Annotated in this window: 90 protein-coding genes (1 of these 90 cut by a window edge); 66 read left to right on the top strand and 24 right to left on the bottom strand. The window is 33.6% G+C overall.

The window, feature by feature from the left end:
- The 8 genes from C8N41_RS08020 to C8N41_RS07985 all read left to right on the top strand — a co-directional run.
- Positions 1-924, top strand: the 3' portion of a protein-coding gene (locus C8N41_RS08020) for a heavy metal translocating P-type ATPase (protein ID WP_115838899.1). It extends 1452 nt beyond the left edge of the window; 924 of the gene's 2376 nt are visible here — the last part of the coding sequence; its start codon lies off the left edge, out of view; it ends in the stop codon at positions 922-924.
- A gap of 81 nt (positions 925-1005) precedes the next feature.
- The gene (gene ccoS / locus C8N41_RS08015) at positions 1006-1191 is read left to right on the top strand and encodes a cbb3-type cytochrome oxidase assembly protein CcoS (protein WP_092444039.1); all 186 of its coding nucleotides are present in this window, start codon (positions 1006-1008) and stop codon (positions 1189-1191) included.
- 11 nt (positions 1192-1202) lie between these two features.
- A complete protein-coding gene (gene ccoN, locus C8N41_RS08010) occupies positions 1203-3401 on the top strand; it encodes a cytochrome-c oxidase, cbb3-type subunit I (protein ID WP_115838898.1) in 2199 nt (732 codons plus the stop codon).
- Positions 3402-3407: 6 nt separating this feature from the next.
- Positions 3408-3593, top strand: coding sequence for a CcoQ/FixQ family Cbb3-type cytochrome c oxidase assembly chaperone (locus tag C8N41_RS08005; RefSeq protein WP_092444043.1), 186 nt, complete (start codon positions 3408-3410; stop codon positions 3591-3593).
- A complete protein-coding gene (locus C8N41_RS08000) occupies positions 3590-4480 on the top strand; it encodes a cbb3-type cytochrome c oxidase N-terminal domain-containing protein (RefSeq protein WP_115838897.1) in 891 nt (296 codons plus the stop codon). Before C8N41_RS08005 ends, C8N41_RS08000 begins: the two co-directional genes overlap by 4 nt.
- Positions 4481-4535: 55 nt before the next feature.
- Positions 4536-5960: a cytochrome c oxidase accessory protein CcoG gene (gene ccoG, locus C8N41_RS07995; RefSeq protein ID WP_092444047.1), complete on the top strand. Its 1425-nt coding sequence runs from the start codon at positions 4536-4538 to the stop codon at positions 5958-5960.
- A gap of 127 nt (positions 5961-6087) precedes the next feature.
- On the top strand, positions 6088-6534 hold the full coding sequence (locus C8N41_RS07990; RefSeq protein WP_115838896.1) for a FixH family protein: 447 nt from the start codon (positions 6088-6090) through the stop codon (positions 6532-6534).
- Positions 6535-7236: a sulfite exporter TauE/SafE family protein gene (locus tag C8N41_RS07985; RefSeq protein WP_115838895.1), complete on the top strand. Its 702-nt coding sequence runs from the start codon at positions 6535-6537 to the stop codon at positions 7234-7236.
- A 205-nt stretch (positions 7237-7441) separates the two neighbouring features.
- Here C8N41_RS07985 and C8N41_RS07980 read toward each other — a convergent pair whose 3' ends face one another.
- Complete coding sequence (locus C8N41_RS07980; RefSeq protein WP_092444053.1) at positions 7442-8275, bottom strand: universal stress protein; 834 nt, start codon at positions 8273-8275, stop codon at positions 7442-7444.
- 10 nt (positions 8276-8285) lie between these two features.
- Positions 8286-9650, bottom strand: coding sequence for an oxygen-independent coproporphyrinogen III oxidase (hemN, locus tag C8N41_RS07975; protein ID WP_115838894.1), 1365 nt, complete (start codon positions 9648-9650; stop codon positions 8286-8288).
- A gap of 146 nt (positions 9651-9796) precedes the next feature.
- Between hemN and C8N41_RS07970 the strand changes: the two genes are divergently transcribed.
- Both C8N41_RS07970 and C8N41_RS07965 read left to right on the top strand, forming a co-directional pair.
- Positions 9797-10426, top strand: a complete 630-nt coding sequence (locus tag C8N41_RS07970; protein WP_092444057.1) for a YceI family protein — start codon at positions 9797-9799, stop codon at positions 10424-10426.
- A gap of 211 nt (positions 10427-10637) precedes the next feature.
- A complete protein-coding gene (locus C8N41_RS07965; protein ID WP_115838893.1) occupies positions 10638-11225 on the top strand; it encodes a superoxide dismutase family protein in 588 nt (195 codons plus the stop codon).
- Positions 11226-11794: 569 nt separating this feature from the next.
- On the opposite strand, the gene C8N41_RS07960 is transcribed toward C8N41_RS07965, so the two are convergent.
- Positions 11795-13942: a S46 family peptidase gene (locus C8N41_RS07960; protein WP_115838892.1), complete on the bottom strand. Its 2148-nt coding sequence runs from the start codon at positions 13940-13942 to the stop codon at positions 11795-11797.
- A 374-nt stretch (positions 13943-14316) separates the two neighbouring features.
- Between C8N41_RS07960 and C8N41_RS07955 the strand changes: the two genes are divergently transcribed.
- The 3 genes from C8N41_RS07955 to C8N41_RS07945 all read left to right on the top strand — a co-directional run bounded on the left by C8N41_RS07955 (position 14317) and on the right by C8N41_RS07945 (position 17127).
- Positions 14317-14925, top strand: a complete 609-nt coding sequence (locus C8N41_RS07955; RefSeq protein WP_147298941.1) for a hypothetical protein — start codon at positions 14317-14319, stop codon at positions 14923-14925.
- Between the two features lie 170 nt (positions 14926-15095).
- Positions 15096-15563 carry a DinB family protein gene (locus C8N41_RS07950; protein WP_092444067.1) on the top strand — a complete coding sequence of 156 codons (468 nt, stop codon included), beginning with the start codon at positions 15096-15098 and terminating at the stop codon, positions 15561-15563.
- A 388-nt stretch (positions 15564-15951) separates the two neighbouring features.
- A complete protein-coding gene (locus C8N41_RS07945) occupies positions 15952-17127 on the top strand; it encodes an LETM1-related biofilm-associated protein (RefSeq protein WP_115838890.1) in 1176 nt (391 codons plus the stop codon).
- 37 nt (positions 17128-17164) lie between these two features.
- Here the strand turns inward: C8N41_RS07945 and C8N41_RS07940 are convergent, their stop codons facing one another.
- The 7 genes from C8N41_RS07940 to C8N41_RS07910 form a co-directional block, all read right to left on the bottom strand.
- Complete coding sequence (locus C8N41_RS07940) at positions 17165-17920, bottom strand: LytR/AlgR family response regulator transcription factor (RefSeq protein WP_092444071.1); 756 nt, start codon at positions 17918-17920, stop codon at positions 17165-17167.
- Between the two features lie 45 nt (positions 17921-17965).
- Entirely contained in the window at positions 17966-18280 is a 315-nt protein-coding gene (locus C8N41_RS07935) for a 2TM domain-containing protein (protein WP_115838889.1), read from the bottom strand.
- A 64-nt stretch (positions 18281-18344) separates the two neighbouring features.
- Positions 18345-18689, bottom strand: a complete 345-nt coding sequence (locus C8N41_RS07930) for a 2TM domain-containing protein (RefSeq protein ID WP_092444075.1) — start codon at positions 18687-18689, stop codon at positions 18345-18347.
- Positions 18689-19015, bottom strand: a complete 327-nt coding sequence (locus C8N41_RS07925) for a 2TM domain-containing protein (RefSeq protein WP_115838888.1) — start codon at positions 19013-19015, stop codon at positions 18689-18691. Before C8N41_RS07925 ends, C8N41_RS07930 begins: the two co-directional genes overlap by 1 nt.
- 11 nt (positions 19016-19026) lie before the next feature.
- Entirely contained in the window at positions 19027-20379 is a 1353-nt protein-coding gene (locus tag C8N41_RS07920) for a histidine kinase (RefSeq protein ID WP_115838887.1), read from the bottom strand.
- A gap of 7 nt (positions 20380-20386) precedes the next feature.
- Entirely contained in the window at positions 20387-21013 is a 627-nt protein-coding gene (locus C8N41_RS07915) for a tetratricopeptide repeat protein (RefSeq protein ID WP_092444081.1), read from the bottom strand.
- Positions 21014-21072: 59 nt separating this feature from the next.
- On the bottom strand, positions 21073-21495 hold the full coding sequence (locus C8N41_RS07910; RefSeq protein ID WP_092444083.1) for a DUF2141 domain-containing protein: 423 nt from the start codon (positions 21493-21495) through the stop codon (positions 21073-21075).
- Positions 21496-21678: 183 nt separating this feature from the next.
- Between C8N41_RS07910 and C8N41_RS07905 the strand changes: the two genes are divergently transcribed.
- The 7 genes from C8N41_RS07905 to C8N41_RS07875 all read left to right on the top strand — a co-directional run bounded on the left by C8N41_RS07905 (position 21679) and on the right by C8N41_RS07875 (position 28073).
- Positions 21679-23496 (top strand): serine hydrolase, encoded by a 1818-nt coding sequence (locus tag C8N41_RS07905; protein WP_115838886.1) that lies wholly within the window; start codon positions 21679-21681, stop codon positions 23494-23496.
- Positions 23497-23611: 115 nt separating this feature from the next.
- Complete coding sequence (locus tag C8N41_RS07900) at positions 23612-23803, top strand: hypothetical protein (RefSeq protein ID WP_115838885.1); 192 nt, start codon at positions 23612-23614, stop codon at positions 23801-23803.
- 250 nt (positions 23804-24053) lie between these two features.
- A complete protein-coding gene (locus C8N41_RS07895; RefSeq protein WP_115838884.1) occupies positions 24054-24326 on the top strand; it encodes a hypothetical protein in 273 nt (90 codons plus the stop codon).
- 177 nt (positions 24327-24503) lie between these two features.
- Positions 24504-25139: a transglutaminase-like domain-containing protein gene (locus C8N41_RS07890; RefSeq protein ID WP_115838883.1), complete on the top strand. Its 636-nt coding sequence runs from the start codon at positions 24504-24506 to the stop codon at positions 25137-25139.
- 425 nt (positions 25140-25564) lie between these two features.
- Complete coding sequence (locus C8N41_RS07885) at positions 25565-25936, top strand: VOC family protein (protein WP_092444091.1); 372 nt, start codon at positions 25565-25567, stop codon at positions 25934-25936.
- 300 nt (positions 25937-26236) lie between these two features.
- Positions 26237-27142 (top strand): NAD(P)/FAD-dependent oxidoreductase, encoded by a 906-nt coding sequence (locus C8N41_RS07880; RefSeq protein ID WP_211318201.1) that lies wholly within the window; start codon positions 26237-26239, stop codon positions 27140-27142.
- Between the two features lie 91 nt (positions 27143-27233).
- Positions 27234-28073 (top strand): alpha/beta hydrolase, encoded by an 840-nt coding sequence (locus C8N41_RS07875; protein WP_115838881.1) that lies wholly within the window; start codon positions 27234-27236, stop codon positions 28071-28073.
- A 141-nt stretch (positions 28074-28214) separates the two neighbouring features.
- Here the strand turns inward: C8N41_RS07875 and C8N41_RS07870 are convergent, their stop codons facing one another.
- Positions 28215-28634 carry a nucleoside-diphosphate kinase gene (locus tag C8N41_RS07870; RefSeq protein ID WP_092444097.1) on the bottom strand — a complete coding sequence of 140 codons (420 nt, stop codon included), beginning with the start codon at positions 28632-28634 and terminating at the stop codon, positions 28215-28217.
- 195 nt (positions 28635-28829) lie between these two features.
- Here C8N41_RS07870 and C8N41_RS07865 point away from each other — a divergent pair, with 195 nt between their 5' ends.
- Genes C8N41_RS07865 through C8N41_RS07855 form a run of 3 tightly spaced genes read left to right on the top strand, consistent with a single transcriptional unit; the run spans position 28830 to position 31628 of the window.
- Positions 28830-29849 (top strand): DHH family phosphoesterase, encoded by a 1020-nt coding sequence (locus tag C8N41_RS07865; protein WP_115838880.1) that lies wholly within the window; start codon positions 28830-28832, stop codon positions 29847-29849.
- Positions 29850-29884: 35 nt separating this feature from the next.
- Positions 29885-30418, top strand: coding sequence for a gliding motility-associated peptidyl-prolyl isomerase GldI (gene gldI, locus C8N41_RS07860; RefSeq protein WP_115838879.1), 534 nt, complete (start codon positions 29885-29887; stop codon positions 30416-30418).
- Positions 30411-31628, top strand: coding sequence for a peptidylprolyl isomerase (locus tag C8N41_RS07855; RefSeq protein WP_092444104.1), 1218 nt, complete (start codon positions 30411-30413; stop codon positions 31626-31628). The genes gldI and C8N41_RS07855 overlap by 8 nt, the downstream gene beginning before the upstream one ends.
- Positions 31629-31754: 126 nt before the next feature.
- Here C8N41_RS07855 and C8N41_RS07850 read toward each other — a convergent pair whose 3' ends face one another.
- Positions 31755-33218 (bottom strand): aminoacyl-histidine dipeptidase, encoded by a 1464-nt coding sequence (locus C8N41_RS07850; RefSeq protein WP_115838878.1) that lies wholly within the window; start codon positions 33216-33218, stop codon positions 31755-31757.
- A 267-nt stretch (positions 33219-33485) separates the two neighbouring features.
- On the opposite strand from C8N41_RS07850, the gene C8N41_RS07845 reads away from it, so the two are divergent.
- From C8N41_RS07845 to C8N41_RS07835, 3 genes are all read left to right on the top strand, one after another.
- On the top strand, positions 33486-34553 hold the full coding sequence (locus C8N41_RS07845) for a DUF3810 domain-containing protein (protein WP_115838877.1): 1068 nt from the start codon (positions 33486-33488) through the stop codon (positions 34551-34553).
- Positions 34554-34668: 115 nt separating this feature from the next.
- Positions 34669-37656: an amidohydrolase family protein gene (locus tag C8N41_RS07840; RefSeq protein ID WP_249033256.1), complete on the top strand. Its 2988-nt coding sequence runs from the start codon at positions 34669-34671 to the stop codon at positions 37654-37656.
- 12 nt (positions 37657-37668) lie between these two features.
- Positions 37669-38979, top strand: a complete 1311-nt coding sequence (locus tag C8N41_RS07835) for an amidohydrolase family protein (protein WP_115838875.1) — start codon at positions 37669-37671, stop codon at positions 38977-38979.
- Positions 38980-39074: 95 nt separating this feature from the next.
- Here C8N41_RS07835 and C8N41_RS07830 read toward each other — a convergent pair whose 3' ends face one another.
- The 3 genes from C8N41_RS07830 to C8N41_RS07820 all read right to left on the bottom strand — a co-directional run bounded on the left by C8N41_RS07830 (position 39075) and on the right by C8N41_RS07820 (position 42785).
- Positions 39075-39872, bottom strand: coding sequence for a DUF6503 family protein (locus C8N41_RS07830; RefSeq protein ID WP_115838874.1), 798 nt, complete (start codon positions 39870-39872; stop codon positions 39075-39077).
- Between the two features lie 132 nt (positions 39873-40004).
- On the bottom strand, positions 40005-40751 hold the full coding sequence (locus C8N41_RS07825; RefSeq protein ID WP_115838873.1) for a hypothetical protein: 747 nt from the start codon (positions 40749-40751) through the stop codon (positions 40005-40007).
- Between the two features lie 258 nt (positions 40752-41009).
- Positions 41010-42785, bottom strand: coding sequence for a T9SS type A sorting domain-containing protein (locus C8N41_RS07820; RefSeq protein WP_115838872.1), 1776 nt, complete (start codon positions 42783-42785; stop codon positions 41010-41012).
- A 47-nt stretch (positions 42786-42832) separates the two neighbouring features.
- Here C8N41_RS07820 and C8N41_RS07815 point away from each other — a divergent pair, with 47 nt between their 5' ends.
- The 18 genes from C8N41_RS07815 to C8N41_RS07730 all read left to right on the top strand — a co-directional run bounded on the left by C8N41_RS07815 (position 42833) and on the right by C8N41_RS07730 (position 67313).
- Positions 42833-43630 carry a TrmH family RNA methyltransferase gene (locus tag C8N41_RS07815; protein ID WP_092444120.1) on the top strand — a complete coding sequence of 266 codons (798 nt, stop codon included), beginning with the start codon at positions 42833-42835 and terminating at the stop codon, positions 43628-43630.
- A gap of 91 nt (positions 43631-43721) precedes the next feature.
- Entirely contained in the window at positions 43722-44954 is a 1233-nt protein-coding gene (locus C8N41_RS07810; protein ID WP_115838871.1) for a M48 family metallopeptidase, read from the top strand.
- Between the two features lie 70 nt (positions 44955-45024).
- Positions 45025-45744, top strand: a complete 720-nt coding sequence (locus tag C8N41_RS07805; RefSeq protein WP_115838870.1) for a 3-ketoacyl-ACP reductase — start codon at positions 45025-45027, stop codon at positions 45742-45744.
- A 414-nt stretch (positions 45745-46158) separates the two neighbouring features.
- Entirely contained in the window at positions 46159-46761 is a 603-nt protein-coding gene (locus C8N41_RS07800) for a TetR/AcrR family transcriptional regulator (protein WP_115838869.1), read from the top strand.
- A gap of 6 nt (positions 46762-46767) precedes the next feature.
- Entirely contained in the window at positions 46768-47823 is a 1056-nt protein-coding gene (locus C8N41_RS07795; RefSeq protein WP_115838868.1) for an efflux RND transporter periplasmic adaptor subunit, read from the top strand.
- 3 nt (positions 47824-47826) lie between these two features.
- Positions 47827-50931: an efflux RND transporter permease subunit gene (locus C8N41_RS07790; RefSeq protein ID WP_115838867.1), complete on the top strand. Its 3105-nt coding sequence runs from the start codon at positions 47827-47829 to the stop codon at positions 50929-50931.
- A 6-nt stretch (positions 50932-50937) separates the two neighbouring features.
- The gene (locus C8N41_RS07785) at positions 50938-52263 is read left to right on the top strand and encodes a TolC family protein (protein WP_249033255.1); all 1326 of its coding nucleotides are present in this window, start codon (positions 50938-50940) and stop codon (positions 52261-52263) included.
- Between the two features lie 338 nt (positions 52264-52601).
- On the top strand, positions 52602-54809 hold the full coding sequence (locus tag C8N41_RS07780; RefSeq protein ID WP_115838865.1) for a RelA/SpoT family protein: 2208 nt from the start codon (positions 52602-52604) through the stop codon (positions 54807-54809).
- 111 nt (positions 54810-54920) lie between these two features.
- Positions 54921-55364: a Fur family transcriptional regulator gene (locus C8N41_RS07775; RefSeq protein WP_092447706.1), complete on the top strand. Its 444-nt coding sequence runs from the start codon at positions 54921-54923 to the stop codon at positions 55362-55364.
- Positions 55365-55376: 12 nt separating this feature from the next.
- Complete coding sequence (locus tag C8N41_RS07770; RefSeq protein ID WP_115838864.1) at positions 55377-56657, top strand: adenylosuccinate synthase; 1281 nt, start codon at positions 55377-55379, stop codon at positions 56655-56657.
- 190 nt (positions 56658-56847) lie between these two features.
- The gene (locus tag C8N41_RS07765) at positions 56848-58665 is read left to right on the top strand and encodes an OstA-like protein (protein ID WP_170137103.1); all 1818 of its coding nucleotides are present in this window, start codon (positions 56848-56850) and stop codon (positions 58663-58665) included.
- A gap of 3 nt (positions 58666-58668) precedes the next feature.
- Complete coding sequence (locus C8N41_RS07760; protein WP_115838862.1) at positions 58669-59844, top strand: aspartate aminotransferase family protein; 1176 nt, start codon at positions 58669-58671, stop codon at positions 59842-59844.
- A gap of 161 nt (positions 59845-60005) precedes the next feature.
- Entirely contained in the window at positions 60006-61412 is a 1407-nt protein-coding gene (locus C8N41_RS07755; protein WP_115838861.1) for a tetratricopeptide repeat protein, read from the top strand.
- A gap of 38 nt (positions 61413-61450) precedes the next feature.
- Entirely contained in the window at positions 61451-62419 is a 969-nt protein-coding gene (locus C8N41_RS07750; RefSeq protein WP_092444142.1) for a DUF368 domain-containing protein, read from the top strand.
- Positions 62419-63438 carry a DUF368 domain-containing protein gene (locus tag C8N41_RS07745; protein WP_115838860.1) on the top strand — a complete coding sequence of 340 codons (1020 nt, stop codon included), beginning with the start codon at positions 62419-62421 and terminating at the stop codon, positions 63436-63438. The genes C8N41_RS07750 and C8N41_RS07745 overlap by 1 nt, the downstream gene beginning before the upstream one ends.
- Positions 63407-64168, top strand: a complete 762-nt coding sequence (locus tag C8N41_RS07740; RefSeq protein ID WP_115838859.1) for a shikimate dehydrogenase family protein — start codon at positions 63407-63409, stop codon at positions 64166-64168. The genes C8N41_RS07745 and C8N41_RS07740 overlap by 32 nt, the downstream gene beginning before the upstream one ends.
- 79 nt (positions 64169-64247) lie before the next feature.
- Positions 64248-66266 carry a DUF349 domain-containing protein gene (locus C8N41_RS07735; RefSeq protein ID WP_115838858.1) on the top strand — a complete coding sequence of 673 codons (2019 nt, stop codon included), beginning with the start codon at positions 64248-64250 and terminating at the stop codon, positions 66264-66266.
- A 171-nt stretch (positions 66267-66437) separates the two neighbouring features.
- Positions 66438-67313: a T9SS type A sorting domain-containing protein gene (locus C8N41_RS07730; protein ID WP_092444151.1), complete on the top strand. Its 876-nt coding sequence runs from the start codon at positions 66438-66440 to the stop codon at positions 67311-67313.
- A 482-nt stretch (positions 67314-67795) separates the two neighbouring features.
- Here the strand turns inward: C8N41_RS07730 and mazG are convergent, their stop codons facing one another.
- The 4 genes from mazG to ruvX form a co-directional block, all read right to left on the bottom strand.
- Positions 67796-68569, bottom strand: a complete 774-nt coding sequence (mazG, locus tag C8N41_RS07725; protein ID WP_115838857.1) for a nucleoside triphosphate pyrophosphohydrolase — start codon at positions 68567-68569, stop codon at positions 67796-67798.
- Between the two features lie 79 nt (positions 68570-68648).
- On the bottom strand, positions 68649-69080 hold the full coding sequence (locus C8N41_RS07720; protein WP_092444156.1) for a DUF5606 family protein: 432 nt from the start codon (positions 69078-69080) through the stop codon (positions 68649-68651).
- Between the two features lie 10 nt (positions 69081-69090).
- A complete protein-coding gene (gene def / locus C8N41_RS07715; RefSeq protein WP_092444159.1) occupies positions 69091-69681 on the bottom strand; it encodes a peptide deformylase in 591 nt (196 codons plus the stop codon).
- A 161-nt stretch (positions 69682-69842) separates the two neighbouring features.
- Positions 69843-70253: a Holliday junction resolvase RuvX gene (gene ruvX, locus C8N41_RS07710; RefSeq protein ID WP_115838856.1), complete on the bottom strand. Its 411-nt coding sequence runs from the start codon at positions 70251-70253 to the stop codon at positions 69843-69845.
- A gap of 375 nt (positions 70254-70628) precedes the next feature.
- On the opposite strand from ruvX, the gene C8N41_RS07705 reads away from it, so the two are divergent.
- Both C8N41_RS07705 and C8N41_RS07700 read left to right on the top strand, forming a co-directional pair.
- On the top strand, positions 70629-71444 hold the full coding sequence (locus C8N41_RS07705; RefSeq protein ID WP_115838855.1) for a 2,3,4,5-tetrahydropyridine-2,6-dicarboxylate N-succinyltransferase: 816 nt from the start codon (positions 70629-70631) through the stop codon (positions 71442-71444).
- A gap of 83 nt (positions 71445-71527) precedes the next feature.
- Positions 71528-72595: a glycosyltransferase family 9 protein gene (locus C8N41_RS07700; protein WP_115838854.1), complete on the top strand. Its 1068-nt coding sequence runs from the start codon at positions 71528-71530 to the stop codon at positions 72593-72595.
- Here the strand turns inward: C8N41_RS07700 and C8N41_RS07695 are convergent.
- On the bottom strand, positions 72592-73413 hold the full coding sequence (locus C8N41_RS07695; protein ID WP_092444167.1) for a glycosyltransferase family 2 protein: 822 nt from the start codon (positions 73411-73413) through the stop codon (positions 72592-72594). The genes C8N41_RS07700 and C8N41_RS07695 overlap by 4 nt on opposite strands.
- A 3-nt stretch (positions 73414-73416) precedes the next feature.
- Positions 73417-74241 (bottom strand): glycosyltransferase family 2 protein, encoded by an 825-nt coding sequence (locus C8N41_RS07690; RefSeq protein ID WP_115838853.1) that lies wholly within the window; start codon positions 74239-74241, stop codon positions 73417-73419.
- Between the two features lie 40 nt (positions 74242-74281).
- On the opposite strand from C8N41_RS07690, the gene C8N41_RS07685 reads away from it, so the two are divergent.
- The gene (locus tag C8N41_RS07685) at positions 74282-75040 is read left to right on the top strand and encodes a glycosyltransferase family 2 protein (RefSeq protein ID WP_092444171.1); all 759 of its coding nucleotides are present in this window, start codon (positions 74282-74284) and stop codon (positions 75038-75040) included.
- On the opposite strand, the gene C8N41_RS07680 is transcribed toward C8N41_RS07685, so the two are convergent.
- Entirely contained in the window at positions 75037-75810 is a 774-nt protein-coding gene (locus tag C8N41_RS07680) for a lipopolysaccharide kinase InaA family protein (protein WP_249033254.1), read from the bottom strand. The genes C8N41_RS07685 and C8N41_RS07680 overlap by 4 nt on opposite strands.
- Before the next feature lie 128 nt (positions 75811-75938).
- Here C8N41_RS07680 and C8N41_RS07675 point away from each other — a divergent pair, with 128 nt between their 5' ends.
- Together C8N41_RS07675 and C8N41_RS07670 are read left to right on the top strand one after the other, a co-directional pair.
- Positions 75939-76790 carry a glycosyltransferase gene (locus C8N41_RS07675; RefSeq protein ID WP_115838852.1) on the top strand — a complete coding sequence of 284 codons (852 nt, stop codon included), beginning with the start codon at positions 75939-75941 and terminating at the stop codon, positions 76788-76790.
- Between the two features lie 53 nt (positions 76791-76843).
- A complete protein-coding gene (locus tag C8N41_RS07670) occupies positions 76844-77950 on the top strand; it encodes a glycosyltransferase family 4 protein (RefSeq protein WP_115838851.1) in 1107 nt (368 codons plus the stop codon).
- Here C8N41_RS07670 and C8N41_RS07665 read toward each other — a convergent pair.
- Positions 77943-78821: an ATP-grasp fold amidoligase family protein gene (locus C8N41_RS07665; protein WP_092444177.1), complete on the bottom strand. Its 879-nt coding sequence runs from the start codon at positions 78819-78821 to the stop codon at positions 77943-77945. The two genes, C8N41_RS07670 and C8N41_RS07665, sit on opposite strands and share 8 nt — an antisense overlap.
- Positions 78822-79126: 305 nt before the next feature.
- On the opposite strand from C8N41_RS07665, the gene C8N41_RS07660 reads away from it, so the two are divergent.
- From C8N41_RS07660 to C8N41_RS07635, 6 genes are all read left to right on the top strand, one after another.
- Positions 79127-80203 carry a glycosyltransferase family 4 protein gene (locus tag C8N41_RS07660; RefSeq protein ID WP_115838850.1) on the top strand — a complete coding sequence of 359 codons (1077 nt, stop codon included), beginning with the start codon at positions 79127-79129 and terminating at the stop codon, positions 80201-80203.
- Between the two features lie 28 nt (positions 80204-80231).
- Positions 80232-81449 carry a UDP-N-acetylglucosamine 4,6-dehydratase gene (locus tag C8N41_RS07655; protein WP_115838849.1) on the top strand — a complete coding sequence of 406 codons (1218 nt, stop codon included), beginning with the start codon at positions 80232-80234 and terminating at the stop codon, positions 81447-81449.
- A gap of 3 nt (positions 81450-81452) precedes the next feature.
- Complete coding sequence (locus C8N41_RS07650) at positions 81453-82157, top strand: nucleotidyltransferase family protein (protein WP_092444183.1); 705 nt, start codon at positions 81453-81455, stop codon at positions 82155-82157.
- Positions 82158-82307: 150 nt separating this feature from the next.
- Positions 82308-83720, top strand: a complete 1413-nt coding sequence (locus C8N41_RS07645; RefSeq protein ID WP_115838848.1) for a CCA tRNA nucleotidyltransferase — start codon at positions 82308-82310, stop codon at positions 83718-83720.
- Positions 83721-83908: 188 nt separating this feature from the next.
- Positions 83909-84931: a COX15/CtaA family protein gene (locus tag C8N41_RS07640; RefSeq protein ID WP_092444187.1), complete on the top strand. Its 1023-nt coding sequence runs from the start codon at positions 83909-83911 to the stop codon at positions 84929-84931.
- Positions 84932-84956: 25 nt separating this feature from the next.
- On the top strand, positions 84957-85472 hold the full coding sequence (locus tag C8N41_RS07635; RefSeq protein WP_092444189.1) for an IS1096 element passenger TnpR family protein: 516 nt from the start codon (positions 84957-84959) through the stop codon (positions 85470-85472).
- On the opposite strand, the gene C8N41_RS07630 is transcribed toward C8N41_RS07635, so the two are convergent.
- A complete protein-coding gene (locus C8N41_RS07630) occupies positions 85473-86534 on the bottom strand; it encodes a hypothetical protein (RefSeq protein WP_092444190.1) in 1062 nt (353 codons plus the stop codon).
- A gap of 214 nt (positions 86535-86748) precedes the next feature.
- Here C8N41_RS07630 and C8N41_RS07625 point away from each other — a divergent pair, with 214 nt between their 5' ends.
- The 11 genes from C8N41_RS07625 to C8N41_RS07575 all read left to right on the top strand — a co-directional run.
- Positions 86749-87645 carry an ABC transporter ATP-binding protein gene (locus tag C8N41_RS07625; RefSeq protein ID WP_115838847.1) on the top strand — a complete coding sequence of 299 codons (897 nt, stop codon included), beginning with the start codon at positions 86749-86751 and terminating at the stop codon, positions 87643-87645.
- 53 nt (positions 87646-87698) lie between these two features.
- Positions 87699-88526 carry an ABC transporter permease gene (locus C8N41_RS07620; protein ID WP_092444194.1) on the top strand — a complete coding sequence of 276 codons (828 nt, stop codon included), beginning with the start codon at positions 87699-87701 and terminating at the stop codon, positions 88524-88526.
- A 96-nt stretch (positions 88527-88622) separates the two neighbouring features.
- The gene (locus C8N41_RS07615; RefSeq protein ID WP_115838846.1) at positions 88623-92054 is read left to right on the top strand and encodes a T9SS type B sorting domain-containing protein; all 3432 of its coding nucleotides are present in this window, start codon (positions 88623-88625) and stop codon (positions 92052-92054) included.
- Positions 92051-94513, top strand: coding sequence for a T9SS type B sorting domain-containing protein (locus tag C8N41_RS07610; protein WP_115838845.1), 2463 nt, complete (start codon positions 92051-92053; stop codon positions 94511-94513). The genes C8N41_RS07615 and C8N41_RS07610 overlap by 4 nt, the downstream gene beginning before the upstream one ends.
- 39 nt (positions 94514-94552) lie before the next feature.
- A complete protein-coding gene (locus C8N41_RS07605) occupies positions 94553-96334 on the top strand; it encodes a T9SS type B sorting domain-containing protein (RefSeq protein ID WP_249033253.1) in 1782 nt (593 codons plus the stop codon).
- 455 nt (positions 96335-96789) lie between these two features.
- Complete coding sequence (locus tag C8N41_RS07600; RefSeq protein ID WP_115838843.1) at positions 96790-101631, top strand: T9SS type B sorting domain-containing protein; 4842 nt, start codon at positions 96790-96792, stop codon at positions 101629-101631.
- Positions 101632-101803: 172 nt separating this feature from the next.
- Complete coding sequence (locus C8N41_RS07595) at positions 101804-102001, top strand: T9SS type B sorting domain-containing protein (protein WP_092444204.1); 198 nt, start codon at positions 101804-101806, stop codon at positions 101999-102001.
- 215 nt (positions 102002-102216) lie between these two features.
- Entirely contained in the window at positions 102217-107841 is a 5625-nt protein-coding gene (locus C8N41_RS07590; protein ID WP_115838842.1) for a T9SS type B sorting domain-containing protein, read from the top strand.
- A gap of 83 nt (positions 107842-107924) precedes the next feature.
- A complete protein-coding gene (locus C8N41_RS07585) occupies positions 107925-110267 on the top strand; it encodes a choice-of-anchor L domain-containing protein (RefSeq protein ID WP_115838841.1) in 2343 nt (780 codons plus the stop codon).
- A 383-nt stretch (positions 110268-110650) separates the two neighbouring features.
- Positions 110651-112960 (top strand): T9SS type B sorting domain-containing protein, encoded by a 2310-nt coding sequence (locus C8N41_RS07580; RefSeq protein ID WP_115838840.1) that lies wholly within the window; start codon positions 110651-110653, stop codon positions 112958-112960.
- 38 nt (positions 112961-112998) lie between these two features.
- Positions 112999-115343, top strand: a 2345-nt coding sequence (locus tag C8N41_RS07575; RefSeq protein WP_211318188.1) for an IPT/TIG domain-containing protein, incomplete at its 3' end; no start/stop codon positions are given.

Here is a 115343-nt window from a genome sequence, read left to right as displayed (position 1 = left end):
AGTGTCATTGAACAGTTAGCGCAAATAAACACCGTAATTTTTGATAAAACAGGAACGATTACATCCAATAAAGATAGTAATGCCGAATACGATGGAGAAACACTATCAGACTCTGAAACTTTAGTCCTTAAAAATTCGCTTAGAGGTTCTAACCATCCTTTAAGTAGAACCTTGTACAACATATTACAAGAACATAATATCATAACGCTTGATGCTTTTGAAGAACACATTGGTAAAGGTATTGAAGCCAAACACAATACAGTAAATATGAAAATTGGTTCGGCTAGTTTTGTTGGCAGTCCAAATACAAGCGCTTTGTTAAATACTACGGTCCACGTGAGTAGTAACAATATCTATAAAGGAAAATTCACATTTTACAACAGTTATAGGAAAGGGGTTTCAAAATTATTCAACCAACTAAAAAAACATTTTGATTTGGTTATTCTTTCAGGTGATAATGAAGGAGAGCTTGAAAATTTAAAAAAATTACTACCAGCTAAAACGAAATTAATTTTCAATCAAAAGCCAGAAGACAAACTCGAATTTATAAAATACCATCAAACAGAAGGAGCCAAAGTACTTATGATTGGTGATGGTTTAAATGATGCTGGTGCATTAGCTCAGAGTAATGTTGGTATTGCAATTTCAGAAGATGTAAATGTCTTTTCTCCAGCATGTGATGCTATTTTAGATGCTTCAAAATTTAAGCAATTATATAGCTATATTCAAGCGTCTAAATCAGCTATAAAAATTATCAAGTGGAGTTTTGTATTGTCATTTTTTTATAATATAATTGGATTATACTTTGCAATCACCGGACAATTAGAGCCTGTTGTTGCAGCAATATTAATGCCTTTAAGCTCTATAAGTATTGTTGTATTTACAACCGTAGCAACAAATCTTTTAGGAAAACGAATAGAATGAATAAAAAAATAAGGAAACATGATTTTTATCATATTTTCAAAACAGTCTCAATAGTACTTTTGGGGCATAACTTCAGTAGGTATGAGTGTTATTTATATTTTGTTATCAGTTAGCGTAGTTATTGGTGTGGCTTTTTTTGTCATTTTCATTATGGCCGTGAAGTCCGGACAATACGACGATGACTATACTCCATCCGTTCGAATGCTTTTTGAAGACGAACTTGTAAAGAAACAAACCAATACAACGAAACAAACTAAAACTGACTAATTATATTAAATATGGAAATGCAACAATTCTATTACGATAATAAAATCGTTAAAAAATTCCTTTATGCTACCATTCTTTGGGGAGTTGTTGGGATGCTTGTAGGGCTTATTTTGGCCTTTATGTTTTTATTCCCAAACATGACCGATGGTGTCTCTTGGTTGAGTTTTGGTCGATTACGACCTTTACACACCAATGCGGTGATTTTTGCCTTTGTAGGTAACGCCATATTTGCAGGTGTCTACTACTCTACGCAACGCCTCCTAAAAGCGAGAATGTTTAGCGACTTTTTAAGTAATTTAAATTTCTGGGGATGGCAACTTATTATTGTTGCAGCAGCAATTACGTTGCCTTTAGGTTATTCTACGTCTAAAGAGTATGCTGAGCTAGAGTGGCCAATAGATATTGCTATTGCCTTAATCTGGGTGGCTTTTGGTATTAATCTTATCGGTACGATGTTAAAACGTCGTCAACGACACTTGTACGTCGCCTTATGGTTCTACTTAGCAACGTTTGTTACGGTTGCTGTACTTCACATTTTTAATAGTTTAGCGCTTCCTGTAAGTTTCACAGGTATGAAAAGTTATTCGGTGTATGCTGGTGTACAAGATGCCTTAGTACAATGGTGGTATGGACATAATGCGGTTGCATTTTTCTTAACCACTCCTTTTTTAGGTTTAATGTATTATTTTGTGCCTAAAGCGGCGAATAGACCTGTGTATTCGTATAGACTTTCTATTGTGCACTTCTGGTCATTAATCTTTATTTATATTTGGGCAGGTCCGCACCACTTATTATATACAGCCTTACCAGAATGGGCACAACATTTAGGTGTCGCATTCTCAGTAATGCTATTAATGCCATCTTGGGGTGGTATGATTAACGGGCTTTTAACCTTGCGAGGTGCTTGGGATAAGGTGCGTACAGATCCTGTTTTAAAGTTTATGGTTGTAGCCATTACAGGTTACGGTATGGCAACCTTTGAAGGTCCGATGTTATCCTTAAAAAATGTCAACGCCATTGCGCATTTTACCGATTGGATTATAGCTCACGTACACGTGGGTGCATTAGCATGGAATGGTTTCTTAGCCTTTGGTATGATTTATTACCTTATTCCAAAATTATTTAAAACAAAATTATACTCTATCGGTTTAGCCAATTTACACTTCTGGATTGGAACGTTAGGTATAATGTTGTATGCACTACCACTCTATGTTGCAGGTTTTGCTCAAGCGAGTATGTGGAAACAATTTAACCCAGATGGTACTTTAGTTTATGGTAACTTCTTAGAAACCGTAACCGAAATTATGCCAATGTACTGGATGCGTGCTATTGGTGGCACCTTATACATCACTGGGATGATTATTTTAGTAGTCAATGTTATCCTAACCGTTGTAAGCTCTAAACAAGGTGTTACAGATGAATTAGCTGAAGCTCCTGCTTTAAAACGTGTTTCAAAAGGTCGTGTTGCAGGTGAAGGATGGCACACATGGTTAGAGCGTAAGCCTGTACTTTTAACAATATATGCTACAATCGCTATTTTAATTGGTGGTATCGTACAGATTATACCAACCATCGTTGTAAAATCTAACATACCAACCATTAGTACTGTAAAACCTTATACACCTTTAGAACTGGAAGGTAGGGATATTTATATTAGAGAAGGTTGTGTGGGTTGTCACTCACAAATGGTACGTCCGTTTAGATCGGAAGTAGAGCGTTACGGAGAATACTCTAAAGCTGGAGAATTTGTATACGATCATCCATTCCTTTGGGGAAGTAAACGAACTGGTCCAGATTTACATCGTGTTGGAGGTAAATACTCAGACAACTGGCACTTTAATCATATGTACGATCCACAAAGTACGTCCACAGGTTCTATTATGCCAGCTTACCAGTGGCTTATTAGAGATGAGTTAGACAAATCTGACACGCAATTGAAAATGGAAACCATGGTATCTTTAGGAGTGCCCTATACCGAAGAAGATATAGCCAACGCACAGGCTGATATGTTAGAGCAAGGTACACAAATTGAGAAAAGCCTCTATAATGATCCAGATTTTGTAGCCTCGTATGAAGCTGATAAAGCAGCCTCAGGAGATGATTTCGTAGAAATGCGAAACAGAGAAATCGTAGCCTTAATTGCTTATTTACAGCGACTAGGAACCGATATTAAAGTAAAAGATATTTTAGACGAAACCGCTCAAAACTAATTTATTATGTTCAAATTTATAAAAGGTCATTTAGAAAGTATTACAGGGATTGAGATATACCCATTGATATCGCTTCTTATTTTCTTTATATTTTTTGTTGTGTTATTCTATTGGGTAATCACAGCTAAGAAAGATTATATCACCACAGTTAGTAATATTCCATTAGACAATCAAAACGATACCACAATATGAGACATTTAATCCCATCATACATTAGAGTACCTGTAATGTTTTTTGCCATTGCTGGACTCGTAGAGTACTTTGTAGATTCAGGAGATAAGCCTGCTTTTATTGAGCAGCCAATTATTTTACTATTCTTATTTTTAATACTACTAGTGCTTATTGCCATTGAAGGTATTGTAAACTCCTTAGATAATATTCTTTATCAAAGCTTAGATGAGGAAGGAAAAAAACGCTACGAAGCATCACGATCTAAAACACCTCAATTCACAAAATTAAAAGCATTGTATTCTAAATTAGTTGGTAAACAGAAACCAATTGAAGAAGAAGGCGAAATTATATTAGACCATAGTTACGATGGTATTAAAGAATTAGATAATAATTTACCACCATGGTGGGTATATTCCTTCTATATCTCTATAGTTTTTGCTGTGATCTATATGGTTCGTTATCATGTTTTAGATGCAGATGACCAATTTGTAGAATATGAAATTGAATATGCAGAAGCTAATGCTGCCATTGAAGCATATAAAAAGACAGCTAAAGGATTAGTGGATATAAACACTGTAGAAGTATTAACTGAAACGGCGGATTTAAATGCTGGTAAAAAGATTTTTGAAACCAACTGCGTGGCTTGCCATATGGTAGATGGAGGTGGTGGAATTGGACCAAACCTTACAGATGACCATTGGATTTTAGGTGGAGGTATTAAAAATGTGTTTAAAACGATATCTGAAGGTGGACGTTCTGGTAAAGGTATGGTGGCTTGGAAACAAAGTTTAAAACCTCTAGAAATGGCACAAGTAGCTAGCTATGTTTTACAGTTTCAAGGCACAACTCCTGCCAATCCAAAAGCTGCGGAAGGAGATGTTTGGGTACCAGAAGACACTGATGAGTAAATATAACACTGGGATTAGAAGATTTTTTCTAAATAATAGTTAAGTTAAAAAAGTAATGGAAACGCCAGGAAACGAAGTTTTTAGAGATTCAATTGGTACAATTGATGCAGAAGGTAAACGCAAATGGGTTTTTCCTAAAAAACCGTCTGGACCATTATATGAAAAGCGTAAGCTCGTAAGCTATGTATTATTAGCCTTTTTATTTGCGGCTCCCTTCATCAAAATTAATGGTAATCAGTTTCTATTATTTAATATCCTAGAAAGACGATTCAATATTTTTGGATTTCCGTTTTGGCCTCAAGATTTCTATCTCTTTGTCATCTCCATGCTTATTGGCGTTATTTTTATCACCTTATTCACCGTAGGCTTTGGTCGTGTATTTTGCGGATGGATCTGCCCACAGACCATTTTTATGGAAATGGTTTTTAGACGGATTGAATATTGGATTGATGGTGACCGAAACAAGCAAATGCGATTAGCTAGACAAAAATGGAATGCCGAAAAAATTAGAAAACGTGCTTTAAAATGGTTTATCTTTTTGGTTATATCGTTTTTAATTGCCAATGTTTTTCTAGCATATTTAATAGGTGGAGATAAACTTATAAAGTACATCACCGAAGGTCCTTTTGAACATACTGGCACACTGATACCGCTATTGATATTTACAGCCGTTTTTTATTTTATATTCGCTTGGTTTAGAGAACAAGTGTGCATTATTGCATGTCCTTATGGTCGTTTGCAAGGAGTGCTTTTAGACAATAAATCTATTGTTGTAGCTTACGACCACAAACGTGGTGAAGGAGAGAATGGTAGAAAAAAGTTTAGAAAAAAGGAAGACAGAGCAGCTCTAGGTCATGGAGATTGTATAGATTGTTCTCAATGTGTTAATGTTTGTCCTACGGGAATCGATATTAGAAACGGTACCCAATTAGAATGTGTGAATTGCACCGCATGTATCGATGAGTGTGACCATATTATGGAAAGTATAAACCTTCCTAAAGGCCTAATTCGTTTTGCTAGTGAAGATGAAATTGAAAAGAAAGAACCTTTTAAAATAACCGCTCGTATGAAAGGTTATATGGCAGTTCTTACTATTTTAATCGGTATTTTGGCTGGTATGTTATTATTGAGAAGTGATGTTGAAGCTCGAATTTTACGATTACCAGGTCAACTATACGAACATAAAGATAACGGTATAATAAGTAACGTTTACACCTTTAAGCTGGTCAATAAAACTTCTAATGAAATCGATAATTTAAGCTTTAAACTCAGAGGTTGGGATGGAGATATTCATATTGTTTCCACTTCCGAAACCTTTGGTGTAGAGCCACAAGGCATTGCAGAAGGCACTTTATTTATAGAGCTAAAACAAAGTGACTTGTCTGGTGACAAAAACGACGTTATGATAGATCTTTATAGCGAGGATGAACTTATAGAAACCACATCGGTCACGTTTTTAGGACCTAGAAGTTTTAATTAAAATAGACCTAGCAGGTTTCGATAACCTAGCAAGTCTTTAGAAAAATAAACTCGTGTACTGCAAAAAAAAGCAGATTTAAATACGATTTAACCCTGATTGCTATTCAGGATAAAAAAATAAATTAATTATGAAAATAAATTGGGGAACCGCAATCGTAATTGCATTTGTATGTTTTATATCCTTTATTATGTACTTTGTAATAAGTATGAGTACAGATAGTAAATATGATCACGATTTAGTGGTTGAAGATTATTACGGCCAAGAGCTTCAATTTCAAGCGGATTTAGATCATGAAGAAAATGCAAAACATTTAAAAAGTAATATTACTCTAAAAACAACCAAAGAAGGTATTGTAATCACATTTCCAGAAGACTTAAACATTCAAAAAATAGAAGGTAAAGTGTTCCTATATAGACCATCTAACAAACAATTAGATTTTGAAACTGAGATTTCACTATCTAACCATAATTTGCTCATACCTGACAAGCGTTTGTTGGATGGTCGTTGGAACATTAAAGTAGACTGGAAATATAACACTAATTCTTATCTCTTTAAAAAAGAAATCACATATTAAATGCTTATATCAGCCCTCATATTAGGTTTATTAGGAAGTCTGCACTGCGTTGGCATGTGTGGTCCTATTGCCTTTATGTTGCCTGTAGATAGATCCAATTCATTTAGAAAAGTAAGTCAAATCGGTATTTACCATTTTGGTAGGCTATTGGCTTATAGTATCATTGGTTTAGTTTTTGGACTGGTCGGGAAAAGTTTTTCTCTTTTTGGAATTCAGCAGCAACTTTCAATAATTATTGGAATTTTAATGATTGTAATTGTGCTCTTACCCCAAAATGTCATAGGAAAATACAACCTTACCAAACCTTTATACAAAGCTATTTCTAAAGTAAAGTCCTCTTTAGGTAAAGCCTTAAAAAAGAAAACCGCAGATACCTTTTTAACCATTGGTTTTCTTAATGGATTCCTGCCTTGTGGTTTGGTCTATATGGCTGTCTTTGGTTCGATAGCAACAGGAAGTTTATTAGACGGTAGTTTGTATATGGTCTTATTCGGACTCGGAACAATACCTCTAATGACTACAGCCATATATTTAGGTAAATTTTTAAATAGTACCATTAAGCAACACATACAAAAAGCTATTCCTGTATTTGTTGTGGTGATAGGTCTATTATTTATTCTTCGAGGATTAGGGTTAGGCATTCCATACCTCTCACCTGCTCCAATGGTAGAAATGGCTTCTAGTGCTATAAATTGTCATTAACATCTTCTGCCCTTCAAGTTAGTTACTATTTTCCAATAACATAAGGGGTGATTTAGCATATATACATCCTTAAAACCAAACTATATCCATTTCATCGACTGTAATAATTTTTACATATTTGAGATTGTAAAAGAAAAACGCCAAAGAAAAATCTTTGGCGTTTTATTGACGACATTAAAAAACTAACTACAATTAACATCGACGACTATATTTTAAATGTCATTACAGGTAATGTGGAATGATTTGTAATATCTTCAGAGACACTCCCTTCAAAAAAATGCGATAATCCTTTTCTTCCATGGGTTGCCACAGCAATAAGATCTGCACCAATGACATTTGCAAAATTTAGAATCCCTTTTTCTATAGAGTAGTCCGAAACTACATTTACAGCTTCTAGATTAACTAAATCTCCTTCGGCCTCTTTCAAAAAATTAGAAACCCGTTTATCTATTTCAGTAGAACTTCTAAAGTTACCATCTGGCGAGTTTACATATACCAAATGCATGGTAATACCCAATGCTTTAAACGTGTCTTTTGCTTGTAAATAAGGTGGAATAGCATCTTCAGAAAAATCACAAGCAAACACAGCATTTTCAAAATCCATTAATATAGGATTATGCTTAATGACCAAAACCGGAATATCCGAATACCGCACTACTTTTTGCGTATTAGAGCCTATTAACACTTCTTTAATTCCACTTGCACCTTGAGACCCCATAACAATGAGGTTCGCTTTATGCTCTATAGAAACCTCGTTAACTTCGCTCCATACTTTAAAATGTTTGACTACCGGACTCACTTTTATACCTTCTAAATAGGGTTTGTCTAAAAAGGTTTCAAATTTTTGTTCTGCTAGCTTTAAATAATAAATAGTTTCTTGATTTAAAGCTTCACTCGCTGAAGAAATAATTGCATTAGACAATTCTAACATGTGTAATACAATAAGTTCGGATCCAAATTTGTGAGCCAAACCTGCAGCTGCTTCTAGTGCAAATTCTGAATGTTCTGAAAAATCGACTGGTACAATTATTTTTTTCATTTTTTAAATATTAAATGGTCATTGAAAACAACTGAGTTTCAGGTTTTGTTCGTTGTAATAATAAATCGAAAGCCATGCATATATTTCTAATAAAGGCTTTCCCCTTTTCCGTTACAATTACTTTTTTTGATTCGAACTGTAGTAACCCATCCAATTCAAATTCTTTTAATTTTATAAGGACTTCTGGTAATTCTTTAAATACTAAGGCCTCATCCTCCCATTGCGTTTCAAAATTACACATCAGATTAAGAATGTGTTTTCTAATAATAAGGTCTTCGGTGATTAAAATATGACCTTTAAATACGGGAATGATATCTTGTGTTAACAGCTTGTAATATTCTTCATTCGATTTAACATTCTGTGCAAATCCATACCAACTATCGCTAATAGAAGACACTCCCAAACCAATCATGGCTTTGGTTTTTGAAGCCGTATAACCCATAAAATTACGATGTAGAGTGTGTTGCTCCATCGCTTTATATAGCGAATCACTTTTTAGAGCAAAATGGTCCATACCTATTTCTACATAACCTGCAGCTTCAAAATACTGTTTTCCGGTTTCGTATTGTAAACGCTTCGCATCTGGTGTTGGTAAGTCCGATGTCTTAAAACCACGTTGTCCATTTCCTTTAATCCATGGCACATGTGCATAACTATAAAACGCAATACGGTCTGGCATTAAGGCTTTTGTTTTATTGATTGTTTCAATGACATCGGCTTCGGTCTGAAACGGTAAGCCAAAAATAATATCATGTCCAACAGAAGTGTATCCTATTTTTCGTGCCAAATCTGTTGCACGTTTCACATTTTCAAACGGCTGCACGCGGTTAATCGCTTTCTGAATACGTAAATTATAATCTTGTACTCCATAGCTAACCCTTCTAAACCCTAAATTATATAAGGTGGTGAGATGGGCTTCTGTAGTATTGTTTGGATGCCCTTCAAAACTAAACTCATAGTTTTCTGCTAATTCAGCATCTGCCAAGATTCCAGAAATTAAATCGTTTAGATGTTCTGGTGAAAAAAATGTCGGAGTCCCTCCACCTAGATGTAATTCTTTAATAACCGGTTTAGAGCCCAACAATTTTAGATACAAACTCCATTCCTTTAATACAGCTTTGATATAAGGAGATTCTACCTCGTGACGTTTGGTAATGCGTTTATGGCAACCACAAAAGGTGCACAAACTTTCGCAAAACGGTAAATGAATATATAAGCTTAAGCCTTCTGTTGTGTTTCTTTCTTGAAAAGCACGTTGTAAAGAAGCTTTCCATCCTTCTAAAGAAAAGGATTCTAAATCCCAATAAGGAACGGTTGGATAACTCGTATAACGAGGTCCTGCAACATTATATTTTTGGATTAACGACTGACTCATACTTATTTATTAATCCTCAAAATTAGAAGTACACCTTAATATAAACTATGATATTTATCATACGGCTAAAAATTTTGATTTATCAAGCCCTCGTTACTTGTATTAACGCTGTTATATGACTAATTTTACTTCAAATAAAAAACATCATGAAAAGCATAAAATTCGCATCACTATTAATTATTGTAAGTTTAGTTTTTACCTCATGTAAAGACAATAAAAAAGCAGAAGAAACAACAACACCTGAAGCTGTTGAAAACACCGTGTCCTATGTGGTTAAACCAGAAGCAACCAATGTAAAATGGACGGCTTATAAAACGACTGACAAAGTCCCTGTAGGCGGAGAATTTGCAACGCTTAATTTTGAAGATAAAGCAGGTGCAACGCCAGAAGAAGCTTTAAATAATTTAGAATTTTCAATTCCGGTGAGTAGCTTATTTACTAAAGATGAAACTAGAGATGAAAAGCTAAAAACGTCATTCTTTGGTGCGATGTTAAATACTGAATTACTAAAAGGAAAAATTAAATATGCCAACAACGCGTATACTGCCGAAATAACAATGAATGGAGTAACTAAAGACTTGCCATTAGAAGTAAACATCACCGATGAAAGACGCGTAAGCATGAAAGGCACCATGGATCTTAAAGATTGGGACGCATTAGGCGCATTGGAATCTTTAAACAAAGTATGTTTTGATTTGCATAAAGGTGCTGATGGTGTCAGCAAAACGTGGGAAGATGTTGCTATAGAAGTGAGCACATATCTTCGTGATAAATAAGCACCTAAACTCTAAGTATTTTTAAAGTCAGATAGCCTCATCTTAGAATAGTGTCAAATGAATTAAAATTAATTGTGATTGAGCACTTGAAGCATTTTTTACTTCATTAATTTGTGCCCAATGTTCGTTGTCTTATGGCTACAAACCATAGACTTAGAGACGAATTTTAACACGATTAAATATTAATTCCAACTAAAAATTTGAGCATATCATGAAAAATTTAAAAGTATTACTATTATCATGCATATTAGTTTCTGCAGTCACAGCCTGTAAAGACACTAAAAAAGAAACCGACACCACGACGGAAAAAGAAACTGAAGTTATAGAAGAAAACGTTGATACCACATCAAAAAAAATATCAGTAACCTTATCACCTAAAAGTGATAGTAACATAGAAGGAACTATTAACTTTACAGAGACCAATGGTAAGGTAAGCATGGTTGGTACGGTTACCGGATTAGAAGAAGGGAAACACGCCATTCATATTCATGAAAAAGCCGATTGTTCAGCTAACGATGGTTCTTCTGCTGGAGGCCATTGGAATCCTACAGGGCAACCACATGGAGCTTGGGGTGATGAAGCAGGATATCACAAAGGAGATATCGGTAACATAGCCGCTAATGCCAACGGACGCGCTACAGTAACTAAAACCACAGACGAATGGTGTATTGGTTGTGGCGATACCACTAAAGATATCTTAGGAAAAGCAATAATTGTACATATTGGTGAAGACGATTTAAAATCGCAACCCTCTGGCGCTGCTGGTGCACGTATAGGTTGTGCAGGTATTATACAATAGCCATAAGCTTATAACATCAATACATAATAGGTGGAACAATTGCGGTGATTTACTTCCTCATTTCTGCGAAAGATTCTAAATAAAACGCACCTTTAAATGGAATTAAAAATACTAATACTACTTAGACTTCAATAATCCCATTTGTCCAAATAAATAATAATACGAAATTAAACTTTTATTATTTGAACAACCCGGAAAAAATAAGTTGTGAGTTTTTAAAGGTAGATTTTGGTTCAATACGCATTTACGATATTAATAACAAAGTCATATATACAAAACCTTTTTAGGAATTGGTCATAGAGGAAAACTTATACGAGGAAAAGCGTTGATAAAATAGATACACGTCATTTAATTGAGTTAAGTCTAAATCATATTCAATATATAAGAATTGATTGTAATTAAATAAAAACTACAACTACCTTAAGACGTTTACAACAACGGTGATATTAATTATAACCCATTCTGAAAAAAAGCTAACTATTCAGTTTTTCTAACTGAAAAAAATTAAATTAAAAAAAAGCGACCTAATAATTAGGTCGCTTTTTAGCATGTTACAAGATAACTATTTGCTATTTAGAAATAATCGTTAATTCGTCTACAATATGCTTGGCATTAGAGTATTTATCAATAAGCCAAAGAACGTATCTAATATCAACATTAATGGTACGTTGTAATTTTTTATCGAAAATAACATCACCTGCCATCGCTTCAATATTTCCATCAAAGGCCAAACCAATTAATTCCCCTTTACCATTAATTACTGGAGAACCAGAGTTTCCACCTGTAATGTCATTATCGGTTAAGAAATTTACTGGCAATTCTCCACGCTCATTAGCATAACGACCATAATCTTTCTTTTCGTAGATATCCAACATACTTTGATCTAAATCAAACTCGTCATCATTTGGTTTGTACTTTTTAATCATACCTTTTAATGTGGTATAATTGTTTTCTTTAGCATCATTTCTTTTATCTGCTGGTAAAGCTCTCACTTTTCCGTAAGATAATCTTAAAGTAGAGTTAGCATCAGGATACTGAATATCACTTAATCCAGATTCGCGCAACCCTTTTACTAATAATCTAAACGACGCTTCGTAATCATTTGTAGGTTGTTCTAATTCCTCTGGCTGTTCTCTATATTTATCTAACAATTGATTAGATAATTTGTACATAGGATCATTTTCTAAAATAGCAGCGTCTGGATAATGTAAAAACGCTAACGCTCCTTCTTTTGAAGCAAATAAACTTAAATCGAAAATAGCATTAGTATATGCTGTAAAGTCATTATTGTTTTTCGCTCCAATTTCAGCAACCAACTCTGGAAGTGAATAATTAGATTTAGATGCCAACAATCCTAACTGTTTTGCTAAGATTTCTTTTTCTAATGGCAAATGATAATTTGTATACGTATCTTCAATATAAGCCTCTAATCGTGGTAATAAATTTTTACGTTCGGCGTCGTTAGCTCCAACATATTGCTGAAATGCAGATCCTAATCTGTACGGTAACACCGCAAATTTACTAGCACGTAATATATTGAGCAAGTAATTGGTTTGCTTCGCCTTTTCGTTAGTTAAGTTATAATAGTTATTAATATTTTTAATAACATCACCGTACATGGCTTTGTTAGCTTTTTTATTTGCCCATTTATTAAATTTCGTTTCCGTTTTAGTTTTCTTTTCTACGGTTTTGTGCTCTGTTAAAGCTTCAATCATACCAGCTCTATTTTTCCAATAGTTGGCAATACCAGCATAACCCGAGGCATACATAAGATTTACAGACTCGTCTGCATCCATATATTTTTTCATTACATCCATGCTTAGTTTAGAACCCTCAACCCAAGCAGGATAAGCGTATTTTACGTTTTGCTCTACACCTTGTGCAGGCATCCAACGGTTGGTACGACCAGGATACCCTAAAATCATGGCAAAATCATCCTCCTCTACACCATTGATATTAACCGGTAAATGGTATTTTGCTTTTAACGGTACGTTGTCTGTAGAATAATCTGCTGGTTGTCCTTCAGCATCAGCATACACTCTAAATAATGAAAAATCACCAGTATGTCTTGGCCATTCCCAGTTATCAGTGTCTCCACCAAACTTACCTACATTTTCTGGAGGTGTACCTACTAAACGTACATCTTTATAATCTTCGTACACAAAGTAGTAAAACTCATTACCTTGGTAAAAAGAACGCACAGAGACCGTGTATTTACCACCTTCGCTATTTTCTTGTTCTATTTTAGCTATCTCTTTGTTTAATGCCGCTTCACGTTCTTTTTCGCTCATGCTGTCATTAACTTGTGCGAGCATACGTTTAGACACGTCGTCCATTCTCACAAAAAAGCGAACATATAGACTTTCTGGTTTCATTTCTTCTGCCAATGAACCCGCCCAAAATCCGTTTTTTAAATGGTTTTGTTCTGCCGTAGATAATTCTGCTATGGCATTATAACCACAATGGTGGTTTGTTAATACTAAACCACTATCTGAAACAATACTAGCGGTACAACCACCATTGAATTGCACAATGGCATCTTTTAAACTTTGATTATTAATACTGTAAATTTCTTCTGGAGTTAATTGTAAACCCATTTTTTGCATATCGCGATGATTGAGTCGCTCTATATGCATTAGAAACCACATACCTTCATCCGCCATTACCGACGAAAATGAAAGGATAAATGCAATAATTGTAAGGGATAATTTCTTCATGTTTGATTGTTTTGAATATGGCGCTAAATGTACAGAAATTTAAGCATGGTTTAAAATGACCTATATGTTAAAACAGTGTTATTTTTAAGCCTTAACAATATTATTTAATTAATGGCTTTGCATTACGCATTAGATGTATTGAGAATTAAGAAAAAATACGTGACTTTACGTATATGTGGACTAATTATTTTTAGGTAATTTTAAAACCTAACAAAACACTAACAGTAGCGATTTCTGGAAAATAGAAAGGGATAAGAATTGTGTTTTGATTTATATAACGAGTTGTACCACATATGAGAAACCGAAATCTGACATACATAATTGGAGTTTTTATTCTACTTCTGACTTTTGAATTAAATGCTCAAACGTCTGAAATGGAGACTAACAAAAACCGAATTGACAGAGATTTTGTTTCAACTTCTGAATTCAATGAAAAAATTAAAGGACAAAGCAAAACCGAAAATGAAATCAATCTGGTTTTAGAAAAAAATAACGACAGCTTGTACTCTATTTATGTTTTCAACAAAACAACTGACTCTATAAAAATATCAAGTCAAGATTGGCATTTATTTTTAATTCAAGAAGCAAAAAACCAAAATGGCGAATGGAAACCAATTGAATATTGGAAATACTCTTGGTGTGGAAATAGCTACCTATCTGACAAACTCGAACCAAACGGAATTTTGAAAACGGAATCCAAAGTTTATAATGGGAATTTTGAAACTCAAATAAGATTTAAACTTCTAAATGACGATAAAGTATATTATTCAAATACTATGTCTGGATTTGTGAATTTATCTCAATTTGATATTCCAAAGGATATAACTGATTATCGGACTTATAAACGGATTGAAACTCGTGGAAGTTCGGAACTTTTGAAAAAGATAATATTTCTTGAACCAAACGGAATGAAAGAATTTATGGAAAAAGAAAAAGCCTATCTGGAAAAAATGGCTGAATTAAGGAAGAAAAATAAGAACTAAAAAATACGTGGTACAACAACGTGTATAGTCAATTGCTAAGGCAAGTGATTACTTGGAAAATTCCTTCGGAATTTTCTTGCGTTCGTTTTTGTTTACTAAATTAGTTGCTTAAACACGCAACTAACCATACACAAACACGTTGTAAAACATCATTCCCGAAAACAAAGAAGATGACCCAATCTGAATTTATAATTTTAAATTTTACTGAAATAAGGAGAAGAAGTATAAAACTTTGGAATGGACTACCTGAGAACTATTATAATTGGAAACCTGACGAAAAAGCTATGAGTGCGTCAGAAATGATAAGACACGTTTTGGAGGCTGATTATGGATGGAACCTTATTATTAATAAAGGAGATATCACAAATTATAAAACCCCTTGGAAAAACCGACTATTCATTAGCGTTACTGATGAAATTGAATTTGCCAAACCTTATAGAAAAACATTTATAGAAAGTGTAAGGCGATTTTCGGATTCGGAATTAAACGAAACCGAAATTATTCATCCAGGGAACGGAGAAAAGAAAATACTTGGAAAATATTTATTGCGGATTGGATATCACGAATCAGTTCACGCAGGACAATTTTTGTCATATCTAAGAGCAATGAAAATTGATAGACCAAAAATATGGGATTGAAAAAAAATTACAGCCAACAATGCATGAAAATAGTTGCTGAATTGGCGCTTAACCAATGGTAGTTGTAAGTTTACTACATTTGATTTTTATCCGGAAAATCCACTCGCGTTAACACACTATAATTCTTATACGAGACCGCTGAAAAACAATTTATACAATAAGAAAGTGAAAAAAATCATCTAACAGTCTTATCAATTCTTTGCTTACCTTCTATCCATACGCCATATAATGATTAGCTAAATAAAATATTGATATGACGATTCCCTTTCTAAAAAATCTGATTTCCATTAACCACTAAACAAAGTGCCTTTGTTAAAAATTTGTTAATGAAATAAATTGATGATTTATCGTCAAAAAAATTAACTTTGACCTTTTCAAATGATACCGTATGAACCCATCAGCTAGCGGCTGGATAAAAAAATTGCTCAAAGAGGTTTCTGAGACCATGTATTCTAACACAGAAACTACCGTGTTTTATAATAACCTAAAACACGCTGGTTTTATTTATGGTAGTAATATTAAAGTGGTATTAGATATTGTAAAACCCTTTGAATTAAGTGAAGAAGAACGCTGTAAAATTAACCTGCTTCTCACTTTCTACTTCATTTATAATAAGGAAAACCCTAAGGCACCTTTTACCGAGAGTCTTATTAAATATTACAAGTCTATTGGAGACCAAAAAAGGTCGTTTTTTGAAGATTTATTTAGCGATAAATCGGCAGACAGTTTGTTAGAAAAAATTATACATAAGCGCATTCATATTGATGATAATTTTATTACAAAAAGTTTCAATTACTTTTTAATTAATGCGCTCTTATTTGTTGATGTATTAGGATATCAACGTTTTCTACAAGATGAAAAACAGATTAAAAACTATGTAAAAAACCTAGAATCGGCATTAGAAACAATTGTTTTCTCAGTTATTGAAAACAAAACCGAAAAATCAGCATACGACAAAAATTTAGTAAAATTGTTTGAGGATTCTATTCGTCATAAAAACGCGAAACTCGTAACCTATAACGATGCCATTACAATTATAAAAGAACCGCTAGAAAAACTATACATTATAGACCTTGTTTGTATGGCCTCATGGACGGACAAGATTATAGATAATGAAGAACGGGATTTCTTAAATCAGTTAAAAACAGATTTAAACATAGATCGCGCAGTCATTGTAAGGTCTGTAAATGATATCAATTTATTTTACGACGAACACAAAGAGAAAGTTGCTTTCCTTAGTTCTAAAAACCTCGCACAAAGTTTTTATACCAATAGTAGCAAAATTGTATATAAACTGATTACCAGAAATAGTAAGCGTTTAATTAAGGAATTGTCTGAAAGTAAAGAAGCGCTATACTTATTAACGCAATCGACACAGCGAAATCTTACCGACGAAGAACAGAAAAAAATTCAGATGCAACTTTTAGACATATTTAAATCTATTCCGAGTTTAGCCATATTTATGTTGCCTGGTGGCATGCTATTGTTACCGCTATTCATTAAATTCATTCCAAGGTTATTACCTTCTGCTTTTGACGATAACAGAATTGATGAGGACGCCTAAGTAGCTAAATAAAACTATAATCTAAACAGGAACTCGATTACTCTAACCAATGTTTAAAATCCTTTACGCGTTCTCTAGCCACAATAATATTGTGTTCATTAAAATGGTTTAACTTTATTTGAAGTCGGGAATTGGTATAACTCACCATATCCTTTATGGCATTTACATTTATGTAGAATTTTCGACTGACCCTAAAGAATACATTCGGTTCTAAATCTGACTCTAATTCATCTAATGTTGCATCTAAAAGATAATTTCTACCTTCAGTTGTAAAAGCGTAAGTGCCTTTATTTTCGCTGTATATACATTCTATATCTTCAATATTAATCAATTTTAAGTGCTGACCCACTTTTACCGAAAATCGTTTTTTGTATTCGCGCTCAATCGGGTTGATCAATAGGTTTTTAATATCATTAAAGTCTAAAGTCACGGCTTTCTGCTGTGGTGCACGACCTTTATATTTTTTAACAGCAGTTTCTAGGTCTTCATCATCAATGGGTTTCAACAAATAATCGATACTATTGAGTTTAAAAGCTTGTAGCGCATATTCATCATAAGCAGTGGTAAATATAACAGCTGATTTGATATCTATAGCTTCAAAAATCTCAAAAGATAAACCATCACTGAGCTGAATATCTAAAAAAATTAAATCGGGATGAGCATTATTCTGAAACCATGCAATGGATTCTTCTACAGAATGAAGCATGGTTTCAGCATTTAGATCTAAAGCTTTAAGCATACGTTGTAATCGTCTTGCTGATGGTTTTTCGTCTTCTATTATGATTACATTCATTTTTTAATTATTTATCTTTTTTAATGTTTCAATTTATAATATTCACTATTCCCAAAATGTGGTAGATTCATCTTTTTTATCTAAGAATTTTTTGATTTTTTTATCCTCCCAACGTTTATTAAATAGGCGTTTACCTTTAAATACGTTTAAACCGTGTATAACAATAAAAACAGACCAAGCCACTATAATGCTTAAATTTAAACTGATAATATTGTTTTTATAAGGTCCGGCTACAATATATAAATTGTATAGCAGTAAGCCTATACCAACGATATAACCAGCTAAGTGTAGGTAAAAAACTTTAACCTTTCTTACTTTATTTATAGCCTTTTTTAATTGCTCTTTTTCCTTGTCACTCATGGTTTTTATAATAACGATTTACAACATTTCTCGTTTTGGGTTGTACTCATTGAAGAGTTTTAAATTACTCCCAATTCTCTTTTTCTTTTTCCATAAATTCTGCAATTTTTCGCTTTTCCCAGTTCTTTCCAAACAGGAAATTGGTTCCAAAAACCCCTAAAAAGTGAAATACTAATCCGATGCCCCAAAAAAATGCTGTAGCGTATGGACCAAACCCTGAAAACCCAGAATTTGAATTCATTCCGATGAGAATAATTAAAAATAAATTCACTACGACATATGATGCTAAATGCCAATAAAATCCAACAATAGCATCTACTTTTTTCTTCGCTCTTAAATACGCTTCTTCATTTCTAAAATCTCTAGCGTCCTCACCATCATTATACGGTTCTATATTATACTTTTCCATTACTTATACTTTTTATCTTGTTGTAATTCTTCGTCCATAAACTGTTGTATTTTTCGTTCTTCCCAATCGTCTCCAATAATACGTGGAAGTCCAAATACGGCAAATGCATGAATCAGCAGTACCATTCCCCAAACCATCCATGACATCAGTGTTGAAAAATCGAAAAATGCATCTTTAAACGTTTCACCATTATTCATACCACTCATCACTTTTACAGCGGTGATAACGGTATTAATAACCACGTAAACAGTAAGATGTGTGTAAAAACGTTTTAGTTTTTCAACTTTATTTTTAGCTTTTCTAAGCTTAAATTTATTTGAATCCATTGTTATTAAATTTATTTCCAACGTCTTGTTTCGTCCTCTTTACGCATATATTCTTCAATTTTTCGTTTTTCCCATTTGGCACCTAAAGCACCATCATCTACAAAAACACGATATGCCTGAAATGCTAAGCTCAATCCCCAACCAAACGCTGGAAACCAGAACCATTGAATGGTCATATATGAATACGTGTACCAGATATACACTAAAAAAGGAATTACAAATACATAGGCAATTAAACTGTAGTAAAACGCTTTTAATTCTTCTACACGTTTACGAGCTCTTACGTAGTCTTCATTGAGTCGACTTTGTGATTTTTGAACAGATGTCATAATTGAAACTTGTTTTGTGAGCATTGGGATAGCGACTGCAAAATCCTTTTCTCGTTGATTGATGATCACTTTTTTATTTGAAAGTAGCTGATAACGTTGTTTTATGTTCTCTAAACCCACGCCACTACTTTTCTTTACAATTTGCTTGGGTTGAAGATTATTCATAACCACCAAATGGTTACCATCTTCATATATTTTAACATGCAACGGTTTACTCGAAGTTACCATATTATGTTTTACTGCATTTTCTAAAAGTAGTTGCAATGATAAAGGCACTACTTTACTTTCTGGATTGGATGCTTGATCCGGAATTTCGAAAATAATACTGTCCTCAAAACGCATTTTTAATAAGGACATATAAGTTCTGGCAAATTTTAATTCTTCATCTACGGTTACTAATTCCTTATTTTTTTGCTCTAATACATAACGGTACACTTTTGATAATGACGTTGTGAATTTTTGGGCATTTTCCGGATTTTCTTCAATTAAACTGGTTAATACATTTAAACTATTAAATAAGAAATGTGGGTCTAATTGATTTTTTAAAGCATCGAATTTAGCACTTGCCGTACCTGCTATTACTTTTTGCTCTTTTATCTTATTTTTTTGGTAACGGTTATAGAAATAGATAATATGAAAAACGCTTACAATACTTAAGGTTATCCATAAACCAAAGGAATACGCTTTCCAAGTTTCACGTTGCATAAACACATCGAAGTCTCTTCCGTAATAAAAAACTGATGTTGCTGCACGTAGAAAAAAGAGACCAACTAAAGTGATACAAGTACTACCTACAATACCTAAAACTATTCGTTTAGCGATATCTCCTTTTTTCCACGAACGTCTTTCCATATAATCGAAAAACGCCATATTAGAATAACCTAAAACAAAGGCGTACAATTGATAAAATCCAAACTGAATGATAAAGTCATTAAATGAATCAAAGTTAAACCCATCTGAGAAAAGGTTACCAAGCACAAATACCGCACACCCTATGGCGAATGTTAGAATTATTTTTTTTAACGACTTCATAATTAACTGATTAGGCTTTACAATTTTTAGCTACTGCAACAGCGCGTTCCTTGCCCCAATTTGGGTGTAAACGGCTCTCTGGTTTAAAGGTATTAAAAAGTTCTATGGAAGCTTCTACTTCCTTGCAATAAGGAGCTGTATCTTTTCCAAAATATTTGGCACTACCCATTGCCCATTCTGCTTTACCTAATGCGGCTCTTGGATTGGTAGCATCAATTGCCAAGGCTTTATTATATAACTCTGGTATTTTAGCACCATATTTCATGCCGTACGTCATGCCGTCAAACGCTACCCAATTAGTTAAAACTTGAGCTTGCATTACTAATATCTCAGCATTGTTTTCACTTTTCAGCATGGCTTCATCTAAATGTTGTTGAGCTTTATCTAATTGTGCTTTTAAAACCGTGGCGTCTTTTTCTGTCCAGCTTTTTAAGCTATTTATTTGTGCTATATAATAATTTGGCAACCATTCTTTCGGTTCTGCTTTGGCAATGCGTTCAAACATATTTTCGGCTTCATCTGTTTTATCTGCCTGCCACAACTCAAAAGCTTTAGACATGCCTTTTTCAAAATTTGATTGTGCTTGGGTTAATCCTGTCACAAGCAGTACTACTATAATGATAATTTGTTTTTTCATGATTAATATATTTATATCTAATTGTTTAAAAAATTTAGTATGATGTCTGTATCGTTACCTTAGAGTGAAATGTTTATCGTCTTATTAGCCTTTAATTCAAATTTAGCGTCCGACCATTCTGGTGGTCCCATAAATCCTTTTGCGTTATTAGAGCATCCATAATCTTCCTTCGGAATACCCAAAAAGTTAGTATCTAATTTTCCGTTACTATTTTCATCGTGAAAAATTGAAACAGCATACACTCCCTTTGGAATATCATTAAAAGTAACAACGCACTTATTATTTTCTATAGCGCTTGCCGTTCCTTTATATGAAGATTCTAAAAATCTGGTCTCAGCATTATAAAGCGCTATAAACATCTGACCTTTGTTGCTAGACACACCCTCTACACTCACAGTAATAGCATGTGTTTCTTGCGATTCTAATTGAAAACTCAATACATTAATAACAGTAATAACTATAAGTTTTAGTAAAATATTCATGGTTTTCGGTTTTGTTTGATACAAATATCCTGTACATGCTTGGGTTTTAAAAACGGAAGTCACTGAAATGTAAATTTTTGATGACGAATTGTATACTTTTCAAAATAAGCCATAAAAATCAGTAACTTACAGCTACATTTCTATACTAATCTGTTATAAAAACATTTTAAAACCAACCACCACATGAAAAATCGCATCTGTATTATTGCGCTAACGCTCATTTCTACCCTAGTGTTTTCGCAAACCGACAAACGCCTTAAAGGCATAGAAAAACAATTTAATGCTGTATTAGAAAGCACTAAGGCTCCTGGTTTTGCCGTAGCCATTGTAGAAGGCGATAAAATTATTTACTCTAAAGGGTTTGGTTATGCAGACTATGAGAATAAAATTCCGGCTGATGCCAATACGCTTTTTGCCATTGGATCTAGTTCTAAAGCATTTACATCTGCCTTATTGGGATTGCATAGAGCGGATGATCAACTGTCTTTTGACGATCGTCCTCAAATGTATATTCCAGAATTAGAATTTTATAATACTGAGATGAATAATAGAATTACTATTAAAGATTTAATGCGTCATAGTACTGGTTTACCAAGACATGATGGATCTTGGTATTTTTTTCCAAGCCACAATAAAGATAGCTTAATTAAGAAGTTAAAGTATCACGAACCTTTTGCAGGAGTGCGAGAACAATGGCATTACAATAATTTTTGTTTTTTATTGCAAGGCGTCATTACCGAACGCATTACAGGACAAACGTGGGAAGAAAACATCGTATCAAAATTCTTTAAACCATTAGGTATGGACCGCTCTAATACCACTATCGCAGAGATGAAATCTAGCGCTAACGCAGCTATAGGTTATGAGTTAGACAAGGATAGAAATATCTCTAAAATGGATTATTACGACATTGCTGGTATGTCTCCTGCCGGAAGTATTAACAGTAGTGTTAATGATATGAGCCAATGGTTAATGACCTGGATTAACAATGGAAAATATAAAGAAAACCAGATCTTACCAGAGACTTATGTAAAAGAAGCCATGAGCTCTCAGATGATTGTATCTGCTGGGTTTCCGTCAAAAGAATTACCAGATGTACAATTTGCCAATTATGGTTACGGTTGGTTTTTACATGCGTACAAAGGCCATTATATGGTAGAACATGGAGGTAACATAAACGGATTTTCGGCCAGTGTAGCGCTGTACCCTTCAGATAGTTTGGGCATTGTGGTTTTAGCAAATCAAAATGGCTCACAAGTACCACGACTTATTAGAAATATTGCAGCAGACCATATGCTAAAAGTTAAGAAAACAGAATGGGCAAAAAAGTACAAGGAAGATCTGCAAAAGGCGCTAAAGATGCAAGAAGAAGCTAAAGAGGAGATGGAAACGTCTAATGTAAAAAACACCAAACCCTCCCATACACAAATAGACTATACAGGGACATATGAGCACAAAGGTTATGGAACTTTTGAAATTGAAATAGAAAATGATTCCTTATTTACCGCCATAAATGATAAAAAAATATTTTTAAATCATTTTCATTATGATACGTTTGAGATGTTAGATGTTGAAAACGGAAAAGTAGATACCACCGAAATTGGAAACGCTATTAAACTACACTTTAGTACCAATATTGCAGGAGATATAGATTATGCACGTATTGATATAGAAAATTTAGTAGATCCTATAGCATTCAAGCGCACACCAAACACCATTGATGTAGACTCCAAAACGTTAGAACAATACGTAGGTGACTTTGATTTAATGGGTACAGAAATTAAAGCCTATATCAAAGAAGACAATGTACTTTATGTATTTATTAAAGGACAGCCAGAATATGCATTAATACCTACAGCAACACACAAATTTAATTTCAAAACTTTAGAAGGCTTTAAAGTTGAATTCATAGAAGATGAAGATAAACACATTAACGAAGTAAAATTTATTCAACCAAATGGCATTTTTGTAGCAAAACGAAAAATAAAAGAGGAAGACTAAAACAAAACATCTTTGCCACTTAAGAATAAAGCAATCAAAAACAAAACTCTCTGTTATACCATAATTAATATAGATAACAGAAGTTTTTGTAATTTTAGGAAATGTTGTGTAAAATTTGACAAAACCAAGAAAAATAGAACTGAATTTAGGAAATCCGAAAAATGGATGGCTTTCGATTGAATTAAAATCTGCGGAATTTGAATTAGAATTTAATGCTTCAAATATTCCTGAAAATCCGACTGACAAACTTTGCGAATCTCTGATTTTAGCAGTAAATGGAATCGATACGGAAATATGCTGGAGTTAGGAACCTGAATGTTATTTCTTTGAACTAAAACAAAGTGGAAAAGAAATTGAGCTGAATATTTCAAAAAGTGGAGGAAAAACAGAAAATCGAAATCTGATTTATAAACTGACTGGAGATTTCGAGTCTGTGATTTTACCAATGTATCGGAGTTTAAAAAAGTTCAATACTTTAGAATTTGACAAAGCTGATTGGAAAAAAATTGACCAAATAAAACTGAATTAATTAACGGAATTAATAACGGAAAGAAAAAATGGCTGATGGAAGTTTGTCGCAATTTAAAGCGACTTTAGCAAGAAAAATAGAAAGAAACCAAAAAAGGCAAGCAAGGTCAGACAGATATTCTACGAGCTATAAAAATTCTGATTCAAAAACTGAATTTGATTTCCCAAAACTATCGGAATCTGAATTGGAGAAAGTAAAAAGTGACATTCAGAAAAAAGCAAAATCGGAAAGAAAAAAGGAACTTATAGTTATTGTAATCGTCTTTGCAATTGTGACTTTGATAATTTTATATCTCATTTGAATTTAATTAAAAACTACACACAACACCGTGCATAATTAATGGCTTGTTCTCGTCTACTTACGAAAATCTTCGCAGATTTTCTATTCCGTTTTTATTTGCTAAATTAGTGTTTAAACCACGCAACTACCCCTACACAAAACCATTAGCTGCAAACTAAAAATTGATCTTAAATTATAAATGAAGTATTTAGAATCAACCTATTATTTTGACTTTGAGAAAGAATCAGTACAGAATTTGATTTCAGAATTAAATACTGATATAATTTCAGATACAGAAAAAACAATTAGAATTTATAACAAGGTTCGCGACAATTGGAAATACGATCCTTATAGCATAAGTCTATTAAAAGAAAAATATAAGTCTAGCCATATAGCAAAAAAACAATCAGGCAATTGTGTAGAAAAATCAATAATCCTAATCGCTTGTCTTCGAGCTTTAAAAATTCCGGCAAGATTACATTTAGGTAAAGTGAAGAATCACATCGCTGTAGAAAGGTTAACTGAAAAGTTTGGTTCCAATGAATTGACACCACATGGTATGGTAAATGTCTATCTAAAAGATAAGTGGTTAAAAATGTCGCCAGCATTCAATAAATCATTGTGTACAAAACTAAATGTAGAACCCTTGGAATTTGACGGCGAAAACAATTCTTTTTTACAACAGTACAATAGCGATGGAACTCGATTTATGGAATATATAGATGACTATGGCCATTTTGAAGATGTACCTCTAGATTTTATGGAAAGAAATATAAAAGAACATTATCCACATATTTTTGATACCGACGAAACTATAAAAGAATTTAAACTATAAAATATCAGTGGCTAATAATAGCGATAAGTAATCAATTGTGCTCGCTTACTGATATAAATCCTCCCAATTTTCTAGTTTACAGCATTCTTGTAAAGGTAACCGCTAAACTGATCCACCTGTCTAAGTAAACACTGTTAAGCCCAATTTAAAAAAATCATACAAAAAAAATGTCACATGCTATTATTGTATGATTATTGAAAGTTTAAAGTCATAAAATTAATACAACGCACATCCTAAAAAATATATAACTAGTCCTTATCTTTTCAATAAATCCTTGTAGGCTTTCTTTCAAATATTTAAATTTATAGGATATGTATTTATACTTCGCGTATTGAAACTAACATATTCTCAGCAAAAAGCCAACGTGTGAGGTTTCAGAATACAATGACAATACAGATCTAACGTATTAATTAAACTAAAACCATATGAAATTAGGTGCATTTTCAGTGAGTCTTAATGTGAAAGACATTAAAGCTTCAAAAAACTTTTACGAAACATTAGGATTCCAGGTATTTGCAGGAACCCTTGAACAAAATTACCTCATTATGAAAAATGAAGATTCGTTAATCGGTTTGTTTCAAGGTATGTTTGAAAATAACATCCTTACATTCAATCCTGGATGGGATGCGAACGCAAATCAATTAGATAATTTTGATGATGTTAGAGAAATTCAAGCACAATTAAAAGCACAAGATGTACCCTTAATAAAAGAAGCTGACAAAAACTCAGAAGGCCCAGAAAGCATTACGCTTGTTGACCCAGATGGCAATATCATTCTAATTGACCAACATGTGTAGCAATAGGTATCTAAAACGTATTTAGTGCGTTCTATATCATTATGCTTTTCATAACATTCTATTTGTCAATGGTCTATTACGGTTTCAATTATCGTTCTTAAAAAGATGTGTTGATTTTTTTAATGCGAATTAATTGCAATAATTGAAAATGATTGTATATTTACCCAATATTAATGCGAATTTATTGCATTAATAAAATTCGCAATGACAAGAAGAGACAGCTTTAAGCTTTTAGGAGCAACGAGTTTAGCACTCGTATTACCGCAACCTCTATTACTATTTGCGCAAAAAAATAATAGTATGGCACACACAGAATTTGAAGTAATTATTATAGGCGGAAGTTACGCCGGACTCTCAACAGCGTTAACATTAGGACGCTCACGTCGTAAAACTTTACTCATCGATGCAGGACAACCTTGCAACCAACAGACACCACATTCGCATAATTTTTTAACCCAAGATGGCAAGACTCCAAAGGACATAGCAGATGTCGCCAAAAGTCAAGTAGCTAAATATCCAAGCATTCATTTTTATAACGGCTTCGCAAATAGCGCAAAACGATCTCAAGAAAAATTTGAAATAACCACAAGTAACGGAGAGATTTTCACCGCTAAAAAATTGGTTTTAGCCACAGGAATTAAAGATCTTATGCCTGCAATTACTGGTTTTAATGAATGTTGGGGAATTTCTGTAGTGCATTGCCCTTATTGCCATGGTTACGAAATTAGAAATAAAAACACAGCAATTATAGCCAATGGAGAACATGCTTTTCATCTTGCTGCATTAGTCATAAACTTAACTTCAAAAGTTACAATTATTACGGCTAACAAAGACCAATTTAATGAGCATCAGCTCAAAATATTAAAGCAAAATAACATCCGAATTATTGAAAAAGATGTCTCGGCAATTCAACACCAAAACGGCCAATTAAAGTCTCTCATTTTTAAAGACGCTACCTCAGAAGATTTTGATTGTGCCTATGCCTCTATTCCATTTGAATTACACAGTAACATTGCTGCATCATTAGGTTGCGAATTTACCGAACATGGACATATTAAAGTCAACCCTATGCAAAAAACCACAGTAGAAGGTGTTTTTGCCTGCGGAGATAATAGCTCACCTATGCGTTCTGTGGCCAACGCAGTACAAGGAGGTAACTTTACAGGTGCCGTGATAAATAATGAATTGAGTAAAGAATTATTTTAAAAACATAACTAATAATAAGTTAATAGAACAATCATTAACTTTAGGGCTTGTATATAAAAAGGATCTTACCATAAATCTTACCAGCCTAGATATGTTTAATTTAAAACAAGTTACAATAATATTAGTACTCACGTTAAACACCTGTGTATTATTTACACAAACATTATCTCTAAAAATTAGTGAAACAGATTTTACAATCGGAAAATCAATTAAAATTAAATCGGAAATATTAGATGAAACAAGAGAATTAAATATATACTTACCTCTAAACTATTCTGATGATTCCTTAAAACACTATCCGGTAATTTACTTACTAGATGGCTCTAAAGACGAAGATTTTATACATATTTCAGGCATCATTCAATTTGGTTCATTTTCTTGGATTCAAATGATTCCTGAATCTATTGTTGTGGGCATTGGAAATGTCGATCGAAAAAAGGATTTTACATATCCGTCGCAAAATAAATTAGATCAAAAAGAGTTTCCTACCTCTGGTAAATCAGAAAACTTTATTGCATTTATTCAAAAAGAATTACAACCCTTTATAGATCAAACCTACCGAACCGCTGAACTTAAAACGATTATAGGGCAATCTTTAGGTGGTTTATTAGCTACCGAAATTCTGTTTAAATTTCCAAATCTCTTTGATAACTATATAATTGTAAGTCCGAGTTTATGGTGGGACGATGAAAAATTACTTAACGAAAAACCCGTTACTTACAACACTAAGAAATCTATATACATTGCAGGTGGCAAAGAAGGTGAAGTGATGGAACGCACAACGAAAGCGCTACATACTAAATTAAAAAATAGTCAACAACCTAACACATCATTGTTTTATAGTTTTTTAGAAGACAAAACCCATGGCGATGCTTTACATCTTGCCGTGTACAACGCGTTTGAAAAAAATTTTAAACCGATTAAAAAATAAATAGTTTACAACCATTATAGAAAGGAAGCCTATAATTGACACCAGTAGATTACTCTCAATTTATTTTTAAACAGATGGTTGATGAAACAAAAAAAGCTGTCTATAAAAGACAGCTTTTTTAATATGGTAAAAATGTTTTTATTAAAACATATCTCTTCCTGCAAAGTGAAAAGCACTTTCTATAGCTGCGTTTTCATCACTATCACTTCCGTGTACTGCATTTTCTCCAATAGAAGCTGCATATAATTTACGGATTGTACCTTCAGCTGCATCAGCCGGGTTTGTAGCACCAATTAAAGTTCTAAAATCTTCAACTGCATTGTCTTTTTCTAAAACAGCAGCGACGATAGGTCCACGAGTCATATATTCTACTAACTCACCAAAAAATGGACGTTCGTTATGAATTGCGTAAAACTCCTCAGCATCTGCTGTAGTCATTTGAGTTAATTTCATTGCTACGATTCTAAATCCTGAAGCTGAAATCTTTTCTAATATTGCGCCAATGTGTCCTTTTTCAACAGCATCTGGCTTTAACATTGTAAATGTTCTGTTAGTTGCCATGTATTTTTTTTAAATGAGGTGCAAAAATAATACATTTCTTTAATTTACCAACAGCTGCTTTTATTAAATTAATGTTACTATAAAACCCTTATACCATTGATCACAAAAGAAAATATGTGTTAAATACCAAAAGTATATGTTAATTCGTATGAAATGCATTATTCAAAATATCTAAAAAATGTATCTTCGCAACTTATGGATAACACTCAGATTTCAGAAATAAAAGCACTTTTAAGCACTCCCAAAAACATAGTTATAGTTCCTCATAGAAATCCAGATGGTGATGCTATGGGTTCGACTTTAGCATTATACCATTACCTTAAATTATATAATCATAATGCGATAATTATTGCACCTAATGATTATCCCGATTTTTTAAAGTGGTTACCAGGAGTTGATACCGTTTTAAAGTTTGAATCTCAACAAAACGAAAGTGAGACACTTATTAAAAATGCTGATCTTATTTTTACTCTCGATTTTAATGCCTTTCATCGTGCAGGAAATCAAATGGCAGAAATCTTAGAACCATCTACAGCGATAAAAATAATGATAGATCATCACCAACAACCAGATGATTATGCCAAATACATGTATTCAGATATTAGTATGTCTTCTACCTGCGAAATGGTATACAATTTTATTGAAATGCTTGGTGATACAGATAAAATTAATTCTACAATAGCAACATGTATATATGTTGGGATCATGACAGATACAGGTTCGTTCCGTTTCCCTGCAACGACAAGTAGAACTCATAGAGTTATTGGGCATCTCATTGAAAAAGGAGCTGAAAATTCTCAGATACACAACAATACATACGATACCAATAGTTACAGTCGCTTACAATTATTAGGTAGAGCTATGCAGAATTTAAAAGTAATTCCAGAATTAAGAACAGCGTATATCACTTTATCACAAGCTGACTTAGATGAATTTAACTTTAAAAAAGGAGATACCGAAGGTTTTGTAAATTACGCGTTATCCTTAAAAGGCATTATTTTTGCAGCCATATTTATAGAAAGTCAACAAGACCAAATAATAAAAATATCCTTGCGAAGTAAAGGGGCGTTTTCAGTAAATGAATTTTCGAGAGCACATTTTAATGGTGGTGGCCATACGAATGCTGCAGGAGGACGTAGCGATGATGATATGCAAACAACTATAAATAAATTTATTAGTATATTACCGCAATATAAACAGGATTTGTCCCAATGAAACCCCTAAATTGGTGCCGCATAAAATATTAAAACATGAAAAACCTACATATACTCACTATTGTATTACTGCTATGCTTTAGTTGTAAATCTCCAGAGCCAAGATTACCAGAATCCGTACAATCGGGTTCTTTCCTAAAAGCTTCTGCCGAACGCAATAAAAAACTTAACGAACTAGAACATCAGCAAATTGCCGATATTATAAAAAGTAATCCGGATAAAGATTACATCGCTTCCGAAAGTGGTTTTTGGTACTATTACCAAAATAAAATTGAAAACGATACAATTCAACCCGAGTTTGGTGATGTGGTTGACTTTACCTTTGATGTCTCTAATATTGAAGGGAATGAAATTTATGCTAACACTAACATAACCTATGTTATGGACAAGGAGGAATTGTTTACCGGTTTACGTGAAGGCTTAAAACTTTTAAAACCAACCGAAACTGCGACATTTATATTTCCGTCCCAAAAAGCTTTTGGGTATTATGGAGATGAACGAAAAATAGGAACCAATGTTCCGTTAATTTGTGAAGTAACTTTAAACACTATAACTAAAAAAAATGATTAAACAAGCACTTACAGCATTCGTTGCACTATTAGTATTAGCAAACATTTCTTGCCAAGAACGTTATTCTGATTTAGGCGATGGACTTTATGCCGAATTTGTAACCTCAAAAGACACCATGGTAGCAAAACTCTTTTTTGAGAAAGCGCCTGTCACTGTTGCTAATTTTGTAGCCTTAGCAGAAGGAAACCACCCTTTAGCTAAAGAAGAGTTTAAAGGAAAACCTTTTTACGACGGTTTAACATTTCACCGTGTTATGAATAATTTTATGATTCAAGGAGGAGACCCAACTGCTACAGGCACTGGTGGTCCTGGTTATAAATTTGAAGATGAACTAGTTCCAGAGTTTAAACACGATAAACCAGGTATGCTATCCATGGCTAACAGTGGCGTAAACTCTAATGGAAGCCAATTTTTTATCACAGAAAAGGTGACACCTTGGTTAGATGGTTATGATGAAAATGGAAATTTAAGAGATTGTGATAATCCAAGAGTAGCGTGCCACGCCGTTTTTGGAGAATTAGTAAAAGGATTAAACGTTTTAGATACTATTTCTAATGTAAAAGTTGCTCCTAGAACGAATAAACCTCTTGAAGATGTGGTTATTAATAAGGTAAATATTATTCGAATTGGTGGTGCCGCTAAGAAATTTGATGCACCTAAAGTATTTACAGAAGAGCTTCCTAAAATTAAAGAAAAGGTTGAAGCTGCTAAAATTGAAGCTGCTAAAAAAGCTGAAGAAGCCAAAAAAGAAGCGAAAGCAAAAGCAGATTTAGCAAAAACTGAATTCTTAAAAAAGAATGAAGAATTAACAGGACGTAAAATTGAATCGCCAACAGGAATGGCAATGATTTTTACACACGAAGGTAATGGTGTTAAACCAAATCCTTCTCAACGTGTTAACATCGATTGTGCTGGTTATTTAGAAAATGGTGATTTATTCTGGACTACGATGAAAGACATAGCAGAGAAAAATGGTAAATATGATGAGAGACAAGACAAAGCCGGCCGATACACTCCATTTGACATGCCTTACAACGAGACCGCTGGTTTAATTGCTGGTTTTAGGGAAGCCATGTTAAATATGAAAATTGGAGATAAAGCTAGAGTATTTATTCCTTACTATCTAGGCTATGGAGAGAGAGGTAATCCTCCTGTAATCCCTGGAAATGCGAACCTTGTTTTTGATATTGAATTGGTAAGTATTAAATAATAGTTTAATTATAACAAACATAAAAGCAGCCCTTCAAAATATCTTTTGAAGGGCTGCTTTTTTCTAAAATATATCAGACCTCAATTTATACCTACAAGGTTTTAAAAACCTTGCAGGATACTTAAATTAAGCTTTAGGAATATGTTTTAATATCTCAAGAACAAATTCCCAGTACTTCTGTGCAGAAGAAATCTGAGCACGTTCATCTGGAGAGTGTGCTCCTTTAATATTTGGACCAAAACTAATCATATCCATATCTGGATAATTGGTTCCTAAGATTCCACATTCTAAACCAGCATGGCAAGCAGCAACATGAGGTTTTTCACCATTATTTAAACGCTTGTAAATAGGTACCATCACTTTTAGAATATCAGAATCCATATTCGGTGCCCAACCAGGATAATCACCCGAAAGTTCCACTTCACATCCTGTTAATTCAAAAGTAGCACGTAATGTATTTGCCAAATCTTCTTTTGTACTTTCTACAGAACTACGTGTTAAACATCCAATTTTTATAGCACCATCTTTAACAATAACGCGAGCGATGTTGTTAGACGTTTCTACTAAGCCTTCAATATCAGGACTCATACGATAAACCCCATTATGTGCAGCATACAATGCTCGTGTTAAACCTTCCTGTACTCCTAAGTCCATAATTTTTTCTGGAGTTTCAGTTTTAGAAACAATAATTTCTAAATCGGGTTCCATAGTTTTAAATTCAAACTTAAGCATAGCTGCCATATCATTCATTTCAGCTTCAAAAGCCGCTTCATGTACGGCATCAATAGCAACTGTAGCATTACTTTCTCTAGGAATTGCATTACGCAAACTACCTCCATCAATTTCAGAAATACGCAATCCAAAATTTTCAAAACCATCAAAAAGCAAACGATTCATTAATTTATTAGCATTACCCAAACCTTCATGGATTTGCATACCAGAGTGCCCTCCTTGTAATCCTTTTACCGTAATAGTATATCCTATTTTAAACTCAGGTGTCTCCTCTTCTTTATACGCTCTAGTTGCTGTAACATCTACTCCACCAGCACAACCTACTCCAATCTCATCGTCTTCCTCGGTATCTAAATTTAAAAGTATTTCACCTTCAAGTAAACCTCCTTTTAATCCTTTAGCACCTGTCATTCCTGTCTCTTCATCAATAGTAAACAACGCTTCAAGTGCTGGGTGCGCAATTGTATTACTTTCTAAAATCGCCATAATCGTAGCGACCCCCAAACCATTATCAGCACCAAGTGTTGTGCCTTTAGCCTTTACCCAATCACCATCAACATACATGTCAATGCCTTGGGCATCAAAATCAAAAACAGTATCATTATTTTTTTGATGCACCATATCTAAATGCGATTGCATAACTATTGGTTTTCGGTCTTCCATACCCTTAGATGCAGGCTTACGAATAATAACGTTACCTACCTCATCTTCGATGGTTTCTAAACCTAAATTATTCCCGAAATCCTTCATAAATTGAATAACGCGTTCCTCCTTTTTTGAAGGTCGAGGCACGGCATTCAAATCAGCAAATTTATTCCATAATTGTTTTGGCTCTAAGGCTCTTATTTCTGAACTCATAAATCTTGTTTTTAGATTTGCAAAGGTACAAAATACGATGGTCTATTTAATAGCATTTTATTGTGGTTTCAAATTTAAAGACCTGTTTTAAATCAACTTCTTTAAAAGCACTCCTTAAATCTTTTGGATATAGAATTTGCATCAAGTCAATACCGCCATATGTTATTGAATAATAAAAAAGGAATTATTTTTTTTAAATGAATAGAGATTTGAAGAATTACTAATTTTAAATAAAGTGCACTTTAAACTTTTTCCTATTTTTGAGTTATGCGTAAAAAAGAAAAATTAATTCTAGTTGTTTTCTTAGGAATTCAATTACTCTTCTTATCTCAGCTTAAGCATTTCGCCGAATTTGTTGAGCAATTTTATAGCAATGGGCTGTATGTTTTAATATCAAAATTAATGCGCTATGCCTTTGGATGGCTCCCTTTTTCCATTGGAGATATCTTCTACACTTTAGCCGGTATTTATCTTATAAGATGGTTTATAATTAACAGAAAACGGATTATTAAAGACACTATAAATTGGTTGATAGATATTGCGGCAACATTGTCTATTGCCTATTTTGCCTTTCATATATTATGGGCTTTTAATTATTACCGTCAGCCTTTAAATGAATCCTTGGACCTCAATGCTGATTATACCACAACACAGCTCGTAACATTTACAAAAGCACTTATTAAAAAATCGAATAGTCTCCACCTTACTTTGACTGAAAATGATACCGTAAAAGTAGAAATGCCCTATACTAAATCTGAAATTTTAGCAAAAGTAAAAGACGGTTACCAGACACTTTCTAATAAATATACGCACCTCACCTATCAACCTAAAAGCATTAAAAAATCACTATATAGTTTACCACTTACCTATATGGGATTTTCAGGATACCTAAATCCTTTTACCAATGAAGCTCAGGTTAACGGATTAATTTCAACCTATAAGTTTCCAACAACAGCATGCCATGAAGCAGCACACCAACTGGGTTATGCGGCAGAAAATGAAGCGAATTTTATTGGAAGCCTAGCAGCTATACATAACGATGATCCGTATTTTAAATACTCAGGCTACACCTTTGCGCTTCGATATTGCTTGGCAGAAATATTTAAACGCGACCCAGAACTTTACGATACTATTATTGTATCCGTGAACCCAGGCATCTTAAAAAACTATCAAGAGGTCCAAGATTTTTGGGTATCTTACAAAACCCCTTTAGAACCTATTTTTGAAAAAACCTTTGATCATTTTCTCAAAGCCAATAACCAATCGGCTGGTATGAAAAGTTATAGCTACGTCGTTGCGCTTCTGGTTAATTATTATGAGCACCAGGCGCTATAAAGTATCAAGGTTTTATTGCACTTCCTTAACACCAAAAACGTTAATTTTTTTGAATAGAATTTTACTTTAATGTTAAATTCCTATCTTTAGAATTCAATCTAACCAACCAAAACATATGATTAAAGTCCATTTACGACTGCTCATTTTTATGTGCAGTGTTTCACTATTTGCGCAAGATTACTTTCCTAGTAATTCGGGAGTTATAGCTAATAACTCTAACTACACGGCATTTACAAATGCAACGATTCATGTCTCGCCAACCGAAGTTATAAACAATGGAACCTTACTTATAAAAGAAGGTAAAGTTGTAAAGGTCGGAACTGCTGTTAACCTTCCTAAGAATACCACTAAAATTGATCTTTCAGGAAAAACTATTTACCCTTCTTTTATAGACATTTACACTACATTTGGGGTGACTACTCCAAAACGAGGTGGTAATGGTCCACAATATGGTCCTAGCCGAAGTGGCTATTATTGGAACGATCACGTAATGCCAGAACAAGACGTTATGGCAAGTTTTACATATGATGCTAAATCCGCCACTGAACTTCATAAACTAGGATTTGGCGTTGTTAACACGCATATGCCAGACGGCATTGTTAGAGGTACAGGTGCTTTAATTGCTCTTAATAATAACGCGGATAATGCTATGCGCGTTGTAGATGGCCAAACCACCCAACATTTATCATTTCGAAAAAGTGTAAGATCTCGCCAATCGTATCCGTCCTCTATTATGGGAAGTATGGCTTTGCTGCGCCAAATGTATAGCGACGCCAAATGGTATGAAGCAGGCCACGTTAATACTAAAGATTTATCGTTGGAAGCCTTAAATAAGAATAAAAACTTACTTCAAATATTTGACGCAGGAAGCAGAGCCAATGTAATGCGTGCGGATAAAGTGGGTGATGCATTTAATATACAATATACTATTGTTGCAGGAGGAGATGAATACGAACGTATAGAGGATATCAAAGCAACCAATGCTACACTTATTTTACCTATAAATTTTAAACTCGCCTACAATGTTGAAGATCCGTTTTTAGCCAACACATTATCTTTAAGCGCTATGCGTTCGTGGAATCAGCAACCCCATAACCCAAGACTGCTCGCCGAAAATGGCATTCCATTCGCGTTAACGACCCATGATTTAAAATCGAATAAATCATTCACTTCTAATTTATTAAAAGCGATTAAACATGGGCTTTCCAAACAAAAAGCCTTAGAAGCTCTAACAACAATTCCTGCTGCTTTACTTGGAAAATCGGAAGTTTTAGGAACCCTACAAACTGGAAGCTATGCTAACTTTTTAATTACAGATGGAGACATTTTTGAGAAGGAAACAAAGCTCTTTGAAAATTGGGTTCAAGGGACACCTCATGTCATTTCAAACATGAATGTAAAAAATATTGATGGTGATTACACGTTTAAACTAAAAGGTGATGATTACAACCTCAAGATTTCAGGTAGCACCACCAAACCAAAAGCCAAAATAGAGCAAAATGATAAGAACTTAGGTGCAAAACTAAGCTACAATAACCAATGGGTAAATCTTACGTTTAAAACGGCAGACACCACAAATACAGAATTTATAAGAATTGTTGCAAATACCTCAGCGATAAACACCTTAAATGGTAAAGCGCTTTTACCCAATGGCAGTGAATTGCCTTTCGTTGCCAACAAAAAAACAGCTGAAAAAGAAGAAAGAAAAGAAGATAGAAAGAATAACAAATCCGCTGATGATTCATCTTTTATGGCTCCTATAACGTATCCTAATATAGCATACGGATTTACAGAACAACCTAAACAAGAAACCTTATTATTTAAAAATGCAACCGTTTGGACCAATGAAAGTGAAGGGATTTTAGAACAAACAGATATCCTAATCAAAGATGGAAAAATTTTCAAAATAGGAAAAGACCTTTCCGCAAGAAATGCAAAGGTAATTGATGCTACGGGTAAACACATTACAGCCGGAATCATTGATGAACACTCGCATATTGCAGCTGCTTCAATTAATGAAGGTGGTCAAAATTCGTCAGCAGAAGTCACTATAGAAGATGTTATAAACGATGACGATATTAATATTTACAGAAATTTAGCAGGTGGTGTAACGTCTATTCAAATCTTACATGGATCTGCCAATCCTATTGGTGGTCGCTCTGCAATTATCAAACTAAAATGGGGAGAAGCTGCTGACGATTTAATCTATGACAATTCTCCTAAGTTTATCAAGTTTGCTTTGGGTGAAAACGTAAAGCAATCGCGAAGCAGAACCAATTCGCGTTTCCCTCAATCGCGAATGGGTGTTGAACAGGTATTTGTCGATTATTTCACCAGAGCAAAAGCTTATGACGAATTAAAGAAAAGTGGCAAACCATATAGATATGACGCTGAAATGGAAACCCTAGCAGAAATCCTAAATGGTGAGCGTTTTATTTCGTGTCATTCTTATGTTCAAAGTGAAATCAATATGCTTATGAAAGTAGCTGAACAATTCGATTTTAAAGTTAACACTTTTACTCATATCCTCGAAGGCTACAAAGTAGCAGATAAAATGAAAGCACACGGAGCTGGTGGATCTACATTTAGTGATTGGTGGGCTTATAAATACGAAGTCAATGATGCGATTCCTTATAATGCCGCTATTATGCATAATGCTGGAGTTACAGTTGCGATAAATTCTGATGATGCTGAAATGTCTCGTCGTTTAAATCAAGAGGCCGCAAAATCGATTAAATACGGTGGTGTGAGTGAAGAAGAAGCTTGGAAATTTGTGACTTTAAATCCTGCTAAATTATTACATTTAGACGACAGAGTTGGAAGTCTAAAAGTAGGAAAGGATGCCGACGTTGTTTTATGGTCAGAACATCCCTTATCCATCTACGCAAAAGCAGAAAAAACAATCATCGAAGGAGTCACTTATTTTGATTTAGAACGTGACAAACAAATGCGCGAGTCGATAAAAAAGGAAAAAAGTGAACTCACCAATTTAATGCTTCAGGAAAAGAATAAAGGCTTAAAAACACAGCCCGTTAAGAAGAAAGAAGAAAAATTAATGCATTGCGACACTATGGATGCAGACCAACACGAACACCAACACTAAAAACGATTAAAAATGAAAAACATATATAAATTAAATAGTCTCTTGTTTTTGTTGTGTGTTACTTTAGGGTTTGCACAACAAACTCCTGCACCTAAACAAACCAAAGATTTTGCAATTGTTGGTGCCACTGCTCATATAGGCAATGGTACAGTGATAGAAAACAGTGTTATTGTAGTCAGTAAAGGAAAAATTATAACCATTGGTCCCAAAGCTACTACTCCACTTACAAGACAAGCCATGAATATCATTGACGCCACAGGAAAAGACGTCTATCCCGGTTTTATAGTGGCTAATGGTACACTCGGTCTGGTTGAAGTCGATGCAGTAAAAGCGTCTAATGACCTTTCAGAAATGGGAACTTATAATCCACATATTAGAAGTATCATAGCTTATAACACCGAATCTAAAGTTATAGAATCTATGCGCCCAAATGGAGTATTACTTGGGCAAGTAGTTCCTAGAGGTGGTCGTATCTCAGGAACTTCATCTGTAGTACAGTACGATGCTTGGAATTGGGAAGATGCAACTATAAAAGCGGATAATGGTATTCATATAAATTGGCCAAGTAGTTTTAGACGTGGTCGCTGGTGGCTTGGTGAAGATCGCGGTTTAAAACCAAACAAGGATTATGTAAAAGAAGTTAAAGAATTATCAGATTACTTCAATGAAGCTAAAAGTTATAACAAAGGAAATAAATCTGAATTGCATTTGCCTTTTGAAGCATTAAGTGGAGTATTTGACGGTTCTAAACGTTTATACATTAATGCTGATGATGAAAAAGGCATTACAGATGCCGTCAATTTTGCAAAATCGCAAGGGGTTTCAAAAATTACGATTGTTGGTGCTTACCAAGCCGCAAAATTAACCGAATTTTTAAAACAAAATGAAGTCTCTGTATTTTTAAGACGTGTCCATTCTAGACCCGAATTAGAAGACGATGATTACGATTTACCTTATAAATTAGCAAAACAATTAGTAGATGCAGGTGTTTTAGTGGCTTTAGAACCAAGTGGACAAATGGAACGCATGAATTCTCGAAATCTTCCATTTTACGCGGGTACAACCGTTGCACATGGTTTAACAAAAGCACAAGCTTTGCAATTAATCACTCAAAATCCTGCGAAGATTATGGGAATTGATGATATGTACGGAACTTTAGATGTTGGCAAAAGTGCCACCCTTTTTATAAGTGAAGGTGACGCCTTAGATATGAGAACCAATCAATTAACACATGCCTTTATTGACGGTAGAAGTTTAAGCTTAGAAACTCACCAAACAGAACTTTGGAAACGGTTTTCTAATAAACCTAATCAGGTTGATTAATAACCATTAAATGACAGTCAACACGTTTATATAACATCTCAATACAAAAGAAGCGAGCCAAATGGCTCGCTTCTTTTCTTTTTTATATGTGCTGATTATTCAACCACTTTTGCACTTTCTGGTTTTGCAAATAGCGATGCCTCTGGTGCTTCTTTTGAAAATGATACATCTGAAAACTCAACCGTATTTCGTTTTTCTGTTGGTAAATTATCTTTATAATTATACCAATCTATACTTTTAGGAACAACAAGTCCATTAACCGTTTGCCAATTATTATATCTTATAAAATGGAAATCTGGACTTCCTTCTGCTTTACCAAAAGTTACTGTATACCCTAACCATTGCATATGCCCTGTCTCAGGATCATAAAAAATCTTATACTGATCATTAGAAGACTCTCCTACACCTGCTTCGTAAGAAATTAAGATTCCCGGATACGTTTTTCCTTCAAAAATTAAAGGCTCTGTCTCTGTATAAGAAATGCCATCATCTCCAAAAACAAAAGGCATTGCATAGAAGTAAAACATTAAACCTTTATAAAATTTTGGCTTACCTTTATATTCTTTACCATTCTTTTCATTAATCCAAAGTGTCTCACCATCAAAACCTTGCGTATATGTTGGTGTATCAATTAATTCTGCTCTCGTTTTTAAATTTTCAGTGATAACTTCATTCCCTGTGGGTTTAACTACAGAAAACGATAAGGTTTGCATTTTTTGCCACTGATCAATTCCGCCATGAGCATCAAATACTTTAGTGATAGACTCTGGGTAAATGCTTGTGGTAATCTCTTCTTGATTTACCTCTTCTGTAATTTTAGTATCTTGTTTTGGTTCGTTTTTACAAGCTGTAATTAAGACTACTAAAAGGAATAGGTGTACTAATTTTTTCATGATATGGTTTTAAGTTCTCTTGTTGGACGATATTGAGCCTAAAGCATTACAAAAGAATTCTAAAAATAATTTAAAAATTTACAGTTACATGAAAGACAAACCTTAAAGCACTAATTGCTTTAACCGCTTAAATTACAAACTAGTTATAGATTTCCTTTTATCTTCAGAATTATATATTGGATTAACATTAAATAATTTAGAACTTTTTCGTTTATGATAATTTTTGTTTTTAAGCTGTTTACGCATAAATTCAGATTTATCAAAAACCTCATAAACACGTAGGGTATTAGCTTTTGCTACTTCAGATTTCATTTCTAATTCTATTTGATTTATTAAATCATAAATTTCATCAGCATATTTTAAACCCATGTTTCTATGCGACGCAAATTGTGTATTACTCTCATAAACCACCCAATACATTTTATTTTCATTAAGTTGAAGTAAGTTAGATGTATCTATCGTTGAAGACACTGAAGAAATTGAGTTCTTAGTAACTATTTCTTTTACATTACTATTAATGTTACCATCTGTGGTTTTAAGACCTTCTGCTTTTAAATCTCTTTTTTCTAAGTACATCACAATCCAGTGTCTGCCTATTCTGGCTTGTACCACATAATTTCCTATATAGAGATGACTTAAACCAATTTTTGCATTTGAATTATTAATTTCAAAAGTCTCTAGATACTCGTAGTTTAATATATCTACTTGTTTTATTTTTTTATGGTCTGTAGCAAGGATTAAACTATCACCACTTTTGTTCAATTTTTGTACTAAATTGAATTTCTGAGCTGCAGTATTAGTATTTTTTTGAAAAGTTATTCCCTGACTATAAGACGAGAAACTGACAAATACTAATATAAGGACTGTGAAATTTTTCATCATCATCAATGTTTATTTCGGTTACTTACAAATTTAGGGCTACTAACCTTGTACCCTAAGCCCTATCCATTGAAATATTAACCCTAAAAAAACGTTATAGGATACTGATTAAAGGACATATGAAATACTTAAACTAGTAAAAACATTAACTATGATTGAAATTTTAACCAATATAAACAATGACCTCTCATAACTAATCCGAACAAAAAAAAGCTTCAAGAAACCCCTGAAGCTTTTTTTTAATACTGATAATTTATGTTAATTCACCACCAATTTCTGTATTACAGATATACTTTGCGTTGTTAACGTCACAAAATACAAACCACTTTCTAAGCTCGAAATATCTAATGATGGGGACTGTCCTTGAAGCTTCATTTCTGGTAAAATCAACTTGCCTTGAAGGTTTATAACATTAACGGTTACTACTTCTATAGAAGAATTTACGAACTGAATGTTAACTTTGCCTTTTGCCGGATTTGGAAATAGCTTAAATTCAATAGTATTAAAATGTTCAACACTTAAAGCTACTGAACTTTCAAGATAATCTGGAATCGTGTTGTTATTTGTATCATCATCCGTTGGATCTCCGTTATTATCATAATCTTCGTCTATCGTTAAAATGCCATCACCATCATCGTCATCGTCTAAATAATTCTCTATCTCATCGTCATCTGTATCCACAAATTGGTGTATTGTGTTATTAGATCGTCCTAAAACAATATTAATTTCATCTATAGTTGCAACGTTATCTCCGTCATCATCATTGTCCAAATAATTCGGAATCCCATCATCATCAGTATCATCATCTTCTAAATCACCGTTATCATTCAAATCTTCATCGCTATCAATAACACCATCTTCATCGGTATCTGTACATGTAACCTCATTAACAGTAGTATATATTAAAGAATAACATCCTGAGTTTATATCAATTAATCCTACACCGTAAATATCTGATTCCGTTACTGTAAGCGTTGAGGAAGTCTCATCAAATAAAGCAAAACCATTTCGTTCCCATTGAATGATATAATCATTCGCGTTTGCGCCAGAGTCTAGAACGATAGCTTCACCTTGACACATCGTATAATGCTCTTGTAAACCGGGTGCTTCTGGTAATGGATTAACAGAAATATCAAAATTAGTAAGTGCATAGCAGCCGTATAGATTTTCAACTCTAACATAAATAGTTTGTGGATTACTTACGTTTGTAAAATTAGTTGGGTCTGAAATTGGATCAAAATTACCTAAGGCATCAGCTTCATTTATAAAATAAGATAGCGTAAAGGACTCTCCTGACGGATTTATTTCACCCTCGTTTAGTGTTAGATCAAAATCGGTAATTCCATCATTATCATCATCGCAAAGCATAATATCATTTGGAGTTCCCATAGCACCAGAAGGGTTTGGTAATACACGTATGGTTAATGGAGTTATACCTACACAACCCGTATTGGTATCCGTAACTGCCACAAATAATGTCTGTGGATTTAAGGTATTTGTATAAGTCATTGAATTAGATATCATATTCATCTGCGCCTGAGCATCAGATTGCGTTTCATAATACGCTACCGTCCAATCTGTATTACCTTGTGTGATTTCTAAATTGTTTACTGTTAAATCAAATACTGCGGTCTCATCTGCATTGTCGTCACATAACTCTAGAAATGTCGATGCTGTAACTATAGGTGTTGGATTTACAACTAAAGCTAATTCAGTAAGCCCATAATTCCCAGTAGCATTAGCTTCTAATCGTACATATAGCGTCTGAAACCCACTAGTTATATTCATATACGAACCGTTTATCGCATTAGTACCGTTAGTAGCATCACTCTGTGTTTCATGATATGTTATTGTAAAATCTATTGCACTTTGACTTCCTAAAACTTGAGCATCTACATAAGTTAAATCGAATAAAGCAAAACCATCATTGTCATCATCACAAACCTGTAAAGGGTCTGGCTGATAAGCCACCTGAGCAAATGAAATTGTGTTGATTGTTAAGAATAGAAATAAGTAAAGTAGTTTTTGTTTCATAATAGGTTAAATTTGTATCTCTCAAATATAGATTAAATAATATAGTAATGAGTAAATCCATCTCTAGCGTTCAAAATCCATTCATAAAACAACTTTCGCTTCTTAAAGATAAATCGAGACAACGTAAAAAATCTGGACAATTTTTAATAGAAGGAAAACGTGAATTATCGCTAGCTATTAAAGGCGGCTATGCGATTGAAACCCTTTTGTTTTTTCCGGATTTATTTTCTGAAAGCGAGGCCAAAGCGATGAGTTCTTATGGTATTGAAATTATTGAGATTTCTAAAGAGGTCTTTCAAAAATTAGCACATAGAGATACCACCGAAGGTGTGATTGCTGTTGTAAATTCAAAAAAGCATACGCTCGAAGATTTAAAACTCACCTCTAAAAACCCATTAATTTTAGTGGCAGAAGCCCCTGAGAAACCTGGAAATATTGGAGCTCTTTTACGCACGGCTGATGCTGCTAATGTAGACGCTGTGATTATTGCAAATCCAAAATCTGATTTATACAATCCTAATATTATTCGTTCTAGTGTTGGCTGTGTCTTTACTACGGAAATCGCGATGGCCAGCAGCGAAGACGCTATTGCTTTTCTGAAGAAATATAATTTCAATATTTTCTCTGCTATTTTACAAGAATCCGAACCTTACCATTCACAAGATTATACCTTACCAACCGCTATTGTGGTCGGTACGGAAGCCACTGGTTTAACAGAAGAATGGCGCCAAGCCGCTACTAAAAATATCAGCATTCCTATGCAAGGCGTTATTGACTCCATGAATGTGTCTGTTGCGGCAGGAATTCTTATTTTTGAAGCAAAACGCCAACGTGATTTTAAATAATTTGATTTGTCTGGTTGAGCGCAGCCGAAACCTATCTCAATAGTATTCTAAACTTTTCACTTGAAATCTAGGTGACTAAAACAACATATTCATGACAGCACAAACCCTGTTCTATATTATCCTAGCCATCATTATCATCAACTTTATAGTTGATAAAGTACTCGATGCTATAAATGCCAAACATTATAATGACCCAATTCCTGAAGAATTAAACGATGTGTATGATGCTCAGGAATACAAAAAATCACAAGCCTATAAAGCTGTTAATTATAAATTCGGACTAAAAACATCCTTATTTTCTTTTGCGCTAACATTAGGTTTTCTGCTTTTGGACGGTTTTGAATATGTTGATAATATCGCTAGAAGTTATTCTGAAAACCCAATCATCATAGCATTAATTTTCTTTGGAATTATTATGATTGCGAGCGACATTATCACAACACCATTTGGTTATTATAAAACCTTTGTCATTGAAGAAAAATTCGGTTTTAATAAAACCACCAGAAAGACATTCATACTAGACAAATTGAAAGGCTTACTGATGACAGTTCTTCTTGGAGGTGGCATTATTGCACTTATCGTTTGGTTTTATCAAGTTACCGGAAATCAATTTTGGTTATATGCTTGGGGAATTGTTACCATCTTCACAGTGTTTATGAATATGTTTTATTCTAAACTTATTGTGCCACTATTCAATAAACAAACACCTTTAGAAGATGGCGACTTACGAAACAAAATTTCAGCTTATGCAGAATCGGTTGGTTTTAATCTCGACAAAATATTTATCATCGATGGTTCAAAACGAAGCACTAAAGCCAATGCCTATTTCTCAGGTTTTGGAAGTGAAAAACGTGTGACGCTTTATGACACCTTGGTCAACGATTTAAACGATGAAGAAATTGTGGCCGTATTAGCGCACGAAGTTGGTCATTATAAAAAAAAGCACATCATTTTTAATTTAGTTACCTCTATTCTACTCACCGGATTAACACTTTTTATTTTATCCATTTTTATTTCGAATCCATTATTATCGAATGCCATTGGAGTTGAAAATCCAAGTTTCCATGTTGGACTCATTGCGTTTGGTCTACTCTACTCACCTATTTCAGAAATTACAGGATTAATCATGAATTATGTGTCTCGAGTTTTTGAATATCAAGCTGATGATTATGCAAAAAACACCTATAAAGCAGAACCGCTAATTTCCTCATTAAAGAAACTTTCTAAAAATAGTTTGAGCAATCTAACACCACATAAGGCTTATGTTTTTATGCATTATTCGCATCCTACACTCTTAGAACGTGTTAAGAATTTAATGAAGTAAATTCACGAAACAGTAACATTATTGCAATGCTTTTTTTATAATTTTGAATTCCAAATAAAACGTAAATCCAATGACAGAATTAAAAAATAAAAAAGCACTAATAACCGGAGGCAGTCGAGGTCTTGGAAAAGCAACCGCAATTGCATTTGCTAAAGAAGGCATTGATGTTGCTATCACAGGAAGAAATGAAGAGGCTTTAAAAGCAACCGTTGCCGAATTAAAGAAATTTGGTGTCAATGCCATTTATGCTTCATTTGATGTGAGTAATTATGAAGAAGTTCAGAAAAACATTACATCTTTAATCGACAGTTTAGGCGCTATAGACATTTTAGTAAACAATGCTGGTATTGCAGCTTTCGGAACTTTAAATGATATGGAGGTGGCACAATGGAGTCAAATTATACAAACCAACGTTATGGGCATGTACTATGTAACTAAGGAAGTTTTACCGCATTTAATTGCTAAAAATGAAGGTGATATTATTAATGTATCTTCAACGGCTGGTTTAAACGGAAATGCATCTACTTCTGCGTATTCTGCTTCAAAATTTGCGGTTATCGGAATGTCGCAATCCTTAATGAAAGAAGTCCGTAAAAACAATATTAGAGTGTGTACGTTAACACCAAGTACCATTGCATCAGACATGTCTATAGAATTAGGAATTGCAAGTAAAGACTCTGAAGATAGTGTTTTACAACCTGAAGATTTTGCTGAGCTAATTATTTCTGGTTTAAAACTACCAAGACGTGCTATGATGGCAAATGCTTCCTTATGGTCTACTAATCCTTAAATTTCAGTTTAAAATAAATTTGAATAAAACCTGCATATATTGCGGGTTTTATTGTTTTTACCACATAAGTTAGTGTAGTTATCAATTCAAAAAATCGATTAAAACATCAATTGAAAATCCTTTGTGACTCATTCCAATATCATCCAGATATAGATTTATACGAATCCTTATTCTATATAAAGATTGGTTTTCATCACCCAAGTCTATAGAATATGAAACACTACAACACACTATAGTTAGGGATCAGAGTCCATAAGCATCAGTTCACAATGAATCCCGCTTGTAGCTAAACCTGTGACTAGCACAATTCCGATTATGAATCTTATAGTTTAAGTTTATGTTAAATAATTATTTTTTGATTTAATTTTAGACATTTTTTATAATTTTGTCGAAAAATAAACAAAACAGCAACAAATGTCGAATACCAGTAAAGACGAATTTGTAAAAACACAGATTATTGAAGCTGCCAAAACCGTATTTGAGACATACGGTTTTAGAAAAGCCAATATGGCACTTATAGCAAAAGCTAGTGGAAAAGGCAGAAGTACACTTTATTATTATTACAAAAACAAAGAAGATGTTTTTAAAGCCTGTATGCTCGACGTGTACAAACCTCTATTAGATATCTGCAAATCTAAACTTTCAAACACAAACACGTTAGAGGCAAATCTATCTATTTACGCCAAGGAAAATATCATTCATATAGAAAATGCTTTAGAAACTTATAAAATTATTTTACATGATTTAAGACAAGGTGAAGATTTTATTTCTTCAATAACCGTAAAGATTCGTGAGCAAGATATAGAAATGATAAAGGACTGTTTAACATGGGCAATTCAAAATAAAGAAATAGAAATTTTAGATAATGAACATATCATTTTTTTAGCAACCATTATCGTAAATACTATTGATAATACTAAAAAAGAATTTTTTATTTATGAAACCCTGAAAGGCGACATGCTTACTAAAATTAATTGGATTAATAATCTACTTATACAATCATTAAAACTTAAATAACCCAAAATGATGACTAAACACTTTTTTTATGCTATGCTCTTAGGGCTAACTATAGTTTCTTGTGCAGAGGAACAAACAAGCAAATCAATTACCCCTATTGCCGTAAATATTGTAAATATAACACAGGACAATGGTGTTAATAGTAGTTCCGAAAAATTTCCAGGTATAATTAAACCTATAAAAACTTCAAATATTAGTTTTCAAGTTGCAGGAGATATCACAAAACTACCAGTTAGTTTGGGCGATTATGTAAAAAAAGGACAACTTATTGCTGCTATAGACCCTTCTATGTACAATGCACAGTTTGAAGCTAATAAAGCACAAGCCAACCTAGCTAAAGAAAATTTTACAAGAATAAATAGTGTATTTCAAAAAGGGAGTATTGCTGAAATACGAATGATAGAAGCAAAATCTAACTACGAACAAGCACAATCGGCTTTAAATGCGGCAAGCAAAAATTTAAACCACACCAAATTAACGGCACCTTTTAGTGGTTATATTAGCAATAAGTTAATGGAATCTGGTGATGTTGCTTCCCCAGGAATGCCTATTGTAGAATTGATAGATTTAAGTAAAGTACAAGCCATCATTTCCTTATCAGACCATGAAATCAACAATTATAAAACAGGTAGTAAAGCAAATATTTATGTCCCAACATTAAACCAAACATTTTCAGGAACCTTAACCGAAATTGCGGTACAATCCGAAAGCCAAACCCCTGTTTATACTGCTAAAATCACAGTAAACAATCCTGATTTAATTTTAAAACCAGGAATGACTTGTACTAACGTTATTGAAGATAAAATCAACACGGTAAACGACGTTACAAATCAAACTTTTAAACTTCCTGTAGATGTGGTGTCTATAACCAACGAAGGTGAAAACTTTGTATATGTAGTCAATACCGAAAACCAAACAGCACAACGCAAAATCGTAGAAATAGGCAAACTTTATAACGATGGTATCGAAATTAAAAGTGGCCTTGCTATTGGAGACAAAGTCATTACATCTGGTTACCACAAACTAACAAACAATACACCCATTAAAATTTTAACAAAATAAAAGATGAAACAAAAAGGTTCACTTATTGAATGGGGAATGAAAAACACCGCTTTCCCTGTAGCGCTAGCTGTGGTGTTTTTTTGTATTGGTATTTTAGGCTTAGTTAATATGTCTAGAAACGAGTTTCCAGATTTTACCATACGTACAGGACTTGTTGTTGGTGTATATCCTGGAGCAAGTTCTGAAGAGGTTGAAGCACAACTCACTACAAAATTAGAAGAATATTTATTCAGTTTTAACGAAATTGATAAAGCCAAAACCTACTCGTATTCGCAAGAAGGGATGAGCTATGTTTATGTTGAAATTGCGAGTAGAGTTGATAAAAACGAAACACAACAATTTTGGAACAGATTAAAAAACGATTTATTTGTTTTTCAGCAAACGTCCTTACCACCAGAAGTTAGAGGCGTTATAGTTAATAGCGATTTTGGTAACACTGCTGCCATGATTTTAACGGTAGAGTCTAAAGACAGACCGTATAAAGATTTACAACTGCATGCCGAAGAAATTATAGACGATTTACGTGGCATTGAGGAAATGGCTAAAATTAGCTATTCCGGAAGTATAAACGAACAAATTGCAGTCTACGTAGACCAAAATAAACTCGCTGAATATGCCATTAGTCCTGGCATGTTAATGCAAAGTTTAAATGCGCAAGGTGCTATTAATGCTGCAGGAGATTTAGAATCGGAAACCATAGATTACCCTATTCATATTAACCCTTCATTTAAGAATATAGCAGATATTTCCCAACATATTATTAGGTCAGATGGCAACGGAAATGTGGTTCGTGTTAGCGATATTGCCGAAGTAAAACGCGAGTATAACGACCCAGATTCTTACATTCAAAGCAATGGTACCAGAAGTATTATCATTACTTTAGAAATGGCCAAAGGCAACAATATTGTTCAGTTCGGCGACGAAATTGAAGAACATATATCCAAATTAAAAGAAGACTTACCACAAGACATTAACATCAATGTTATTGCTGACCAACCAGAAGCTGTAAACCATTCGATAGCGCATTTTATGAAAGAGTTTGGTTACGCTCTTATGGGTGTTATCTTGGTATGTATGTTGTTGCTGCCGTTCCGTGTCGCGTCACTAGCTGCAGCAACCATACCTATTACCATTGCTTCTACATTGGCGGTTATGTATTTATTAAACATGGAGTTAAACACCGTTACGCTGGCGGCTTTAATTGTTGTTTTAGGTATTGTGGTAGACGACCCTATTGTGGTTATTGATAATTACGTTGAAAAACTAGACGAAGGTAAATCACGCTGGAAAGCCGCTTTAGAAAGTGCTACCGAATTATTTCCATCTGTATTCACTGCAACCTTAGCGATTTCGGCCACCTTTTTCCCATTGATGTTTTTTATGAGTGGTACAGCAAAAGACTTTTTAAGTACGTTCCCATGGACTATATCTATAGCCTTATTCTTATCGTTAACCATTTCTGTTTTGTTGGTGCCGCATTTAAACACGGTTTTTATTAAAAAAGGACTGCATGCTCATAAGAAAGAAGGGGAAGAACACAAAAAATCAATGCTAGACCGTATTCAAACCTTCTTCAACAATAGCGTAAACAGCGCTATGAAGCATTACCGAATTACAGTTTTAGCTGGCGTACTTTCTATTGTTTTAGGTTTATTTTTATTTTCAAATGTAAGTCAGGAGTTATTCCCAATTGTGGAAAGAAATCAATTTGCAGTAGAAGTTAATTTAAATAAATCTAGCAATTTAGAAGAAACGGCTAAGGTTGTCAATGAATTTGAGAAAGTATTAGCAAATGATGAACGCGTGGTCAATTACACCAGTTTTATAGGCGAAAGTTCACCAAGATTCCATATGGTGTATGCCCCTAATTTACCAGCAAAAAACTATGCACAAATTTTAGTGACAACCACTTCTGATGATGCCACGGAAGACGTATTAAGAGATTACGACGAAAAATATGCAGATATGTTTCCAAATGCGTATTTACGAATGAAGCAATTAAACATGGTGGGTAAACCTGCACCAATTGAAATTAAATTATATGGTAATGATATTGCTGAACTTAATAAATATGGCGATTCTATTATAAACCTAGCCAGACAAACACCACAAACCATTTGGTCTCGAACGGATTTTGGTGAAGTGTATAATAAAGTAGGCATTAAACTAAAAGAACAACAACTGGCACAAGCTGGCTTAACAAAACAAGATGTTGCCAACACTATTGCAATGAACACGGAAGGCTTGCACGCCACACAAATTTACGAAGACAGCTATGCAATAAATGTAAAAGTAAAGTCTAAAACAGACAAGGCCGAAACCATTTCAGAACTCAACCAACTTTCAATTATTGTGCCTTCAACAGGTAAAAATATTCCATTAAACCAAGTTGCAGACATAAAAGCAAATTGGGGACAAGAGCGCATTGTTAGACAAAATGGAATACGATGTTTAACCGTTAGGGTTGATATTGAAAAAGGGGCTGTTGCCAATGTGGTTTTAGATAAAATTAAACCAAAATTAGAAACACTTAACATTCCTGAACATATTAAGGTAGATTTTGGTGGTGAGTTTGAAATGGCTCAAGAAAACCTGTTACCAATGGGAGTTTCTCTTTTAGTCAGTGTGGTTATAATCATATTGATTCTTATATGGCATTTTAAATCGGTTAAGCATGCGGTTTTAAGTTTTATAACTATGCCATTAAGTATTTTAGGTGCGGCACTTGGACTGCTTTTAATGCAATATCCTTTTGGATTTACATCGTTCTTAGGCATTTTAGCCCTATGTGGAATTGTAGTTAGAAATGGTATTATTTTAATAGATTATGCCGATGAGCTTCATCGTCACCATGGCAAAACATTTAGAGAAGCTGCCATTTTATCGGCAGAGCGTAGAATGCGTCCTATATTTTTAACTTCGGCTGCAGCTGCTGTAGGTGTAACACCTATGATTATTAGTCGCTCTAGTCTTTGGGGACCTTTGGGTACCGTAATTGCATTTGGCTTATTGGTTTCTATGGTATTAACCCTTTATGTCTTACCGATTTTGTATTGGTTATTTTTTAGAGCAGACGAAGACAAATTAGAACAAGAACATAACATTTAAAAAATCATGATGAACACCTATAAATCAGCATATTTCACAGCGAGCTTTTTTCTTATTTTCTTGTTGAGCATCACTACTACAAATGCACAAGAAAAAGAATTAAAATTAGAGGATTTAAAAAAGAAAGCACTTCAATATAGCAGAAGTATAAAAAACGATTCTCTTTTAATAAAAAGAGCCGAATTTGTAAAACAAGAAGCGTTTCACAACTATTTCCCAGAAGTATCCGCAAGTGCATTTGCGGTGCAGGCATTTGATTATTTGGTTCCCGAAATTCCAACGTATTTACCAAATGGCATAGAAAATTTGTATGCCGTAAGTGCTACAGCAACACAAGCCGTTTATGCTGGTGGAAAAGTTAGAATTGGTAACGCGCTTGCCGAATTACAACTGGAAGCCAGAAAAATTGGTCATGAAACAGCCATTGATTCCGTTATGCTTAATACCGAATTAAAATTTTGGCAACTAATACAAATACAAGAGCAACAAAAAGTACTCACTGCCGGAAAAACCTATGTTAATGAACTTTTAAAACAGCAACAAGATTTATTAGATGCGGGATTAATTTCCAAAAGCCAACTGTTACAAGTAAAGGTTGAAAAAAGTAATATTCTGGCAAACGAATTAGAACTTTCAAATTTGAGAAAAATTGCACTTTTAGATTTAGCACTGTATGTTGGCATGCCATTCGATACCACAATGGTGGCTACTAGTACGATAACAAAAGACAATTTTTCAACTTCAATTTTAAAAAATAATTTAAATATAGATTTAGCAGGCAACAACCTCTATCAGTTATCAGAAAAGCAAGTTAGTGCTGCACAATTAGAAATAAAAAACGAAAAATCTAACTTATTACCACAAGTTGCAGTAGGCATTAATGCTGCAAAAGTGGGCACCTTTAACAATGCTTTTAACATGGATGTTCAACCTATTGCTTTTGGCACGGTATCCATTCCTATTTCGGCATTTTGGGGCAAAGAAAAAAAACGAATTCACCAAAAAGAATTGGATTTAAAAATTGCTGAAAATAATTTATTAGATGTAGAAGACCAATTAACCAAATACATCACCAAAAATTGGTACGATTTACAAACCGCCAACAAACGCATACAATATGCTAAAGACAAACTTGATTTTGCTACCGAAAATTTAGAGGCGCAACGCGATAATTATAATAACGGTTTAAACAATTTATCGGATCTGTTAGACGCCAGACAAGCTAAAGAAGAAGCCGAAGCCGATGTAGTGAATGCCATTGCAAATTTTAAACAAAAAGAAGCAACATACCTATACAGCATAAATCAAATAGAAATTCCGGATTTAGATTAATAGCAAAACTAAAACCAACTAAAAGGCTACAAAACAATATTAATTTCATTGTTTTTAGCCTTTTTAATTTTAAAATGATATTAAGATTTACCTAATAATCATGAAAGCAGTATTTATAAACTTATAAAAACCTATCCTATATACAATAAATTCAGTAATGCAAGATTTAATTGTTACAAGGCCTAATTGATAATTTAATAAGGATTCAATTAAGCTATTGTGTTAAATAGTGAATGCATAAAACTCAAATCGTTCAAAATTTCCTCTTTTAAGAAACTTGAAAAATTCTCTAGAAGAACACATTGTTTATATCATAGACTTTGTTTACTTTAGTTCTTATGACTGAGGAAGCTATAGAAAAAGAAAATAAGGCTATTGCCAAAGCTTACAAGGAATTATTAAAAGTAAGCTACCAGACTTTAACTAAAGAGGATAAAAAATTAATTCGACACGCCTTTGAAGTAGCTGTCGATGCGCACAAAGATCAACGTCGAAAATCTGGAGAAGCGTACATCTTCCACCCTATTGCTGTGGCTAGAATTGTTGCACAAGAAATAGGTATGGATGCCACGTCTATTGCTGCAGCTTTGCTTCATGATGTGGTAGAAGATAATCCAGATTACACCATAGATGATATTGAGCAATTGTTTGGGGAAACCGTTGCTAGAATTGTAGATGGACTCACTAAAATTTCTTCATTAAAAAAAGACATGGATGTGTCTTTGCAAGCTGAGAATTTTAGAAAAATGCTGCTTACCTTAAATGAAGACGTTAGAGTTATTATTATAAAAATAGCAGACCGATTGCATAATATGCAAACCATGGACTCTATGCGTGCCGACAAACAAGTTAAAATTGCATCGGAAACTTTATACATATACGCACCATTAGCACACAGAATTGGACTTTACAATATAAAAACCGAGCTTGAAGATTTAGGTTTAAAATATACCGAACCCGAAGTCTACAACGACATTCTTTCTAAAATACAAGACAGTAAAGAAGATCAGGATGCTTATATAAAAGCTTTTTCAAAAGTCATTGAAGATTCACTCAATAAAGAAGGCTTAAACTACGAAATTAAAGGACGCCCAAAGTCGATATTTAGCATTCGTAGAAAAATGGTAAAACAAGGAGTCGCCTTTGAAGAGGTATATGACAAATTTGCGGTTCGTATCATCTATAAATCGGATTTAGCCAATGAAAAGTTTTTGGCTTGGAAAATATATTCGATAGTTACAGATCACTTTACCCCCAATCCTATTCGACTTAGAGATTGGATTTCCTCACCAAAGTCTACAGGATACGAAGCACTACATATTACTGTGGTCGGACCTAAGAGCCGTTGGGTGGAAGTTCAGATTAGAAGTGAACGTATGAATGAAATTGCCGAGAAAGGCTATGCGGCACATTACAAATACAAAAATGCAGATGCCAAAGAAGATAATCTCGATTTATGGATAAATCGTTTACAAGAAGCCTTAGAAAATCACGAAGCTGATGCTGTAGATTTCGTTGAACAATTTAAATTGAATTTATACTCCAAGGAAATTTTTGTGTTTTCACCTAAAGGAGATTTAAAATCGTTACCTAAAGGCGCCACACCATTAGATTTTGCTTTTAGTATTCACACTGAAATCGGTTTAAAAACCCGTGGTGCTAAGGTAAATGGTAAACTAATGCCTTTGAGCCACAAACTACAAAGTGGAGACCGTGTAGAGATCATAACCTCAGAAAGCGCTAAACCCAATGCCAACTGGTTAGATTACGCTACAACAGCTAGAGCACGTAGCAAAATAAAATCGGCATTAAACGAAGACACTAAGATCATAGCTGAAGAAGGAAAAGAGATTTTAAGACGAAAATTAAAACAACTCAAAATCACGCTAAATGAAAATTCCGTAAATGAATTAGTGAGTTATTTTAAACTTAATACTTCTTTAGATTTATTCTATCGTGTAGGTATTGGTAGTATTGATAATACCAAGTTAAAAGCCTTTGCCTCATCACGAAGTAATGCTTTTATGAGTTACTTTAAAAACAAAATTTATAAACCTTCAGTTTCTAAAGACATTCATAAAGAAGAAGTTACTTCCAAATACGACATGTTAGTATTTGGAAAAGAAGAAGAAAAACTTAACTATACACTTGCTAATTGCTGTAACCCAATTCCGGGAGATAAGGTGTTCGGTTTTTTAACAATTAACGATGGATTAAAAGTTCACAAAAAAAACTGCCCTAATGCTGTAAGTTTACAATCTAACTATGCGTATAGAATTATGCAGGCCAAATGGATAGACTCTACACAGCAAGTATATACCTCACAGATTATCTTATCTGGAATTGATAATTTAGGGTTAGTTAACGATATTACAAAACTAATTTCAGGTAATATGCACGTTAACATGAAGAGTATCAGCTTTTCAAGTGACGATGGTATATTTACAGGTAAAATAACAGTTCAGGTAAAAAATCAGGCCATGTTAAAAAAGCTTATTAACAAGCTTAAACAAATTAATGGAATTGACAAAGTTACGCGAGTATAAAGGTTATTAACCATTATTTAAAACTTGTTCATTTCTTTCAATTTTAATCGCCACTTTTATAATTCATATCCTATAAAATTTGCGTAAATTTGCTCTTTAATTATGAATGCAATCACAGAAGAAAGTAACCAGGAAATTGTAAAACGTGTTTTTACACAATTCCTTGAAGATAAAGGTCATAGAAAAACACCTGAGCGCTACGCTATACTTCAAGAAATTTATGATAACGAAGAACATTTTGATATAGAGTCTTTATATATTAAAATGAAAAACAAAAATTATCGTGTAAGTAGAGCAACGCTTTATAACACCATAGAATTATTATTAGAATGCGCCTTAGTCCGTAAACATCAGTTTGGGAAAAGTCAGGCACACTACGAAAAATCGTATTTTGATAAAAATCACGACCATGTTATTCTCACCGATACAGGAGAAGTTATAGAGTTTTGTGACCCACGCATTCAGTCCATCAAAAAAACCATAGAAGAGGTTTTTAATATTCAGATAACTAATCATTCACTATATTTTTACGGTAATCGTAAAAAAGACGACTAACTCAATTTTAAAATGGCAGTAGATTTACTACTTGGATTACAATGGGGAGATGAAGGCAAAGGAAAAATTGTCGATGTATTTACCTCTAATTACGATATTATTGCGCGCTTTCAAGGTGGACCAAATGCAGGTCACACCTTAGTGTTTAACGGTAAAAAACATGTACTACATACAATTCCATCAGGTATTTTTCACGAAGATAAAGTGAATTTAGTAGGTAACGGAGTTGTTATCGACCCTGTTATTTTCAAAAAAGAGCTAGATAAATTAGAAGAACAAAATGTAGATTACAAAAAATCTCTTTGTATTTCGCGTAAAGCTCATATTATCTTACCAACACACCGTTTATTAGATGCTGCTAGTGAAGCTTCAAAAGGAAAAGCAAAAATAGGATCTACTTTAAAAGGTATTGGTCCAACATACATGGATAAAACCGGCAGAAACGGCATTAGAGTTGGAGATATTGAATTAGCTGATTGGAAAGATAAATACAGAGCTTTAGCTGACAAGCACGAAGCCATGATTGAATTTTACAACGTAGATATTCAATACGATTTAAAAGAATTAGAAGCCGATTTCTTTGCAGCTATTGAAACTTTAAAAAGTTTAGCTTTTATTGATTCTGAAGAATACATCCATCAAGCACAACAATCTGGAAAATCTATTTTAGCTGAAGGTGCGCAAGGGTCTTTATTAGATATCGATTTCGGAACATATCCATTTGTCACTTCATCTAATACCACTGCGGCAGGTGCTTGTACCGGTTTAGGTGTGGCACCAAATCAAATTGGGGAAGTTTTTGGTATTTTTAAAGCATATACTACTCGTGTAGGTTCAGGACCATTCCCAACGGAATTATTTGATAAGGATGGAGAAACTATGGCTAAAGTTGGAAACGAATTTGGCGCTACGACTGGACGTGCTAGACGTTGTGGTTGGCTAGATTTAGTGGCTTTACGCTATGCTTGCCAAGTGAATGGTGTGACGCAACTTATTATGATGAAAGGCGATGTACTTTCAGGATTTGAAACCCTTAAAGTATGTACCGCATACAACTATAAAGGTGAAACGATTACACATTTACCTTACAATATAGAAGAAGAAAACATTACACCTATTTATGCAGAACTAAAAGGTTGGGCTGCTGATTTAACTGGGATGACGGAAGCTTCACAACTACCTAAAAACCTTAATGCATATGTTGAATATTTAGAAAAAGAATTAAATATTCCTATTACTATTGTGTCTGTAGGTCCAGATCGTAAACAAACTATTATTCGCAAGACGATATAATTGGACTTAAATACCGTATTGGTTTTTTTGTGAAATTTACAGTCAAGATATATTATCTTAGCTTAAAATGATTTCTCAAAAAAACCAATCTTTTTATCTACTAATATGCTTGGCAGTCATGCAGTTCTGTTAAAAAAAACGTTAACACATACTAAAGCAAATCTAATAAGTGTTATTTTGTAAAAAATATATGCCTTTGAAACGATTTAAACAGCTTCTATTTATCCTTTGCCTCCTATCTGTCTTTTTTAGTTTTGGACAAGAACGACAGAAAATAACCGTAAAATATTCTGGAAACACGTCTACGTCTCCCGATATTAAAGAAGGTGCCTTAGTATTTCTTAGAGACAAGTCTAAACAAGTCCATTTTATACATAAAGGAGCCGATCTTTTTTGCGATAAAGCCATTTATTACGAAGATCAAGACTATATAGAAGCCTTTGGAAATGTTGCCATGAAACAAGGTGACTCCATAAATATGGTCGCAAAATATATAGATTATAGTGGCAAAGCACAAATGGCCATGGCTCGTGGTGATGTGGTTTTAACCGAACCACAATCAACACTTAAAACAGATACGCTTTATTTCGACAGAATAAAACAACAAGCTTATTACAATACTAGAGGAACTGTGGTTAGAGATACCTCTGGAACTATCACAAGTCAAATTGGTCGGTATTATATTAATGCCAGCAAGTATCAATTTATACAAGATGTAATACTTGTAAATTCAGATTACACTTTAAATACAGAACGTCTCGATTTTTTCACAGAAAATGGTTTCGCATATCTTTTTGGACCTTCTACTATTGTTGGAGAAACGAGTAAAATTTATTGCGAACGTGGTTTTTATGATACTAATAGCGATATTGGTCATTTTCAGCGTAATGCCAAAATTGATTATGATAATCGTACCGTAGAAGGCGACAGCCTATATTTTGACAGAAACAAAAATTTTGCCTCAGCCACCAACAACATTACAGTCACCGACACACTTAATAAAAGTCTTGTAAAAGGCCATTATGCTGAAGTTTGGCGCGCCAAAGATTCCATGTATATTACAAAACGTGCTTTGGCAATAACGGTTCAAGAACAAGATTCAATTTACATACATGCCGATACACTAATGGTTACAGGCAAACCAGAAAACCGCATTACTCGCGCCTACTATAATGCCAGACTTTATAAAAGTGATATGGCAGGTAAAGCCGATTCTATTCACGTTAACCACAAAGAAGGTTTAACTCAACTCATTAACCTTAGTCGATATAATTCTAGTGATGCCTTTGCAATGAAACGAAAACCTGTACTTTGGAATATTGGGAATCAAATGACAGGTGACACCATTCACTTAATATCTAACCCTAAAACAGAACAATTAGATTCTCTAAAGGTGTTTGAAAATGCTTTTTTAATCAATAAAGACACCTTAAGTGAAGAGGGTTATAATCAAATAAAAGGATTACGTTTAACAGGTTTATTTCGAAATAACGAGCTTTACAATGTTGATATCGTTAAGAATGCAGAAACCATTCGATATTTAAGAAATGATGAAGGTGAACTTATCGGTATTCAGAAATCAAAATCTGGAAGTATTAACGTTAAAATTATTGATCAAGCCATAGATGAAGTACGATTTATTAATCAAATTGATGGCAATATTTTTCCAGAATCAGACTTCCCTAAAAGTGGAAGACGCTTACGAGATTTTGATTGGAGAGGAGAAGAACAACCACTATCTGTTGAAGATTTATTTAAGGATGATCCACCTTTAGACTTACCCATTATTCAAGGATTAGCGGATTACGTTCCACCTGAAGCCTTTGTAGATGATAATGTTACAGAACGTGTAGAAGAAGCAGGTAAAGCCACTCCTAAAAAAGAAAACAAAGCGGCTCGGAATCTCCCTAAAAAAACTATTGTAAAACCATTAGAATCTACAACTAAAGAATCGGACTCGACCGCGACAAAACCTTTAAAGCAAATTATAAAAAAAGAAGGGCAATAATAATTGAAAGAGGCATTTTTAAAATATCAAGCTCAAACTACTCCACACCCACTAGCAATGGAAATAAGTCACGCTAAAGGAAGTTATATTTATGACACCAAAGGCAAAGCTTATCTCGATTTTGTAGCTGGAGTTTCAGCATGTAGCTTGGGACATTCACATCCAAAAGTCGTATCTGCAGTAAAAGCACAATTAGACTCATACCTCCATGTAATGGTTTATGGAGAATACATTCAAAAACCAGCCTTAGAACTAACCAAATTATTGGCCAAACATTTACCAGAACCTTTAGATTCGACATACCTCGTTAATTCAGGAACAGAAGCTATTGAAGGAAGCTTAAAATTAGCTCGACGTTTTACAGGCCGTTCTGAAATTATTGCAGCAAAAAATGCTTATCACGGAAATACAATGGGTTCGCTGAGCCTAATGGATTATGAAGAACGCAAGCAGCCATTTTTACCACTCATTCCAGATGTTACCCATATTGAATTTAATGCAGCCTCAGATTTAGAAAAAATTACGTCAAAAACCGCAGCCGTAATCCTTGAAACAATTCAAGGAGGTGCAGGATTTATAGAGCCTACAAATAATTACCTCAGTAAAGTACAACAACGCTGTAATGCGGTAGGTGCGGTTTTAATCTTAGATGAAATTCAACCAGGAATTGGAAGAACAGGGAAACTATTTGGATTTGAACATTACAATTGCCAACCAGATATTGTAGTCACAGGCAAAGGACTTGGTGGTGGTTTACCTATTGGAGCATTTTCTGCGTCAAAACAAATGATGGATTCCTTAAGTGACAATCCTAAACTTGGACATATCACGACCTTTGGTGGCAACCCAGTTGTTGCGGCTGCAGCTCTAGCAACTTTAGAAGAAGTTACCACCTCTAACCTCATGTTAGAAACTTTAGTAAAAGAACAATTAATAAGACAACACCTACAACATCAACATATTAAAGAAATTAGAGGTCGTGGATTAATGTTAGCCGCTTTTACCGAAAATGCAGAGCTTACAAATCAAGTTATTTTAAAAGCACAAGACCAAGGATTAATCTTGTTTTGGCTACTCTTTGAACCCAAAGCCATCCGAATTACACCTCCATTAACCATATCAAATGAGGAAATAATAGAAGGTTGTCGTATTATAACTTCAATTCTCGATGAATTATAACGCCATAAATCAAGACCTAAACATCTTTAAAACAACAACTTAAACCCTTTAAGATCAACAAACATTTCAATGTTAATTAATTTGTTAAGAACATTCGTTTAAAACTCATTATTACACATAGGATAACTGTAATTTTATTTCAGTGAATTATTAAACTATTTATGCAGCACAGTCAAGACGACGAAAATTTCCCTCTAACTCGATTTGAATCGATGCTAAAGACCAATAATATATTGTTCTTTGATTCCAACGAATTTGAAAACATTATACACCATTATTTAGAAAATGGTAAAATAGCATTAGCTAAACGTGCTATTAAATTAGGCTTAGAGCAACACCCAACTTCGATTAATCTGAGGTTATTTAAAGTTGAAATCATGGTGATTGAAAATAAGTTTAACGAAGCAGACGATTTATTAGGTCGACTTCACAACCTTGAACCTTCTAATCAAGAAATTTATATTCAAAAAGCCAATGTTTTATCTAAACAAGACAAACATTTGCAAGCTATTGACACCTTAATTATTGCTATAAAACTATCGCATTCACTAGAAGATAATGCCGATTTATATGCCTTAGTTGGAATGGAATATTTATTTCTAGATCAGTTTGAAGATGCCATTGTTTATTTTAAAAAATGTTTAGAAAGTGATACTTCTGATTACTCTGCGCTACATAATATAGTGTATTGCTATGATTTTCTCAATCAAAATACAGAAGCTATTGACTATTTAAATCAGTACTTAGATTCTAATCCCTATTGCGAAGTGGCATGGCATCAATTAGGACGACAGTATTTAACCGTAAAAGACTATGCTAAAGCAAATACAGCATTAGATTTTGCCATTATCTCTGATGACACGTTTGTGGGTGCCTATATTGAAAAAGGTAAAGTTCTAGAAAAATTAGAAAAATACGAAGAGGCCATTGACAACTATAAAATTACTTTAGCTTTAGAGGACCCAACTTCTTTCGCTTTGTTGCGCATTGGTCAATGTTACGCTAAACTTGGGCAAGAAGATTTAGCGATTCAGTTTTTCAAAAAAACAATAAATGAAGATGCTCTTTTAGATAAAGGTTGGATTGCTATTACCAAATTTTATATGAAGCGCCTCAACTATCAAAAAGCGCTTTACTACATAAATAAAGCCGTAATTATCGATGGTGAAAATGTAAATTACTGGAAACTCTATGCAACCGTTAATAAGCGTTTAAATTTTCTAGAAGAAGCTGAACGTGGTTACAAACGTACTTTAGATTTAGGTAATTACGAATTAGATACCTGGTTAAATAGATCTGATGTTTTAACAACCTTAGGCGAATACGATGCTGCTGTCTTTAATTTGCTTCAGGCTTCAGAATTTTATCCAGAAAATGCCGAAATAGAATACCGATTAGCTGGTTTATACTTTACACTCCATCAATCTGAAGAAGGCCGTTTCCATTTAAAAAATGCCACGAGACTCAATATTGATTTTAATTTTATTATATCAGAATTGTTTCCTCAACTTACAGACAGACCCATGATTAAAGCTATAATTTCAGAGGGTAAAAAGACGACAAAGTAAAAAAAATCATACCTTAGCATTTCATATTTTTTATTAAAATGCAAAGACGATTTATAGATTATTTAGTCATCACCTTTAAAGGTATTGCTATGGGAGCTGCAGATGTGGTTCCTGGGGTTTCAGGCGGCACCATTGCCTTTATTTCGGGTATTTATGAGGAACTTATTGAGAGTATTGATAAGGTGAACCTTACTGTTTTTAATATCTGGAAGAAAGAAGGCTTTAAAACCGCTTGGAAATCTATTAACGGCAATTTTTTACTGGCACTTTTTTCAGGAATAGCTATTAGTATTTTATCCTTATCAAAACTTATTAAATGGTTACTGCACCACGAGCCGGTATTACTTTGGTCCTTCTTTTTTGGCCTCGTACTCGCAAGTATTTTATACATTGCAAAACAAATTAAAGGGTGGTCATTAACACTGATAGCAGCAATTATTATAACTACAATTTTATCTTTTTATATTACCAAAGCCGAACCTTTTGCCTCACCAGACAGTCCTTTTTATCTTATATTTTGTGGCTTTATAGCTATTATTGCTATGATTTTACCAGGCGTGTCTGGAGCTTTTATTCTACTTATTCTCGGTGCATACCAAACCGCAATTGACACTATTAATAATCTAAGAGATGGCCTTTTAAATGGTAATATGGAACTCTTTAAAGATGCCTTATTAAAATTTACTCTGCTTGGTGTCGGAGCTATTATTGGGCTTAAAGTCTTTTCTAAAGCGTTAAATTGGATGTTTAAACACCACAAAAATCTTACGCTTGCAATCCTAACAGGATTTATGATTGGATCACTGAACAAAATTTGGCCTTGGAAAGAAGTTATAAAAACAAGAATCAATTCTGAAGGAGAAATCGTAACCTTACTCGATAGAAGCATCTCACCTACCGCCTACGTTGGCGATAACGAACTTGTAATGGCCATCGTATTTATTATCGTTGGGTTTGCAACCATTCTCATTTTAGAAAGTCTAGGAAAACATAAAAACAAAGTGTAATGCAAAGCAGCAGACCACTTAAGGATCGTATATTTTTGGTCATTAAAGGTTTGGCTATGGGTGCTGCTAATAAAGTCCCAGGCGTCTCGGGAGGTGTCGTGGCTTTTGTGGCTGGTTTTTATGAAGAGTTTATCTATTCCTTACAAAGGGTAAATAAAACAGCATTTAAACTGTTGTTTAATGGACGGATTAAAAGCTTTTATCGCTATACCAACGGTAAGTTTTTAAGCTTACTATTTTTAGGAATGATCGTTAGCTATTTTAGTGTTTCTAAATTATTAGATTACCTTATTATACAATACGAACTCTATGTATGGAGTACCTTCTTTGGAATGATTTTGGGTTCCATTTACTATATCTCAAAAGATTTTAAAGAATGGAACAAAACCACATTAACAGCTTTAATACTTGGCACAATCGCTGGTATTAGTGTTAGTTTTCTTGATCCTGCCACAGAAAACGACAACTTACTTTTTGTTTTTTTCTGTGGTATCATAAGTGTATCTGGTATGACACTACCAGGGTTTTCAGGCTCATTTATTCTAATTCTCTTAGGTAATTACGTGTTACTTTTAGTCGACTCGGTAAACGCACTTAACGATACTATAATTGATATGCTTAAAGGAAATTTTGAATTTGTACATAATACATATCGAATTAAAATGCTTAAAGTTTTAGGGGTGTTTACACTAGGGTCTGTCACCGGATTGGTTACCTTTTCACATATATTAAGTTATATTCTTAAAAATTATAAATTTATAACACTAGCCACCATAATGGGTTTTATAATTGGATCGTTAGGAGTGGTTTGGCCATGGAAAGAAACGATTTATAAAACCGATTCTGAAGGACTTCATATTTTGGATTCCACTGGAAAACAAATCGTTGCTAACTACCAACGGTATTTACCAGAAATGAACGCCCAAACTTACATTGCAATTGCTTATATTGCCCTAGGAATCCTTATAGTTTTAGGATTAGAATGGTATGGAAAACGCACAAGACAAATCAAAGTATAAATACGGACTGGTAGGAAAAGACATCTCCTACTCTTTTTCAAGAGGATATTTTAAAGATAAGTTTGCATCTGAAAATCTTCCAAATTCATATGTTAATTTCGATTTACAATCAATAGAAGAACTTACCGAAATTATAAACAAGACTTCTAATTTAAAAGGTCTTAATGTCACTATCCCTTATAAAGAGCAAGTGATTCCATTACTTGATAAGCTAAACAAAAAGGCCAAAAATATTGGGGCTGTAAATACCATTCGGTTGACGAAAAAGAAAAAGTTGGTTGGTTATAATACGGATTATTATGGTTTTAAAAACTCTATAAAACCGCATTTAAAATCCTACCATAAAAACGCCTTAATTTTGGGTACTGGTGGCGCATCTAAAGCTATTGCATATGCTTTAAAAAAACTCAATATTAAATACGACTTTGTCTCTAGAACCCAAAAAGAGAAGGTTAGCTTTTTGTACTCAGAACTCGATCGTAATATTATATCAAAATACACTATCATTATTAATTGTACACCAATTGGTACATTTCCTAATGTAAACGAGTGTCCAAACATTCCTTATGATGCCATTACCAAAAAGCATATTTTATACGATCTCATTTATAACCCAGAGCAGACTAAATTTTTACAATGTGGAGCACTTAAGGGTGCCACAACTATTAATGGGCTAAAAATGTTAAAATTACAGGCCGAAAAATCCTGGGAAATATGGAATAAGTCCTAAATTACAAGCTGTACAAGCATTTACTTTGATGTTATACCGCTAGTTAGTATCTTTAACAATTATAAAAACTATTTGACATATGTCTGAGAATGATAACCTGCAAGAAGCAGATGGAAAAAAAGAAGTGGTTTCACCAGAAACGACTCCAACCCAACCAACAGAAAACGACACAAGCACTGTTGATAATGAGGTCCGTAAGGATCAAGACTCCACATTAGAGTCGGTGGAATCTAAAGCGGAAAGCAGTGACGATGTTAAAGACGACACAACAGAAGTCGCACTAGAGACACCTGCAATCAAAGATAAACTTGTAGACGAAATAGAAGCTTCAAACGCCGAGGATGCCGAAGATGAATCTAATGCTGAACGACATGAAGTTGAGGAAAAAGATTATCATGCAATGTCTATGGCAGAGCTAACTACTGAATTTGGTAGGCTTCTAGGTTCTCATAAAATACAAACCATCTCAAAACATATCAATGAGATAAAAAGTGAATTCAACGCTAAATTCAGTGAACTTCTAGACGAAAAAAAGGAAGAATTTATTGAAGATGGTGGCAACGAAATAGATTTCTATTACACTAACGACACTAAAAAGCAATTTAACTCGTATTATAAAACGTATAAGCAAAACATAAATGCTTATTATAAGGAGCGCGAGCAAAATCTAAAGCAAAATCTCGACACAAGGTTAGCCATAATAGAAGAAATAAAAGGCTTACTCAGTGTTGAAGAAAATATGGGTACGACCTATAAAACGTTTAAAGAGTTACAAGAAAAATGGCGTAATGCAGGACCAATTCCTAGAGATAAGTACAATAATGCTTGGAATACTTACCACCATCATGTAGAACGCTTTTACGACTTTTTACATCTCAATAATGATTTGAGAGATATGGACTTTAAACACAACTATGATCAAAAAATAAAGATTATAGAACGTGCTGAAGAGTTGGCAGAAGATGAAAACACCAACCGTTCGTTTAGAGAATTACAAGTGTTACACAAACTCTGGAAAGAAGAACTCGGACCAGTTAGTAAAGAACATAGAGAAGCTATTTGGGAACGTTTTAGTAATGCAACAAAACTGATTCATGATAAGCGCCAAGCTTATTTTGCTGATATGGATAAAGCTCATGAAAAAAATCTTGAACGTAAAGAGGAAATCATTGCTCAAATAGAAGCCATTGCAGAAGACAAAGCCAATTCTCATAGTGGATGGCAGAAAAAAATTAAAGAAATTGAAGCCTTAAGAGAAGCCTTCTTTAAGGCTGGTAAAGTACCATTAAAAGTAAATGAAAGCACTTGGGCTAAATTTAAAGCTGCAGTAAGAACGTTTAACAGAAGTAAAAATAGTTTTTACAAAGAATTAAAGAAAGATCAGTACGAAAACCTTAAAAAGAAAAAGGATTTAATTCAAATTGCAGAAGATAATAAAGACAGTGAAGACTTCGCTACGGTTACTCCATTGATGAAGAAAATTCAAAACGAATGGAAAAAAATAGGACACGTACCAAGGCGCGATAGCGATAAAATTTGGAAACAATTTAAAACGGCTTGTAACCATTATTTTGATAGAATGCATGCGCAGCGTAAAGCGCAAGACCAGCACCTTTATGAGGCATTTGATAAAAAAGTAAAACTGCTTGATGACTTAAAAGTTATGGAACTTACAGAAGATCCCAAAGCAGATATAAAAACACTACAAGATAAAATTGCCGAATGGAAAGCTATTGGTTATGTGCCGCAAAACAAACGTTACATCGATGGCAAATTTTACAAAGCCATTGACGATAAGTTTGATAAACTTAAGATGGATAAGTCGAAATTAGAAATGATTAAGTTTGAAAGTAAACTTGAAAACTTAGCTGATTCTGATGACACACGCTTACTAGATAACGAGCAAAACTTTATTCGAAAAAGAATTTCGGAAATTAAATCTGAAATCAATCAACTCGAAAATAATTTACAGTTTTTCTCTAATGTAAAATCAGACAATCCATTAGTTAAAGATGTCCATAAGAATATTGCAAACCACAAGAAAGAATTAGACACCTGGAAAGCCAAATTATCCAAGGTTCGTGGCATGTATAGCTAAAATCCTATAGAGTAATTTAAATGTAACTCATTTGCTTATAGCAAACATCCGTTTGTTATAAGCAATTTTTCTGTACCAAACAAAATATTAAAAAAATTCAGTCTCAGTATCATCAATACGTGATGTACTATTTATAAATACAAATCAATACAATTTAAACACCCAAAAATCATGAAAAAAACTCTACGCTTTTTACTGTTATGCCTACCCACTATTGCATTATCGCAAGTTGAATTAGATCAGGTTGATGATTTTGAAGATTATACGATGAGTAACTGGACCAAAAACAATTCTATCGCTAACGAAAACATATATAACGGAGGTCCTTCTGGTGAAGGCGACAATTTTTTACGCGTAACCTCAAGTGGTTCAGGTTCTGATCTTGAATTAATGACTAAAAATAATGCGCAATGGCAAGGTAACTACTATCAAGGTAATCTTTCGAGCCGTGTTAAATACATTTCCATGGATGTTAGAAATTCAGGAAGTTCAGTGATCTTTTTAAGATTATCTTTTCAAACGGATTACGGTCTTATTTACCGTTGCAGTACTACAAATGCAATAGCTGTTTTACCAAACGAAGGATGGAAGCGCATTTCGTTTTCAATTCTTGAAGAAAACATCACAGCACTCTCAGAGACTTTCAGTTATGCGGTTACCTTCGGAAGCGGAAGTCAGGGCGTAGAAGAAATGAGAATATTACACAATGATGTACCTGCTTGGGAGTCAGATCCCATCGAAGCGGTTTTAGATATTGACAACATCATGGCTGAAAGCCAGACTTTGAGTACAGAAGAAATCGCTGTGAAATCAGAATTAAAATTATTTCCAAATCCAACTAGCAATGCTATTACTGTGACTAGCAACGAAAACGTTACTGAAGATATTAGCTATAGTATTATTGATTTATTGGGAAGAACAGTTAAAGAAGGTCGTTCTAAATTAAATCAGGAAATAAATATTCAAGACATAAATAGTGGTAATTATATTGTTGAAATAAAAAATGCCAATGGAGAGATCTTTAGAGAAAAACTAATAAAAAATTAGTTGATATTCTCAATATCTATATTTTAATATTAAAGTCAACTTATATCTAATAACACTAACGTTGACTAAAACCTAAAATATCAAAACCCACTTGATTTTTCACAAGTGGGTTCTGCCCTAACTAAACTAAATTAACCTTAATTACAACCGCTTAAAATAATAATTAAGATTTCCTACTAAGATTATAAAAACGCTTTTGTTTTTATATACAGTATTTACGCACAGAAATGAGTTTTGGATGTTCCATATTTAATTTTTAGAAAACTTTAACAAATAACACCTTACCATTACCATTTGAAGATATCGGTAGAAACTTTGGTACAGGTATTCTAATTAAATAATATGACGACTGTTAAAGATTTAATTACAATTCGGAAAGGCTAATTAGATATCTAGGTTTCTATTTCGTATAATTTTACTACAAAAACTTAAAAAGTCTAATTTAAGATGGATTCCTGCTTATGTAGGAATGACAAAAATCTTTACAACAATTTTGCTTCTTCCCAAAAGACATCCATTTCAGAAAGTGTCATATCTTTTAAAGATTTATCTAAGCTTTTTGCTTTAGATTCTAGATATTGAAAGCGTTTAATAAATTTTTTATTGGTACGTTCTAAGGCGTTTTCAGGATTAACTTTTAGGAAACGTGCGTAATTAATCATAGAAAACATAACATCACCAAACTCACTTTCAATAGCATCTTGATCTCCTTTTGAAATTTCAACTTTTAATTCAGCAATCTCCTCTTCTACTTTTTCAAACACCTGCTCAGGTTCTTCCCAATCAAATCCTACTCCGGCAACTTTTTCTTGTATACGACTAGCTTTTACAACAGCAGGTAAACTTTTAGGAACTCCTTCTAGCACACTATCTTTACCTTCTTTAAGCTTTAGTTGTTCCCAATTGCGCTTTACCTCAGCTTCATCTTTTACCACCACATCACCATAAATATGTGGATGACGATCAATCAGTTTATCACAGATACTATTACAAACATCTGCAATATCAAAGTTATTCGTTTCACTTCCAATTTTAGAGTAGAAGACAATATGAAGCAATACGTCTCCCAATTCTTTTTTAACCTCATCCAAATCATTATCTAAAATGGCAGCTCCAAGCTCATAAACCTCTTCAATGGTAAGGTGACGCAAGGATTCCATCGTTTGTTTTTTATCCCATGGACATTGCTCTCGCAACTCATCCATAATTATTAACAAACGCTCAAAGGCTTTTAATTGGACAGTTTTATCAGACATTATTTTTGTTATAATATGGTCTCAATACAATTTTGAGCAGAAAGCTTTCTGCTCAAAACCACTCGCACTGACGTATTATTTACTCCTCTTCGTCAGAAGTATTTTTATCGTCTTTTGGATCTTCTAATGCATCTAAAAGATTATTCTTTTGAAGTAAGTTGTACCATTGTACTACTTTTTTAATATCTGAAGGATATACACGATCTTCATCATAGTTTGGTAATACTTCAAAGAAAAATTCTTCTAAAACATCCTTACCATCCTTGTGACTGATAGACGTTTGCTCTCCGCCTTCTTTTTCTTTTACCTTTTTTAGTACCTCTCTTAAAGGTACTTCTTCAGCTAAAGTATAAATAGCAATTTCGCTAAGAATACTAATATTACTGTGTGCACCTACTGTAATACGCTTCTTGTCAATTAACGACTCTACAACAGCACCTGTTCTTGTTTGTGTAACGATTTGGTATAAACCTGGTTTTCCTGAAATGGATAAAATTTTATCTAAGCTCATATATATATTATTAACGTTTTCTGCTCATTGCAGGAAATCGCATTCTGTAATCAATTTTTATCTTACCTTTTGATATATTAGTAAGTTTTCCTTTTATTAAACGTTTTTTGAATGAAGAAAGTTTATCTGTAAATAAAACACCTTCAATATGATCGTACTCATGTTGAATAACTCTCGCTATTAAGCCATCATATTCTTCTACGTGCGTATCAAAATTTTCATCTTGATATTGAATCTTAATCTTTGGCTTTCTAAAAACATCTTCTCTAACATCTGGAATGCTTAAACAGCCTTCGTTAAAAGCCCATTCGTCACCTTCCTCTTCCAAAATTTGAGCATTAATGAATGTTTTTTTGAAGTTTTTCATTTGTTCTCGCTCTTTTTCAGATAGATCTTCATCATCTGCAAAAGGACTTGTATCTACTAAAAACAACCGAATAGCTAAACCAATTTGTGGAGCAGCTAAACCCACACCATACGCACCATACATGGTTTCGTACATGTTATCTATAAGTTCGTTTAACTTTGGGTAATCTTTATCTATTTCCTTGGCCTCTTTCTTCAATACAGCATCGCCATAGGCTACGATAGGTAAAATCATAATTCATATATTTTCGGGTGCAAAAGTACCAAATTCTAACCTAATATTTCAAATTTCAAAAACTAAATTCAAAAGCATACTGTGTGATACATTAGTCTCTATTTTGTAAGCGTTTGAAATACAATTCTAAAAAATTAAAAACCGTAATGACACAGTTTTTACTATTTACTAGAAAGGTAACTCTGTAAAATTAGCGTAGCACTAATTTCGTCTACCAAGGCTTTATTTTTGCGTTGTTTTTTCTTTAATCCACTATCAATCATGGTTTGAAATGCCATCTTAGAAGTAAAACGTTCATCAACACGATCTACAGGGATTTGCGGTAGGTTTTTTCGTAATTGTACCAAAAATTTCTGAATATAAACTTCACTTTCTGAAGCCGAATTATCCATTTGCTTAGGTAAACCAACTACAATTTTTTCGACATTTTCAGTTAACACATATGTTTTTAAAAACGGAAGCAACTGCTTCGTCTCTACCGTAGTAAGGCCAGATGCGATAATTTGCATTTCGTCTGTAACGGCTAATCCTGTTCGTTTAGTACCATAATCAATAGCTAAAATTCGTCCCATAAATACAAAGATAATGCAATAAAAAACGCTTCTTATAAAAAAGAAGCGTTTTTAAAATAAATCAATTTAACCAAATTAATCAATATGATATATTCCCTCTAAAAATAAATCATGTAATTATATATAAGACACAGCGTTTTTATGTTAGTCACATTTAATTTCAAAAAAAAAGAAAAAGAAAACTCCTCAATCAATGGGGAGAGGAGTTTTCAAAATTAGCTATTATTTAAATCCCAAGATATTCATTAAAAATATCCAAGCTTTTAATTAATATTAAGACCCTAACTTTTTAGAAAGGTCACAATTTTTTAAAAAAGTGTTTTAGCTTAAATGATTATAGAGGTATATTTGATCTCAAAAATACTATTGAATCACATGAAACAACTACAATCTGTAATAGAAAATGCTTGGGACGATCGTTCTCTTTTAAATGACAAAGTAACTATAGATGCCATACGAAGTGTCGTAGACCTTGTTGATGCTGGTACATTACGTGTAGCAGAACCAACTGATGATGGATGGCAAGTAAATGAATGGATAAAAAAAGCCGTTGTATTGTATTTCCCTATTCAGAAAATGGAAACTTACGAAGTTGGTATTTTTGAATATCACGATAAAATTCCTTTAAAAAGAGGTTATGCGGAAAAAGGAATTAGAGTTGTACCACAGGCTGTAGCAAGACATGGTGCTTATATTTCTTCGGGTACTATTTTAATGCCAAGCTATGTAAATATTGGTGCGTATGTAGATGAAGGCACTATGGTAGATACCTGGGCAACTGTTGGTAGTTGTGCACAGATTGGTAAAAACGTTCATTTATCTGGTGGAGTTGGTATTGGAGGAGTTTTAGAACCTTTACAAGCGGCACCTGTGATTATCGAAGATGGTGCATTCATTGGTAGTCGTTGTATTGTTGTTGAAGGCGTTCGTGTAGAAAAGGAAGCTGTTTTAGGAGCAAATGTAGTGTTAACTATGAGTACAAAAATTATTGATGTTACCGGAGAGGAACCTGTAGAAACTAAAGGTGTTGTGCCTGCGCGTTCTGTGGTTATTCCTGGAAGTTACACAAAAAAGTTTGCTGCTGGTGAATATCAAGTACCTTGTGCTTTGATTATTGGAAAACGAAAAGAAAGCACTAACAAAAAGACGTCTTTAAACGATGCCTTACGCGAGTATGATGTGGCGGTTTAATTTGTTGCATTTCAATAAATAGAATAATATATTTATCCAACTGTGACCAATTGATTTACAGTTGGATTTTTTTATCTTGAAACATGAAAATTTTAATAATTCAACAAAAAATGATTGGTGATGTTTTAGCTACAAGCATTTTGTTTGAAGCTATAAAACATACATATCCTGAAGCAGAATTACATTATGTGATTAATTCTCACACCTATCCTGTTGTAGAAAACAATCCTTTTATTGATTATTTTCATTTTTTCACGCCGGAACACGAAAAGCATAAAATTCAACTTTATAAATTTGCTAAAGATTTAAACAAACAAAATTTTGATGTCGTTATTGATGTTTACTCTAAATTATCGAGTAAACTCATGACTTTTTTATCTAAAGCAAAAACTAAAATCTCTATCGATAAAGGAAAAAAATCGTTTATCTATACTCACACTTTTAAACATAAAAGCAAAGCACATACAAATGCTGGTCTAGCGATTGAAAATCGTTTACAACTGTTAAAACCTTTAGACATTAATGCTTTAAAAATTGTACGACCAAAAATATACCTCACAGAAGATGAAAAAAATAACGCTAAACAATTTTTAGAATATAGGGCTATTGATTTGGAAAATCCCCTATTTATGATTGGTGTCTTAGGTAGCGGCCACAACAAAACCTACCCTTTTGAATATATGGCAAAGGTGATTGACCAAATCGTATTAGAACAACCCACTAGTCAGATTTTATTCAATTACATTCCAAAACAGGAAGCAGATGCTAAAGCTATTTTAGAATTATGCTCTCCAGAAACTCAAAAACATATTTATTTTGATGTCTTTGGAAAATCTTTAAGAGATTTCTTGGCTATAACCTCGCATTGTAACGCCTTAATTGGCAATGAAGGCGGAGCCATAAATATGGCAAAAGCACTTTATATTCCAACATTTACCATATTCTCACCTTGGATTAAGAAAGAGGCTTGGAATATGTTTGACGACAATATAAAATACGTTTCTGTTCATCTTAAAGATTATGACAATAAACCATATCTAAATATTGAACACCCTAAAGTATTAAAATCAAAAGCTACAGAATTGTATTTAGATTTTAAGCCCGCTTTTTTTGAAAGTAATTTAAAGGCTTTTTTAAAACGGTTGCACTAATCTTTTTTAATTCCGAATGGTGTCCATTTTAAATTTTCTTTTTTCACTTTAGCTCTAATGGCTAAATTTCGATCTAAAGATTCTTGTGTTTTATAGCCTCTAGCATGATCTAAATGTAAAACGATTGCTTTATAACGTATTTGTTTCGTCTTCATTCCAAAATTCACTAAGCGCTCTCCCAATTCTCTGTCTGGCCCACCATATTGCATACGCTCATCGTAACCATTAATAGCAATTAAATCTGATTTCCAAGCAGAAGAATTACAGTTATTAAAGGTCGCTCCTGTTGGAGTTACCACGTCTAAAAAGCTAGCTAATCCATCTTTAACCGATAATTTTAGAGTGTTTTTACTCCCTAATTCACCTTTAGATTTTAACCATTTGACATCAAAACAATTGTGAGACGTAATATCATTTTCAGAAATGGTTTCACTTAAATCCATATTAAGCTTACAGTAACCACCAGATAAGAAATACCCTTTTTCAGCAAATTTAGCATGTGTTTCTACAAAATCCTTACGCGGAATACAATCTCCATCAGTGAATAAAATATATTCATTTTTAGCCATAACAATGGCTTCATTCAATATTTTTTGACGTCTATAGCCTTTATCTTCATGCCATGCATGCGTAATATTTACAGGATAATCGGCTTTAAATCTATCGATGAGATCCTTAGTTTCCTTAGTAGAACCATCATCTGCTATAATGATATCAAAATCCTTATACGTCTGAACACTATAACCGTACAAAACTTTCTCTAGCCAATCTATTTTATTATAGGTTGCGATAATCACCGTTATCTTAGGTAGTGCCATTGTTTATGCTTTTTTAATACCGAAATTGGTATAGATTATTTTCTTTTGTTTCGTTGTTTTCCTTATCTCTTCGTTCAAAACTCTTGCTTCGTCATTTTTATAAGGCCTTTCATGATGCAAATGTACACAAATAGTACTGTAACGTACTTGTCTAAACTTCACACCATTATTCATCATGCGCTCCCCTACTTCTCTATCTTCTCCTCCGTATTGCATACGTTCATCAAAACCATTCACAGCTAATATATCGGATTTAAAACAGGAGACATTCATACCATCAAAAGTCGCTTTTGTAGGAGTTATTTTATTTAACCATTGAGCCTTAGCCTTAGACTTTGTAAGTTTATTAAATTTAAAACTTTTAGGTTGGCCTTTATCAATAAGCCAATCTTTGTCAAAGCAGTGTTGGTGAGTTATAATTTCTTTACATATGTTATCTGATACAGATTTTACCAGTTTAAAATAGCCACCTGAAAGGGCATAGTTAGGTCTGCGTAATCTAAGATGTGTTTCTACAAAATCTTGTCGTGCAATACAATCTCCATCAGTAAAAATTAAATAATCTGAGCTTGAGGCTAAGATGGCTTCATTTAAAATTTTTGTCTTTTGAAAACCATTATCTTCATGCCAAACATGAGAAATTTTTAGCTCTGTTTCTAAAATACATTTCTCTATTACAGCTTTTGTTTGTTCATTAGAACCATCATCTGCTATAATAATTTCAAAACTATTTTCCGTTTGAATACTATAACTGTGTAATACTAGAGCCAACCATTCTGGTTGATTGTAGGTACTAATAATTACAGAGGCTTTTGAATTAGATTGCATGGTACAAAAATACTATTTTTACCACTGAGAAATAAATACAATGCTAAAACTATCTGCAGTTATTATTACCTTTAACGAAGAACGCAACATTGCGCAATGTTTGCAATCTTTAGTTGGTGTTGCTGATGAAATTATTGTCGTAGACTCTTTTTCAACTGACCAAACTAAAACTTTATGCAATAAATTTAATGTTACTTTTATTGAACAGAAATTCTTAGGTTACATTGAACAAAAGAATTTTGCTTTAGCACAAGCCAGTTACAATCATGTTGTCTCTTTAGATGGTGATGAAGCCTTATCTGAATCCCTTCAAAAATCGATTATTAAATTAAAAGCAAATTGGCAATATGATGGCTACTATGCCAATCGATTTAACAACTTTTGTGGACAATGGATTAAACATTCGGATTGGTATCCTAATAAAAAGCTTAGAGTTTTTGATAGAAGGAAAGCCGAGTGGCAAGGCATAAATCCACACGATACTGTGCAACTATTTGATAGCAACGCTACAATTGGCCACTTAAAAGGAGATATTTTACATCAAACGTATCAGACCTATTCAGAATTTAATCAGAAAACTGAATACTTTTCTACCATTGCAGCTCAAGCTTATTTTAACAAAGGTAAAAGAGCACCTCTTTGGAAAATTATTATTAATCCAACTTGGGCTTTTTTTAAATCCTATTTTTTAAGGTTAGGGGTTTTAGATGGGTTTAATGGATTTGTTATTTGTGTACAAACCGCAAATATTACTTTTTTAAAATATTCAAAGTTACGTGAGTTATATAAAAAAAATTAAAGCTTCTTCTTTCTCCAGAAATAATACTTACGTTTAAACGCTTCTTTCTTTTTAAAACTTGATGAGAATTTTTGAGAGAAAAAATACATACGTTCTCTAACGTCTTCTTGCGGTTTCCCTATTAACTTGGCATATTCATCACTAATAATATCTAGCATATAATCCTTAGGAGATAAGCGAGCAAAATTGGCTAGTCGTTCATCATAACTTAGGGTTTTAAATGCCATCCGATTAAGATCTACTAAATAAAATTTATAATTGTCACCATTTTTTATAATCAACGTATTACCAGGAGAATGGTCTAAAAAATGAATACCGCTCTCATGCAAACGATAAGTAAATTGTGTAAACTGTCTTAAAATAGTATCATAGTCGTCACACTCCGGTTCATCGATTAGCTTTCTAATGGTAAAATCGTATTTTAACTGCTTGCTAATATAATAACTGCTCCCAAAAGTAAAAGCTGATTTGTATTCTACAAACGCCTCTGGAGCAGGCGTTAATATACCTGCATTAAGCAAACGTGTGGCATATAAGAAAGACCGCTCCGCTTTACTTTTTCTAAAAAAGCGATATACAATTTTATTTACCATATTAGGAACTTTAAATTCCTTAATATTATAGCGTTCACCACCAATAGTTACTATTTTTATTACATTTCTGTAACCATTACCAATCATTTCACCATGGCTATCAAAACTATCAATGCTTGTCATTAATGCTTTCTTCGTTAACGTAGAATTATCATGTATTTTTACCGTTACAGACATATACTATAGTAATCTTTAATTGCAAAAGTAGGTATTTAATTCTATGAACGAAAGATTAAAGCCTCCTTCAAATAGAATGAATGACTTCCAATTAATTCAGTAAATTTGTAACCACTTAATAATTACTAATGTTTAAACACTACCTCATCACGCGTTTTAATCTCAAGAATAAAAATTGGGATGTCACTAAAAATAACGAATCACTCTTAACCCGGGAGTGGATGACACATAGAATTAAATTATTTAGTAATTTCTGCTTACCTTCTGTTGCCAACCAAACAAACACAAATTTTGAATGGCTATTATTTTTTGATTCAACAACAGATACGGATTTTAAAGCAGAATTAGAAGCGCTTATAGTACCTTATCCTCATTTTATAATATTTTACATCGATGGTATGGATGCTTTTCATCCTGCTATTAAATCTTATATCTCAAAAGATAGTGTAGACATACCGTATGTAATTACATCACGCATTGACAATGATGACTGCATTCATAAAGACTATATCTCTGTCATTCAGAGTCAATTTCAATCACAAGATTTTATGGCTATCGATATTTTAAAAGGTTACTCTCTGCAAGTTTCTCCAGACATTATGTTGGGAAAAAAAGAACATATTTTCAATCCTTTTATCAGCCTCATTGAAAAAAATGACACCCCGAAAACCGTTTGGTTTAGTGACCACAATATGTGGAAAAAAGAATCGAGACGTGTTGAAATAGCCAATCAACGCTTATGGATGTCTATTATTCACGAAAAAAATAAAGTCAATGAATTTGATGGTTATGACAATGTAAATTGGGACACCATAAAAACAGACTTTATTGTTTCTGATGAAATTAATACTAAGGTTTCAAAACACATCATTCCTCATAAAGATTGGCGTTATTTAAGTTTAAAAAACAAGCTTTACGTTAATTACGTTTTAATGAGTAAAAAATTAAAGAAAGCCATAGGTTTATATAAGATTAAGTAAGCTTATATTCTTATTTTTACATCAATCAACTCTTACAATCAAACTTCTAATCAATGCGATTAATACAATTTACAGCCTCTAATGGTTGGCGTGGGCACGAACAAAAAATCATCTATTTATATGAAGCTTTTAAAGCAGAAGGTTATGTAGAAGACCAATGGATTGTTTGCCCAATAGACTCTGAGTTATATCGTATTGCAAGTAAAAAAGACATGCAAGTGATTCCATTTGAATACAAATCGGAATATAGTTTGTCTTACGCCAAAGCTTTTAAAAAACTCGCTAAAGAGAAAAATGCCTCGGTGATTTTTATTCACAGTAGTAAAGCACATACTTTAGCTGTACTATCGCATTTTATTTATGGTATGAAAGTGCCTTTAGTGCTTTGTAGAACACTTATAAAACGTGTAGATACTAACTTTTTTAGAAAGTGGAAATACAACTACAAAGGCATTAAAAAAATTATATGTGTGTCGCAACCTGTAGTTGAATCTTTAAAGTTTGCTGTAAAAGACCATAGCCGATTTACCGTTATAGGAAGTGTTACGGATATTAATAAATTTAAAAAACAAGCTCCTACAGGAATGCTGCATAAAGAATTTAAAATTCCTGAAGATTACAAACTCATAGGAAATATTGCAGAGTTCACAGGTTTTAAAGACCATTATACTTGGGTTGATACGGTTGAAATTTTAGTAAAAGAAAATAAAATTAAAGCCAAATATATCTTAGTTGGAAAAGGTAGTATGGAACAAGATATACGCAATTATGTTAATGAAAAAGGCTTAACAGAGCACATTATTTTCACCGGTTTTAGAAGAGATGTTCCTGAAATTTTACCAGAGTTTAACTTGTTCTTATTTACCTCAAATAATGAACCTACAGGAGGTGTGTTATTAGAATCCTATGCTTGTAAAGTGCCAATAGTTGCTGCAGATGCAGGTGGCATATCAGAAGTTATTGTAGATGGCGAAACTGGCCTTTTGGCAAAAGTTGGTAATGCGGCGGATTTTGCCTCTAAAGTGAACTTATTAATTAACGATGAAACACTTCAAGATAAGCTAACATCCAACGGATATCAGTACCTATTAGATAATTTTACGAAGTCGGTCATTGCTAAAAAAATGTATATGGAATTATCAAAATACGAACTTAAATAGGCAACTGTATTAAGTCGCCAAGTTCTTTATTCAATCTTTCGACAGACAAACGTTTTAAGGCTCCTGTAGGAAAAAAGGTAAGCTCTCCAAAATAGATTTTATCATTAATTGAATATAAATCAACTCTAACAAAAATAAATTCTTCAGCTAACGTTTTCGCAATTGTAATAAGTTCTTCAAAATTATCGGGTTTGGGCAAATCTTTCTTAAGAAAACCATTATCGTCATTTTTATTCTCTAATTTATTCCAATCTAAGCTATATATACATTTCTTATATGTGTCTCCGTCTAAGGTTTTAACTAGTACATACTTTGGGTCGCCATGAATACAGTAAAATTTATAATCAATAATATTTTCACTATCTGTCTGGTCTAAATAATGCTCTGCTAAAATCCGAGGCTTTACTTGTTTATAAATACGTTCCTTGTATTTATTATAATAATTAGACTGCATATACTTTTTTAACTCTTTTTTTACATCCTCTACATTTATAGTAGCCTTATCACTAACTATAACATTATACCCTGAACCATGAGTTCCTTTAAGAGCAAATTGATTTGGTAACGCATTGAAGTCAATGGCATCAACCGTGTCATAAACATCAATAAAATCTACCAAAAAGCCTTTTCCAATTTTCTGTTCTACGTAGTTTCGTACTTCATATTTATCCACAAAATCACCATACGTTTCGTCATATATATTCTGATTTAACCATTGCAATTTTTCCATAAACTCAGTTGGGTTATCTAAATTTAAACGTTTTTCGTTTTTAAGATAATATTGAGCTTTTATATAAGAAATATCCGCATTGGGCTTATTCTTTAAGTATTTCGAAAATAATTGGTAATATTTTCGCTTGATAAAATTCATACCACAAATAATAATTAATGTTGTAAATGTATTAATTAAAGCTTCTAAACTAATATTTCAGCACAAAAACTTAATTCTTTACAATGCTATACTTTCATTGTTCCTATTTAATTCTAACATATAGAAAATAAAAATTGTACAGGGCAAACGGTCTCAATTGTGTTTAAAACCTTAATTGATGTAAAAAATATATTACTTTTAAACATGACTACACCTGCATTTTATTTTATAAATTTATATTCTAAAAAAAGCGCCATAAAGATTCACTAAACACGACTCGGACTACTTAATTTTTTTCAATATAAATGCGTAATAAAATATTTATTGATCTACATCATATTAGAAACACAAAAAAAGGCTTTGGGCAATACGCTATTAACTTGGCAAAAGGTATTGTACAGAACAACATTGATGGACTAAATCTTTACTATTACGTACCTTTAAATGGTTATCAACGTTTTGGCAGTTCTGTAAACTATAAATTATATTTAGGTTTACATAGAAGACGAAATAACTTTAAGAACTACAATGTATGGCATAGTTTAACGCACCTCAGTAAAGTTGAACCGCAGGATCTAATAAAAACAAAAATTATATATACTGTTCATGATGCTATTTTTACAATCATAAATATTCCTGAAGAAAAAAGGCAACAAGCCACAAAGTTATTGCAAAGTAAAATAGATAAGAGCGATTGTTTAGTCTTTATTTCTAAATTTACGCAAGACTGTATCCGCGAACATTTTACAATACCAGATACTATTCAGCAATACGTTATTTATAACGGTAACCCAATGGAAGGTGTTCAACCGATTATTAAAACTTTAAATGAGCAACCTTACTTACTTTGTGTAGGTGAATACCGAAAATATAAAAACCATAGTGCTTTAATTCCCATGCTCGCTTACTTAGACAAGAACATCAATCTTGTTTTTATGGGCAAATATTCTAAGGAAAATCAAGAAAAAATTATTTCCTTAGCGAAAGAATATCAGGTTGAAAATCGAATTATTTTTAAAGCCTCTGTTAGTGAAAGAAAAAAAATTGAATTGTATAGTAATGCTAAAGGTTTAGTGCATCCTTCGTTGGCTGAAGGGTTTGGGTTTCCTGTTGTAGAAGCCATGTCTCTAGGGATTCCTGTATTTATTTCAAATAATACTGCTTTACCAGAAGTAGGAGGCACAGTAGCACATTATTGGGATCATTACGAACCAAATTATATGGCCAAAATAGTGTCTGATGGTTTAGATGATTTTAAAAAAAATAAAGCAATAAGAACGCAAGAATTACATTCTCAAGCCTCTAAATTTTCTTGGAAACGTATCGCTAAGCAATATATCGATGTCTACAAAGCTGTATTAGACAAAACACCAAGAACTTAGGCTTAAAATAGCATTAAGATGTACGCTTATGATTAACAATAAACAAACACTAGAAGAGGATATACTACAACTCATAGAAAGAGAGAACGAATTGTTTGAGAGTGATATTAATAAACACCACAGCGCATTAAATTCAATAATTTCTGCATCCAAATTCTTAATTTTAGGTGGAGCCGGCACTATAGGACAAGCGGTAACTAAAGAAATCTTTAAACGACAGCCAACTAAGCTTCATATTGTAGATATAAGTGAAAATAATTTAGCTGAATTGGTAAGAGACCTAAGAAGTTCTTATGGCTATATCGATGGAGATTTTAAAACTTTCGCTTTAGATATAGGCTCCACGACGTATGATGCTTTTATTGCCTCAGATGGCAAATATGATTATGTTCTCAACCTCTCTGCTTTAAAACATGTGCGAAGCGAAGAAGATCCATTTACATTAATGCGTATGATTAATGTTAATATTTGTAATACTAAAAAAACAATAGAACAATCAATTTCTCATCATGTAAAAAAATACTTCTGTATATCTACAGATAAAGCTACAAACCCTATTAACATGATGGGAGCCTCAAAGCGAATTATGGAATTAGTTCTAAACAAAAAAAGTAAGGACATTCAAATTTCTACGGCACGTTTCGCTAATGTCGCATTTTCTGATGGGTCTTTATTATATAGCTTTGAACAACGCATAAAAAAGCAACAACCTATTGTAGCACCAAACGCTATTAAACGCTATTTTATCACTCCTAAAGAAGCTGGCAAGCTTTGTTTAATGTCTTGTATTTTAGGCGAAAATAATGATATTTTCTTTCCACAACTACAAAAGAGTTTAAATCTCATTAGCTTTGCCAATATTGCTATTAACTATATCAAAGCACTGGGCTACGAACCCTATTTATGTAAAACCGAAGAAGAAGCGCGAGAGTTATCCAAAAGCTTACCAAAATTAGGTAAATGGCCTTATTTACTAACTAAAAGCGATACTACAGGCGAAAAAAAATCTGAAGAATTCTTTACAAAACACCACACTTTAGACCTTAATCGATTTAATACACTAGGCATTATAAAACATGAATTGAATTTAAATTTTGATGATAAACTCGAGTTGTTTTTTGAATCTATACACCAACTTAAAGTTAATAAATCATGGACAAAAGAAGAGATCGTTGACATATTTCATAATATATTACCGGACTTTAAACACAAAGAAACGGGTAAATATTTAGATCATAAAATGTAATTGATGCACAATAAAATAGATGTTGTAATTATGGCTGGAGGTAAAGGGGAACGGTTAATGCCATTAACTAAAAACACCCCAAAACCTCTTTTAAAAATTGGTCACAAACCCATTATTGAATACAGTACTGATCGTTTGGCTTCTTTTGGAGTAACTCATATAAATATCACTACAAATTACCTAAGTGAGCAAATAATCTCGTATTTTAAGAATAATAATCCTCATAATATTCAATTTAATTACATTAAAGAATCTAAAACATTGGGTACAATTGGCGCTTTAAAGCTTATTGAAAATTTCAAAAATGATTATATATTAGTAATGAATGCGGATTTACTTACCAACATTAATTTTCAAGCTCTATTTAATCATTTTATTGAAACACAAGGAGATGCATTAATTGCAACTCTACCGTACAATGTCGCTATTCCGCACGGTGTAGTAGAAACGGATGGAGAAGTGGTTACTGATCTACAAGAGAAACCCTCAACCACCTATTATATTAATGCTGGTATCTATATGTTTAAAAAAGAATGCTTCCATTTTATTCCTAACCACACTTATTATGATGCTACAGATTTAATACAAAACTTATTAGATAAGCAAAAAAAAATTGTGAATTACCCCATTCTAGATTATTGGTTAGATATCGGAAAACCAGCAGATTTTAAAAAAGCACAATCCGATATAAAGCACATTAAATTTTAGTGTTTTTATTGGGTTTATATACATTAACGATGCTAAAAAAAAGCACAACATTCATTTTAAAAGATTAGCTATCTGTCGTATCTTTGCGCAGCTAAAAAATACAGCCATTTTTTCTTTAAAACGAAGAACACCTGTAGTTTCCTTTACCATATGAATCACAAACAAGCGTTAAAACACAGTATTTTTAAATACATCACTCAATCTGCCGAAGAATTACAAGTCGAAAGCTACGTTATTGGAGGCTTTGTACGCGACTATCTTTTAGAACGTGGAGATGCTAAAGATATTGATGTTGTTGCTGTAGGAAGTGGCATTGAATTAGCAAAACAAGTCGCAAAAAACTTACCAAACCAACCCAAAGTTCAAGTTTTTAAAACCTATGGCACAGCAATGTTGCGTTACGATGATATTGAAATTGAATTTGTTGGTGCGCGCAAAGAAAGCTATAATGAAGACAGTAGAAATCCTATTGTAGAAAATGGAACTTTAGAAGACGACCAAAACCGACGCGATTTTACAATAAACGCCTTAGCCTTAAGTTTAAACGCCGATAACTTCGGCGACCTTTTAGACCCTTTTAATGGTCTTAACGATTTAGACAAAGGTATAATTCGTACACCCTTAAATCCAGATATTACCTATAGCGACGATCCCTTACGTATGATGCGTGCTATACGTTTTGCTACACAACTCAATTTTAAAATTGAAGATGCTTCACTAAAAGCCATAACCGATAACAAAGAGCGTATAAAAATTATTACTAAGGAACGTATCGTTGTAGAACTTCATAAAATTTTAGAAAGTAAAACACCTTCTATTGGTTTTATGCATTTAGAAAAAACAGGCCTATTACATTTTATACTTCCTGAATTAACAGCACTAAAAGGGATCGATGAAATTGAAGGGCAACGTCATAAAGACAACTTTTACCACACTTTAGAAGTGGTAGATAATATAGCCCAAACCACAGATAATTTATGGTTACGCTGGGCAGCTTTGTTACACGATATTGGAAAAGCACCCACTAAGAAGTTCCATAAAAAGATTGGCTGGACGTTTCACGCGCATGAATTTGTAGGCTCTAAAATGGTGTATAAACTCTTTAAGCGCTTAAAAATGCCTTTAAATGACAAAATGAAATTTGTTCAGAAAATGGTATTTATGAGTTCTAGACCCATTGTTTTAGCTTCAGATGTAACAGATTCTGCCGTTAGACGTTTGGTTTTTGATGCTGGTGATTATGTAGATGATTTAATGACGCTTTGTGAAGCCGATATCACTACAAAGAACCCTAAGAAGTTTAAAAAATATCACAATAATTTTCAAAAAGTAAGAGATAAAATTATTGAAGTTGAAGAACGCGACCAAATACGTAATTTTCAACCACCTGTTTCTGGTGAAGAAATAATGAAGACTTTCAATTTAAAACCTTCAAGAGAAATCGGAGTCATTAAAGAAGCCATAAAAGAAGCCATTTTAGAAGGAGAGATTCCTAATAATCATAAAGCTGCTTTTGATTTAATGTTAAAAAAAGGCAAGGAATTAGGCTTAAGTGTGGTGTAAAAAAGTAATATAAATTAAAAATAATAAGCCAATCGCCTTTATAACAAAGTTTTAAGCATCGGTTTTTCTAGATAATGAATACTAAATTTTAGAAGATCACCACAGTAAGAGAAAAAAATATTAACAAGTTTCACTTAACAATTCAAAGATTAAACTTTGAAATTTTGAAACATTAAAATTTTATAACTTTGAAACAAACAAAAGATAATAAAGCAGTTATTTACTGGTTATTGACAGGTTGTATTTTAATCTTCATCATGGTTATTGTTGGTGGTATCACCAGATTAACACATTCGGGTTTATCAATTTCAAACTATAAACTTATTTCTGGTACTATTCCTCCTCTAAATGAAGCAGAATGGAATGAAGCATTTGAACTTTATAAGCAATATCCAGAATATCAAAAACTACACAACCACTTTAATTTAGAAGAGTTTAAAGACATTTACTTCTGGGAATGGATACACCGCGTTATTGGTCGATTTATAGGACTGGTTTTTATCATTCCATTCGTTTACTTTTTAATTAAAAAACGACTTTCAAAATCAACAATTAAGAAATCTGTAATCTTGCTTTTACTCGGAGGTTTTCAAGGGTTTTTGGGTTGGTATATGGTAAAATCGGGGTTAGTAGATGAGCCCAATGTTAGTCATTTTAGATTAGCAGCTCATCTTACTACGGCATTTTTAACGTTTGCTTATACGTTTTGGGTGGCTTTAGACATAATATTTCCGGATAAAAAAGTTATCGATAAAAAATTACGAAATTTTATTAGAATCGGTTTAGCCGTTTTAATTCTTCAAATTATTTATGGCGCCTTTGTCGCAGGATTAGATGCTGGATGGATTCATAACCATTGGCCATTAATGAGTGAGGGTAAATGGATACATGAAACCGTATTTATAGAGCAAAACCCAGTATATCTCAATTTTTTAGAGGGCAAAAGTGGTGTGCAATTTGTACACAGAACGTTAGCTTATGTTGTGGTAATATTTATTTTGGCCATTTGGTATAAAGCCAAACGTTTATCATTATCGTCATGGCAAACCAAAGGTATAAACACTTTACTTATAATGGTCGGAGTTCAATTTTTATTAGGCGTATTAACTTTAGTCTTAGCGGTTCCGGTTTGGTTAGGTGTTTTACATCAAGTCGGAGCATTTATTTTATTAAGTGCAATGACATTTACCTTACATCGCTTCACCAAATAATTAAAAAATCCCTTAACTTTGCAGCATGATTTACAGATTTAGAATTATCCTCGATAACGATACCGATGACGATGTATTTCGCGATATAGAAATCCGCGAAAGTGATACTATGGAAGATTTGCATAACTCTATTACCCAATCCTTTGGATTTGATGGTATGGAAATGGCTTCGTTTTATGTAAGTGATGACCAATGGAATCAAGGTGAAGAAATTGCTATGATGGACATGAGTGAAGCTGGCAATGAGGTAAAGATGATGAACGAAACGGTTATCAACTCTATTGTTCATGAAGCATCGACGCGTCTTATCTACGTTTACGATTTTATGAACATGTGGACGTTTTACGTGGAGTTAGGAGAAATAGTTGAAGAAGCAGAAGGTACAGATTACCCTAACCTTATGTTTGTGCATGGACAAATTCCAGATGAAGCACCAGAAAAAACTTTTGAGGCAGAGGAAGACGATGAGTTTAGTGAATTTGAAGATGATTTAGACCTCGACGACTACGATAACTTAAATTTTGATGAAAACTGGAACTAACTACAAACGTTTCAAATTAACATTTTCATAATTTCGTTTTACAAAGTCGAGTGCATTTTTGAGCACTTCACCCATATTTTCACTTTTTCTAAAGTTTAAATCCATCGTATAATTATAGATATCCTCTTTAAGCATTTCAATATGTTTTGGAATAGAAATTTCATCATCTTCCATACAATCTAATAATGCATTTAGACGTGTGTGATAACTAATCATGCGCTTGGCAACAATAGAGCGTTCTTCTATTTTATACTGATCTATGGATTCATGTTGAATTTTTTCGCGCACCAACTCCACCATTTTAAAGTTCTCTTTAAAAAATTGTGGTCTATAAATTTTTAAATTGCCTTCGTAAGATTGTTGGTCAAAATCAATAGCTCTAATTTTAAAAACAACATGATCAAAGTCGTGCGTTGGCACAATCACATAATTATACGAACGCATATCTCCCAACAACCGAATAAGACAGCGCTCATTGAACTTTACAAATTCTTTTGCAATTTGTGCTTTTTCAGACGAACTACAATCGGGCAACATATTCTTAATAAACTCATCTCCTGGAATACCCGCAATATGTTCTTCAATCAACGTATCTTTACAAACCAAAAAATTAATTTGATATGGAGACAACATCTGCTCCAACTCTAAACCATATACCCTAGACGCGTCTGCTGTTTTAACATAGAAATAAGTGTAATTATCATTCAATACATTTCTAACTTTTATTCTAAATGGCTTAGAATTTCCAAACGTACAAAAGTCAATAGCATCTACACTTAAGTATTTTAAAATGCTTGTACCACCATCAGAAATTAAACTAGAGTACACTTGCTTTAAACTGATATCAATTTCTTCGCGTTCATATTCATTGTAATAAACACGGACCCACAAAGTATCTACATCATTTTTATCGTAGACTACAACGGAACCTTGAAAACGCAGTAAATCCGAATAAAAAATGGGTAAATCTATATTTCTTCTATATTTAGAAAGATAGGTATTTAACTTATCTGAAATAGGATAGGTAGGTTTTCGTTTTGATATTTTTAGATCCTCACTCATGTGCTAAATTTAAGAGTTTTTAAATGAATTATAATATAGTTACTTCTAATTTTAATAGAAATGATACCAATGGCAATAACGATAGAATTGATTCTGTATTTTAAGAGCTATTCATTTAAAAACAAAATAACTGTAACAAATAAAAGCCTCGTTCGTCTTACCTTTATAACCAACTTTTGCTGAAGCGACTTCGGCATTTCTAAAACCAATCATTTTGGAACCAATACTTACCATTAATAATCTCACAAAGAAATTCGGCTATCTTACAGCTGTAAAAGATTTAAGTTTTACTATTAATAAAGGCAATGTTTATGGCATCTTAGGCCCAAATGGCAGTGGTAAATCCACAACCTTGGGTATTGTTTTAAATGTAGTCAATAAAACACAAGGAGATTTTCATTGGTTTGATGGGACCACTTCAACTCATGATGCGTTAAAACAAGTAGGAGCTATTATTGAGCGTCCAAATTTTTATCCTTATATGACGGCTGAACAAAATTTAAAACTTGTTTGCCGTATTAAAGGAGTTGACCAAAATAAGATAGACGAAAAACTTACCGTTGTAGGCTTATTAGATAGAAAAGATCATAAGTTTAGAACATACTCATTAGGTATGAAGCAGCGTTTAGCCATTGCTTCTGCCCTACTCAACGATCCCGAAATTTTAATTTTAGATGAACCTACCAATGGCTTAGATCCACAAGGCATCCATCAAATTAGAGAAATTATAAAAAATATTGCGGCAAACGGTACCACAATTCTTTTGGCTTCTCACTTATTAGACGAAGTTGAAAAAGTGTGCTCGCATGTTGTAGTACTGCGCAAAGGAGAAAAACTTTACGCTGGTCGTGTAGATGAAATGATTAACAGCTATGGTTTCTTTGAGTTAAAGGCTGAAAAACATGAGGCTTTACTTCAGGTTTTAGAAACACATTCAAATATTGGTAACGTAAAAATTGAAGGCGACTTAATTACGGCATTTTTAAATGAGGCAATGTCAGCTTCAGAATTTAATCAACTTATGTTTGAAAAGGGAATTTTACTATCTCATCTCGTAAAACGTAAAGAAAGTTTAGAAGAACAATTCTTACAACTAACAGACCATAAATAAATCAACCAAAATAATAGCATAATGCCCTTTTGGGTACGCAAAACCAACCACATATGTTACGTCTTATAAAAATTGAATTTCAAAAACTTTGGCTTAATAAAGTCAGTGTTGTTTTAATATTTGTATCCTTTATACTCCCGTTTACAGTATTAATTTTATCCTCTATTAAAATAAACTTTTTCGGTTTTTTTACACTCGAATTAGGTGAATTGGGTATTTTCAACTTCCCTATTATCTGGCATATTACTACCTTCTTCGCCTCCTATTTTAAGTTCTTTTTTGCCATCGTTGTAGTGAGTATGATTGGTAATGAATACAGTAACAAAACTTTAAAACAGAACCTAATAGATGGGTTAAGCAAAAAGGAATTTGTACTTTCTAAATTCTACACCATTGTTTTTTTCTCTTTATGTGCTACGATACTTATTGGTTTAGCCACATTTGTTATTGGAATGTATTACTCAAGCTATACGGAAGCCACAATTATTTTTAGAGAAGTGGAATTTTTACTGGCTTATTTTGTAAAACTCGTAGGCTTCTTTAGTCTGTGTTTATTCTTTGGCATGTTAGTAAAACGTTCTGCTTTTGCCTTAGCTTTTTTAGTTATACTTTATATCGTAGAATGGCTAATTTTTTGGGCTGCAGTCTATTTTACTGGTACTGTTGAATCTGCATTTAAAGTTAAAGGAGTGCTTCCTTTAGAGTCTATGTATAATCTTATTAATCAACCTGTTCAGCGTATCGTTATGACCAAATTTCCTGAAAAAACAGACATAATGTACGATTACGCTGTACATTGGTATGAGATTGCAATTGTTTTAGGTTGGACTACACTATTCGTCTTTTTATCTTATCAATTATTAAAGAAGAGAGATTTATAATTAGTACTTCGCATTCATAGAATGTTAAAACTTAAGATTTTTAATCTTCTAGTTGTTATCTTGTGTGCCTAATGTAATCGACGACATTACACACCCATGAGAAGCATCTTTTTAATTGTATTTATATTTATAACTAGCAACCAATTACAGGCCCAAAGTGAAGCTTCATTTTGGTATTTTGGACAAAATGCTGGCTTACAATTCAATGCAGAATCAGGAAGTGTAACCGCAATAACCAATGGTCAAATAAATACGTTAGAAGGCTGTACCTCTATTGCAGATGCCAACGGAAATTTATTATTTTATTCTGATGGAAGAACGGTATGGAATCGAAATCACCAGATTATGTCTAACGGTAATTATTTTGGTGGTACCGGACTTTTAGGAGATCCATCTAGTACATCATCTGGACTCATCGTTCCAAAACCCGAAGATACAGATAAGTATTACATTTTTACGGTAGATGAACCGCATCAAAATAATGCCACAGCATATCCCAACCAATATACTGGCTCGTATGAAGGTGGAGCTACAATTCCCTCTGCAGATGATGGGTTTAATAATGGCTTTAATTATTCACTAATAGACATGTCATTAAATGGAGGCTTAGGAGATGTGGATGCCGTTGAAAAAAATATACATCTCGTAACTTACGATCCTTCTGTTGCTCTAGAAACACAATATAAAAGTTCAGAAAAAATCACTGCTGTTCGTGCCGAAGACTGTTCATCGTTCTGGGTGCTTACACATTTTGGAAACAAATTTTATGCCTTTAAAATTGACACTAATGGAGTACAAACTACACCTGTAATTTCTCAAATAGGACCTAATATTCCTATTGAAGGTTACAGACGAAATTCTTTGGGCTACATTAAGACATCACCCGATGCATCAAAACTTATAGCTGCTAATTTTGGTGAAGCAACGGTAGCAGGTGGTAATGCGCCAGGCAATATTTTTTTATACGATTTTAATAATGAAACGGGAATAGTGTCTAATCCAATTGAACTTTACGGTTCCGAAAATGGACATAGTCCCTATGGAGTAGAATTCTCTGCCGAAAGCAAAAAAGTATATGCCACAATTAGCGAAGGTGCTTCTGGAGACGGAACAAGCCATATTTTACAGTGGGACTTAGAACAATTCGATATTCCAAGTACACAACAAATCATTCATTCTTCAAATGCTGTAACAGCTGGTGCGTTGCAATTAGGCATAGATAGACGTATTTATAGAGCAAACCTCAGTTATACGGGCAACACTACAATTTCAAAATACTTAGGTGTTATTAATAATCCTGAAGCCGATGGTTTAGCAGTAAATTATGAAGAACAAGGTATACTCCTCGACGTTAATGGTGCCAACCAGAATATCAGCAGAATTGGTTTACCTCCTTTTATTCAATCTTTATTTAATTCTGAAACAGATATCATTAGAAATGGAGTGAGTACAACAGAATTAAAATTATGTACAAATGACACTTATACGTTACAGGCCGATGATATTATAGGAGCAGATTACGTATGGTCTTTTAATGGAGTACCATTACCTGAAACCTCATCACAGCTAGTGATAGATACACCTGGTTTTTACGAAGTCTATATTGAACCAAATAATGGTAAGTGTCCCATTGAAGGTAGTGCTGTTGTTGGTGTTTTCGAAATTCCTGAGGCACATCCACTTTCAGACATAGCTGTATGCGATACTATAGGGAACGACGGATTTATGCCTTTCGATTTTACAGTTAAAAATACAGAAGTCTTATTAAGTCAAGACCCTTTGCAATACAACGTTAATTATTTTGAAACTTTTGACGATGCTGAAGCTAATACAAATGCCTTAACCTTTCCGTACAACAATATTTCCAATCCGCAAACCATCTTTGTACGTGTGGATAATGAGAACAATACCAATTGTTTTGCTATAAATTCGTTTGAAATCGAAGTATTTAATGTACCATATATTTCAGAATTACATCCAATAGCATTTTGTGACAATATTGGAGATGTAATGGACGGCATTGCCACTATTGAACTTCGCGATTTAATTCCTGATATTAAAGGAGATCAAGCAGATATTAATATTACATTTCACCAGTCGCAAGCCGAAGCAGCATCTAACACTAATCCATTACCGCTAACCTATACCAATACAACAGCAATAAATGAGACTATTTTTGTGAGAGTTGAAAATGCTTTACATACAGATTGCGTTGCTATTGATAGTTTTGAGCTGGCCATTAACCCTATTCCTGTGGCTAATGACATTACAATTACGCAGTGTGATGAAGACGGAATTCCGGATGGTTTTACAATTTTCAACCTCAATGAAGGCATTAACGAAATTACGAATGGAGTTGAGAATACCGATGTTAATTTTTACATTTCACAAACTGATGCCGAAAATGATGAAAACCCATTATATAGTGAGGCTTTTGAGAATTATATTAACCCTCAAACTGTATTTGCAAAAGTTACAAATACTAACTCTAATTGTATTAACATCAGTGAAATTACTCTAGAGGTTAGCACGACCTCAACAAACGACGCTAGCTTAGCGCTATGTGATTTGGATGGTGCCGAAGATGGATTTATTACATTTAATCTTAGTGATGCTAATGCAACTATTTTAGCAAATTCTCCAACAGACCTAAACGTAGAGTATTATGAATCTTATGAAGACGCCTTATTAGAAACGAACACTTTAAATGAGACATTTACCAATACCATCCCAAATCAACAAACTATTTACGCACGTGTTGAAAACGCTAACGCATGCTATGGTATAAGTAAAATTGAATTAACTGTTTTTAATCTACCTCACGTTGAGACGGCAACCGAAATCTATTATTGCTTAAATGATGCTCCAGAGCCCATAGTTTTAAATGGTGGAATTGTCAACGATCTACCAAGCAACTATTATTATGAATGGTCTACAGGAGAAACCACTTCAACAATTGAAATAAATGCTCCAGGTACTTACACGGTTCGCGTCTCTAACACTAACGGTTGCTTTAAAGATCGTACCATTACCGTTTTACCGTCTAATATTGCTACGGTTACAGCAATTGATGTTGTTGATGCAACTTCGCATAATTCTATTTCTGTAATAGTCAACGGAGAAGGTCATTACGAATACGCTTTAGATGATATCAACGGCCCTTACCAGGATAATAATACATTTCACGACCTAAAACCCGGAATTTATACGGTTTATATTCGCGATAAAAACGATTGTGGTATTACTGAAGATTTCGTTTCGGTTATAGGTTTCCCAAAATTTTTTACTCCAAATAACGATGATACTAACGACTATTGGCAAGTTTATGGTATCTCAGAACAGTTTCAAGCCAATTCAAAAATTTATATTTTTGATAGATACGGAAAACTTTTAACAACACTCAATCCATTAAGTTCTGGTTGGGATGGTACATTTAATGGAAAAAAAATGCCAACCAGCGATTATTGGTTTAAAGTTACCTTAGAAGATGGACGTACATATTCAAATCACTTTACATTAAAACGATGATAAATTCCCCTCAGCCTTTTATAAAAACTATTCTACTACTTTGCTTCTTATTCTGTAACCTTTTCATTTACGGTCAACAACCCAATGATTGTCAATTTGCAGTAACGGTTTGTGGTAATTCAAATTTTAGTTTAGATGTAAATGGAATTGGTTCTCAAGAATTAAATAACTCTAACACTTGCGGTAGTCAAGAAAATAATAGTATTTGGCTAGAAGTGAATATTGCGACAGATGGTACATTAGCTTTCACTTTAACTCCTAGCAGTACTGATATTAGTGAAGATTATGATTTCTTTATTTTTGGACCAGATGTTAGTTGTGGACAACTTGGACAAGCTATTCGCTGTTCTACCACAAATCCTGCTGCGGCTAACCAAGGCAATAACAGAACAGGATTAAACACGACATCTACAGAAACTTCTGAAGGGCCTGGTGGAGGTGGCGATAGCTTTGTTAGCGATATCGACGTCTTAGCTGGTGAAAGCTATTTTATTGTAATTGATAGACCTATTGGAAATAGTCCTTTCTCATTAGAATGGACTGGCACTGCGACCTTTCCTGAAGCTCCATCTAACCCCTTAACGATAGGTACTATTTCCACAAGTTTACCTAGCATTGATGTATGCGATTCTACAGCTCCTTTTGATGATAATATTACTGAATTTGACTTCACCGATTTAACGGATGATATTATCAATGGAGAATCTGATGTTATCGTAACCTATCATACCTCAGAAAGTGATGCCAATATTAATATCAATCCTTTAGGAAATGTTTTTACTAACACAGCAAGTAGTGAAACCGTGTATATTAGAATCGAAAATTCCACTACCAACTGCTATATAATAAATGATGTAGATATTAATGTCTCAGCACTCACTGATTTTAATATCCCTTCAGATTATCATATTTGTGATGATGACTTAGATGGTGATGACCAAAATGGTATTTCAACTTTTGATCTTAATACTATAACCCAACAGATTCTAGATGGGTATCCAGGAGTAAATTACGACATCAGCTATTACTTAAGTCAAGCTAATGCCGAAACATCGACTTCACCTTTATCATTAACCTATAGAAATACGGCGCCTACTCCTACTGAAATCTTTGTAAAAATTCAAGATATGGATTCGGGTTGTATTGGTTTCACATCATTCAATATTACGGTAGACCCTAAACCAGCGGCCAATGATGTTTTACTACTTCAATGTGATGAAGATGGTATTCCCGAAGGCTTTACAACTTTTAACATTACTGAAATCGCAGATGACATTACTGGTGGCAATGTAGATTCTTCAATTCAATATTACCTCTCTCAAAATGATGCCAAAAACAACATTAACGCTATTGATGGTAGTGCTTTTAATAATTTCTTAAATCCTCAAATCATTTATACCAGAGTGACCAACAGCACTACAAACTGTGTTAATTTTAGTGAGGTTACTTTAGAAGTCAGTACTACAGCTTCTCGTAATGCCAACTTAGCATTATGCGATACAGATGGCACAGAAGATGGTTTTATGGAGTTTAACTTAACAGATGCCGATAACCAAATATTAGCAGGTTCTCCGTCTGGATTAGATCTAGTATATTACGAAACTTACGAAGATGCTTTAGTAGAAAATAATGCTCTAGGAACAACATTTACAAACACCATTCCATATACACAAACCATATACGCACGTGTTGAAAATGAGAATGCTTGTTATGGTATTAATACGGTAGCACTTACTGTATTTTCACTTCCTAATATTGAAACCACTTTTGAGACACAGTATTGTCTTAACTTTTTTCCAGAGACAATAACCCTAGAGGGAGGAGTGATTGACGATTTACCAAATAATTATTATTACGATTGGTCTACAGGAGAAACCACTTCAACAATTGAAATTAATGCGCCTGGTACCTATACTGTAAGAGTAACTAACACCAATGGATGTTTTAAAGATAGAACGATTACTGTTTTAGCCTCTAATATTGCTACGATTTCTGGTATTGAAGTTATTGATGCCTCTCAAAATAACACCATCACTATTTTTACAAGTGGTGAAGGTGATTATGAATATGCTTTGGATGACAGCAATGGTCCTTACCAAGATGCCTCAACTTTTGAAAATGTAGAACCAGGACTTTACACCGTTTATATAAAAGATAAGAACAATTGCGGAATCACAGACGCTTTAGTTTCCGTTATTGGTTTTCCAAAATTTTTCACGCCAAACGACGATGATAACAATGATTATTGGCAAGTTAAAGGTATTTCTTCCAACTTTCAATCCCATTCATCCGTATTAATATTTGATCGCTATGGAAAATTATTAATAGAGCTCGATCCTTTAAGTTCAGGTTGGGATGGTACATTTAATGGAGAGCGAATGCCCACGAGCGATTATTGGTTTAAGGTGAAGCTTCAAGATGGTCGTACATTTACTAATCACTTTACACTAAAACGGTAAATTAAAAATTGTATTTTAGAGTCACCAATAAGAATCAATTTGAAAAAGCACTTTTACATACTTTATGTCTTACTTATTGGTGTAGTCTTGCCTGTACTCGCACAAGACGTTTCATTATACCAACAATTTAATGGTAGGTATGATTATACTGCAATTGGTAACACCATGAATACTGTAGAAAATGGAACGTTAGGACCCTGTACAATTCTTACGTCATCGTCTTCAAACCTGTCACTTAATAGCGATCAGACCATAGTCGCAGCCTACTTATACTGGGCAGGCACGCATACGGGAGATTTCAATATTTCTTTAAATAATATAGACATTACAGCGGAACGTACGTTCAGTGATGCTATAGATAGTGATCGTGTTTTCTTTGCGGCTTTTGCAGATGTCACCTCTATAATTATAGATCAAGGGAATACAGAATACACCGTATCTAATTTTGATCTCACAGACGTTATTACCCCTTATTGTTCCACAGGTACCAATTTTGGAGGTTGGGCAATAACTGTTATTTATGAAGACGATAACCTTCCATTAAATCAACTTAATGTATATGATGGTTTACAAAGTGTTCCTAATAACTTAAGTATTACACTCGATAATTTAAATGTATTGGATAATGAAAATGCAAAAATTGGCTTTGTTGCTTGGGAAGGAGATCGATTTATTGCAGTGAACGAACAATTGACCATAAACGGAAACGTGATTAGTAATTATCCGTTGAATCCTGCCAATAATGCTTTTAATGGTACAAATTCTTTCACGGGAGCAACAAACCTATATAATATGGATATTGATGTATATAATATTCAAAATAATATAGCTATTGGAGATACGTCTGCCACTATTGCATTGACTTCCGGACAAGATTTTGTAATGATTAATAATATCATCACAGTTCTAAACAGTCAGCTTCCAGATGCCACCATAACCATTGACGACGACATTGTCAGCTGTGGAGACACTTCTATTGAAATATTTTATACCGTATATAATAGTAATAGTACTGATGTATTACCTGCAAACACACCCATTGCATTTTATGCTTACGGTGAATTTATAGGAACTAGTGAAACCGCAACAGATATTCCTATTAACGGTAGTGAAAGTAACTCTGTTTACCTTAATCTACCTGAAAATTCAGAACCAAATATTACAATCACCGTCGTTGTAGATGATGATGGTACAATGAATGGTATCGTTACAGAAACTAACGAAAATAATAATAGTGCGTTCTCGGAAATAGAACTACAAATTATACCAGAAATTGTTGTATTGCCTCATCTTGTAGGTTGTAATGAAGGATTTGAAACAGCAAGCTATAATTTATATGAAGCTTTACAGGCCTTAAATCTAAATGAAGAAGACATTACTTTTTATCTCTCCTTAGAGGATTTAGAAAATATATCTCATTCGATATCCATACCCTCGAATTATAATAACATTTTTAATCCAGAAACAATTTATGTTAGAGTAGAACGCGATCCTTGTTATGAAATTTATCAATTTAATTTAACTATCGAAAATTGTCCACCATACATTCCTCAAGGCTTCTCTCCTAATGCTGACACTAAAAACGACTGGTTTAATATTCAAAACTTATTCGACATATTTACCAACCACGAGTTGCATATATTTAATCGCTATGGAGATCTCATTTTTGTGGGCAATAATGAAAAACCATGGGATGGCAGCATTAACAGAGGCTTAAATAATAATGGTGAGATTGTTCCCGTAGGGACTTATTATTATATTTTGAACTTAAACGACCCAAATTACAAACCCTTTGTGGGATGGGTTTATGTAAATTATTAGAACTGTTAAAATTTTAGTCCGTTCGTCTTATTTTTTTGTAATTAAACTTAACTTCTGTTACTTTTATACACGTTAGCAATAATTCGTTGCTAATTCCCTCCAAATTTTTATAAAATATCCCTCGTTACAGTTAATAATTCATATTAGTAATGACCCTAATTGTATTATAGATTTCATAAAGCTATGAAAGCACATAATTGACATCTTCTATATAATATTTCTTACAAAAACATAAGAAATGTCATGATATTTATGTGTCAGAATTTTCTCTTTTTGATGACTATTTCAGTCAAAAAGCTGCATTTTGGGCTCTAAATGTTAACATTTAGTGTAGTTCGACGTATTTTTTTGTATTTCATCTTATTTTAATATACTTTCCCCCCATATTAAATAATAAGTGTTCGACGATTCCAAATCTACCCTACACTCAACGTAGTAAACCTTAACCGAAACTAATGACTTATTTAAACCGCTCCCTCTGCTTATTTATTGGCTTAATTTGTAGTATATCTTATGCTCAGCAAATTACCGTAGATAACTCAGTTTCACCACAAGATTTAATTCAAAACACATTAATTCAAGGTTGTGTTGAAATTTCAAACATTAGCTCTCCCTCAAACGGCTCATCTATCGGAATTGGTAGTTATGGTTATTTTGAAAGTGCTGCATCAAACTTTCCTTTCGAAAATGGTATTGTATTATCCACAGGAAATGCCACTTCTGCTGGAAACGGACAAAACAATGATATACTTAACGATGGTGACGCTACTTGGTTAACAGATAGCGATCTTGAAACCGCTTTAGGAATTTCAGGTACAGTTAACGCAACCTCAATAGAATTTGAGTTTGTTTCAATTTCGAACCAAATACAGTTTAATTATATATTAGCATCAGAAGAATATTTTGGAAATTTTCCTTGTAATTATTCAGATGGTTTTGCATTCTTAATCCGAGAAGCAGGCACTAATGATCCATATGTAAATATTGCTTTAGTTCCTGGAACTTCAACTCCTGTGAACACAAAAACGGTTCATGATGAAATTGTTGGATTTTGTCCTGCATCAAACGGAGAATATTTTGATGGTTATAATCTAGGAGACACCAATTATAATGGTAGAACCGAAGTACTAACAGCTACAGCTTCAATTCAACCAGATGTGCTATATCAGATTAAATTGGTTATTGCGGATCAGGATGACCAAAACTACGATTCTGCTGTATTTATTGAGGGTAATAGTTTTGATGCTACTGTAGACTTAGGTGAAGATTTTTCTACTTGTGCTAGTAGTGTAGAATTAAATGGTAACATTGACAACCCAAATGCAGTTTATTCATGGTATTACAACAACACTCAAATTCCTTCAGCAAACCAATCGACGCTTACAGCTTCTCAATCGGGTAATTACCGTGTAGAAATCCAGTTGCCTTTAGCTGGTATTTCTTGTGTTATAGAAGATGATATTGAAGTGTCTTTAAGTTCTACGCAAACTTCAGATCCTCTTACAGATTATCAACTCTGTGATGATTTAAGTGGCGATGGTATAGCGACATTTGATCTCAGTACAAAAGACGCTGAAGTTATAGCTTCTGTACCATCATCGACTTATGCGATTTCATATCACTATAGTAATACTGATGCTATCGATAATAGTAATGCTATTACTGGTCCTATTCAAAATACGTCAAATCCACAAGCTATATATGTTAGAATTGAAGACACAATAAATGGCTGTTTGGCTTTTTCATCATTTAATCTTGTTGTTAATTCATTACCTATCATTTCTAACCCAACAGAATTAGTAGTATGTACAGAAGGTTCTGCAGACGGTCGCGTTGCTATGGATTTAAACGCCTATAAGGACACAGAAATCACCCTTTCTCAACCCAACCTTGTCGTAAGCTATCACAGTTCTGCTGCAGATGCCACTGCAGGAATTAATGCCTACTCCATGCCTTATACTAACACAAATGCTACAGAACAAGTATTTGTAAGTGTTAAGAATACAGAAACAGGATGTATCAGTACAACTACTTTAGATATTAACGTTATTGATAGTCCGGTGATTAATACAGAACCACATTATATCGATGCTTGTGATACCGATTTAGATGGCTATGCCAATTTTGATTTAACTTCAATTATTCCAGAAGTTTTAGAAGGATTAACTGGTGTAACTGTCACATTCCACACCTCTGCAGAAGATGCATCAACGGGTTTAAATCCTATCGCTGATGATACCCATTATGCTAATACTGCTTTTGAAGAACAACTTATATATATTAGAGTAGAAAATACTAATTCTGGTTGTGCCACGACAACATCAATAGAGTTACATACTAATCTTTTATTAACTGCCACAAATATTAGGGACATATCAGCTTGTGATATTGATGATGATGGTACGGAAGATTTTAATTTTGAAAACATTGCAATTGGAATTATTAATGAATTACCAGATGTAGAAGTTGTTTTTTATGAAACGGAATCGGATAGAGACAATGGCATAAATGCTATTAACCCAGAAAATTCATATAGTTCAACCAGTAATCCACAAACTATTTATATCACATTAGAAAGTCCAACGTGTACTGAAGTCGCAGAATTCGATTTGGTATTGTTCCCCATAACTCAATTTGAATCTGTAGTAAGTTTAACAGTTTGTGATGAAGATCAAGACGGTATTACAACGACCAATTTATCAACCTTAAGTGGTGCTGTAACAAACGGACAAGAAGGTTATGAAGTTACATACTTTATTACCGAGCAAGATGCCATAGACAATGCAAACCCGCTTCCTAACTCGTATACCAATACTTCTAATCCGTTTACGCTGTTTCCTAGAATTACATTTTCTCAAACAGGATGTTATGATTATAACTCTTTTGAAGTAACTGTGTTGCCAGCACCCGAAAGCGAAAAACCAGAAGACATTATTATTTGTGATGCTGATAGAGATGGTTTTTCTACCATAAACTTAAATAACAGCATTCCTAACTCAATTTTATCTACACCTAATAGAAGTGTTAGTTTTCATAATAGTTTACAAGATGCACAAGCTGATGAAAACGAAATTTTTAACACTTCTAATTATAATGCTCAAACTGAAATTGTGTATATGCGTGTAGAAAATAGTACTACAGGATGTTATGCTATCGAAGAATTAGATATTATAGTAAATACATTACCTTATGTTGGTGATTTATCAAATTATGTACAGCAGTATACATTTTGTGAAGACGTATCCGATGGTATAGGAGAATTTATTTTTGAAAACAAAGATAGTGAAGCCTTAGATGGCCAAACAGGAAAAGAAGTGTCTTATTATATAAACGCTACGGATGCAGAGAACAAAACCAATGCTATCGATAAGACAAGTGTATATCAAAACATCAGCAATCCACAACAAATTTATGTTAGGATAGAAAATGTTACAGACGAATCGTGTTACAGCACCTCTTCTTTTGCTATCGAAGTCGGTACAAACCCAACGTATAACGAACCAACAAACTGGTTTGTGTGTGATGATATTTCTAACGATGGTTCCGTTTTATTCGATTTTACAAGCGTAGTAGATGAAGTGTCTGCTGGTATTCCAGATATCCAAACAGTAAAATTCTTTACCTCAGAAAACGATGCTCGTAATAATACAAACGAAATTCCACTACAGTATGCTAATACTGTAAACCCACAAGAAATCTTTGTACAAATTGATAACGGTACAATTTGTCAATCTATTACGTCATTTGTTGTAAACGTTATACGAGTACCAGATGTAACTGTTGTTGAACCAATGATTGAATGTGATGATGATACCGACGGGACTTTAGAATTTGATTTAACTACAGCAGAATCTCATATTACAGATGTGAGACAAGAAAATATCGTCATAGAATATTATGCTAATTTTGAAGACTCTGAAGCGAATATTAATCCTATTGCAAATCCAGAAAACTATACAAACATATCTAATCCTCAAACGGTTTATATGAAAGTTACTAATACAGTCTCTAACTGTTATGCAGCACTTCCAATAGAATTAATAGTAAATCAACCACCAATTATTAATGATTTTGAAGAATACACAGTATGTGCAAACGCTTCTAACACTGTAGATTTAACAGAGATTAATGAAATTGCAACTAACAATACCTACAATGTATTATATAGTTATTTTTCTAGTGAAGCCGATGCTATAGCTAATACAAATGCTTTAGATACGGATTACACGTATCAAACTGATTATGATACTTTATATTTAAGAACAGAATATAGTACTACACATTGTTCTACTTATTACGAATTTAACTTAAAAGTAAATCCACTACCTGTGGCACAACAACCTAATGACTTAGAAGCTTGTGACGATGATTATGATGGTCTTTTAGATTTTGATTTATCCCAGCAAGATTCAATTATTTTAGGTGGCCAAAATCCTAGTCTATTTACGGTAACCTATCATAACACAGCAGATGAAGCACATGGCAATAATTTTCCTTTAGAAACCGACTATATCGCTTTTGACAGTGAAATCATTTATGCACGTGTAGAAAATAATGATACAGGCTGTTACAGTATTACATCATTTTCTGTCATCATCAACCCGCTACCTATTATAGATCTTGAAGATCAAGTTATTTGCTTGGATAACGTACCTTTATTAGTGTCAGCAAATACTAATTATGTAACCGATACTTATTTATGGTCTACAGGTGAAACTACACCAGAAATTGACATTACAGAAGTTGGTAATTACTGGGTAACAGTTACTACTGAGTCTGGATGTGAGAGCACTCGTTATTTTGGAGTTACTGAGTCTGAAACAGCTACAATTGAAACGACCGAAGTTATCGACTTTTCAGACCCTAATAACATTACTGTCACCATTAGTGGTATTGGAAATTACCTTTATCAATTAGATGATTTTGAGCCTCAAGAATCTAACTTTTTTGAAAATGTAGCAATGGGCTACCATACAGTTACCATTATCGACTTAAACGGTTGTGCTAATGTAACTAAGGAAGTTTTAGTCGTTGACATACCTAAGTTCTTTACACCAAATAACGATGGAGATTTTGACACTTGGCATATTGTAGGTATTGAAACCTTACCTGGTACTGTAATTAATATCTTTGATCGTTACGGAAAACACATTAAACAATTAACCTCTAGTTCTCCTGGTTGGGATGGGTCTTATAATGGAAAAATACTACCAACAAGTGACTTCTGGTTTACTGCAGATGTAAAACGTGGAGGAATAGCATTTGAAGTTAAAGGTCATTTTACCCTTAAACACTAAATTAAATCTTATATCATTTAAATCCCCTTACTTTTTTGAGTACGGGGATTTTTTGTTAGGATAGTTTTATTATAGATCATATTTTGCATTTTAATTATATATAAAACACTGTGCAGTATAAATTATTTTTATTGAAAACCAATCCTCACGTTTTTGTAAATGCTGTTAAGAAATGTCATCATTTAGTACCACCATTAAGATAGTTGATCGCTACGGTAAATTTCTTACACAACTCAACCATAATACTCCAGGTTGGGATGGTACTTATAATGGTAAGAAAATGCCTGCTGGTGATTATTGGTTTGTGGCAAATGTTATTCAGAACGGCAAAACATTTCAAGTAAAAGGTCATTTTACATTACGTCGCTAATCTTGAAAATCTTCGATTAAAAACGATATTTAATTGTCATTCATCCAATTAAAAAGGTTACTTATCCATAAAAAAAAATGTTTTAGATGATTTTTTAGTATTTTTTTCACTCCTTAAAATTGCTTTAAACACCAATTGGCCTTGTATGGTCTAAGCTTTTTTTTTAAAATAAAGATGTGAGACCTAACTTAATATTTTTTCTTGTTGTTACTTTTATGAGTTTTAGGTTTAGCTATTCTCAACAAATTACTACTGACGACACCATATCTTTAGAACAGCTTATTCAACAAAATTTGGGGCAAAATTGTGTTGAAATTTCAAATATAACCTCTAGTGTTAATGGATCCATAAATGGCCTTAATAGTTATGGTTATTTTGAACGTGGAAATTCTAATTTCCCTTTTGAAAACGGTATATTATTAACCACCGGAAATGTTAATTCTGCCGGAAATACACTTAACAGTAACCCTTTAAACGAAGGTAACCCTACTTGGCTAACTGATATCGATTTGGAAAACGCTTTAGGCATTACCAATACCCAAAACGCAACATCCATACAATTTAATTTTATTTCTGTAGCCAATCAGATTCAATTTAATTATTTACTTGCCTCTGAAGAGTATCAACAAGAATTTCCTTGTTTTTATTCCGATGGATTTGCTTTCCTTATTAGAGAAGCTGGCTCTTCTAGTCCATACTCAAATATTGCATTGGTTCCAGGAACTAATATTCCTGTAAATACAAATACTATTCACGACCAAATTGAAGGATTCTGTGCTGCAGAAAATGAAAGTTTTTTTGAGGGTTATAACGTAGGTGATACTAATTATAACGGAAGAACAACAGTTTTAACAGCTACGGCAGCTATACAACCCAATGTAGAATATCAAATTAAATTAATTATTGCAGACCAAACAGATATCAATTTTGATTCTGCCGTTTTTATAGAAGGTAATAGTTTTAATGCCACGGTTGATCTTGGTCCTGATATTACTACTTGTGGTGATGAAATAACCATTAATGGAGATATACAAAACCCACAGGCTTCATATAGTTGGTATAAAGATAATGTTCTACTTTCTGGTGAGAGCAACCCTACATTAAACGTACTGTCTTCTGGTACATATAGAGTTGAAGTTATGATTCAGCTTAACGCAACCTCTTGTGTCATTGAGGATACGATTGTAATCACCCTAGACTCTGAACAATCTTCCACTCAAATTTCAGATATAGTATATTGCGATGATGATTCTAATGATGGAGTTGAGAGTTTTGATCTATCTACAAAAGATAATGAAGTATTGGCTTCTGTACCACCTTCAAATTACAACATCACCTATCACTATACTAGTGAAGAAGCCGAAACCAGTACTAATCCAATTCTAGGCAGTATTCAAAATACAAGCTCACCTCAACCCATATTTGTAAGAATTGAAGATACTCTAAATGGCTGTTTAGCATTTTCTACATTTAATTTGGTAGTGAACGAAAAACCTGACTATCAAGATCCAGATCCCATTATAACTTGTATCGATGTCGCTTTAGATGGCTATACTTTAGTAGATTTAAATGTTGCCAATGAACAGATTACCAACGGTAACCCTAATTTGTATATTTCATACCATTATTCCGCTCCAGAAGCAGATACTGGCTATAACCCTATTTTTTCTCCTTACACCAACTTAAACACCGACCAAACATTATTTGTAAGAGTTTATGATGCTCTAACAGGTTGTTTTTCTACCACAACTATATCTGTTGAAATTCAAGATTTACCACCTATAAATACCGATGACCAATGGATTAATGCCTGTGAAGAAGACGATGACGGTTATGAGAGTTTTGATTTAACAAGCGTTATAGACGATGTCTTACAAGGTTTTACAGGACTAGATTTAAGTTTTCACGAAACTGAATTTGATGCACAAAACAACCTTAACCCTATTGCAAATCCAGAAGAATATCAGAATGCTACGGAAGGATTTCAACTTATCTTTATACGCGTTGAAGATCCCTCGACAGGATGTTTTAATATCGTTAAATTAGGGTTGTATGCTAATATTATTAAAACTCTTTTTTCCGGTGAAGTTTTTATTGTTTGCGATGATATTTCTAATGATGGTATTGCCGATTTTGATCTCAACGCTATTGAAATAGAACTCAAAGATGGTTTTGACGAATTTGAAATACAATTCTTTACTACACCAGAAGACCGAGCTAATAACAGTAACGAAATAGACAAAACTATACCATTTAATGTAACCAATAGCGGCACCACAATTTATGCCTTTATATCCGATGGTGATTGTTCAGGTGATGCCGATATTGAATTACAAATTGCTCCTGCTGTAATTTTAAATCCTCAAAGTGTGGATTATTGTGATGAGGACAATGATGGATTTACCACCTTAATTATGGATACTTTTAATAGTGTGGCGCTACAAGGTGTTCAAGCCGGAAATGTTAAATTTTATCTCACCGAAGAGGATGCTCTTAATAATGAAAACATACTTCCAGATTATTTTTATAATACCACAAATCCGCAATTATTTTACATACGCGTTACCAATGCACAAACGGAGTGCTATGACGTTTCTACCTTAGAGGTTAATATTGTTAATGCTCCTAGTATTTTGTACCCGGAGCCCATTATTATTTGTGACGACGATGCGGATGGTGTCTCTACTGTAAACTTAAACGCTAAAATTCCAGAATTAGTTACCGCAACATCAGGTTTAGATTTTAATTTTTACACCAACTATAACGATGCTATCGAAAGTGAAAACGCAATTACCGATTCCGAATTATATACTACAGAATCTCAATACATTTATGCACGCGTAGAAAACGAAATTACAGGTTGTTATAGCCTTTCTGGTTTTCACATTTATGTTAATACCATACCCGAATTTATTCCTATAACTAATTTCGAAAATTGTGAAGCCGATATCACTGGAGTTGCTGATTTTTATTTCTATTTAAAAGATGAAGAAATACTTAACGGACAATCAGACAAACAAGTGCTTTATTACGAAACCGAATTAGATGCTATTGCTGGCATTAATCCTATAGATAAATATACCATTTACAATAACACGTCTAGTCCACAAACAATATATGTAAGAGTAGAAAGTTATACAGATTCTGATTGTTTTGGTACCTCTTCATTTGATATTGAAGTTGGGTCTATTCCTATTTTTAATGCTGCAGAAAGTATTTTTGTATGTGACGACATTAGTAATGATGGTGTTATCACCATAGATTTAAACGATAAAATTGCAGAGATGGTTGCTGGCAGTCCGGAAACTTTAGAGATTACATTTCATGAATCTGCTATAGACGCTACAAACAATACAAATCCGGTTCCACTACTTTATACCAATACCACAAACCCTCAAGAACTCTATGCCAGAGTAGATAATGGCAATTATTGTAAAGGTATTTCGGCTTTTGATATTAATGTTATATCTGCTCCTCTTGTTAATACTTCTACTCCATTGGCGCAATGTGACGATAATTATGATGGCATCGTAACATGGGATTTAACCGTGTCTGAAATTGAAATTCTTGGTGTGCGACAAGATAACATTGAAATAACTTATTTTGAAACCTTAGAAGATTTAGAAGCGCATACAAATCCTATAACTAATCCTGAAAATTATAATAACATTTCAAATCCACAGACAGCATACGTTAAAATCAACAATACATTAAGCAATTGTTTTGTGAACGTACCATTAGAGTTAATTGTAAATCTGCCTCCTCCTTTTAATGATTTTGAAGTATATGAGATATGTGATAACCCAACTCATAGTTTTGACCTTTCAGAAATAGCATCGGTCATAATTAATTCAGACACAGCAGCTATCTTATCTTATTACACCACGTATAACGATGCTGAAAACAGCATCAATTCGTTAACTCAAAATTACACCTATCAAACTACAAATGACCCTATTTTTGTACGTATTGAACATCCAGACACGGGTTGTTTTTATATCTATGATTTTAGGCTTCAAATTAACCCTTTACCTATAGCAAATACACCAAATAATATTGAAGCCTGTGATGACACTTCTAATGATGGCTTCGCCACATTCTATCTTGAGGCACAAACTCAGACTATTTTAGGAACTCAAAGTTCTGATGACTTTACTGTATCCTACCATTTAAATTTGGCTGATGCTGAAGCAGATGACAACCTTATCGCATCTCCATATACCTCAACCAATCAAAATATATTCGTTAGAGTTGAAAACAATGATACCAGTTGCTATAGTCTCACTTCTTTTAGTTTAATTGTAGATCCACACCCTAACATTCCAAATCCTATTTTAGAATGTGATACTGATTACGATGCAAGTACTACGTTCGATTTAACGACTGCCGAAAATGAATTATTTACGATAGCGAATCCAGATCATATCATTTCGTATTATGAATCATTAGACGACTTAGAAGCCGACCAAAACCCGATTTTAAACCCTACCCAATACGTTAATGTTAGTAATCCACAAACGGTGTATATAAAGGTTTTTAACGCTGTGGCCGATTGTTTCACTTTTGTACCTTTAGAATTACAAGTAAATCTACCGCCAGCCACTAATACATTTGAGGTATTTGATATTTGTGCAAATGAGGATAACTCTTTTGATTTATCGACCATTAATGATGTGATTGTTGATACTAATTACAACGTTCTCTTTAGTTACTTTACTTCAGAAGCTGATGCCATAGCTAACCTAAATGCAATAGACACCAACTATACATATACTAGTAATAGTACCACAATTTACGCACGTATAGAGTTTAGTACTACCCATTGTTACTACATTCACCCTTTTACCCTGTACGTCAACCCTTTACCTATAGCAAATCAGCCTTCAAATTTAGTGACATGCGATGACGATTATGATGGGTATTATGAATTCAATTTAGAAGCGCAAACAGCACAAATACTAGGCTTTCAAAATCCTACTAATTATAGCGTCACTTATTTTAATAATAGTTTAGACGCAAATGATGGCAGTAACCCTCTTGATGCTACTGCATATAATGGCTATCATAGTGAGATGATTACGGCTCGTATAGAAAATAACACTACAAGTTGTTTTAGTATGGTTGATTTCTTACTCATTGTTAATCGGAAACCAAATGTAAACATTTCAAATCAGGTAGTTTGTATCGATAATTTGCCTTTGGTAGTTTCGGCTGATACCTCCTATTCTACAGACCGTTATGCATGGTCTACAAATCAAATAGGGTCTGAAATTGAAATTACAGAAATAGGAACCTATTCTGTTACAGTAACTTCAGAAAACGGTTGTGTAACCACAAGTACTTTTAATGTTTCTGCTTCTGAATCTGCCACAATAGAACTAACCGAAACCGTGGATTTCTCTGATCCAAATAATATTACAATAACCATAAGTGGTATCGGTAATTACCAATACATCTTGGATGATAACGCACCACAAACATCCAATGTTTTCGAAAATGTTTCCTTAGGATATCATACGGTTACGATTATTGATCTCAATGGCTGCGCAGAAGTCACAAAAGAAGTTGTCGTTGTTGATGCTCCTGCTTTTTTCACACCAAATGGTGATACAGAAAACGACACTTGGCATATTGTAGGAATCGAAACCTTACCAGGAAGTATCGTTTACATATTTAACCGTTACGGAAAACTTATAGAACAATTAGGATCTAGCACACAAGGCTGGGATGGGACTTATAACGGTAAAAATTTGCCTGCGGCAGATTATTGGTTTTTAGCAGAAATAAAGCAAGGTCAAATTGCTTTTGAAGTTAAAGGGCATTTTGCACTTCGTCGTTAATTCAATCATATCATCTTTTTTAACAACTTATTACGTTTTAAATAATTACTAGAAGTGTATCTTTGCGGTCCCTTGCAATGAAAATGAAGTCAATATTACTAACGATTACCCTATTGTTTTCTCTATTGAATTATTCCCAAAATATTTCAGTAGATACTCAAACGTATACTCCACAGCAATTAGTTGAAAATATTTTAATTGATAGCGATTGTATCGATAATGTCACTGTAACCAATGTTGTTGGTGGTGATTTTGATGGTACAGACCGTAGTTACGGTTTTTTTAATGCCTCTGGCACAACCTTTCCTTTTGAAAGTGGCATAGTATTAAGTACTGGGCGATTAAGTAACGTCCCAGGACCTAATAGCAATCTAAGCGATGACAACGCTTCTAATTGGTTGGGAGATTTAGATTTAGAAAATGCATTGAATGAATCTGGAACTATCAACGCAACCATTTTAGAATTTGATTTTACATCTGTAGCTTCACAGGTTAGTTTTAGATATATTTTTGCTTCGGAAGAGTATCAAGAAAACAATTCTAACAGCTGTAATTACTCTGATTTATTTGGCTTTTTAATAAAACCCGTTGCAGGCCAAGAACAATATGAAAATATCGCTTTAGTACCAAATACAGACACGCCTGTTAAAGTGACTACGGTAATGCCAGGTGTTCCTGGTAGTTGCCCTCCTGAAAATGAAACCTATTTTGGCAGTTATAACGATGGAGATGCACCTATTAATTTTAATGGACAAACTGCAATTTTAACAGCGACTGCAAATGTTGAACCAAACACTGCATATCACGTTAAATTAGTAATAGCAGATGAGCAAAATTACAGATATGATTCTGCTGTATTTTTAGAAGCGGGTAGCTTTGAACTCTCTTCAGACTTAGGACCTAATTTATTAGTAGCCACAAATAATGCACTTTGTGAAGGTGAGACTTTAGAACTTAATGCTTACCAAGATGGACAAAATACTTACGATTGGTATAAAGATGGCGTGTTAGTACAAGGAGCACCTGGCTGTGGCACTTGTGGAAGCTACACGGTTTCAGAACCTGGGGTCTACACTGTAGAAGTCACTTTAGCGAATGGTTGTATTTCGTATGGTGAAATAATTATTGAATACGCGGCTTTACCTATAGGGTATGATACTTTTCTAACCCAATGTGATTCTAACGATGATGGTTTAACAAGCTATAATTTATTTAACGCTGCAACTGACCTTACAGATGTAAACCAAAACTCGAGCATTCAAAATTTTTTCTTGACAGAAGCTGACGCTTTAGCAAATGAAAATCCTATTGAAAATCCTGAGACTTTTGAAAATACCATGCCTAATCAAATTGTTTTTGCTCGAATAGTGAATCAAGCGGATTGTTCTACGGTTGCTGAATTAGAATTACGAACATCTAATAGAACTTTAAACATCCCAGATTTAGAAGCCTGTGATGGTGACATTGTTGATGGTTTTGCGACATTTAATTTAGGAGACACGATGAGTTATATTTTAACTCAAGTCACTGGAGATATCACCGTGAGTTATTATGAATCGGAAAATGATGCTTCAAATGGCACTAATACTCTAGATCATAACTATGTAAACAACTTACCTTATTCGCAAACCATATATGTTAAAGTGCAAACAGATAATCAATGCCATAGTATCTCAACTGTAAATTTAAATGTGCTTTATACTCCTGCTTTAGAAGCAGATGAAACGCTATTATATTGTTTAGATACCTACCCAGAACCTCTAACAATATATGGAGGCGTACGCAATGACTTGCCGAATAATTATTATTACGAGTGGCAATTTAATGGTATTACAACAGAAGTTACTACCTTATTTTATGATGTTACAGAAGCTGGAACATACACTGTCATTGTTACAGATCCTAACGGCTGCTCCTCAAGTAGAACTATTACTGTTGAAGCTTCAGAATTAGCAACTATAGAAAGTGTCAACGTTGTTGGTGTAGCTCCAAATAATACTGTAACAATTACACTGGCCGACGAAGGAGATTACGAGATGGCATTAGATGATAGTGCAGTTTACCAAGATAATTTTGTATTTACTAATGTATCTAAAGGATTTCACACTTTATATATAAGAGACAAAAATGGTTGTGGAACTCAAGAAGTAATTATTTCAGTATTAGGATTCCCAAAATTCTTTACACCAAATGGTGATGATGACAACCCAACTTGGAAAATTATTGGAACAGAAGCGCAGTTTAATCAAATTGCATCAATTCAAATTTTTAGTCGTTATGGTAAGCTAATTACGCAATTATCGAGTACAAATAGAAGTTGGGATGGTACACTAAGAGGAAAACCTCTTCCAAGTGACGACTATTGGTTTATCGCTAATTTTTCTGACGGAAACACCTATACAGGTCACTTTGCTTTACGAAGATAGCTATCGCGTCTACATATTTAATTTGTATGGTGTGTGAAAAATCATAGTGGAACTTACGTCTTTTATAAGCCTTACATATCATGATTACCACATATATTATATATCAAAAAATGTAAGCAAATATGTACAACAATTATGGAAATAGTCTTCATAATTTTCATTTTTACATTAAAAATAATGTTATAAAACATAGGCAAAAAGACATAAATACCTGATTCTTTAAGCACTATGATAATTGAGATTCGCATTTTGAGTTATCAGTTAATCTTCTATTTTTGTGACAACTAACAAAACCTTTATTTCAGCAAGAATTAACGTAACTATTACTTAACAAACGGGAGTATGTTATTACATATTTTTGCCAACTACTTTATCTAAACTAAATGAAGAAATACACCTTTTTAATCTTATCAATTGTTTTTATTTTAAACAGTTCTTTTTTTAATCCAACCTCAAAAAAAACATCTTATTATTCGGATAACTATGCTTGTCCGGCACCAATAATCAATACATTTAGTCCTTCAAGTGGACCAATAGCAAGCGAAATTACGGTTAACGGTAGTAATTTTAATGAAACAGCCTTTGTTGAGTTCAATGGTATTGATGCCAACTTCACAATTATTAATGACTCAGAAATCACTATAACTGTTCCTTCTGGAATTTCAGAAACGTCAAATATTACTATAGCATCTTCTGGTGGATGCGACAGTACAACTGCAACTGCTTTCACCTTAATTAGTTCAGATTGTGACTCTGCAGATGAGATTTATATCTCAGAAGTTTATGATTCTGATGGAGGAAGTTATGGAGTAATAGAAATCTATAATCCTACCAACACAACTATTACCCTAAATTCAATATACGAAATACAACGTTTTGGTGATATTGGAAACCCAACTCCAAGCGCTACGATTCCATTAGAAGGCACAATTGCTCCGCAGAGCACCTATATTATAGAAATGGGTGGTACCGGAAATACTTGTAGTGGTCTTACTGCTGGTACTTCAGTGGCTGCCGGTATTAATGAAGATGACGAAATTAAATTATTGAAAAATGGCAATATCATAGATATCATGCATACCGACGATGAGATTGGATATAGCTTTATAAGAAATGCCGATGCCGCTGCCGCTGCGCCAAGTACTACGTTTAACCTTAACCAATGGTTATTATTAGAAAACGAAGACTGTTCTAATTTAGGATTGCATACCGCTAATGGTAGTTCCACACCAGGTATGACACAACCAGTAGACCAAGATATTTGTGAAAACGGAACTGCTACTTTTTCTGTATCAGTAAGTTCTGGATCATACACATATCAATGGCTTGTGCTTAACGCTTCTGGAAACTGGGTTAACATCATCAACGACGGTAATTATTCTGGAGCAACGACTAGCACCTTAACCTTATCAAATGCTTCGGTTAGTTTTGATGGATTACAGTATTATTGTGTAATGTCTTCTTTGGATTGTGAACTCGTTTCCAATGCGGCTCAACTTGAGGTTACGAACCCAGAAGTCGACACCCTTCCAAACCAAACAGTATGTTCTAATTATATCTTACCAGAACTAAACCATGGGACTTATTATACTGGTCCAAATGGAACGGGAACACAACTGAATGCAGGTGATATCATAACGTCATTCCAAACCATTTATATTTTTAATACTTCTGGCACTCCGCCTAATGCTTGTCAAAACGAATCGAGCTTCACTGTATCTATAAGTGGAAATCCCCTTGTCAGTGTATTAGATGACCAAACCGTGTGTTCAGAATATGAATTACCAACCATTGCCAATGGAAACTATTTTACCGCTGCAAACGGAAATGGTACTCCATTAAATGCAGGAGATATTATTACAACTTCTCAAACAATATACATTTATAATCAAGTTGGTGTAGCTCCCAATATTTGTACCAACGAAAGTAGTTTTGAGGTAAATGTTACAGGTGTACCTAACGTAGATACACTTTCTGATGTCGCAATTTGTTCAGAGTATATTTTACAGAACCTTACGGATGGCAACTACTACACAGGAACAAACGGTACAGGAACACTCTTAAGTGCTGGTGAAGCAATTTTAAGTTCTCAAACAATTTATATTTACAACGAAATTGGCACAACGGCTGATGCCTGTAATAATGAAAGTAGTTTTGATGTTACGATTTATCCAGCAACAGATTTTATATTGACCGATTCAAATATCGAAATTGTAGAAAACACTATAACAATTACAATGTCTGATACGTCCATCGATTACGAATATGCTGTAGATGGTTCTAGTTTTCAAAGTGAAAATACGTTTTCAAATATTTCAGAAGGTATACATACATTATATGTACAAGATTCTAATGGATGTGTGATGACTTCTATAGATTTTGAAATTGCCGCTCTGGCAGAAGAGCTATTTATACCAAATGGATTTTCACCAAATAATGATAACAAAAATGACTGGTTTAATATTCAAGGGTTATATGACGTTTATACCAACCATAAACTTGAAGTTTATAACAGATACGGTACTTTAATTTTTGAAGGAAATAATAATAAAAAATGGTTTGGAAGAGCTAATAAAGGTCTTATGCGAACAGATAAAGTACTTCCTGTAGGCACTTACTTTTATGTTTTATATTTAAATGAACCGAATGCACCCTCTAGACATTACACAGGTTGGGTTTATCTAAATAAATAACACCATTATTTTTTTCACCGTTTAATTAGAATTACTCCATGAAACGTATTAAATTATTAATTTACTTTAGCTACTTCTTTTGTTTAAGTTCTATTGCGCATACGTATGCGGTTAACAGTAGCAAAATCATTAAAGATTATAACTTTTGTCCTGCTCCAGTAATTAACACGTTTTCACCTGAAAGTGGACCAGAAAATACTTTAATAACGATTAATGGTAGTAATTTTAATGCTGCAGTTTCCGTTTTTATTGATGGGATTAGTGCTTCCTTTTCTATTATAGACGATAATCAAATTACTGCAATTATTCCTGCAGGTACATCGGATTCATCTAGTATTTCTATTATAAGTAATGGAGGTTGTACAGGCATTGCATCGACAGAATTTACTATGTTAACTTCAGATTGTGATACTGCAGATATTTATATTTCAGAAATTTACGATGCTAATAGTGGTGATTATGCAGTAATAGAGTTATACAACCCTACCAGTTCGCCTGTGGTTATTGACAATATCTACGTCATTGAGCGCTTTGGTGATGTCGGCAATGCAACTCCTAATAATATTTTTGATAATATAACGGGTACCATTCCTCCAATGGATACCTTTATTATTCAAATGGGTAGTGGCACTAATTGTTCTCCTTTAAATGTTGATTTTAATATTCCTACCGGAATAAATGACAATGACGAGTTTAAACTTTATAAAAATGGCGTACTCATTGATATCGTAAATTCTCCAAACGAACGTGGTTATACTGTCATCAGAAATACAGATGCACCAATTCCACAAACGACTTACGACAGTAGCGACTGGTCCATCAATTCTAGTGAAAATTGCTCGGATTTAGATTCACATACGGCAGATGCTATTGAAGATAACACTCCAGAAATTATAGATCCTATTACTCAAACCATTTGCGAAAATGGCTCTGTAACTTTCGCTACTTCATTGAACAATAGTATTTTTCAGTATCAGTGGAAAGTTCTTGACGCTTCTGGCAACTGGATTAACGTTCCTAATGCCAGTCCATATTCTAATCCACAAAATAGCTGGTTAGATATCACCAATGCGCCGTTAAGTTTTAATGGTAATCAATACTATTGTGAAGTCACCTATTCGTCATGTCCATTAATTACTAATGCTGCTCAATTAATTATAGAAAATCCGACTGTAGATACACTTTCAGACCAAAGTGTTTGCTCTGAGTACATTTTACCTAGCTTAACTGATGGTAATTATTACACAGCAACAAATGGTGGAGGCACGCAACTCAATGCTGGTGATTCTATTTCAACCGCTCAAACCATTTATATTTTTAATGAAATCGGTACAGCACCAAACACATGCTCAAACGAAAGCAGTTTTGACGTTAGTATTACTGGTGCACCAAATGTCGATACTTTAGCCAATCAAACCGTTTGTTCAGAATATATTTTACCGACACTAACCGATGGCAATTATTTTACAGGACCTAATGGCACTGGTAGTCCCCTGAGTGCTGGTGATGCAATTACAACTACGCAAACCATTTATATTTATAATGAAACTGGAACAGCGCCTAATACGTGTACTAACGAAAGTAGTTTTGAAGTTACTGTTAGTGGGACTCCAAATGTAGATATACTTTCAGACCAAACAGAATGTGCATCATATACGTTACCATCTCTCACTAACGGAAATTATTTTACAGGCACCAATGGAACAGGCACACAACTCAATGCTGGTGATATCATTTCAACCTCGCAAACTATCTATATTTTTGTAGAAATTGGCACAGCACCAGACACTTGTAGTAACGAAAGCAGTTTTGACGTTAGTATTACTGGTGCACCAAATGTCGATACTTTAGCCAATCAAACCGTTTGTTCAGAATATACTTTACCGACACTAACCGATGGCAATTATTTTACAGGACCTAATGGCACTGGTAGTCCGCTGAGTGCTGGTGATGTAATTACAACTACGCAAACCATTTATATCTATAATGAAACTGGAACAGCGCCTAATACGTGCACAAACGAAAGTAGTTTCGAAGTTACTGTTAGTGGGACTCCAAATGTAGATACACTTTCAGACCAAACAGAATGTGCATCATATACATTACCATCTCTCACTAACGGAAATTATTTTACAGGTACCAATGGAACAGGCACACAACTCAATGCTGGTGATATCATTTCAACCTCGCAAACTATCTATATTTTTGTAGAAATTGGCACGGCACCAGATACTTGTAGTAACGAAAGCAGTTTTGACGTTAGTATTACTGGTGCACCAAATGTCGATACTTTAGCCAATCAAACCGTTTGTTCAGAATATACTTTACCGACACTAACCGATGGCAATTATTTTACAGGACCTAATGGCACTGGTAGTCCGTT

The sequence above is a fragment of the Winogradskyella sediminis genome (assembly GCF_003387355.1).
Classification (GTDB): Bacteria; Bacteroidota; Bacteroidia; order Flavobacteriales; family Flavobacteriaceae; genus Winogradskyella; species Winogradskyella sediminis.
Note: the sequence above shows the minus strand (reverse complement) of the source record. Positions and strands in the feature narration are given on the sequence as shown.

What these genes read in the sequence shown, in the direction of transcription:
- ccoS (WP_092444039.1), top strand. Translation starts at nt 1,006, where the DNA reads ATGAGTGTTATTTATATTTTGTTATCAGTTAGCGTAGTTATTGGTGTG.
- ccoN (WP_115838898.1), top strand. Translation starts at nt 1,203, where the DNA reads ATGGAAATGCAACAATTCTATTACGATAATAAAATCGTTAAAAAATTC.
- C8N41_RS08005 (WP_092444043.1), top strand. Translation starts at nt 3,408, where the DNA reads ATGTTCAAATTTATAAAAGGTCATTTAGAAAGTATTACAGGGATTGAG.
- C8N41_RS08000 (WP_115838897.1), top strand. Translation starts at nt 3,590, where the DNA reads ATGAGACATTTAATCCCATCATACATTAGAGTACCTGTAATGTTTTTT.
- ccoG (WP_092444047.1), top strand. Translation starts at nt 4,536, where the DNA reads ATGGAAACGCCAGGAAACGAAGTTTTTAGAGATTCAATTGGTACAATT.
- C8N41_RS07990 (WP_115838896.1), top strand. Translation starts at nt 6,088, where the DNA reads ATGAAAATAAATTGGGGAACCGCAATCGTAATTGCATTTGTATGTTTT.
- C8N41_RS07985 (WP_115838895.1), top strand. Translation starts at nt 6,535, where the DNA reads ATGCTTATATCAGCCCTCATATTAGGTTTATTAGGAAGTCTGCACTGC.
- C8N41_RS07980 (WP_092444053.1), bottom strand. Translation starts at nt 8,275, where the DNA reads ATGAAAAAAATAATTGTACCAGTCGATTTTTCAGAACATTCAGAATTT.
- hemN (WP_115838894.1), bottom strand. Translation starts at nt 9,650, where the DNA reads ATGAGTCAGTCGTTAATCCAAAAATATAATGTTGCAGGACCTCGTTAT.
- C8N41_RS07970 (WP_092444057.1), top strand. Translation starts at nt 9,797, where the DNA reads ATGAAAAGCATAAAATTCGCATCACTATTAATTATTGTAAGTTTAGTT.
- C8N41_RS07965 (WP_115838893.1), top strand. Translation starts at nt 10,638, where the DNA reads ATGAAAAATTTAAAAGTATTACTATTATCATGCATATTAGTTTCTGCA.
- C8N41_RS07960 (WP_115838892.1), bottom strand. Translation starts at nt 13,942, where the DNA reads ATGAAGAAATTATCCCTTACAATTATTGCATTTATCCTTTCATTTTCG.
- C8N41_RS07955 (WP_147298941.1), top strand. Translation starts at nt 14,317, where the DNA reads ATGGAGACTAACAAAAACCGAATTGACAGAGATTTTGTTTCAACTTCT.
- C8N41_RS07950 (WP_092444067.1), top strand. Translation starts at nt 15,096, where the DNA reads ATGACCCAATCTGAATTTATAATTTTAAATTTTACTGAAATAAGGAGA.
- C8N41_RS07945 (WP_115838890.1), top strand. Translation starts at nt 15,952, where the DNA reads ATGAACCCATCAGCTAGCGGCTGGATAAAAAAATTGCTCAAAGAGGTT.
- C8N41_RS07940 (WP_092444071.1), bottom strand. Translation starts at nt 17,920, where the DNA reads ATGAATGTAATCATAATAGAAGACGAAAAACCATCAGCAAGACGATTA.
- C8N41_RS07935 (WP_115838889.1), bottom strand. Translation starts at nt 18,280, where the DNA reads ATGAGTGACAAGGAAAAAGAGCAATTAAAAAAGGCTATAAATAAAGTA.
- C8N41_RS07930 (WP_092444075.1), bottom strand. Translation starts at nt 18,689, where the DNA reads ATGGAAAAGTATAATATAGAACCGTATAATGATGGTGAGGACGCTAGA.
- C8N41_RS07925 (WP_115838888.1), bottom strand. Translation starts at nt 19,015, where the DNA reads ATGGATTCAAATAAATTTAAGCTTAGAAAAGCTAAAAATAAAGTTGAA.
- C8N41_RS07915 (WP_092444081.1), bottom strand. Translation starts at nt 21,013, where the DNA reads ATGAAAAAACAAATTATCATTATAGTAGTACTGCTTGTGACAGGATTA.
- C8N41_RS07910 (WP_092444083.1), bottom strand. Translation starts at nt 21,495, where the DNA reads ATGAATATTTTACTAAAACTTATAGTTATTACTGTTATTAATGTATTG.
- C8N41_RS07905 (WP_115838886.1), top strand. Translation starts at nt 21,679, where the DNA reads ATGAAAAATCGCATCTGTATTATTGCGCTAACGCTCATTTCTACCCTA.
- C8N41_RS07895 (WP_115838884.1), top strand. Translation starts at nt 24,054, where the DNA reads ATGGCTGATGGAAGTTTGTCGCAATTTAAAGCGACTTTAGCAAGAAAA.
- C8N41_RS07890 (WP_115838883.1), top strand. Translation starts at nt 24,504, where the DNA reads ATGAAGTATTTAGAATCAACCTATTATTTTGACTTTGAGAAAGAATCA.
- C8N41_RS07885 (WP_092444091.1), top strand. Translation starts at nt 25,565, where the DNA reads ATGAAATTAGGTGCATTTTCAGTGAGTCTTAATGTGAAAGACATTAAA.
- C8N41_RS07880 (WP_211318201.1), top strand. Translation starts at nt 26,237, where the DNA reads ATGGCACACACAGAATTTGAAGTAATTATTATAGGCGGAAGTTACGCC.
- C8N41_RS07875 (WP_115838881.1), top strand. Translation starts at nt 27,234, where the DNA reads ATGTTTAATTTAAAACAAGTTACAATAATATTAGTACTCACGTTAAAC.
- C8N41_RS07870 (WP_092444097.1), bottom strand. Translation starts at nt 28,634, where the DNA reads ATGGCAACTAACAGAACATTTACAATGTTAAAGCCAGATGCTGTTGAA.
- C8N41_RS07865 (WP_115838880.1), top strand. Translation starts at nt 28,830, where the DNA reads ATGGATAACACTCAGATTTCAGAAATAAAAGCACTTTTAAGCACTCCC.
- gldI (WP_115838879.1), top strand. Translation starts at nt 29,885, where the DNA reads ATGAAAAACCTACATATACTCACTATTGTATTACTGCTATGCTTTAGT.
- C8N41_RS07855 (WP_092444104.1), top strand. Translation starts at nt 30,411, where the DNA reads ATGATTAAACAAGCACTTACAGCATTCGTTGCACTATTAGTATTAGCA.
- C8N41_RS07850 (WP_115838878.1), bottom strand. Translation starts at nt 33,218, where the DNA reads ATGAGTTCAGAAATAAGAGCCTTAGAGCCAAAACAATTATGGAATAAA.
- C8N41_RS07845 (WP_115838877.1), top strand. Translation starts at nt 33,486, where the DNA reads ATGCGTAAAAAAGAAAAATTAATTCTAGTTGTTTTCTTAGGAATTCAA.
- C8N41_RS07840 (WP_249033256.1), top strand. Translation starts at nt 34,669, where the DNA reads ATGATTAAAGTCCATTTACGACTGCTCATTTTTATGTGCAGTGTTTCA.
- C8N41_RS07835 (WP_115838875.1), top strand. Translation starts at nt 37,669, where the DNA reads ATGAAAAACATATATAAATTAAATAGTCTCTTGTTTTTGTTGTGTGTT.
- C8N41_RS07830 (WP_115838874.1), bottom strand. Translation starts at nt 39,872, where the DNA reads ATGAAAAAATTAGTACACCTATTCCTTTTAGTAGTCTTAATTACAGCT.
- C8N41_RS07825 (WP_115838873.1), bottom strand. Translation starts at nt 40,751, where the DNA reads ATGAAAAATTTCACAGTCCTTATATTAGTATTTGTCAGTTTCTCGTCT.
- C8N41_RS07820 (WP_115838872.1), bottom strand. Translation starts at nt 42,785, where the DNA reads ATGAAACAAAAACTACTTTACTTATTTCTATTCTTAACAATCAACACA.
- C8N41_RS07815 (WP_092444120.1), top strand. Translation starts at nt 42,833, where the DNA reads ATGAGTAAATCCATCTCTAGCGTTCAAAATCCATTCATAAAACAACTT.
- C8N41_RS07810 (WP_115838871.1), top strand. Translation starts at nt 43,722, where the DNA reads ATGACAGCACAAACCCTGTTCTATATTATCCTAGCCATCATTATCATC.
- C8N41_RS07805 (WP_115838870.1), top strand. Translation starts at nt 45,025, where the DNA reads ATGACAGAATTAAAAAATAAAAAAGCACTAATAACCGGAGGCAGTCGA.
- C8N41_RS07800 (WP_115838869.1), top strand. Translation starts at nt 46,159, where the DNA reads ATGTCGAATACCAGTAAAGACGAATTTGTAAAAACACAGATTATTGAA.
- C8N41_RS07795 (WP_115838868.1), top strand. Translation starts at nt 46,768, where the DNA reads ATGATGACTAAACACTTTTTTTATGCTATGCTCTTAGGGCTAACTATA.
- C8N41_RS07790 (WP_115838867.1), top strand. Translation starts at nt 47,827, where the DNA reads ATGAAACAAAAAGGTTCACTTATTGAATGGGGAATGAAAAACACCGCT.
- C8N41_RS07785 (WP_249033255.1), top strand. Translation starts at nt 50,938, where the DNA reads ATGATGAACACCTATAAATCAGCATATTTCACAGCGAGCTTTTTTCTT.
- C8N41_RS07780 (WP_115838865.1), top strand. Translation starts at nt 52,602, where the DNA reads ATGACTGAGGAAGCTATAGAAAAAGAAAATAAGGCTATTGCCAAAGCT.
- C8N41_RS07770 (WP_115838864.1), top strand. Translation starts at nt 55,377, where the DNA reads ATGGCAGTAGATTTACTACTTGGATTACAATGGGGAGATGAAGGCAAA.
- C8N41_RS07765 (WP_170137103.1), top strand. Translation starts at nt 56,848, where the DNA reads ATGCCTTTGAAACGATTTAAACAGCTTCTATTTATCCTTTGCCTCCTA.
- C8N41_RS07755 (WP_115838861.1), top strand. Translation starts at nt 60,006, where the DNA reads ATGCAGCACAGTCAAGACGACGAAAATTTCCCTCTAACTCGATTTGAA.
- C8N41_RS07750 (WP_092444142.1), top strand. Translation starts at nt 61,451, where the DNA reads ATGCAAAGACGATTTATAGATTATTTAGTCATCACCTTTAAAGGTATT.
- C8N41_RS07745 (WP_115838860.1), top strand. Translation starts at nt 62,419, where the DNA reads ATGCAAAGCAGCAGACCACTTAAGGATCGTATATTTTTGGTCATTAAA.
- C8N41_RS07740 (WP_115838859.1), top strand. Translation starts at nt 63,407, where the DNA reads ATGGAAAACGCACAAGACAAATCAAAGTATAAATACGGACTGGTAGGA.
- C8N41_RS07735 (WP_115838858.1), top strand. Translation starts at nt 64,248, where the DNA reads ATGTCTGAGAATGATAACCTGCAAGAAGCAGATGGAAAAAAAGAAGTG.
- C8N41_RS07730 (WP_092444151.1), top strand. Translation starts at nt 66,438, where the DNA reads ATGAAAAAAACTCTACGCTTTTTACTGTTATGCCTACCCACTATTGCA.
- mazG (WP_115838857.1), bottom strand. Translation starts at nt 68,569, where the DNA reads ATGTCTGATAAAACTGTCCAATTAAAAGCCTTTGAGCGTTTGTTAATA.
- C8N41_RS07720 (WP_092444156.1), bottom strand. Translation starts at nt 69,080, where the DNA reads ATGAGCTTAGATAAAATTTTATCCATTTCAGGAAAACCAGGTTTATAC.
- def (WP_092444159.1), bottom strand. Translation starts at nt 69,681, where the DNA reads ATGATTTTACCTATCGTAGCCTATGGCGATGCTGTATTGAAGAAAGAG.
- ruvX (WP_115838856.1), bottom strand. Translation starts at nt 70,253, where the DNA reads ATGGGACGAATTTTAGCTATTGATTATGGTACTAAACGAACAGGATTA.
- C8N41_RS07705 (WP_115838855.1), top strand. Translation starts at nt 70,629, where the DNA reads ATGAAACAACTACAATCTGTAATAGAAAATGCTTGGGACGATCGTTCT.
- C8N41_RS07700 (WP_115838854.1), top strand. Translation starts at nt 71,528, where the DNA reads ATGAAAATTTTAATAATTCAACAAAAAATGATTGGTGATGTTTTAGCT.
- C8N41_RS07695 (WP_092444167.1), bottom strand. Translation starts at nt 73,413, where the DNA reads ATGGCACTACCTAAGATAACGGTGATTATCGCAACCTATAATAAAATA.
- C8N41_RS07690 (WP_115838853.1), bottom strand. Translation starts at nt 74,241, where the DNA reads ATGCAATCTAATTCAAAAGCCTCTGTAATTATTAGTACCTACAATCAA.
- C8N41_RS07685 (WP_092444171.1), top strand. Translation starts at nt 74,282, where the DNA reads ATGCTAAAACTATCTGCAGTTATTATTACCTTTAACGAAGAACGCAAC.
- C8N41_RS07680 (WP_249033254.1), bottom strand. Translation starts at nt 75,810, where the DNA reads ATGTCTGTAACGGTAAAAATACATGATAATTCTACGTTAACGAAGAAA.
- C8N41_RS07675 (WP_115838852.1), top strand. Translation starts at nt 75,939, where the DNA reads ATGTTTAAACACTACCTCATCACGCGTTTTAATCTCAAGAATAAAAAT.
- C8N41_RS07670 (WP_115838851.1), top strand. Translation starts at nt 76,844, where the DNA reads ATGCGATTAATACAATTTACAGCCTCTAATGGTTGGCGTGGGCACGAA.
- C8N41_RS07665 (WP_092444177.1), bottom strand. Translation starts at nt 78,821, where the DNA reads ATGAATTTTATCAAGCGAAAATATTACCAATTATTTTCGAAATACTTA.
- C8N41_RS07660 (WP_115838850.1), top strand. Translation starts at nt 79,127, where the DNA reads ATGCGTAATAAAATATTTATTGATCTACATCATATTAGAAACACAAAA.
- C8N41_RS07655 (WP_115838849.1), top strand. Translation starts at nt 80,232, where the DNA reads ATGATTAACAATAAACAAACACTAGAAGAGGATATACTACAACTCATA.
- C8N41_RS07650 (WP_092444183.1), top strand. Translation starts at nt 81,453, where the DNA reads ATGCACAATAAAATAGATGTTGTAATTATGGCTGGAGGTAAAGGGGAA.
- C8N41_RS07645 (WP_115838848.1), top strand. Translation starts at nt 82,308, where the DNA reads ATGAATCACAAACAAGCGTTAAAACACAGTATTTTTAAATACATCACT.
- C8N41_RS07635 (WP_092444189.1), top strand. Translation starts at nt 84,957, where the DNA reads ATGATTTACAGATTTAGAATTATCCTCGATAACGATACCGATGACGAT.
- C8N41_RS07630 (WP_092444190.1), bottom strand. Translation starts at nt 86,534, where the DNA reads ATGAGTGAGGATCTAAAAATATCAAAACGAAAACCTACCTATCCTATT.
- C8N41_RS07620 (WP_092444194.1), top strand. Translation starts at nt 87,699, where the DNA reads ATGTTACGTCTTATAAAAATTGAATTTCAAAAACTTTGGCTTAATAAA.
- C8N41_RS07615 (WP_115838846.1), top strand. Translation starts at nt 88,623, where the DNA reads ATGAGAAGCATCTTTTTAATTGTATTTATATTTATAACTAGCAACCAA.
- C8N41_RS07610 (WP_115838845.1), top strand. Translation starts at nt 92,051, where the DNA reads ATGATAAATTCCCCTCAGCCTTTTATAAAAACTATTCTACTACTTTGC.
- C8N41_RS07600 (WP_115838843.1), top strand. Translation starts at nt 96,790, where the DNA reads ATGACTTATTTAAACCGCTCCCTCTGCTTATTTATTGGCTTAATTTGT.
- C8N41_RS07595 (WP_092444204.1), top strand. Translation starts at nt 101,804, where the DNA reads ATGTCATCATTTAGTACCACCATTAAGATAGTTGATCGCTACGGTAAA.
- C8N41_RS07590 (WP_115838842.1), top strand. Translation starts at nt 102,217, where the DNA reads ATGAGTTTTAGGTTTAGCTATTCTCAACAAATTACTACTGACGACACC.
- C8N41_RS07585 (WP_115838841.1), top strand. Translation starts at nt 107,925, where the DNA reads ATGAAGTCAATATTACTAACGATTACCCTATTGTTTTCTCTATTGAAT.
- C8N41_RS07580 (WP_115838840.1), top strand. Translation starts at nt 110,651, where the DNA reads ATGAAGAAATACACCTTTTTAATCTTATCAATTGTTTTTATTTTAAAC.